The organism is Streptomyces sp. YKOK-I1 (assembly GCF_054660435.1).
On the sequence record NZ_BAAGDR010000001.1, the window covers coordinates 2333005 to 2446389 of the forward strand.

Genomic DNA, 113385 nt, shown 5'->3' on the forward strand with positions numbered 1-113385 from the left:
GCTCACGGTGACCGACGTGCCGGTGTCCTCCCCTTCCCGGGGGGACGTGGCGGGCGTGACGTCAATCGTGACGGTTCCCTCGCCGTGGCGCACCGCATTTTCCAGGAGGTTGCTGAGGACCTGGTCGACCTTGTCGGGGTCGGCCCACAGGGCGGGCAGCGGCTGCTCGATGCGGAGCAGGAAGCGGTCGGCGGGCTGCCCGGCGGCGACGTAGGCCTGGATGTGCCGTCCTACGGCCGCGCCTATGTCCACGGGCTGGCGCCGCACCTCAAGCCGCCCGGAGTCGATCCGCGAGATGTCGAGCAGCTCGGCGATGAGGCGCGTGACACGGTCGGCGTCGGCGTCCACCGTCTCCAGCATCAGCCGCTTCTGGTCGTCGGTGAAGCGGGCCCACTTGGCGAGGAGGGTGGCGGTGAAGCCCTTGACCGAGGTCAGGGGGGAGCGCAGTTCGTGGGCGACGGTGGCGATCAGCTCGGCGTGGCTGCGCTCGGTGCGGCGGCGGGCCTCGGTGTCCCGCACGGAGACGACGACCCGGCGGACGGGTCCGGTGGGTGCGGTGCGGACGTACCGCGCGGTGACGAGCACCTCGCGGCCGCCGGGCAGCAGCAGGTTGCGCTCGGGCTGGCCGGTCCGGATGGCGAGCCCGCCGTAGGGGTCGGTGAGCTGCCACCAGCGGCGGCCTTCGAGGTCCTCTAACGGCAGGGCCTTCTCCAGCCGCTGCCCGAGGGCCTCCTCGGGCGGTACGGCGGTGATCCGGGCGGCGGCGGCGTTGAAGCAGATCACCCGGCCGTGCTCGTCGGCGACGACCAGCCCGTCGGGCAGGTCGTCGGGGTCGATGCCGAGTCCGGCCAGGTCACCGGCAGGGCGGGCCGCTCCCGGTGCGCTGCTCGTGCCGACACTCATCCCCGTACCTCATCTCCCATCCCCCCGGAAGAGGCTCCCCGAGCACGTCACCCTACTAGCTCTCGGTGACGGAGCGGCACCCTCCGGAGGCGCGCTGTGCACGGGCCGATGCGTAGAGACATACGGCCGCGGCGGTCGCCAGGTTCAGGCTCTCGGCCCTTCCGTGGATCGGGACGCGCACGACGGCGTCCGCGAGCGCGCGGGTCTCCTCCGGGAGCCCCCAGGCCTCGTTCCCGAACACCCAGGCCGTCGGCCCGCCCATGGTCCCCTTGTCCAGCTCGTCGTCCAGGTCGTCCTCGCCCGCCCCGTCGGCGGCGAGGATCCGCGCCCCGGCCTCCTTCAGCCCGGCCACGGCCCGCTCCACGGGGACCCCGACGGCGACGGGCAGATGGAACAGCGACCCGACGGAGGCCCGGACGGCCTTGGGGTTGTACAGGTCGACGGACGCGTCGGTGAGTACGACGGCCTCGGCGCCGGCGGCGTCGGCGCACCGCAGGACGGTGCCGGCGTTGCCGGGATCGCGCACATGCGCCAGTACGGCGACCAGCTTCGGCCGGGCGGCGAGGATCTCCTCGAAGGGCGTGTCGACGAACCGGCAGACGCCGACCAGCCCCTGCGGGGTGACGGTCGTCGAGATGTCGGCGATGACCTGCTCGTCGGCGAGGTGGACGCGGGCGCCGGCGCTTCGGGCTTCGCCGATGATGTCCGCGTACCGCTCCGCGGCCTCGACGGTGGCGAACAGCTCGACCAGCGTCTCCTTGCCGTACCCCGCCGCCTCCCGCACGGCCTGCGGCCCCTCGGCGAGGAACAGCCGCTCCTTGCTGCGGAAGTTCCGCCGCCCGAGTCGCCGAGCGGCGGCCACACGGGGAGAACGGGGCGAGATCAGCTCGGGACTGACGGGGGGCATGTCTGGTTCACCTTAAGTATGTGTGCGGTCGGCGTGGCATCGGGGACGACTGCAACCCCCTGGGGGCGCGGGGCTCTGTCGATGTGCGGCTCCGCCGCGTGGGCGCGACAAGCCACCACGCACCCGCACCCGAACGGCGGCCTCGACGAGCGTCAGCAGCAAAGGACCCGCAGGATGAACCTGCGGGTCCTCAGTCACGTCGGCTCAAAGCCAGCGCCAGCGTCACGCGGCCTTCGGCGCGTTGACGTCCGACGGCAGCGCCTTCTGCGCGACCTCGACGAGCGCGGCGAACGCGTTGGCGTCGTTCACGGCGAGCTCGGCCAGGATCTTGCGGTCGACCTCGACGTTCGCGGCCTTCAGGCCCTGGATGAAGCGGTTGTAGGTGATGCCGTTGGCGCGGGCAGCGGCGTTGATGCGCTGGATCCACAGCTGACGGAAGTCGCCCTTGCGCTTCTTGCGGTCGTTGTAGTTGTAGACCAGCGAGTGGGTGACCTGCTCCTTGGCCTTGCGGTACAGGCGCGAACGCTGACCGCGGTAGCCGGAGGCCGCCTCGAGGATCGCCCGGCGCTTCTTGTGGGCGTTGACTGCCCGCTTGACGCGTGCCACTTGTTAACTCCTTGTAGCGGGGCCGTGGGTGTCGTCACACGGCCCGGAATCGATTGGGTCCCGGTGTGCGTGGATCAGGCGCGGTGCGCCCGACCTCACTTGCCGAGAAGCTTCTTGATCTTCGCGGCGTCGCCCGGGGCCATCTCGGCGTTGCCGGTGAGGCGACGCGTCACTCGGGACGACTTGTGCTCGAGCAGGTGGCGCTTGCCGGCGCGCTCACGGAGCACCTTGCCGGAGCCGGTGACCTTGAAGCGCTTGCTGGCACCGCTGTGCGACTTGTTCTTCGGCATAGCGCCGTTCTCTCCTCGTCGGTGGCGCTCCGGTGCCCGGTCGTGAAACCGGGCACGGGGTGGAGCGTCGCTGCTGTATGGGTTGCATCCAGGGGACGTGGGTCCCTCGGATCACGCCTCGGCGGAAGCCTCGGCAGGGGCCTCGGCCGTCTCGGCCTCGGTGAACTCGGCGTCCGCGGGGTTCTGCGAGCGGCCGGGGTTGGCCTTCGCCTCGGCCTTGCGGGCCTCCTGCGCCTGACGGGCCTCGGCCATCGCCTCGGTCTTCTTCTTGTGCGGACCGAGGACCATGATCATGTTGCGGCCGTCCTGCTTGGGGTTCGACTCGACGAACCCGAGCTCCTGGACGTCCTCCGCGAGACGCTGCAGCAGTCGGTAGCCCAGCTCGGGCCGGGACTGCTCGCGACCACGGAACATGATCGTGATCTTGACCTTGTCGCCCTGCTTGAGGAACCGGACGACGTGACCCTTCTTGGTGTCGTAGTCGTGCGGGTCGATCTTCGGCCGGAGCTTCATCTCCTTGATGACCGTGTGCGCCTGGTTCTTGCGCGCCTCACGGGCCTTCATGGCCGACTCGTACTTGAACTTCCCGTAGTCCATGAGCTTGCAGACCGGCGGGCGGGCGTTCGCCGCGACCTCGACCAGGTCCAGGTCGTACTCCTGCGCAAGCTCCAGTGCCTTCGCCAGGGGGACGATGCCCACCTGCTCGCCACTGGGACCGACAAGTCGCACCTCGGGAACGCGAATCCGGTCGTTGATGCGGGGCTCGGCGCTGATGGATCCTCCTCGGTAGCACCACGCGACGGTCTGGCGGACGGCCGCGTAACGTCTGTGTCGTTAGACCTATAACCACGCCGAAGCACAAAAAATGCCCCGAACGATCACATGCGGGGGCTCCAAGCACTACCGGAGCACCGTCGCGAGGATCGCGGGGCGCACTACCGGGCGACTCCATCGTCCGTACGGAACGATGGCGGCCGCCTGACCGGGGTGACCCGCCGTCCCTGAGGGGCGGTCGGGTGGGAGTTCGGAGCCTCCACTTGTGGGCCGGGCCCGCCTGCTGGGTGGCACGCGTGTCCGACCGGTCGTTAATCGAGACTAGCAGCCCGTGCCGGGAACGGCGAATCGAGCCTCGGTACGGGGTCCGGGCGGCCTGCGCCTATCGTGTGGGGCATGAGTGAGACCTCCCCCGCCGGCTCCCCGGACCCCGCCTCCGCCGACTTCGACGAGATGACCCGCGACATCGCCGAGGTCCCGGCCGTCGAGGTGATCGTCACGGTCGCGGTCAACCTGATGAGCGCGGCCGCCGTGAAGCTCGGTCTGACCGAGGAGGGCGACAAGTACAAGGACCTCGACGAGGCCCGCAAGCTGGTCACCGCCCTCGCCGGGCTGATGGACGCGAGCGCGACCGAGATCAGCTCCTTCCACGCCGCCCCGCTGCGCGACGGCCTGAAGTCGCTGCAGCTGGCCTTCCGTGAGGCGTCGATCGTCCCGGACGAGCCGGGTCAGGGCCCGGGCGAGAAGTACACCGGACCCGTCTACGGCTAGTCCGCGGGCTCATCCGCGCATTCGCTCATCCGCGTACGTACAGGGGCTCGCCCGGAGGGGTGGTCCCGGCCGGCAGGAGTGCCAGGTCGAGACCCCGCACCAGGCGGGCCCTCAGCGTCTCGTCGGCGGCGAGCCGGCCGGCCACCGCGCGGGCGGCCTCGGCGGGGGCGGCGGCCGGGTCGAGGACCAGGGCGAGCGTGCCGTCCGCCTGCCCCGGCCCGAGGTGCGCGCGGACGACGTCCGGCTCGGCGGCCACGGCGGCGCGCACCGCTTCCCGTACGGCCGGATCGGCGAGCGGATCGGTCGTCGTACGGCCCTCCGCCAGCGCCCGCAGCGCCGGTCCTGTCAGCTCGAACGCCACCGGCCCGGCCAGGTCGAGCACCACGGTGTCCGCCTTCTCGTGCGCGGCGGCCCGCAGCGCCTGGTGCAGGGGTACGGCGACGGGGCGCGCCGCCGGGTCCCAGCGGGCGAGGGAGTCGGTGGAGGTGAAGGCGGGCAGGGCGGTGCGGCCGCCGGCCTTCAGGGTGGGGACGGCCATGTCGCTGGTCTTCTCGCGGCGCAGCCCGTTCTCGTCCTCCTCGACCTCACCCAGCACGGCCACCACCGGGACGAGCAGCCGGGTGCCCTCGAGCGCCTCCAGGACGGGGCCGACGGCGGTGCGGTCCTCGGCCCAGGCGGCGAGCGCCGCGCTCAGCCGGGGGTCGGCGGAGCCGTCGTCGTCGGAGTAGCCGGGGTCGGGAATGTTCTTGTTCGCCACGGTCACCGACCTTATCGGGGGGATGCTGCTGGGGTTGTGCGGGGCCCGAAACGCGATCGAGACGGCTTTCACAGGATTCTCAGCCTTCGCTGACGTACCTCTTACGTACGTCTAACGGCCCGCACAGTCGCCACCACCACCATCACGGGCATGGAGTCTCGCAGAGCCCGCAGCGGCCGCCGCGCCCGCCCGTCCCGGCGCCGTCCCCTCCTCTACACCGCGCTCGCCACCGTGGCCGTCCTCGGCGCCACCGCGGGCGGCACGGTCTATGTGAAGGCACAGGCGCACTCCGGCGAGGGAACCGTATCGTCGTCCTCCGCGGAGCCGTCGGCGTCCGCGTCGGGGTCGGCGGACGGAGGCGTGACGGTGGAGTCGGTGGCGGCACCCGAGGTGGACTACGACGCGCTGCTCGCGGAGGCGATGACGTCGGTGACCGTGCCGGCGGACGCGAAGGTGTCCGTGGCGGTGCTGGACGTGGACTCCGGGGACAGCGCGACCTACGGCTCCGCCGCGTTCGACACGGCGAGCATCGTGAAGGTGGACATCCTGGCGACCCTGCTGCTCCAGGCCCAGGACGCGGGCCGGCACCTCACGGCGTCCGAGAAGACGTACGCCACCGCGATGATCGAGAACAGCGACAACACCTCGGCCTCGGAGCTGTGGCGGATCATCGGCAAGGCCGAGGGCCTGGACGCGGCGAACGAGCGGTTCGGGCTCACGGGCACCGACGGCGGCGACGACATGCTGTGGGGGCTCACCCAGACCACGGCCGCCGACCAGCTCAGGCTGCTCCAGCAGGTCTTCGGGGACGACTCGGAGCTGAGCGAGGCGTCGCAGACGTACATACAGGGCCTGATGCAGCAGATCGCGGCCGACCAGCACTGGGGTGTCTCGGCGGCGGCCGACGGCTCGTCCTGGGCGCTGAAGAACGGCTGGCTGGCCAGGAGCACCACCGGGCTGTGGGACATCAACAGCATCGGACGGGTGACGTCCGGCGGGCGCACGTATCTGGTGGCGGTGCTGTCGAAGGGCAGCGCGACGCAGGCGAAGGGCATCACGCTGGTGGAGGCGGCGGCGAAGGCGGCGGTGTCGGCGTTCGCGGACGACACGGCGTCCGCGACGACGACGGCCGCCGACTAGACGGCCCGGTACGTCTCACACGTCGTAGGTCTCGTAGGTCCCGAACCCGTCCGGCTCGCGGCGGCCGCGCCACAGGACGACCGCGCCGAGCAGGAGCACCACTCCGGCCCCGCCCGCGAGCGGGGCGGCCCAGCTGGAGGTGTCGTCGTCGGCGCGGGCGGCGTCGGGGCCCGCGCCGAAGTACTTCTTGCCGTAGGACGCGGACTTCAGGCCCTCCGGCTCGAGGGCGCCGGCGGCCCGGATCGCGGCGGCGGGGTCGATGAAGCCGAAGCCCCGGGAGTCGTCACGGCCGTCGGCGGGAGGGTTGCGGGCGGTGTCCTCCAGGAGCTTCTTGATCTGCGCCGGGGTGAGCCCGGGGTGGGCGGCCTTGATGAGCGCGACGGCGCCCGAGACGAACGCGGAGGCCGCGCTGGTCCCCCAGCCCTCGTAGTACTTGTGGTCGGGCTCGGCGATGACGACCTTCTGGCCGGGGGCGGCGACCGTGGCGTACCAGCGGCGGGTGGAGAACGAGGCGCGGGTGCCGTAGCGGTCGACGGCGGTCGCGACGATCACACCCGGATAGGCCGCCGGGTAGGAGATGTGGTCGCCCTTTTCCCCGCCGTTGCCCGCCGAGGCGACGACGACCACCCCCTTCTTCAGGGCGTACTGCACGGCCTCGTCCTCGGCCGGTTCCGGGTGGGCGGAGGCGGAGTCGTCGCCGAGGGAGAGGTTGATGACGTCGGCGCCCTGGTCGGCGGCCCAGCGGATGCCCTCGGCGAGGGCGTTGCCCCGGCTGTTGCGGGCCTTGGTGCGCTGGGGGTCCTCGTCCTCCAGGATCACGCGGACGGGCAGGATCCTGGCCTCGGGCGCGATGCCCATGACCCCGTCCTCGTCGCCGTACCCGTGCCCGTGACCGGCGATGATGCCGGCCATGGCGGTGCCGTGCACGGCCCAGGACGCGTCGCCCTCCTTCGCGCCGAAGCCGACCATGTCCTTGCCTTCGAGGACGTTGCCGTCCAGGTCGGGGTGGTCGGCCTCCACGCCGGTGTCCAGGACGGCGACGGTGATGCCCTTGCCCTTGGTGGTCTGCCAGGCCTCCTGGGTGTGCAGGGCGTCGAGGGCCCACTGCTGGGCGCGGATGCCGTCGGCGTAGGCGGGGGCGGTGGGCAGCAGGGCGACGGAACCGGCGAGCAGACAGCAGAGCAGCCCGGCCCTGCGGGTACGACGGCTGCGAGGGCTGCGGCGGTTCATGAGGGCTGCTCCGAGGGCGGGGTGACGGCGGTCTTGCGCAGGCTCCGCTCGATGCGGTCGGCGAGGCCCTGGGCCTCGTTGCCGAGGCCGGCCTGGGCGGGGGCCGTGGTGGAACCGGAGGCGGTGGCCTGTGCGGCGGGCTCGGGGCTGTCCACGGTGCGGCCGTCGGCCCAGCCGGAGACGGCGTAGACGACGACCGGGGCGTCGGTGAGGACGGAGATCGTCCAGGTGGCGCGCTGCTTGTCGCCGAAGGAGGCGGCGGCGGTGCCCTTCGCGGGGTACGGCTTCGGCATCAGGTCGGTGCGGCGGGCCAGGCCCTCCTTGTCGAAGCGGGTGTCGAGGGCGCGCATGGCGGCCGCGTCGGCGGTGGTGAAGAGCAGGCCGACGGTGGTGACGTAGCTCTGGGTGGCGTCGGTGTAGGTGGCGCGCAGGAGCCGCTGGCAGCCGACCGGGGTGAGGGCCTGGCGCAGCAGCGGGTCGAAGGCGTCGGCGCAGCCGCTGTCCGGGGCGACGGCGATCCGCGTCCAGGTGCGGTCGGCTCCGCCGGGGCCGGCGCCCTGCCCGTCGACGGTGACCGGGAACAGCTCGTCGACCGGCACGTTGTGCCACAGCCCGCCGGCGGCGGCGTACGTGTCCCGCGCGCCGCTTCCCTCCGCGTCCCCGATGAGCCAACTCCCGGTGACGGCACCGCCGATGAGCCCCAGCCCGAGCACGACACAGATGGCGGCCAGGACGGCCCGCCGGTGCCACCCGGCCCCTCGCCCGTCCCCGAACCCCTCGGGCCGCGCGAAGGTCACCACGGGCCGCGTGGCACCGGGCGCCTTCCCCGGGGCCATGGGAGCACTCCAGGAGAGAGCGGGATCCGGCGAGACAGCACCGGACAGGGGTGAGTCGGAGGCGGCACGTGGTGGGGTGGCGGGCCCGGTGGGGCGGGGGGGCGTGTTCGGCGCGGGGGGAGCGTCGAACGGGTTCATCCCGGACGCGGGGCGCGCGGGAGTGCCGGGCCGGGTGGTGGGGCCGCTCTGCCCGGCCGGGTCTTCCGGGGTGGTCGCGGAGGGAGTGGCGAACGGATTCTTCCCGGACGTGGGCGGCGGGCCGGCGGTGGAGGGGAGGGCGGAGTCCGGGGCGGCCGTGGGACGCGGGGGCGTGGGCGGTGCGGCGGCGGGGCGCGGGGGCACGCTGGGCGCGGCGGGAGGGCGAGCGCCGGTGCCCTGCCCGGACGTGGGGCGGGCGGAGGCACGCGGACCGGCATCGCCGAACACGGAGGAGGACCGCACGAAGGCACCCGACTCACCCGGGGAGCGGCCGGACCCGCCCGCGGGACGGCCTGCGGCACCCGACTCGGAAGCGGGACGGCTGGGGGCTCCGGCGGCCGGGGTGGGGCTCCCGGAGGCGCCCGGGGCGGACGCGGGACGGCTCGGGGCTCCCGGGCCCGGCCCGGGACGGGCGGAGGTGCTCGGGGCGGACGCACGGCCGGGGACGCCCGGGCCGGACGCGGGGCGGCCGGGGACACCCGTAGCGGACGCAGGGCGGCCGGAGACGCCCGCCGCGGACTCGGAGCGGCCGGAGGTGCCCGTCGCGGGCGTTGGGCGGCTCGGGGCTCCCGGGCCGGGGGCGGGACGGGCGGAGGTGCTCGGGGCGGACGCCGGACGGCCGGGGACGCCCGTCGCGGACTCGGAGCGGCCGGAGGTGCCCGTCGCGGGCGTGGGGCGGCTCGGGGCTCCCGGGCCCGGGGCGGAACGGGCGGAGGTGCCCGGGCCGGACGCGGGACCGTCGGAATCAGCCGTGGCCGTGGTGGGGCGGGTGGTGGGCTTCGGGGGTGCCTGCCGGGGTGCCGGGGGCGGGAGGGTGAAGTCGGGGGGCGGTATGGCGGAGGTGGGCGTCCAGGCCGGCTGGTCGTCCGCTTCGGTCGGCGACGGCTGCGGGGCGGCGGTGCGCCGGGCGGAACCGGAGCCCTGCCCCGTCTCCGGCTCCACGGCGGCACTCGGGGTCGGGACCCAGCTGCGGGGCAGCGGGCTCCAGGCACTGCCGGAGACAGGAGCGGTGGGACGCGAGCCGCTGCCGTCGGCGGGCTCGGCGCTACGGGGAGTCGTCCCCGTACGCGGGCCGAAGAAGTCGGAGGACCGGGGAGTCGACGGGCCCTGGGCGCGGGCACCGCTCGGTTCGGTGGGTTCCGTGACACGCGTGGCGCCGGGACCGCCGAACCGCAGCTCGGTGGTGTCGTCGGCACGGTCGCCGACCGGAGCACCGGAACGCGGGCCGGAGCCGCTCACCGCGCGGTCGGCCGGGACAGCGGCAGGGCGCGGGGCGGTGCCGACACCGGGGCGATCGGCCGGGGCGGCGGGACGCGGACCCGCGCCGGAACCCGTGGGATCGGCAGGGCGCGGTGCGGTGCCGGAAACCGGGCGGTCAGCCGGGGCGGTGGCAGGGCGCGGGGACGGGGCCGTGGGGTGCGGGGTGTGGGGTGGTGGTTCCGTGCCGGGCGGGCGGTACGGGGAGGGGCCGGTGCCCGGACGTGCGGGGGGCGGTGGGGGGGCGTCGGGGAAGCGGGCCGACGCGGGAGGCGGGGGCGGGGCGTCCACGGGATCCGTGCCGAAGGGGGCGGAGAAGCGGAGGGTCCGGTTCGAGGGCGGGGTCCTGCCCGGAGCGGAGGGTGGGGCCTCCGGTGAGGGTTCCTGGGCGGCGGAGGGGGCGTACGGGCGGACCCAGGGGGCCGGGATCCTCGGGGACCTCGGCGCGGCGGATCCGGTGGGGCGGTTCGGCCGGGGGTGCGGGGCGCCGTTCCGCGGCCCCGCAACGCCGTTCGTGCCGCTCTCCTCGGCTCCGGACGGCTTCGCTGTGTCGTTCGCGGGTTTCTCCCCGGGTGCGGCGGTCGGCTGTTCCTCGGGGCCCCCGCCCGCCGAGGGCGGCTGGGCCGGGCGGGGCGGCACGTCAGGGCGCGGGGGAACCGAGGCGCGGCGTGCTTCCGTACTCATGCACCCCCCGTTTCCTCTGGCCCGGGCCGTCGTTCTCGTACGCGGGCCGTCCTGCGCGTGCCCGGGCGGCCCGGTGCGGACGCGGTGGTCCGTCCAGGCACGCATACCCGCGCGGAGGAAGCGGCACCCCGGCGCGGATCTCCGGCCGGAGCCGTCCTCCGTGCGTGCGCGTCACTCTACGGCTTGTTGCCGAGCGAACGGGAACCAGTCCGTGACCGACGGGGCATCTGCCCGGAACATCCCCCTACCCTGCGGTAATCGAGTCTGGCAGGCTTCGTTCATGACTGCGCGCGCCGCCGACCGGGCCCGTTACGACCGGGCCACCGAGCACCTCGACGCCCCTCTCGCGATCGTCGACCTGGACGCCTTCGACGCCAACGCCGAGGACCTCCGCCGCCGGGCCGGCGGCAAGCCGATCCGCGTGGCCAGCAAGTCCGTGCGCTGCCGGACCCTGCTGGAGCGCGTCCTCGCCAAGGACGGCTTCGCGGGCATCATGTCGTTCACCCTCGCCGAATCCCTGTGGCTCGCCCGTTCCGGCTTCGACGACATCCTGCTCGCGTACCCCTCCGCCGACCGCACCGCCTTCGCCGAGCTCGCCGCCGATCCCAAGCTCGCGGCCGCCGTCGCGGTCATGATCGACGATGTCGCCCAGCTCGACCTCATCGACGCGGCGCGGGCCGGCGGCACCGAAGTCATCCGGGTCTGCCTGGAGTTGGACACCTCGCTGAAGCTGCTCGGCGGCCGGGTACGGGTCGGCGCCCTGCGTTCCCCGCTGTACTCCCCCGCCCAAGTCGCCGAGGTGGCACGGGCGGTGGCCCGGCGGCCAGGGTTCAAGCTCGTGGGGATCATGGCGTACGAGGGTCATATCGCCGGTGTCGGGGACGACGTGGCCGGGCGGCCCTTCCGGTCCCGGGCGATCCGGCTGATGCAGGCCACGGCCCGCCGTGAACTCACCGAGCGGCGCGCCGCGGTGGTGCGGGCGGTACGGGCCGTCGCCCCGGACCTGGAGTTCGTCAACGGCGGCGGCACCGGCAGTGTGCAGCACACGGCCGCCGAGGACGCGGTGACGGAGATCGGCGCCGGGTCGGGGCTGTACGTGCCGCGGCTCTTCGACAACTACACGTCGTTCACCGGGCGTCCGGCCGCCCTGTTCGCCCAGCCCGTCGTACGGCGGCCGGGGGTGGGGGTCGTGACCGTCCTGGGCGGCGGCTACCCGGCCTCCGGTGCCGCGGGACCCGACCGGCTCCCCGTGCCGTACCTCCCCGAGGGGCTGCGGTACGACCCCCAGGAGGGCCCCGGCGAGGTGCAGACCCCGCTCCTCGGCTCCCCCGCCGACGATCTGCTGATCGGCGACAAGGTGTGGTTCCGGCATGCGAAGGCCGGCGAGCTGTGCGAGCGGTTCGACGTGCTGCACCTGGTGGAGGGGGACACGGTCACGGCGACCGTGCCCACCTACCGGGGCGAGGGACACACGTTCCTGTGACGACCGCCTAGAGCGGGGTGACGTACGCCCCGGCGATCCCGCCGTCCACCAGGAAGTCGGCGGCGTTGACGAACGAGGAGTCGTCGCTGGCCAGGAAGGCCACGGCCGCGGCGATCTCCTCGGCCTCGGCGAACCGGCCCACCGGGATGTGCACCAGCCGCCGGGCGGCCCGCTCCGGGTCCTTGGCGAACAGCTCCTGCAGGAGCGGGGTGTTGACCGGGCCGGGGCACAGGGCGTTGACCCGGATGCCCTCCCGCGCGAACTGCACGCCCAGCTCACGGGACATGGCGAGGACGCCGCCCTTGGAGGCGGTGTACGAGATCTGGGACGTGGCCGCGCCCATCCTGGCCACGAACGACGCCGTGTTGATGATCGAGCCCTTGCCCTGGCGCCGCATGTAGGGGATGGCGGCCTTGCAGCACAGGTAGACGGAGGTCAGGTTGACCTCCTGGACGCGCTTCCAGGCCTCCAGACCGGTCTCCAGGATGGAGTCGTCGTCGGGTGGCGAGATGCCCGCGTTGTTGAAGGCGATGTCGACGCTGCCGTAGGTGTCGTACGCCGTCTTGAACAGGGCCTCGACCTGCTCGGCGTCGGTGACGTCGACCTTCACGAAGATCCCGCCGACCTCCTCGGCGGCCGCCTTGCCGCGGGCCTCGTCGACATCGCCGCAGACGACGTGGGCGCCCTCGGAGGCGAGCCGGCGGGCGGTGGCGAGGCCGATGCCGCTGCCGGCTCCGGTGATGACGGCCGTACGGCCGACGAGACGACGGCACACATTCTGTTCGGTCACTGTGCGGGGCCCTCCGTGCTGGATTCCGTGGAGATGAACACGTTCTTGGTCTCGGTGAAGGCGGTCAGGGCGTCCGGGCCCAGCTCACGGCCGACTCCGGACTGCTTGAAGCCGCCGAACGGGGTCCAGTAGCGGACGCTGGAATGGGAGTTCACGGACAGGTTCCCCGCGCGCACGGCCTGCGCGACGCGCAGGGCGCGGCCGACGTCCCGGGTCCAGACGGAGCCGGAGAGGCCGTAGGGCGTGTCGTTGGCGAGCCGGATCGCGTCCGCCTCGTCGGTGAAGGGCAGCAGGACGGCGACGGGGCCGAAGATCTCCTCGCGGGCGGCGTCGGAGTCGGGCGCGGCGCCGGTCAGGACGGTCGGCGGGAACCAGAAGCCGGGGCCGTCGGGGGCGGTCCCGCGCAGGCCCTGGGCGTCGTCCGGGACGAACGACCGTACCCGGTCGACCTGCTGACGGGAGATCAGCGGACCCATCTGCGTCGCCTCGTCGGCCGGGTCGCCGACCACGACGGCGGACAGCTCCCGGGCGAGGTGGTCGGCCACCTCGTCGTACACCGACTCCTGGACGAGGATCCGGGTGCGGGCGCAGCAGTCCTGGCCGGAGTTGTCGAGGAAGGAGAAGGGGTCGACGGCCCGCTTCAGGTCGGCGTCGGCGAAGACGACGTTGGGGCTCTTGCCGCCGAGTTCGAGGGTGACCGGTTTGACCTGGCGGGCGCAGCGCTCCATGACCTCGCGGCCGGTGCGGGTGGAGCCGGTGAACACGATCTTCGCCACGCCGGGGTGGTCGACGAGCGCGCGTCCGGCGACGGCGCCGTACCCGGGCAGGACCTGGAACAGCCCCTCGGGCAGGCCGGCTTCGAGCGCGAGCTCGGCGAGGCGCAGGGCGGTGAGCGGGGTGGTCTCGGCGGGCTTGAGGACGACCGCGTTGCCGGCCGCGAGGGCCGGGAAGGAACCCCAGGCGGCGATCGGCATCGGGAAGTTCCAGGGGGCGATCACCCCGACCACGCCGAGCGGCTCGTGGAAGGTGACGTCCCAGCCGCCGGGGACCGGGATCTGCCGGCCGGTGAGGCGTTCGATGCCACCGGCCGCGTAGAGCAGCAGGTCGCGGGCGTTGCCGGCCTCCCAGCGGGCGTTGCCGAGGAGGTGGCCGGCCTCGCGGACCTCCAGCCGCGCCAGCTCCTCGAGGTGGGTGTCCACGGTGTCGGCGAACCGGCGCAGCAGCCGGGCGCGGTCGGCGGGCGCGAGCGCGGCCCACCGGTGCTGGGCCGCCGTGGCGCGCCGGACGGTCGCGTCCACGTCGGCCGCGTCGGCGGCGGGGACCGTGGCGACGACTTCCTCGGTGGCCGGATTCAGGACGACGAGCTCGTGCGGGTCGGACAAGTCAGGACCTTTCACAGGCGTTCGAAGGAGCGGCGCAGTTCCCAGTCGGTGACGGCGGCGTCGAAGGCCTCCAGCTCGACGCGGGCCATGTTGCGGTAGTGGGCGACGACCTCGTCCCCGAAGGCGGCCTTGGCGACCGGGCTGGTCTCCCACAGCTCGGCGGCCTCGCGGAGGGTGCCGGGGACGTGGGCGTAGTCGGCGGTGTAGGCGTTGCCGGGGCAGGACTCGGGCAGCTCCAGCCGCTGCTCGATGCCGTACAGCCCGGCCGCGACCAGCCCGGCGACCGCGAGGTGCGGGTTGACGTCCCCGCCGGGCAGCCGGTTCTCGAAGCGGAGGGAGCGGCCGTGTCCCACGACCCGCAGGGCGCAGGTGCGGTTGTCGTGGCCCCAGGCGACGGCGGTCGGGGCGAACGAGCCCTGCTGGAACCGCTTGTAGCTGTTGATGTTGGGGGCGTACAGGAGCGAGAAGTCGCGCAGGGCGGCGAGCTGGCCGGCCAGGAAGTGCCGCATGGTGTCGGTCATCCCGCCGTCCTCGGCGGCGAAGGCGTTACGGCCGTCCGCGTCCGTCAGCGACAGGTGGATGTGGCAGGAGTTGCCCTCGCGCTCGTTGAACTTGGCCATGAAGGTGAGGGAGCAGCCCTCCTGGGCGGCGATCTCCTTGGCGCCGGTCTTGTAGATCGCGTGCTGGTCGCAGGTGACGAGGGCTTCGTCGTAGCGGAAGGCGATCTCGTGCTGGCCCGGGTTGCACTCGCCCTTGGCGGACTCGACGGTGAGACCGGCGCCGGCCATGTCGTTGCGGATGCGGCGCAGCAGCGGCTCGATGCGTCCGGTCCCGAGGACCGAGTAGTCGATGTTGTACTGGTTGGCCGGGGTCAGCCCCCGGTAGTTCGCGTCCCAGGCCTGCTCGTAGCTGTCCTTGAAGACGATGAACTCCAGCTCGGTGCCGACCTGCGCGGTGAGGCCGTGCTCGGCGAGGCGTTCCAGCTGGCGGCGCAGGATCTGGCGCGGGGCGGCCACGACCGGTGAGCCGTCGTTCCAGGCGAGGTCGGCGACGAGCATCGCGGTACCGGCGTTCCAGGGCACGCGGCGCAGGGTGGACAGGTCGGGGTGCATGGCGAAGTCGCCGTAGCCCCGCTCCCAGGAGGACATGGCGTAGCCGTCGACGGTGTTCATCTCGGTGTCGACGGCGAGGAGGTAGTTGCAGCCCTCGGTGCCGTGGTGGAGGACCTCGTCGAGGAAGAAGCGGGCGGCGAACCGCTTGCCCTGCAGCCGCCCCTGCATGTCGGGGAAGGCCAGGACGACGGTGTCGATCTCACCGCTCGCGACGAGGGCGTGCAGTTCCTCGACGCTGAGCGGGGGTGTGCGGTCTGCCACGGGAGGGCCTCCTTAAGGCTTCCTGGGCTGCTGTGTTTCTGTGACTGCTTCTTTGTTTCCGTGACTTCCTGGGCTTGGATGGCTCGGACGGCCGGGAGCCATAAGGTATTGCGGAGAACCATTGCTTGGGAAGGGGGGCACGGCCAGATGTCGGTGGACGCGGACGGCGGCCTGGACGACCGGTTGACCCCGGTGCTGCGGCCGGTGCGCGCGGGGAACGGCTTCGAGGAGGCGCTGGAGCAGATCCTCCAGGTCGTACGGCTGGGCCTGGTGCCCGGCGGTGAGCGCCTGCCGGCCGAGCGGGACCTGGCGGAGCGGCTCGGGATCAGCCGGGTGACGCTGCGCGAGGTGCTGAAGGTGCTCCAGGACCAGGGGCTGGTGGAGTCCCGTCGGGGCCGCTACGGCGGAACGTTCGTGCTGCCGCGCGCGGACGCCGGCGGCAAGGACGAGCTGCGGCGCCGGATCGCCGAGGTCGACATCGAGGACGTGCTGCGGTTCCGTGAGGTGCTGGAGGTCGGGGCGGCGGGACTGTGCGCGGCGCACGGGCTGAGCGACGAGCAGGCGGACCGGTTGCGGGACGCCCTCGCCCGGACGGCGGACGCCCCGCTGACCGACTACCGGCGGCTGGACACCCTGCTCCATCTCACGCTGGCCGAACTGTGCGGCTCCCCGTCGCTGACGGCGCAGTACGCGGCCGTGCGGGCGACGGTGAACGACCTGCTGGACTGCATCCCGCTCCTTGTGCGCAACCTGGAGCACTCGCAGCGCCAGCACGTCGCCCTGGTCGAGGCGGTGCTGGACGGGGACGCGGACGGGGCGCGGGAGATGATGCGGGAGCACTGCGCGGGGACGGCGGCGCTGCTCCGGGGGTTCCTGGCATGAGATGTTATTGGTCTGAGGAAAGCCCATTGCTGGGGCGGGAGGACACATGACGGACGGCGGCCGCCCGCTGATCGGGGTCAGCACGTATCTGGAGGCCGGGGCGCGCTGGGGCGTGTGGGAACTGGACGCCGCGCTGCTGCCCGTCGGATATCCGCGGCTGGTGCAGCGGGCGGGCGGTCTGGCCGCGCTGCTGCCGCCGGACGCGCCCGGACACGCGGCGGCGACGGTCGCCCGCCTGGACGGCCTGGTGATCGCGGGCGGCCCGGACGTCGAGCCGGTCCGCTACGGCGCCGAGCGCGGCCCCTGTACCGGCCCGCCGGCCCGGGAGCGGGACGCGTGGGAACTCGCCCTGATCGACGCGGCGCTGGCGGCGAGCGTACCGCTGCTGGGCATCTGCCGGGGGATGCAGCTGCTGAACGTGGCGCTCGGCGGCACGCTCACCCAGCACATCGAGGGGCACGCGGAGGTGGTCGGGGTGTTCGGCAGCCACCCGGTCAAGCCGGTCCCGGGCACGCGGTACGCCGCCGCCGTCCCGGAGGAGAGCTCCGTGCCCACGTACCACCACCAGGCCGTCGACCGCCTCGGCAGCGGCCTGGTCGCGAGCGCGTACGCGGCGGACGGGACCGTGGAGGCGGTGGAGCCTGCGGCCGCCGACGGCTGGGTGCTCGGGGTGCAGTGGCATCCGGAGATGGGTGAGGACCTGAGGGTGATGCGGGCACTGGTCGAGGCGGCCGGGACCGCTACGGCCGCCGCCACCGCTCCCTGAGCCAGGCGAGGGCCGCCTCGCCCTGGGCGCTGTCGTCACCTTCCCGTCGTCGCCCGAAGGGCGGCCGTGCGGCGTCCGGTGCGTGCTCTCGGCGTGCCGGGCGTCGCACGGCAGACGGGAAGGTGACGACAGGGCCCAGGCCCGCTGGAAGGCGCGCAGGGTGGGCAGGCCGGGCGGGGACGGCGCAGCGAGGCCTCGACGAAGTAGCCGGCCAGCGTGGCGAGGGCCACGGTCACCGCGTCCGGGTCGGCGTCCCGGCCGCAGGGGTGCGCGGCCGCCGTCAGCCGCGGGTCAGGGACAGCAGGTCGCGGGCCGGGCCCGTCGGGCGGTGGCCGGTCGGCCACACCGCGCGCAGGTCCCGGGCGAGTGAGACGCCCTCCACGGGCACGCCCACCAGACGCCGCAGGGACAGCTCCTCCCCGACCGCCAGCTCACTGAGCACCGCGGGCCCGGCACCGCTCACCGCCGCCGCCTTCACGGCCGTCGTCGAGGAGAGCTCGATCAGGGGACGGGCCAGCCCGCCCAGCGCCGTGTCGAGGACCTGCCGGGTGCCGGAGCCCTTCTCCCGGAGGATCAGCGGGGTGACGGCCAGCTCGGCGGCGGCCAGTCCCCGCCGCCGCCGGGCCCAGGCGTGTCCGGGTGCCACCACGACGATCAGCCGGTCGTGGGCGATCACGGCGGAGTCGAGACCGGTGGGGACGGTGAGCCCCTCCACGAAGCCGAGGTCCGCCTCCCCGGACAGCAGCCGTTCCGCCACGGTCGCCGAGTTCCCGGCGTGGAGGGACACCGCCGTGTCGGGTCGGCCCGCGCGCAGCGCGACCAGCCACCCCGGCAGCAGGTACTCCGCGATCGTCATGCTCGCCGCCACCCGCAGCCGCGAGTCCCGCCGGTCCCGCAGCGCCTGCGCCCCCGCGTCGAAGGCCTGCGCCGCCTCCACGATCCGCCGGGCCCAGTCCGTCACCAGCGCGCCCGCGTCGGTGAGCCGGGACCCGCGCGGCGAACGGTCGACGAGCGCCACCCCGAGCTGCCGTTCCATGGAGCGGATCCGGCTGCTCGCGGCCGGCTGGGTGATGCCCAGCTCGCGTGCGGCAGCCCCCAGACTGCCCAGCCGGGCCACGGCCAGCAGCAGCTCCAGCGCCCCGAGATCCGGGACGCGATGCCCGAGGGAACCGGCGGCCGCGGGCTGTTCCTCCGACGTACCCCTGCTCATAAACCCAGTTTATGCCCCCATAGCGAGGTCGTCCCTGGTCCGGTCGGAGGGGATCCACGACCGTGGAGACCATGGTCACCGTCGCTCCTCCTCCGTCCCTCGCCCCCCGGCCCGCGCACCGCGCTGTCCGGTATCTCGGACCGAACTGGTACGCCACGGTGATGGGCACGGCGATCGTCGGCACGGCCGGAGCCGCCCTGCCCGTGCGGCCCCCAGGGCTGCGCCCGGCCTGCGCGGCGCTGTGGGCGCTCTCCCTGGCCCTGCTGCCGGCTCTCCTCGCCGCCCGCGCCCTGCACTGGCGGCACCACCGCGACCGGGCCCGTGCCGATCTCCTCGACCCGGCGACGGCGCCCTTCTACGGCTGTCTCGCGATGGCGCTGCTCGCCGTCGGCGGCGGCGCCCTGTCCGTCGGGCGGGACTGGATCGGCACCGGGCCCGCGGTCGCGCTCGACGCCGTGCTGTTCGGCGCCGGTACGGTCGTGGCGCTGGCGGCGGCCGTCGCCGTGCCGTACCTCATGGCCGTACGCCACCACGGGGCCGAGCCGACGCCGGTGTGGCTGCTGCCGCTGGTCGCGCCCATGGTGTCGGCCGCCGCGGGGCCAGCGCTCGTGCCGTACCTGCCGCCCGGTCAGGCCCGCGCGACCCTGCTGCTCGCGTGTCTGGCGCTGTTCGGGCTGAGTCTGCTGGCCACGCTCGCGCTGCTGCCGGTGGTGTTCGGGCGGCTGCTGACCGGCGGTCCGCTGCCGCCCGCGCTCACCCCGACCCTGTTCCTGGTCCTCGGCCCGCTCGGCCAGTCCACCACCGCCGTCGGCCGGTTCGCGGAGGCGGCGCCGGGGGTCGTGCCGGGACCGGAGGGCCGGGCCTTCGCGGTGTTCGCGGTGCTGTACGGCGTACCGGTCATGGGGTTCGCCCTGCTGTGGCTGTGCCTGGCCGGGGCGCAGGTGGCGCGGGCCCGCCGGGAGGGGATGGGTTTCGCGATGACGTGGTGGGCGTTCACGTTCCCGGTCGGGACCTGTGTGACCGGCGCCGCGGTCCTGGCCCGGCACACGGGGCTGGTCGCCTACGACGTGCTCGCCGTCGCGCTGTACGCCGTCCTCCTGGGCGCGTGGGGTGTCGTCGCCGCGCGGACCGTCCGGGGGCTGTTCAGCGGAGCGCTGCTCGCAGAGCCTCGGACAGTGCTCGCGGAGCCTCGGCGAGTGAGGGGCCGTACCAGGTCAGATGCCGTCCGCTGACGAGCGCGCAGGGCAGTCCGGGGAAGGCCTCGGGGCCGTCCTCGGGGGTGAAGCGGTAGGGCTCGTCGGGGAGGACGACGACATCGGGGGCGGCCGCCCGGAGGTCGTCCAGGGCGATCCTCGGGTAGCGCTCCTCGTGGTGCGCGTGGAGGTGGTCGACACCGAGGCGGGCGAGCACGTCCCCGGCGAAGGTGTCCCGGCCCAGCACCATCCAGGGGCGGCGCCAGATGGGCACGACGGCCGAGAGGCGGGTCTCCGGCTGCTTCAGCCCGGCCCACTCCTCCTCGGCCTCGTCCAGCCAGCGCGGCCGGGACCGCGCGCCGCACGCCGTGAGGACGCGGGCGAGCTCCCGGAAGGCCTGCGGGACGTCCCGCACCTCCGTGACCAGCACCTCGACGCCCGCCGCGCGCAGGGCGCGGAGGTCGGGTTCGCGGTTCTCCTCCTCGTTGGCGATCACCAGGTCGGGCGCGAGGGCGGCGATCCGTTCGACGTCCGGGTTCTTGGTGCCGCCGATCCGGGTGACGCCGAGGTCGGCCGGATGGCTGCACCAGTCGGTGGCGCCGACCAGCGCCCCGGGCACGGAGACGGCCACCGCCTCCGTGAGGGAGGGCACCAGGGAGACGATCCGCACGGACGTCAGCGCTTCCGGTTCCGGACCGCCTCGATGTGCTCAGCGACGGCCACGACGACCACCCGGGTGTCGGGGACGGTCGCCCGCCAGCGGTGCCGGACCCCGCCGGTGAGGTAGAGGGTGTCGCCGCGGCCCAGACGGTAGGCGCGGCCCTCGGCCTCGATCTCCACGGCGCCGTCGGCCACGTACATCAACTGGTCGTTGCGGTACTGGAATTCACGCCCGGCCTCATGGTCGCCGGTGAACTCCGTGGCGTGCATCTGGTGGTGGCCGCGGACCAGGGAGCGGGAGCGCGGCGCGGGTTCCGGGGTCTCGGTGACCTCGGCGCGGACGACGTCCACGCTGCACGCCGGGTCTGCGGCGGCGAGGAGTTCGACGGCCGTGGTGCGCAGGGCGTCGGCGAGCTTCTCCAGGGAGCTGGTGCTGGGCCGGGCCCGGTCGTTCTCGATCTGGCTCAGGAACGGGACCGACAGGCCGCTGCGCTCGGCCACGACGGCGAGGGTGAGGTCCAGGGACCGGCGTCGCCGCCGTACGGCCGCGCCGACCCGCAGGGGCTGTTCTTTGTGGTCGCCCATCGCTCCGGCTCCCTCCTTCGCTCGTCGAATCCGCCGATGTCCTGAAGAGTTCTCTGCACCCTACGCATGTTCGGCAAACCGTTTCATGTGCCCGTCACATCGAGGACACACCACGTGACACACGACCCCACAGATCGCGCCAGCGGAACGGGCCGCCCGGCTCGCCGGGCGCTCACTCGCCCTCCGCTTTCCGGTTCAATGCGCGAACGGCCGTGAGTGTTCCCGCTCGTCCCCGGCTTCGCAACCACCTCACCCCAGGCCTGGGGGTGGCTCTGCGTGGTTGGCCGGATCCTTGCCGTGGCGAAGGAACGTCTCAGCTGCGGACACGCACGACGGGCGGTGACGGGGCTGTCAGGTCACCCGGCCGCCCGGCTCCCGGATCCGGCCCCGGCCACCGGGACCCAGCGGTCGACGAGATGGGGGTGGTCCTTCTGCCAGGCGCGGACCGCGTCCTGCTCCTTGCCCTTGCCGGCCTCCTGGATCCGTGCCTCGAGGCCGGTGAGCTGCTCCTCGGTCATCCGGAAGTCCTTCAGCCAGGCGGCAACCTCGGGCTGGTCGGCGGTGAAGTCCCGCCGGGCGAGGGTGTGCACGCCGTCGCCCTCGCCCCACGCACCCCCCGGGTCCTTGCCGTACTGCCTGAGGACCTTGTCCTTGAGCAGGCCCATCATCCCGGCGCTGGGCTCGATGCCGGTGATGCGCCCGCCGAACTCGGCGGCGTGCTCCTTCAGGTCCGCGAGCGAGTTCACGTCCTTCATGTACGAGGGGACCGAGAGCTCCAACGAGGTGGGGCCGTACCACCGGCCGAGGCCGTCGAGCCGGTCGCCGTACTTCTTCCGGTACTCGGCGTGCGTGGTGGGCAGCCAGGAGTCGGTCTGGAAGTCGATCCGGCCGGTGGCGAGGCCGGTGTAGAGGGGTCCGGCGGCGTTGTCGAGGACGCTGCGGTGCGGGAAGAGGGCGAAGTGCTGGAAGACCATGCTGACCTTCCGGGCACGGACCTCGCGCAGGTCACGGCCGCTCAGCGCGGTGAGGTCCCGGCCGTCGAAGAGGACGCGTCCGGCGGTGGGCTCCAGGAGTCCGTTGAGCATGCGCAGCAGGGTGGACTTGCCCGAGCCGGAGAGTCCCATGACGACGAAGATCTGTCCGGGGTCGACGGTGAAGGAGGCGTCGAGGACGGCGGCGGTGGTGCCGTCGGTGCGCAGTTCCTCCCGGGTGGCTCCGTCGCGGAGCCCTTCGACCGCCTCGTTCTGTCGTTCTCCGAACACCTTGAAGAGATGTTCGGCCTCAAGCCTGGCTGACAAGCCTACCCACTCGTTCGGGGACAGGGACCGAGGGCGTCGGCGGATGCTGGTGCAAACGATGACCTGCGCGAACCGACGCCGCTCCGAGGCCGCGCCTGCCCTGGCACCTGGGGGACAAACGCACAAGTGGCCCAGTCCACCAGGCCGACGAGGACCCTCGGTCGATGTTCACGCCTGCCACGGGAGTGCATACCGGCCGGTCGCCGGGACACCCGTGGGGCATGATGCGAGGCGTGACCGGACGACTGATGCTCCTCGACACCGCCTCGCTCTACTTCCGCGCCTACTTCGGCGTGCCGGACTCCGTGAAGGCCCCGGACGGCACGCCGGTGAACGCCGTGCGCGGACTGCTCGACTTCATCGACCGCCTGGTCAAGGACCACCGGCCGGACGAGCTGGTGGCCTGCATGGACGCCGACTGGCGCCCGAAGTGGCGGGTCGACCTGATCCCCTCGTACAAGGCGCACCGCGTCGCCGAGGAGCGCCCGGTGGGCCCGGACGAGGAGGAGGTGCCGGACACGCTGTCGCCGCAGGTGCCGGTGATCGAGGCGGTGCTGGACGCGCTGGGCATCGCGCGGGTGGGTGTCGCCGGCTACGAGGCGGACGACGTGATCGGCACGTTCACCGCGCGGGCGGCGGGCCCGGTCGACATCGTCACCGGCGACCGCGACCTGTACCAGCTGGTGGACGACGCGCGCGGGGTGCGGGTGCTGTACCCGCTCAAGGGCGTCGGCACGCTCCAGACGACCGACGAGGCCTGGCTGCGCGAGAAGTACGGCGTCGACGGGCCCGGGTACGCGGATCTGGCGCTGCTGCGCGGCGACCCGAGCGACGGCCTGCCGGGGGTGCCGGGCATCGGGGAGAAGACGGCGGCCAAGCTGCTGGCCGAGTTCGGCGACCTGGCCGGGATCATGGCGGCGGTCGACGACCCGAAGGCGAAGCTCACCCCCTCCCAGCGCAAGCGGCTGGACGAGGCGCGGCCGTACGTCGCGGTGGCGCCGAAGGTGGTCCGGGTCGCCGGCGACGTCCCGCTGCCGGACGTGAACGTTTCTTTGCCCCATGCGCCGCGGGACGGGGCGACACTGGAGGCGCTCGCGGAGCGCTGGGGCCTGGGCGGGTCGCTGCAACGCCTGTTGCTCACGCTGGGCGCGTAGGCGAATCCACCTCTCGAAGGAGAGGCCTCACCGGGGGGAGAGATGCTAACTTAGGTAAACCTAACCATAGAACATGGGAGGCCGTCATGGCAGAACGCCCGGCACGCAAGCCGCGCACGCCCCACGCCGCGCAGGTCGTCCGCACCGAACGGCTGACCCCGCACATGCAGCGCGTGGTGCTCGGCGGCGAGGGCCTGGCCGAGTTCTCGGCGGGCACCTGCACGGACCATTACGTGAAGCTCCTCTTCGGCCCCGAAGGTGTGACCTACCCCGAGCCCTTCGACCTGGAGCGGATCCGCGCGGAGTTCCCGCGCGAGCAGTGGCCCGTGACCCGGACGTACACCGTGCGGGCCTGGAACCCCGAACACCGTGAACTGACCCTGGACTTCGTGATCCACGGCGACGAGGGCCTGGCCGGGCCGTGGGCGGCGCGTGTCCAGCCGGGCGAGACCGTCCACTTCATGGGCCCCGGCGGCGCCTACACCCCCGACACCGCCGCCGACTGGCATCTGCTCGCCGGTGACGAGAGCGCCCTGCCGGCCATCGCGGCCGCACTGGAGTCGCTGCCCTCCGGTGCGGTGGCGCACGCCTTCATCGAGGTCGACGGTCCCGAGGAGGAGCAGAAGATCGACTCCGACGTGGAGGTCGTCTGGCTGCACCGCGACGGCCGGCCGGTCGGGGAACGGCTCGTCGAGGCCGTGACCGCGCTGGAGTTCCCCGAGGGCCGCGTGCACGCGTTCGTGCACGGCGAGGCGGCGGCCGTGAAGGAACTGCGCCGGCTGCTCCGCGTCGACCTGGCCGTCCCGCGCGAGGACCTGTCGATCTCCGGCTACTGGCGGCTCGGCCACAACGAGGACGGCTGGCAGGCCGCCAAGCGCGACTGGAACGCGCGCGTGGAGGCCGAGCAGGAGGGCGCGGCACCGGCCGCGTAGCCCTTCCCAGGGGGAGCGTGAGGACTTGGGCCCGCCCCGGACACGACGGCGTGACACCTGCGAAACAGGGCGTCCCTAATTTCTGTCGCCCGACAGGAATTCGCGCCCAAGGCAGGTGCCGCCGTGACCACCAGCTCCCCCGCCGACGTACGCCCCGACCCGCCGCACTCCCCCGCCCACGCCTCCGCCCCGGACGACCACTCCCTCTCGGAGTTCGGCTACCGCCAGGAACTCCACCGCAGTCTGGGCCGGTACGCCTCGTTCGCCGCCGGCTTCTCCTTCATCTCGGTCCTGACCACCGTCTTCCAGTTCTTCGCCTTCGGTTACGCGTTCGGCGGGCCCGTCTTCTTCTGGGCCTGGCCGGTGGTGCTGACCGGGCAGCTGCTGGTGGCCGCCTGCTTCGCGGAACTGGCGGCCCGCTATCCGATCTCCGGCGCGATCTACCAGTGGTCGTCGCGGCTGTCGACGCCGTCGTTCGGCTGGTTCGCCGGCTGGATCATGGTCATCGGGCAGATCGTCGTCGTCGCGGCCGCCGCGCTCGCCCTGCAGATGGTGCTGCCGGCGATCTGGTCCGGCTTCCAGCTGATCGGCACCGACCCCTCGCCCGTCTCCGCCGACGGCGCGGCCAACGCGGCCCTGCTCGGCGTGGTCCTGCTGGCTCTGACCACCCTCGTCAACGTCGTCGACAACCGGGTGATGTCGGTGATCAACCGGGTCGGGGTGACCGCCGAGATCATCGGCGCGGTCCTCATCGTCGTCCTGCTGCTCACCCACTCCGAGCGCACACCCGGCATCACCTTCCACACCACCGGCGCCGCCCAGTCCGGCCTGTTCGGGGCGCTCGCGGTGGGCTCGTTCACCGCCGCGTACGTGATGATCGGCTTCGACAGCGCGGGCGAGATGAGCGAGGAGACCCACCACCCGCGCCGTACGGCGCCCCGCACGATCCTCACCGCGCTCGGCGCCGCAGGACTGCTCGGCGGGCTGATCGTGCTCGGCGGACTGCTCGCCGCCCCCAGCCTCACCGACGGGCACCTCGGCGTCGACGGACTCTCCTACGTCCTGACCAGCAGCCTCGGCGACGGCGTCGGCAAGGTGCTCCTCGCGGACGTGGTGGTGGCGATCGCGGTGGCCACGCTCGCCATCCAGACGGCGGCCTGCCGGATGCTGTTCTCCATGGCCCGCGACGGTCAGCTCCCGTTCTCCGCCCGCCTCGCCCGGGTGAACCCGCGCACCGGCATGCCGAGCGCCCCCGCCCTCGTCGTCGGCGTCCTCGCGGCGGCCCTGCTGCTGCTGAACTTCGCCTCGCCGGACGCCTTCCTGGCCATCGGCACCACCTGCATCGTGATGCTGTACCTGGCCTACGCGATGGTCACCGGCCCGCTGCTGGTGCGCCGGCTGCGCGGTGGGTTCTCCCCGTCCGGCACCACCGACGAGAGGGGCGCCCCGCTGTTCTCCCTGGGCCGCTGGGGCATCCCCGTCAACGCCCTCGCCCTGCTCTACGGCCTGCTGATGACCGTCAACCTGGCCTGGCCCCGGGCCGCGGTGTACGACCCGGCGGGCGGCCACTGGTACTTCCAGTGGTTCACCGTGCTGTTCCTCGCCGCCACGCTCGCGGTGGGCGTGGCCTTCCGGGCGTACCGGGCCCGCACACCGGTGGCCTAGCGGGCGGTCCACGCGCGGGTGCGGGGCGGCCGGCTCAGTCGCCCCGCACGCGTGCGTGCAGGTGCATGTCGTGCCAGCCGTCCCGGTGCAGGACGGCGCTGCGCCGGGTGCCCTCCAGCGCGAAACCGGCCTTCGTCGCGACGCGGCAGGAGGCCTCGTTGGCGGTGGCGTGCGACAGCTCCAGGCGGTGGAAGCCCGTCTCGTCGAGGGCCCAGCGGGCGAGCGCCGCCGTGGCGCGGGCCGCCGTGCCGTTGCCGCGGGCCTCCGGAGCGGTCCAGTACGCCACCTCGGCCGTCCCCTCGTCCAGCAGGATCTGGCGCAGCGCCACCCGTCCCCGGACCCGGTCGGTGCCCTCGTCGACGACGGCCCACTGGGCGTCCTTCTCCTCGGCCCAGGCCTGCTGCCACTCCTCGATCCAGCCGACGACCTCCTCCAGGGAGTCGGCGGCCCTGAGCTGCCACTGGTGGATGAGCGGATCCTGGAAGACGGCGTGGACGGCGGGGGCGTCCTCGGCCCGCCACGGGCGCAGGACCAGTCCGTCTCCGGTGGCGAGGACGGGCTGCGGGGAGGCGGACAGGGTTCCGGCGGGCAGCACCGGTGGGGCGGTGTACGGCATGGGACGCATCCTGCCAACGGCGCCTGCCCGGGCCAACGGATTTTCCGCCTCCCTCGTACCCTGGACCCCGATGAGACGCCGTACCCCTCCCCCGCCCTCCCCCCTGCCGCAGCGCGACGGAATCGATGCGGTGCGGGTGCGGTTGCCGGGTGAGGGGCGCTGGGCCACCGTGCGGGACCATCTGGTGGAGCGGCTCGGCGGGGCGGGCGCCGGGGTCGTCGACGGGATGCTGCGGGCCGGGCTGGTGGTCGGCGCCGACGGGGCGGCGGTGCCGCCGGACGCCCCGTACGTACCGGGCATGTTCGTGTGGTTCCACCGGGAGCTGCCCGCCGAGGTGCCGGTGCCGTTCCCGCTGGAGGTCGTGCACCGCGACGAGCACATCGTCGTCGTGGACAAGCCGCACTTCCTGGCCACCACCCCGCGCGGCAGCCATGTCACCGAGACCGCGCTGGCCCGGCTCCGGCGGGAGCTCGGCATCCCCGCCCTGGGCGCGGCGCACCGTCTGGACCGGCTCACCGCCGGGCTCGTGCTGTTCACGGTCCGGCCCGAGGAGCGCGGCGCCTACCAGACGCTGTTCCGCGACCGGCGGGTGCGCAAGGTGTACGAGGCCGTCGCCCCCTACGATCCGGCGCGGGCCTGGCCGGTGACCGTGCGCAGCCGGATCGTGAAGGAGCGCGGCACGCTGACCGCGTTCGAGGTGCCGGGGGAGCCGAACGCGGTCAGCGACATCGAGCCGGTCGAGCAGCGGGCGGACGGGCTGGCCCGCTACCGGCTGGTCCCCCACACCGGTCAGACCCATCAACTGCGCGTCCATATGAACGCGTTGGGCGTGCCGATCCTCGGCGACCCCCTCTACCCGGAGGTGGCCCCGCCCGGGCCGGCCGGTGACTTCCGGCGCCCGCTGCAACTGCTGGCGCGGGAGCTGGAGTTCACCGATCCGGTCACCGGTGTCCAGCACCGGCTGCGCAGCGGCAGGGTGCTGGAGTCCTGGGTGTCGTACGCCCGTTGGGCCGGATAGCCGCCGGGTTGCGGCGGCTCAGTAGCCCCGCCACCAGAGCAGGAACCGCTGCCAGGCGCCGGGGCGGCGGACCGGCTGCTCGGGGGCGGCCGGTCGGGGCTGCGGGGCGGCCATCGGCTCGGGGGCGGGGGGCGCGGGCCTGGGGTCGATGTTCAGCGGGCGGAAGGCGCGCTGCGGCGGCACGGAGGCCGCGTGGGTCGGCTTCAGCTTGACGTCCTGCCGGGGCTTGGGCTCGAAGTGCGCCGGCAGCGCCACCAGGTGCCGCGAGGCGATCGACGTCGTCCAGCGCAGCTCGTCCTCGTCGCAGGCGAGCTGGATGTCCGGCAGCCGGGACAGCAGCGCGTCGACGCCGACGTCGGCGATGGCGCGCCCGATGTCCTGGCCGGGGCACTCGTGCGGGCCCCGGCCGAAGGCGAGGTGGGAGCGGTTGCCCCGCATGTGGGCGGAGAGGTCGGGGCGCACCCGGGGGTCGACATTGGCGGGGGCCGGCGCGAAGAAGAGTCCGTCGCCCGCGCGGATGCGCTGGCCGCCCAGCTCGGTGTCCTGCTTGGCCATGTAGCCGAAGATGGTGCTGAACGGCGGTTCGTCCCACAGGGACTGCTCGACCGCCTCCGGCACGGTCATCTCACCGCCGTTGAGCCGGGCGACGAAGCGCGGGTCGGTGAGGACCATGCGCAGCACGTTGGACAGCAGGTTGACCGTGGCCTCGTAGGCGGCGAAGAGCACCAGGCGCAGATGCTCGCGGACCTCGTCGTCGCTCAGCCCGGCCGGATGGGCGATGAGATGGCTGGTGAAGTCCTCGGCGGGGGTGGCGCGGCGGCGCACGGTGAGCCGGCTCAGCGCGTCGACGACGTACGCGTGGCTCTCGACGGCGGTCGCGCTGCCCTTGAGCGCGTCCCGGGCGCAGGCGACCATCTTGTCGTCGTACTCGTCGGGCATGCCGAGCAGCTGGCACATCACCGCCATCGGGAGGTGTTCGGCGAACTGGCCGACCAGGTCGGCCCGGCCCTCCTCGCAGAAGCGGTTGACCAGGGTCTGCGTGGCCCGGTAGATGTGCCGGCGCACACTGCGCTCGTCGAGGGTCTCCATCGCGGTGGTGACCGCGCCGCGCAGCCGTTTGTGCTCGTCGCCCTCGGCGTGGGCGCAGATCGGCTGCCAGGCGATGTGCGGCATGTACGGGTGGTCGGGCCGGACCCGGCCCTCGCGCAGCGGCGTCCAGACGCGGGTGTCCTTGGTGAACGTCGAGGGCGTCCGCAGCATCTGGAGGTTCTCGGCGTGGCCGAGCACCATCCACATCGGCAGGTCGTCGTGGAGCAGGACCGGGGCCACGGGGCCGTACTGCTCGCGCAGTTGTTCGTACAGCTCGCCGAGGTCCTCCGCGCCGGGGCCGTAGAGCCTGGTCAGTCCGCCGGTGCCGGTGGCGTGGGCGGGGCAGCCGGGCGGCGGGTCCAGCGCGAGGTCGTGGGGTGCGGTCGTCATGGGGTGTTCAGGCGTCACAGGGGTCGCTCCGCAACTGTGGGGGATCCGTTGTCGGGGGGGCAGAAAGGGGCTCGGGGCTAGGTGAGGGTGCCCCTGAGCGAGAGGGCGTGCAGGAACCGCATCAGGGTCATCAGGACGTCCCGGCTGGAGGCGCGCCGGCGGGCGTCGCACTCCACGATCGGTACGTCCGGGGCCAGGTCGAGGGCGGCCCGGAGGTCGTCCAGGGGGTAACGGGGGCCGTCGGGGAAGGTGTTGACGGCGACGACGAAGGGCACTCCGCCCTCCTCCAGCCGGCCCATGACCTCGTAACTGACCTCCAGGCGGCGGGTGTCGACCAGGACGACCGCGCCGAGGGCGCCTTCGAAGAGCCCGTTCCACAGGAACCAGAAGCGTTCCTGGCCGGGGGTGCCGAAGAGGTAGAGCACCACCTGGTCGGTGATACGGATGCGCCCGAAGTCCATGGCCACGGTGGTGGCGGTCTTGGTGTCGGAGCCGAAGTCGTCGTCGACGCCGATGCCGGCCTGGGTCATGGTCTCCTCGGTGGTCAGCGGTTTGATCTCGCTGACGGAGCCGACCATGGTCGTCTTGCCGACGCCGAAGCCGCCCACGATGACGATCTTCGCCGCGGCCGTGGTGGTCTGCGGAAGCCGGTCCTCGACCCGTGGGCCGGGGACCGTGTCAGAGCCTTTGAAGTCCATGCATCACCGCTTCGAGCAGGGATCGGTCGGGGAGCTTCTGGCGGACGATCGGGGCGCGTGCCTGGACGAGTTCGGCCGCCAGCATCTCGGTGAGCAGGACCGTCACCACCGTGAACGGCAGGCCGAGGTAGGCCGACACCTCGGCCACCGACAGGGGGGCGGCGCACATCCGCAGCACCACGGTCTGTTCGGGGGTGGCGGACGAGGGGGGGTCGGCACACGCCACGATTAACGTCACCAGGTCGAGCGGCGCCCGCTCGCCGTCGGGTCCCGTGAGCGTGTAGAGCCGGTCGGGCTGTTTCTCCCGGTCCACCGGGGATTCGGCGGGCGGGGCCGGTGCGGGGGGCGGGAGCGCCAGGGGCTGGCGCCGCCGGCGTTGCGGAGGCGTCATACGGTCTGCCCGTTGCGCCGGGGCGGGCTGGTCAGATGGGCCCCGATCCGGACGACGAGGTCACGCATGGAGGCGCTCATCCGGCCGGGTTCGCAGCACACGTCGGACAGGACGGCGAGATAGGCGTTGGCGCCGGCGGACATCATGTAGAAGTAGCCGCCGTCCATCTCGATCATGATGAGGTTCATGTCGCCCTCGACGCACTCCATCTCCTGGGCGATGGCGGTGGCGAGGCTCTGCATGCCCGCGCAGGCGGCCGAGACGCGGTCGGCGGCGTCGGGTTCACCGGCGTAGCGGGCGATGCGCAGTCCGTCGGCGGAGAGCACGACGATCATCTCGATGCCGGGGACGCCGTCGTAGAGCTCCTTGAGCACCCAGTCGAAGTTCTGGCGCTGCTGGATCACGTGAGGTCCCCTTCGTCGTCGGCCTCGGGCGGCTTCGGCTTGTCCTGGATCAGGTGCAGGTATGCGGTGGGGTTGCGGGTGAAGTCGGTGGGGTGGACACCCGGCGGGGCGATCTTCTTCAGGCCCTCCCAGAAGGCCTCGAAGGCCACTCCGGGTTCCTGCTTCTTCTTCTTGGGCTTCGGCGGTTCGGGCTGTGCCTGCGCGAACGGGTCGGGCCTGCCCTCGCGTTCGGCGCGCTCGGCGGCCTCCTGGGCGGCGTACGCCTCGGCGTAGCGCTGGCTGATCGGGATGATCGCCTTGGAGCGGCGCTGCGGCAGGCCCTTGTCGGTCCACTCGGTGATCACCGGCACGTCGTCCTCGAGGGAGACGTTGGCCGGGATCTTCGGGTTGGTGGGCCGGCGCCGCTTGGGCGGGCGCTTGGGTCCCTCGAGGTTGCTCAGGTCGATCTGCGCGGAGGCGGCGCCGATGCCGTGGGCGTAGCCGGGTGCCGGCTCGGAGGTCATCATCTCGCGGGGCACGACGAGGACGGCGCGGACTCCGCCGTACGCCGAAGTGCGCAGCGACACCTGGAGGTTGAAGGAGGTGCACAGCCGGCCGACGACGGCGAGGCCGAGGCGCGGGGCGCCGCCGAGGTCCTGCATGGTGACGCCGCGCATGGCGTCGTCGAGCATCTTCTCGGTCTTGGCGCGGGACTCCTCGCTGAGGCTGACGCCGGCGTCCTCGATCTCGATGGCGATGCCGGTCTGCACCTCGATGGCGTTGACCATCACCTTGGAACTCGGGGGTGAGAACCGGGTGGCGTTGTCGAGGAGTTCGGCGATCGCGTGGATGAGCGGTTCGACGGAGATGCCGCGGATGTTGACCTTGGCGATGGAGTTCAGCTTGATGCGGGGGTACTCCAGGATCCGCGACATGCCGCCGCGCAGCACGCTGTAGAGCGGAACCGGCTTGGGCCAGCTGCGGCCGGGGCGGCCGCCGCCGAGGACGCCGATGGAGTCGGCGAGGCGGCCGATCATGGAGGTGCCGTGGTCGATGCGGAGCAGGTCGTCGAAGACCTCGGGGTTGCGGCCGTGGTCCTCCTCCATCTCCCGCAGCTCCGCGCACTGCTGATGGACGATCGCCTGGACGCGGCGGGCGACGTTGACGAAGGCGCGCTGGACGGAGTCGCGCAGGGCGTTCTCGTAGTCGATGGCGTCGAGGAACCTCTTGACGAGGACGCGCTGTCCGTCGTCGATCTCATGGAAGAACGGCTCCCGCTCCCCCAGGTGGTGCATCACCTCCTCGGGGGAATTTCCACCGCGCAGCCATTCCACGGCGAGGGGGACCAGTTCCTTGGCAATGAACCTGTTCTCGTCCTGCTGGGCGGCGAGGCGCCGTTCCAGATGGGTGACGCGCTGCTCCGAGGCGGTGCGCAGTTCCCGGAGCCGGCGGCAGCGGCGCCGGGCGTCGGCCCCCACCGCGGTGATGAGCAGGGTGGCCACTGCTCCGCAGACGCCGACGGTGAGCCGTGCCTGCCCCGCCACCAGGGCGACGGCGGCTCCGGTCACCGCGGCCATCAGTATCGCCGGCAGCAACAGCAGCCGTGTGAAGGAAAGTTCTCGGCGACCGGGTGGGGACTGAACACTCACCATGTGGGCACCCTCTGTAGGGATCTGTCGGCATCTTCGGAGCATTTGGGAACAGACGCACGAATACACCGCAACTCGGTGCGCCGCGGGCGAGCTTAGTCCGACCGGATCATCGCCGTGTCATATTCGGCGACCCTCTGAAACCGACCGTGCGAGTGGAGTAACCTCAGCCCCATTTGCACACTCGGGCATCAATCGAACACGCACCGTAGTCACGTACGGATGTGCGAGAAGCGGCCCGCCCGGACGGGTGAGCCGGTCACTCCCAGGCGGCGTTCAGGCCCCGGTGATGCGCAGGGCCGCGTCGGCGGTGGCGCGGGCGAAGTCGGAGACGGGCCGCTCGGGATCCGAGCGGTGGACCAGGATGACGCCCTCGATGAGGCCGAACACGAGATCGGTCCGCAGATCCAGCTCACCCTTGGCGAGAGCGCCGCCCACCGCCGTCGCGGCGATCAACTGCCGGTAGGCGTCCTTCAGTTCGGCGCGCACCGCATGGAAGCCGGCGAACCGCTCGGCGCGCACCTCGGGCAGCAGATACAGCCCGCCGAGGTTGTGCGGCCCCCCGCACAGCAGCTCCACGTCGGTGCGGCACAGCTCCCACAGCCGCTCCTCGGCCGCCCGCCCGTCCTCGGCAAGCAGCGCGCGGGCGTACGTCAGCGACGGCGCGACCGTGGACTCCAGCAGGTCGGCGAGGAGTTCCTCCTTGCCGGAGACGTAGTGGTACATGGAGGCCTGGCGCATCCCGGCCCGCTCGGCGACGGCCCGCGTGGTGGTGGCCGCGTAGCCGTTCAGGGTGAACAACTCCGCGGCGGCGGCGAGCAGTTCGGCGCGCGGCTCCATTCCACTGTCCGGCCGCTGCGCGGCCCGCGGCCTGCCGACCCGGCGCCCACCGGTCTCCCTGCTCGTCCCCATGCGTTCGATCCTCGCACACCGCGCCGGACGGCGATCTTCGCGAGGGCCGCCGGTGAGGGCTCGGTAACCGAGCGGCAACACGCGGGCAACGCCGGCGACCCGGCCCGCCCCTAATTTCTGTCGGGCGACAGAAATTACCTCTTCCCGGCAGCCGGAGGTCCACGATGGCGGCGACAGCGACCACGTACGGAGCACGCGACCACGCCCGCGCCCAGGAGGGCACCCGGGCCGAGGCCATGCCCGTCGTCCCGGCGACCGACTGGCCGGCCCCGCCCTGCGAGGCGGGCCACCTGGTGTGGGCCGAGACCGTGGCCGGCGGCAACTACACCCACCGGGTCCTCGCCCGCGGCACCGAACTGCGCCTGACCGATCTGCACGGCGACGCCTGCGCCCATCTGCTCCTCCACGTGGACGGCCGCCCCTGGGAGCGGCTCAACGTCGCCGACACGGTCAAGGTCCAGTGGAACGCCTACCTGGGCGAGGGCGTGCTCCTCCTCTCCGACCAGGGCCGTGTCCTCGCCTCGGTCGTCGCCGACGGCTCCGGCCGGCACGACGCGCTCTGCGGCACCTCCACCCTCGTCCGCAACACCGAGCGCTACGGCGACGGCACCCCGCAGAGCCCCTCCCCCGCCGGACGCGAGCTGTTCAAGCTGGCCGCCGCCAAGAACGGCCTGGAACCCCGCGATCTGCCGCCCTCCCTCTCCTTCTTCCAGGGCGTCGAGATACGCGAGGACGGCAGCCTCGACTTCACCGGCTCGGCCGGCCCCGGCGCGAGCCTCACCCTGCGCATCGAGCAGGACGTCACGGTCCTGATCGCCAACGTGCCGCACCCGGCCGACCCCCGCCCGGACTACGTCAGCACCCCGCTGGAGGTCCTCGCCTGGCGCGCGGCGCCCACCCGGCCGGGCGACCCGCTGTGGGACGCCACCCCCGAGGGCCGCCGCGCCTTCCTCAACACCGCCGCATTCCTCACCGCGAGGGGGCTCGCATGAGCACGAAGACCGTGGTCCCGGCACGCGCCGCCTGGTCGGCGATCGTCCGCGAGGGCGACACGCTCACCATCACCGACCTGCACGGCAACCAGGCCGTCGACTTCCTCGTCTACGACGCCCACGACCCGTCCGTGCGCTACAGCGCCCCCGACACGATCCACGCCCAGGGCGGCATCTTCCTCACCACCGGCAGCGTGCTGATGTCCAACGAGCACACCCCGCTGATGACGGTCACCGCCGACGCGGTGGGCCGCCACGACACCGTCGGCGGCGCCTGCTCCAAGGAGTCCAACACCCTGCGCTACGGCCACCACACCTGGTCGCAGCACGCGTGCGTGGACAACTTCCTCGCCGAGGGCGCGAAGTACGGCCTCGGCAAACGCGATCTCGTCTCCAACATCAACTGGTACATGAACGTGCCCGTCGAGAAGGACGGCACCCTCGGCATCGTCGACGGCCTCTCCGCCCCCGGCCTCTCCCTCGCCCTGCGCGCCGAACGGGACGTCCTCGTCCTCGTCTCCAACTGCCCCCAGATCAACAACCCGTGCAACGGCTTCGAGCCGACGGCGGTGGAGATGACCCTCACGGGGAGCGCCGGATGACCTTCACCAAGCTCCTCGTCGCCAACCGGGGCGAGATAGCCGTCCGGATCATCCGCACCGCCCGCGAACTGGGCCTGCGCACCGTCGCCGTGTACTCCGACCCCGACCGCTCGGCACCCCACGTCCGGCTCGCCAACGAGGCGGTACGGCTCGGCCCGGCGCCCGCGAAGGAGTCGTACCTCGACGCCGACCTCGTCCTGAAGGCCGCCAAGGACACCGGCGCGGGCGCGATCCACCCCGGCTACGGCTTCCTCTCCGAGGACGCGGCCTTCGCCCGCCGCTGCGCCGACGCCGGGATCGTCTTCGTCGGCCCGACACCCGAGCAGCTGGAGCTGTTCGGCGCCAAGCACACCGCCCGCGCGGCGGCCGAGGCGGCCGGGGTGCCCCTGGCCCCGGGCACCGGCCTCCTGGCGGACCTCCCCGAAGCCCTCGCACGGGCCGAGGCCGTCGGCTATCCGGTCATGCTCAAGGCCACCGGCGGCGGCGGAGGCATCGGCATGTCCGCCTGCCGCTCCCCCGAGGAACTCACCGACGCCTGGGAACGCGTCCAGCGCGTCGCCGCCGCCTCCTTCTCCTCCGCGGGTGTCTTCCTGGAACGGCTCGTGGAACACGCCCGCCATGTCGAGGTGCAGGTCTTCGGCGACGGCGAGGGCCGGGTCGTCACCTTCGGCGACCGCGACTGCTCCCTCCAGCGCCGCAACCAGAAGGTCCTGGAGGAGGCCCCCGCCCCCGGCCTGCCCGACCACGTCCGGCGGCGACTGGCCGCCTCCGCCCGCGATCTGTGCGCCTCGGTCGGCTACCGCTCCGCCGGCACCGTCGAGTTCGTCTACGACGCGGCCCGCGAGGAGGCCTGGTTCCTCGAGGTCAACACCCGCCTCCAGGTGGAGCATCCGGTCACCGAGGAGATCCACGGCGTCGACCTCGTCGCCTGGATGCTGCGCCTGGCCCGCGGCGAACGGGACGTCGTCCGCGACCCCGGCCCCGCGCGCGGGCACGCCGTCGAGGCCCGTCTCTACGCCGAGGACCCGAGCCGCGACCACCGGCCCGGCGCGGGCCTGCTGACCCGGGTCGAGTTCCCGGACGGCGTCCGTGTGGACGGCTGGGTGGAGACCGGCACCGAGGTGACGACGTCGTACGACCCGATGCTCGCGAAGGTGATCGCGCACGGCGCGGACCGCGCCGAGGCGCTGCGCCGCCTGGACGAGGCGCTGGAGCGCACCCGCGTCGACGGCATCGAGACCAATCTGGGGCTGGTGCGGGCGGCGCTCGCGCACCCCCGGTTCACCGCGGCGACCCACTCCACGGCCACCCTCGCCGAGGTGCACGACCCCACCCCGCGGATCGAGGTCGTCGCCGGCGGCACCCTCACCACCGTGCAGGACTGGCCCGGCCGCACCGGGCACTGGCAGGTCGGGGTCCCGCCGTCCGGCCCGATGGACGACCGCTCCTTCCGGCTCGGCAACCGGGCGCTCGGCAACCCCGAGGGCGCCCCCGGCCTCGAATGCACCCTCCAGGGACCCTCGCTGCGCTTCACCCGCCCCACGACCGTGTGCGTGACCGGCGCCCCGGCCCCGGTGACGGTCGACGGCGCCCCGGTGCCCCAGTGGGAGCCGGTGACGGTCCCGGCCGGGGCCGTGCTGGCGGTCGGCGCGCCGGACGGGCACGGACTGCGCACCTACGTCCTGTTCGCGGACGGCCTGGACGTGCCCTCCTTCCTCGGCAGCGCGAGCACCTTCACCCTGGGCCGGTTCGGCGGGCACGGCGGACGGGCCCTGCGCACCGGGGACGTCCTGCACGGCGGCGGGGTCACCGAGGGCACCCCGGTCACCGACCGCCCGTCCTTCGGCTCCGTCTGGCACCTCGGCGCCGTCGAAGGCCCGCACGCCGCACCGGAGTTCTTCACCGAGGACGACATCCACGACTTCTACGCCGCCGACTGGAAGGTCCACTTCAACTCGGCCCGCACCGGGGTGCGGCTGGTCGGTCCCAAGCCGCGCTGGGCCCGCACCGACGGCGGCGAGGCCGGTCTGCACCCCTCCAACATCCACGACACCCCGTACTCCGTCGGCGCCGTCGACTACACCGGCGACATGCCGGTACTCCTCGGCCCGGACGGTCCCTCCCTCGGCGGGTTCGTGTGCCCGGCGACCGTCCTCAGCTCCGAACGCTGGAAACTGGGCCAGCTCCGGCCGGGCGACATCGTCCGCTTCCGTCCGGTGGAGGTGGACGGCACCCCGCGCCCCGAGATCGTCGACGGGGGCGTGCTGGCGCGGGACGGGGACGTCACATACCGCCGCAGCGGGGACGACAACCTGCTGGTCGAGTTCGGCCCGATGCAGCTCGACCTGGAACTGCGCATGCGCGTCCACGCCCTGATGGAGGCGGTGGCCGAGGCCGGCCTGGACGGCGTCACCGACCTGACCCCCGGCATCCGCTCCCTCCAGATCCGGACCGACCCGGCAAGGCTCCCCCAGCGCGAACTCCTCCCGGCCGTACAGGAGATGGTGTCGGCCCTGCCCCCCACGGACGAGCTGGTCGTGCCCTCCCGCACCGTCCATCTCCCCCTCTCCTGGGACGATCCGGCGACCCGCGAGGCCATCGCCCGCTACATGGCGGGCGTCCGCGACGACGCGCCCTGGTGCCCCTGGAACATCGAGTTCATCCGCCGCGTCAACGGCCTCGCCTCGGTGGCCGACGTCTACGACACGGTCTTCGAGGCGGAGTACCTGGTCCTGGGCCTCGGGGACGTCTACCTGGGCGCCCCGGTCGCCACTCCGCTCGACCCGCGCCACCGCCTGGTGACGACCAAGTACAACCCCGCCCGCACCTGGACGGCCGAGAACTCGGTCGGCATCGGCGGCGCCTACCTGTGCGTCTACGGCATGGAGGGACCCGGCGGCTACCAGTTCGTGGGCCGTACGACCCAGGTGTGGTCGCCGTGGCAGCAGCGCGGCGCGTTCGAGCCGGGCTCGCCCTGGCTGCTGCGGTTCTTCGACCGGATCCGCTGGTACCCGGTCGAGGCGGACGAACTCCTCGAGCTGCGCGCCGACATCACGTCCGGCCGGTTCGTGCCGCGGATCGAGGAGGGCACCTTCTCGCTGGCCGGGTACCGGTCGTTCCTCGCCGAACACGCCGACTCCGTCGCGGAGTTCAGGTCACGTCAGCAGGCGGCGTTCGCGGCGGAGCGGGACGCGTGGGAGGCGGCGGGCGAGTTCGCGCGTGCCGAGGCCGTGTCCGCGCCGCCCGCCGCTCCGGCCGAGGTGACCGTCCCGGCGGGGGGCCGGCTGATCGAGGCCGAGTTCGCCGCGTCGGTCTGGCAGCTGAACGTGTCGCCGGGCGACGCGGTGGCGGCGGGCCAGCCGCTGCTCGCTCTGGAGGCGATGAAGATGGAGTCCAGGGTGCACGCGCCGGTGGAGGGCGTGGTCACGGAGATCCTGGCAAGGCCGGGCGACCAGGTGGAGGCGGGGACGGCGCTGGTCGTCCTCGCTCCGGCGGCGCACTGAGACACACCGAGGAGCAGGACATGTCCGCAGTCACCCGGGTCCGTGCGGCCTACGACCGCATCGAGGCCACGGACCGCCCCGAGATCTGGATCGGCCTGCGTCCGCGGGCGGACGTCGAGGCGGAGGCCCGGTCGGTCGACGCGCGCGTGGCCGGGGGCGAACGGCTTCCGCTCGCCGGGCGCCTGTTCGCGGCCAAGGGCAACATCGACGTCGCCGGCCTGCCGACCACCGCGGGCTGCCCGGCGTACGCCTACCGGCCCGAGGCCGACGCGCCGGTCGTCGCCCGGCTGCGGGCGGCCGGCGCGATCGTCCTGGGCACCACGAACCTGGACCAGTTCGCGACGGGCCTGGTCGGCACCCGCTCCCCGTACGGCGCGGTCAGGAACGCGCACGACCCGGAACGGATCAGCGGCGGCTCCAGCTCCGGCTCGGCCGTCGCCGTGGCCCTCGGTGTCGTCGACTTCGCCCTCGGCACGGACACCGCGGGCTCGGGCCGGGTACCGGCCGCGTTCAACGGCATCGTCGGCCTGAAGCCCACCCGCGGTCTGGTCCCGACGGCGGGCGTGGTCCCGGCCTGCGCGTCCGTCGACTGCGTCACCGTCTTCGCCCGCACCCTCTCGGAGGCCGAGCAGGCGCTGTCCCACATGGCGGCCGGCTCCACCCCGCCCCTCCCCGGGCGTCCCCCCGGCCCCTGGCGCATCGCGGTCCCGCCGCTGGAGCAGCTCGGCGAACTCGACGAGGGCTGGGCACAGGCCTACGAGGCGGCGGTACGGCAGCTCGAAGCGGCGGGCGCCGATCTGCGCACCCTCGACCTCACCCCGTTCACCGAGGCCGCCGCCATGCTCTACGAGGGCGCGTTCGTCGCCGAGCGCTATACGGCCGTGGGCAGCTTTGTCGACAAGGCGTGCGCGGACGGGATCGAGGGCCTGGACCCCACGGTCGCCGGCATCATCACCCGCGCCCGGGACATCCCGGCCCACCGGCTCTTCGCCGACCAGGACCGGCTGGCCGCCCTGCGCACCCGCGCGCTGGCCGAACTGGCCGACGCGGACGCCCTCCTGCTGCCCACCGCCCCCGGCCACCCCACCCTTGCCGAGGTCGCCGCCGACCCCCTGGGCGCCAACGCCCGCCTGGGCCGCTTCACCAACTCCACCAACCTCTTCGACCTGGCGGCGGTGGCCGTCCCGGCCGGCGAGGTGAACGGCCTCCCGTTCGGCGTGATGCTGATCGGGCCCGCCCACACGGACGAGCGCCTGGCACGGATCGCCGGACGGCTCCAGCCGGAGACCCGCCTCGCGGTGGCCGGCGCCCATCTCACGGGCCAGCCCCTGAACCCCCAACTCCTGTCCCTGGGCGCCCGACTGGACCGCACGACGACCACGGCCCCCGTCTACCGCCTGCACGCCCTCGACACGACCCCGCCGAAGCCGGGCCTGGTGCACGGGGAACGGGGAGGCGCGGAGATCGAGGTCGAGATCTGGCGCCTCCCCGCCGAGGGGCTGGGCCGCCTGCTGGCATCCCTCCCCCGCCCCATGACCCTGGGCAGGGTGGAACTGGCGGACGGCACCGCCGTCCCCGGCTTCCTGTGCGAACCGGGCGCCCTGACGGACGCCGAGGACATCACGCGGTACGGGGGCTGGCGGAACTATGTGAACAAGGGCTGAGTGGTTCGGGGGCGCGGGGCTCTATCGAGATGCGGCTGCGCCGCGGGTGCGCGACAAGCCACGCACTCCCCGCACCCACCGTCCCACGCTCACCCCACGGACGAGTAGGCGACAACGCCCCGCAGCACCTGCTCAACGGCCTTGCGCGCAGCCTTGGCAACGGTCGATCCCTCCGCGGGAGCGGCCGCCGAGATCTGCCCGAGCACATCGATGACCTGCTTGCACCAGCGCACGAAGTCGCCGGCCGGCATCTCCGCCTCGCGCAGCACCTCGTCGAGGCCCTTCCCGGACGCCCACATGTACACGGCCCAGGCGAACCCGAGATCGGGCTCACGCTGCCCGACCCCCTCGGTCTGGTTGATCCGGAAGTCCTCCTCCAGGGCGTCGAGCCGCCCCCAGATCCGAACCATCTCGCCCAGCGCGGCCTTGGCCTTGCCGGACGGCAGCTTCGGGGCCATCGCGTCGTCCCCGACGCGCGCCTCGTACACCAGCGCGGAGACACACGCGGCGAGTTCGGCGGGGCCGAGCCCCTCCCACACCCCGGCCCGCAGACATTCGCTGGCCAGCAGATCCAGCTCGCCGTAGAGCCGGGCCAGCCGCTTGCCGTCGTCGGTGACCTCGTCGCCCCGCAGATAGTCGAGTTCGGTCAGCAGCGCGACGATCCGGTCGAAGGTCCGGGCGATGGTGTTGGTCCGCCCCTCGATCCGCCGCTCCAGCTGCGAGGTGTCCCGCAGCAGCCGGTGGTAGCGCTCGGCCCACCGGGCGTGGTCCTCGCGCTCGGCGCACCCGTGGCAGGCGTGTGCCCGGATCGCCGTGCGCAGCCGCGCGATCTCGCGGTCGTCGGCGGCCTGCGACCGCTTCTTGCGGGCCCGCTCCGGCGGGATGTGCCCGGCCTTGGTGCGCAGCGCGGACGCCAGGTCCCGACGGGACTGCGGGGAGCGCGGGTTGAACGACTTGGGGATCCGCATCCGCTCCAACGCCTCGACGGGCACCGGGAAGTCCATCGACGCCAGCCGCTTGACCTGCCGTTCGGCCGTCAGCACCAGGGGGCGCGGACCGTCGTGCTGCTCGAAGCCGCGATGCCCGTTGGCCCGCCCGGCCGGCAGCCCGGGGTCCAGGACCAGCGCCAGACCGGCGTACTTGCCCGTCGGCACATGGATGACGTCGCCCGGCTTCAGCTTCTCCAGGGCGACGGCCGCCTCGGCCCGCCGCTCGACCGCGCCCTGCCGGGCCAACTCGGTCTCCCGGTCCTTGAGTTCACGCCGCAGCCGCGCATACTCCTCGAAGTCGCCGAGGTGGCAGGTCATGGAGGCCTGGTAGCCCTCCAGTCCCTCCTCGTTGCGCTGCACCTGCCGGGAGATCCCGACGACCGAGCGGTCCGCCTGGAACTGGGCGAAGGAGGTCTCCAGCAGCTCCCGCGACCGGTGCCGCCCGAACTGCTCGACCAGGTTGACCGCCATGTTGTACGACGGCTTGAAGCTGGAGCGCAGCGGGTACGTGCGCGTGCCGGCCAGTCCCGCGAGGTGGTCGGGGTTCATGGCGCGCTGCCACAGCACCACGGCATGGCCCTCGACGTCGATCCCGCGGCGCCCCGCACGACCCGTCAACTGGGTGTACTCGCCGGGGGTGATGTCGGCGTGCTGCTCGCCGTTCCACTTGACGAGCTTCTCCAGGACCACCGAACGGGCGGGCATGTTGATGCCGAGCGCGAGGGTCTCCGTCGCGAACACGGCCTTGACCAGGCCGCGGACGAAGAGTTCCTCGACGACCTCCTTGAACGTCGGCAGCATGCCCGCGTGGTGGGCGGCGATACCGCGCTCGAGGCCCTCCAGCCATTCGTAGTAGCCGAGGACGTGCAGGTCCTCGCGGGGGATCGCGGCCGTGCGCTCCTCGACCAGGGCGCGCACCTCGGCGCGCGCGTCCTCGTCGTTGAGCCGCAGTCCGGCGTACAGGCACTGCTGGACGGCGGCCTCGCAGGCGGCGCGGCTGAAGATGAAGGTGATGGCGGGCAGCAGGCCCTCGGCGTCGAGGCGCTCGATGACCTCGGGACGGCCGGGGGTCCACACCCGGGACCGCTGGCGCCGCTCCCGCTCCCGGTCGGCCTCGCGCATGGCTCTGCCGCGTCTGCGGTCCTGGTAGGAGGGCCGGCTGGCCTCCATCCTGGCCAGCCGGGTGAGGTCGGGGTTGACCGCCCTGCGGTGGCCCTCGCCCTCCTCGAACAGGTCGTACATCCGCCGCCCGGCCAGCACGTGCTGGAACAGCGGCACGGGCCGGTGCTCGGAGACGATCACCTCGGTGTCGCCGCGGACGGTGTCCAGCCAGTCGCCGAACTCCTCGGCGTTGGACACGGTCGCGGAGAGGGAGACCAGGGTGACCGACTCGGGGAGGTGGATGATCACCTCCTCCCATACGGCGCCCCGGAAGCGGTCGGAGAGGTAGTGCACCTCGTCCATCACCACGTACCCGAGGCCGAGGAGGGTCTGCGAGCCGGCGTACAGCATGTTCCGCAGGACCTCGGTGGTCATCACGACCACCGGGGCGTCGGAGTTGACGCTGTTGTCACCGGTGAGCAGGCCGACCTTCTCGGCGCCGTAACGGCGGCACAGATCGGAGTACTTCTGGTTCGACAGCGCCTTGATGGGTGTCGTGTAGAAGCACTTCTTGCCCTGTTGCAGGGCGAGGTGGACGGCGAACTCGCCCACGATCGTCTTGCCGGAGCCGGTAGGGGCGGCCACCAGGACGCCCTTGCCCGCCTCGAGTGCCTGACAGGCCTCGATCTGGAAGGGGTCGAGACCGAAGTCGTACATCTCGCGGAAGGAAGCGAGCGCGGTGGCCTGCTCGGCGGCACGACTGCGCGCCGCCGCGTACCGCTCGGCCGGGGAGAGGTCGTCTGTCATCGTGCTTTCGAGCGTACCCGTCAGCACTGACAATGCACTCGATCTTTATCAGGGCCTGTCCGGCATGGGGCCCATGGCACCGCTCACACAGCCAGGACCAGGCGCGAGGTGCCGCCCCGCGCTCACGGTGACTCCCGTGAGCGCGAGGCGGTTCGGGGTCACTCGTAGAAGGAGTACTCCCAGACATTGGACATGGTGGTGTCCGACGCCCCGTCCACCGTGCCGACCTTGATCCAGTACGTGACGCCTTCCTTGACGTCGTAGTGGAAGCCCGCGATCGTGCTGTCCGCGCCGCTACCGTCGTACGCAGTCGCCAGCGTCGTGCCGCTGGAGTTGGTCAGCTTGCCCCGCACGCCGTGCCCGTCCGCGTACGTGTCCCAGACCCAGAACTGGTCCTCGCTGTCGACGAACGTGACCTGGCCCACCGTGGTACCGGCGGAGTTGTAGGAGCAGTAGCAGGTGGCCGCCTGGGCGGAGCCGGAGGACACGAAGATCATCCCTACCGAGGACGCCACGGCCAGGATGCCGCTGACGATCGTTCGCTTGAACACATTGCCCCCTGAAGTCCAAAAATTGAACGTGAACCGTCAAGATCGAACTTTAGTACTACGCGGAGTAATAGACGATCATACGATCGGTGATCGTTACCAGCTCGTGATCAAGGACTCTGTCCGCCCGCCCGGCGAACGCAGAGCCGTCCGCCGAAACGCAAGAAGGTGCCCCCCCGTCCGGGGAGACACCTTGCGTTGCCGTGAAGTCCTCTTCTACGTCACGTCGTCATAGCCGTTCACCCGGTCCGTACCGGACTGCTCGGGCAGCGCCGAGGCAACCGAGAGCGCCTCGACCTCACCGATGTCCTCGGGGGTGAGATCCAGGTCCGAGGCCTCGTCGTCAGCGGGACCCAAGGCCTCGCGGCGGCGTCGGCGCCTGTCGTTGACCAGGGAGAAGGCCACGGCACCGAAGTACAGCACCCAGATCGGTCCGGCGAGCGCCAGCATGCTCAGCGGGTCCGTGCTCGGCGTCGCCAGGGCGGCGAACACGGTGATGCCGATGATCATGCCTCGCCACCAGCCGAGCATCCGCGTGCCGGTGATCATCCCCGTGAGGTTCAGGAAGATCAGCAGCAGCGGCAGTTCGAAGGAGAGGCCGAAGACGAGCACCATGCGCGTGACAAGGTCGAGCAGGTCGTCCAGCGGCAGGAGATTGGCGACGCCGGACGGGGTGAAGTCGAGCAGCACGGACGCCGTGGTCGGCAGAACCCTGTAGGCGAAGAACGCGCCACCGAGGAACAGCGGCGCACCCATGCCCACGAAGGCGTAGGCGTACTTCTTCTCATGCTTGTGCAGACCCGGCGCGATGAACGCCCACAACTGGTACAGCCAGACCGGCGAGGCCGCGACGACGCCGGCCATCAGGGACACCTTCAACGCGAGCGTGAAAGGCATCAGCAGACCGTTGACGGTGATCTGTGCGCACTGCTTCTTCGAAGTCTTCGCCAGTTGCTCGAAGGTCATGTCACAGCCGACCTTCTTGAGGATCGGCTCCGTGACGAAGTTGATGATGTCGTAATAGAAGAAGGCGGCCACGACCGTCACGAGCACGATCGCCAGCATCGCCTTCGCAAGCCGGTTGCGCAGCTCACGGAGGTGATCCGCGAGGGGCATCCGCCCCTCGGGGTCCTTCTCCTCCTTGCGGGCAGACTTCAGCAACCCACGTTCCCATCTCGTGCGGCGGGCCGGAGGTCACCGGCCCTGCGTCAGCGCTTGGTCGTGTCCGTCGGCTCGGTGACCGGGCGGGAGCTGGTCACATCGCCGGGAGCGGCCTGGATGGTGCGCTGCGCGGGGGCCTCCTCGCCGGGGTTCGGCGGGCCGGCCGGGGTGGCGGTGCTGTTGCCCTCTTCCTTCATCGCCTTCGCCTCGCTCTTGAGGATGCGGGCGGACTTGCCGAGCGAGCGCGCCATGTCGGGAAGCTTCTTGGCGCCGAACAGCAGGATGACGACGACGAGGATGAGAATGATCTCGGGGGCGCCGAGCCTTCCGAACATAAGTCTTTACCTTCTCACCGAGGCGGCTGGGTGGGGGTGCTGTCCGACCGGTCGGACAGATGTCCGAACGATCGTGCTGGCAGCGATCGTAACGCTCAGGGGTGAACGTGAGGCAATCCCCGTGCGTACTCCCGGTCCGCGGTCCGGGCCTCGTTCTCCGGGCCGCGATCTGCACACTACCCGCCCCCGCCACCACGACGGGAGGGCGAAGTGGCCCAAAACGCATTCGGCGCCGGACTCACAGAACCACCACAGCCCTACACCAGGGTCAGCACAGCGCCTCTCACAGCGCGTCCACAGCCCCGGCCACGCTCACCGACGCCCGCTCGAGCTCCTCGGCGGCCCGGTTGATCCGGCGGGCGGACTCCGTGACCTGCCGGCCGAGCCGCCGCGCCTCCACGAAGACCCGGACGGCGAACACCGCGAGCACGGCGAGACCCACGAAACCCACGGCTACCGCGAACATCGGCCAGAACATGAGGCGAGCCTAGACCCTGCTACGGCGCCTGGAGCCGCAGGGTCCGCACCCCGCCGCCCAGGAGCAGCTCCACGATCCGCTCACCGGCCGGCTTGCGCACGGCCACCCCGCAGTCCGGACAGGTGAAGGAGTAGAACGTGGTGCGGCTGGTGGCGCCGATGGCCAGCCGCAGAGCGCCCGCCGCCAGCTCGAAACACCCGCGGCAGTCCGGGCAGCCCGCCCGGAACGTCACCGGGCCCACACTCCGCATGCCCGCGAACGCCGAAGCCACCGAGATGCCCCGCGCACCGGACGCCACCGACTCGCTCACCGCTGTTCCCGCCCCTCGCACCGCGCGTCGGACCGGCCCTCGGTCCGCCCGTCGTACCGCACGCCCGCCGACACCCCGGCCTGGCCGCCGGCCGGGCCGCCGCGCTGCTCGTCACCGCGGGCCGACGGCACATCGGCCACGTCCGGCGCCTCGACGCCGTCGTACGCGGCCAGCGCGTCGCGGGCGGCGCTGCGGGCGCTGTCGGCGAGGTCCGGCGGCGAGACGATCCGGCCGTCGCGACCGAGCCGCAGGGCCAGGCGCCTGAGCGAGGCCGGGTCGGGCGTGCGCAGAGTGATACGCAGCCCACCCTCGGGAAGCTCATCGGCGCTGTCGTGCGGGTAGTACTCGGCGACCCAGCGGCCGCCCGGGCCGACCTCGACCACGACCTCCGGATCCTCGGCGGCCGGCTGCACCAGCGCCTCCGACAGATCACGCAGCTCGATCTCCGGCGGCGCCGACGGCTCGTCCAGGATCTTGATCTCGGCGACCCGGTCCAGCCGGAACGTGCGCCGCGCCTCGGAGCGGCGGCACCAGGCCTCCACATACGTGTGCCCGACGCTGACCAGGCGGATGGGGTCGATCTCGCGCTCGCTGAGCTCGTCGCGCGCCGGCGAGTAGTAGCGGATCCACAGCCGGCGGCGCTCGGAGATCGCCCGGTCGACGTCCGCGAAGACCCCGCCCTCGGACTCGAACGTCACCGACAGCCGGGCACTCGCGCCCGCCGCCTCACCGGCCGCCGCCTCCACCTTCGCCGTCGCCCGCAGCAGCGCCTGCCGGTCGCCCTCCCGCAGTCCGGGCAGCGTCGCCACCGCGCGGGCGGCCACCAGCAGCGCGGTCGCCTCGTCGGCCGCCAGCCGCAGCGGCTCCGCGGCCTCCGCGCCCAGCGCCGCCGGGTTGTGCCACCAGATGCGCTCGCCGTCGGTGTCGATGTCGAGCAGATCGCCGCCGCGGAAACTGGTGCCGCACATGGGCAGCACATCGAGGTCCGAGACCAGCTCGTCCTCGGTGATGCCGAAGGCGCGCGCCACGTCCTCGATCCGCGCCCCGGGACGCTCCCTGAGATACGTCACCAGGGAGAGCATCCGACGGGTCTGGTCGATCGCGTTCGCCGGCCTGACCGGTTTGCCTGCCACGTCTTGCTCCGCTCCCCCTCAGCCCTTGGCCACGGCCCGCAGCCGGTCCACGACGTCCGCCCGCAGCTCCGCGGGCTCCAGCACGACCACGTCCGGCCCGAACTCCACCAGCCAGGCGTCCAGACCGTGCCCGTACGGAATCTCCAACTCGTCCCAGCCGTCCCCGAGTTCCCGGACGGCCGTGGCCCTCGCCCGCAAGGGGTACCCGGCGCCCGTACGCAACCGGATCAGCGCGCTGCGGTCCGCGGTCTCCCCCGCCCAGCTCGCCACGGTCTCCCGGACCGTCACGACGTCCGGCACCGCTACGGTGAAGGTCGCCCCGCGCGAGCGGACCCGGCCGGTGATCCGCGACAGCCGGAACACCCGCTCGGCACCCCGGTCCCGGTCGAAGCCCGCCAGATACCAGTGACCGCGCCAGCACTCCAGCGCCCACGGCTCCACATGACGGGGCTCGGGACGGGCGGCCGTGGCCTTGCGGTAGTCGAACACCACCGGCCGGCGGTCCCGGCAGGCCAGCATCAGCGGCTCGAACGCCGCCTCGTGCACGGGGATCCGGGGCTCCAGCGCGCCGTGTGCCTCGTACGGATCGACGTCCTCGGGCAGACCGGCCGCGCGCAGCTTCTGCAGCGCGCCGCTGGCCGCGCCCGCGAGCCGGGCCTGCTGCCACACCTTCGCGGCCAGGCCGAGGGCGGCGGCCTCCTCGGCGTCCAGGGTGATCGGCGGCAGCCGGTTGCTGTCCCGGCGCGCCAGATAGCCGATCTCGCCGTCCAGGCTCTCCACGGTCTCGATGACCAGGCCCAGCTCGCGCAGATCGTCCTTGTCCCGCTCGAACATCCGGTTGAAGGAGTCGTCGCTGGTCTCCACCCTGGAGCTGGAGGCTTCGACGTAAGCCTCGATGGAGTCACGCAGCTCACGCTTGCTCAACGGCCTGCGCGTGCCCAGCAGACACAGCGCGAGGTTCATCAGCCGCTCGGCCTTGGCAATGGCCATCGACGCCCTTCGCCTCCCCTTCGATGCTTACGATCGTCGACCGTACCGCCCCGCGGTCCCCCGGCAAAAGCCGAGGCCCATGCCCGCGCAGGCATGGGCCCCGGCCGGTCACGACCGATCGGACGACCGCCGGACGACTGCCGGTCGACTCCGACGACTGCCGGACGACGTCAGACGGCGATCAGGTCCACGACGAAGATCAGCGTCTCACCGGGCTTGATCGCCGGGGTGGGGCTCTGGTCGCCGTAGGCCAGGTGCGGCGGGATGGTCAGCCGGCGGCGGCCGCCGACCTTCATGCCCTGCACGCCCTGGTCCCAGCCCTTGATGACACGGCCGCCACCCAGCGGGAAACGGAACGGCGCGCCACGGTTCCAGCTGGCGTCGAACTCCTCACCCGTGCTGAAGGAGACACCCACGTAGTGGACGGTGACGGTCTGACCGGCCTGCGCAACCTCGCCGTCGCCCTCCCAGATGTCCTTGATCTCCAGGTCCGCCGGGGGCTCGCCTTCGGGGAAGTCGATCTCGGGCTTCTCGTTGCTCACGTCACTGCTCCCGCTTGTCTACTGCTGGTCTACGAAAAGGCAACACACACAGTCTTTCATCCCGGACGGCGTCACGACGCCGCGAGGATGTCGACCACGAACACCATCGTGGAGTCCTTCTCGATACCGCTGCCACTCGGCGGGTTGTCCCCGTAGCCCAGCGACGGCGGAATCACGATCAGGACCCGGCTGCCCACCTTCTTGCCGGTCAGGCCCTGCGCCCACCCCTTGACGACCTGCTGGAGCGAGAACGAGGTGGGCGCGCTGCGGTCGTACGACGAGTCGAACTTCTTGCCGGTGTCCCAGACGAAGCCCTGGTACTGCACGACCACCGTGCTGTCGGCCGCGACCTTCTCGCCGTCGCCCTCGATCACATAGGTCGCCACCAGCTTCGTCGGCGCGTCCGTCTTGGGGATGTCGACGGAGGGCGCCTTGCCGTCGGTGTTCGTACCGACCTTCGGCAGCTTCGCGTCGTCCTGCGGGACGTCCGTGCCCTTGGCGGAGCTCTTGGCGTTGAAGGTGTCCTCCAGGTCCACCACGAACACCAGCGTGTCGGTGCCCTTGATGCCGGCCTGCGACTGGCCCTCCTTGCCGTAACCCCAGGTCGGAGGCACCGAGAACTCCACCCGGCTGCCCACCTTCTTGCCGGTCAGGGCATAGCGCCAGCCGTCGATGATGGACCCCTCGGAGAGCTGGATGAACAGCGGGGTCTTGCGGTCGTAGGAGTTGTCGAACACCTTCCCGGTGTCCCAGATCTGGCCCAGGTAGTTGGCCCAGATGAAGTCCTTCTCCACGACCGTCTGCCCACCGCCCGCGATCACCGTCTTCACCGCGAGCTGGTCCGACGGCTCACCCGTGCCCTTGGCCACCGTCGGCTTCTCACCGAACTTCGTCCCCGCCGTGATGGCCGGCAGCGGACCGTCCACGATCTTCGGCGCGGGCGCCGCGGACGTCGCGGACGCCGAGGGCGACGCGTCCTCGCTCGCCTTGCTCGAGTCGGACTTGTCGTCCCCACAGGCGGAGAGCGTGACCAGCCCTGCGGGAACGGCGGCAAGGAGCAGTGAGCGTCGGCGCACGATGAAGCCTCGTAATCGGTCGATCTTGAAAAGGGCGTGCGCGCAACTCTACGGCGTGAGAAGGGCGCCGTACGGGAAACGTACGGCGCCCGTGTTGCGTTCCGGCGATTCTTCCGGAACGCACCGCTCCGGAGTCCGCCGGTCACATCCCGGCGATCAGCTTCTCCACCCGGTCGTCCACCGAACGGAACGGGTCCTTGCACAACACGGTCCGCTGTGCCTGGTCGTTCAGCTTGAGGTGCACCCAGTCCACCGTGAAGTCCCGGCGCTGCTCCTGCGCCCGCCGGATGAAGTCACCGCGCAGCCGCGCCCGAGTGGTCTGCGGCGGCACCGACTTGCCCTCGAAGATCTTCAAGTCGTTGCAGATCCTCGCCGCTTGCCCCTTCCGCTCCAGCAGGTAGTACAGACCACGACGACGGTGGATGTCGTGGTAGGCGAGGTCTATCTGCGCCACCCGCGGATGCGACATCGTCATGTTGTGCTTGGCCCGGTACCGCTCGATGAGCTGGTACTTCATCACCCAGTCGATCTCGGTGCCGATCCGGTCCAGGTCCTCGGCCTCGATCGCGTCCAGCGTACGGCCCCACAGCTCCAGGACCTGCTCGACCGTGCCCGTACGGATCCCGCGGCGCTCGCAGAAGTCGACGGCCTTCTCGTAGTACTCGCGCTGCACCTCCAGCGCCGAGGCCTCACGCCCGCTCGCCAGCCGCACCTTGCGCCGGCCCGTGATGTCATGGCTGACCTCACGGATCGCCCGGATCGGGTTCTCCAGGGTCAGATCCCGCATCACCGTGCCCGCCTCGATCATGCGCAGCACCAGATCCGTCGCGCCGACCTTCAGCAGCATCGTCGTCTCGGACATGTTCGAGTCGCCCACGATGACGTGCAGCCGACGGTAACGCTCCGCGTCCGCGTGCGGCTCGTCGCGCGTGTTGATGATCGGCCGGGAACGGGTCGTCGCCGAGGAGACGCCCTCCCAGATGTGCTCCGCCCGCTGGCTGACGCAGTACACGGCCCCACGGGGCGTCTGCAGCACCTTGCCCGCGCCGCACAGCAGCTGGCGGGTCACCAGGAACGGAATGAGGATGTCCGCGAGCCGGGAGAACTCCCCGTGCCGGGCCACCAGATAGTTCTCGTGACAACCATAGGAGTTGCCCGCCGAGTCCGTGTTGTTCTTGAAGAGGTAGACGTCGCCCGCGATTCCTTCCTCGTGCAGGCGTCGTTCCGCGTCCACCAGGAGTCCTTCGAGAATGCGCTCGCCGGCCTTGTCGTGGGTGACCAACTCGGTCACGTTGTCACATTCCGGTGTGGCGTATTCCGGATGCGAACCCACGTCGAGATACAGACGGGCGCCGTTCCGCAGAAAGACATTGCTGCTACGGCCCCATGACACGACACGGCGGAAGAGGTACCGCGCCACCTCGTCAGGCGACAGGCGGCGCTGTCCCCTGAACGTGCACGTGACGCCGTACTCGTTCTCCAGCCCGAAAATGCGGCGGTCCATGACTGAACATTACGCCCGATCCCCTGAACTGAAACGGGGTTCGGCAGCACGGTTCGGATCATTTTCCGATGAAGACGCAACCACCGCACTTACGGCCGGAGCTGCCAATACCCGCCCCGTGACCAGCAAAACCAGCAACGACACGCCGCCCGCGACACCCGGCACCGCAAACCCCCAAACGGCGCCACCGGCCTCCACGACAGGGCCCGCGACACCCGTCCCGACGGACGCACCCACCGTGAACGTGGTCACCAGCCAGGAGAACGCCTCGGTGACCGTGCCCCGCGGCGCGTGCCGGTCCACGATCACGAACGCGCAGGCCAGCACCGGCGCCAGGAACACCCCCGCCAGCGTCGCCAGCGCCACCATGGCCACCGCGCCCGGCATCAGCATCAGCGGCGCGTAACACACCGCCAGAAACGCCACCAGCACCCGCAGTCGCCGCTCCGGCACCCCCGCCCACTGCCGCGCCCCGTACACCAGACCCCCGACGAGCGCTCCCAGCCCCAGCGCCGCCATCAGCCAGCCGTACACCGCGTCACCGCCGTGCGCGTCCGCGTACGGCACCGAGGCCACCGTGATCGACCCCATCGCGATCCCCACGAACAGCAGCGCGCCCAGCAGCACCAACAGCGCGGGCGAACGCAGCGCCCCCAGCCAGTGCGCCTCGCGCGGGGCGGAGCGCCACGCGCGCGAGGGCGGCGACACGACCACCGAGAGCGCCCCGAGCACCCCGATGCCGTTCATCACGAGCAGCGCCGCCCGCTCGGACCACAGCGCGGCACACAACGTCACCAGCAGCGGCCCGACGGTGAACATCACCTCCTGCGCCACCGCGTCCATCGCGTACGCCGCCGGCACCTGCTCCTCGCGGCGCAGCACCGACGGCCACAGAGCCCGCAGCCCGCCCTCCAGCGGCGGGGTGAAGAGCCCGCCGACCACCATGGCCGCGTAGGCGACCGCCAGCGGATCCGTGCCGGAGAACGCGAACAGGGCCATCGCGAGCGCCGAGACCAGCGCGGCGGGCAGCTGGACGCGCGGCTGCCCGAAAAGATCCACCAGCCGGCCCAGCACGGGCTGCCCCACGGCGCTCGCGACGCCGTACACCGAGACCAGCGCCCCCGCCAGGCTGTACGTGCCGCCCTCGGCCCGCACGAACAGCACGATCGCGATCGCGGACGTGGCGTTCGGCAGCCGCCCGACCAGCGTGCCCACCAGCAGCCGGGCCGCGTGCCGCGCCCTGAGGATCTCCCCGTACCCCGTGGCCATCGCCCACCCGCCCGTCTGAGGTTGTACGTATAACGTCCTTGGTCATACGTACCATGTGCGCTGTTCACGAGTCCAGACGAAGGAGCAGGCGGACGGTGGCACAGCACAGCACCCGCCCCACGAGCCGTGACGTCGCCCAGGCCGCCGGGGTCTCCCAGGCCGCCGTCTCCCTGGTCCTCGGCGACAAATGGCGCGGCCGGGTCGCCGAGACCACCGCCGAACGCGTACGGCAGGCGGCACGCGACCTCGGCTACCGGCCCAACCTCGCCGCCCGCAACCTCCGCCTCGGCCGCACCCGCACCGTCCTCCTCGTGGTCCCCGCCCTCACCACCGAGTTCTTCGCCGGCGTCTACACCGGCGCCGCCCGCGTCGCCGCCGACCACGGCTTCGGCGTCGTCCTCTACCCCTCCCCCGAAGGCGTCGGCCCCGCCCGCGACCCCTTCGCCTCCGCCCAGGCCGCCCTCGACGGCGTCATCGCCTCCTCCATGGCCGCCGACGCCCTCACCGCCATCCGCGGCGACCAGCTCCCCCTCGTCATGCTCGACAGCGACCCCGCCGGCAGCCACGGCGCCGCCACCGTCAACCTCGACATCGCCGACGGCGTCCGCCAGGTCACCGACCACCTGCTCGGCCTCGGCCACCGCCACTTCCTGCACCTCGCGGCCGACGTACCCTCCTGGACCTTCGACGTACGCGCGCGTGAACTCGCCACACGCCTCACGCACGCCCCCGGAACCTCCCTGCGGACCGCCCAGGCACCCATCTCCATCGAAGGCGCCCTGACCGCCACCGAGGCCGCCCTGAGCACCCCCGGCCCCCACCGCCCCACCGCCGTCGTCTGCGACGACGACAAACTCGCCGCCGGCGCCTACAAGGCCGCCCGCCGCCTCGGCCTGCGCATCCCCGACGACCTCTCCGTCACCGGCCTCGACGACCTCGCCCTCGCCACCGCCCTCGACCCCGAGCTCACCACCGTCCGCCTCGACGCCGAGCTCTTCGGCGAACGCGGCATGCACGCCCTCCTCGCCGTCCTGGACGGCCGCACACCCGACGCCGGGGACATCCCCGTCCACCTGGTCGTACGAGGCTCCACAGCGCCACCTGGCGCCTCCTGAAACGCCCTGTGCCCCGGCGGTCGACCCGGCCGGGGCACAGAAGGGTGAGGATGAGCCTCGCGGGCGGACTACTCCTCGTCCTCGGAGCTCTCCGCCTCTGTCGCCGCGCCGTCCGCCTCCAGCAGCCGCGCCAGCTGCCGGCCCACGACGCGCTTGAACTTCCGCTGCTGCGGACGCGTACGGTCCAGCACCGCCACCTCCAGCCGCTCGGCGGGAATGTCCCGCTGCGTACCGTTGGTGTCCCGCGACAGCGCCTGCACCGCCAGCTTCAGCGCCTCGGCCAGACTCATCCCGTCCTGGTGACGCTGATCCAGATAGCTGCTGATCTGCTCGGCGTTGCCGCCCACCGCGACCGAACCGTGCTCGTCCACGATCGACCCGTCGTGCGGCAGCCGGTAGATCTGGTCACCGTCCGGGGTCTCACCGACCTCCGCGACCACCAGCTCCACCTCGTACGGCTTCTCACCCGCCGAGGAGAAGATCGTGCCCAGCGTCTGGGCGTACACGTTCGCCAGACCACGCGCGGTCACGTCGTCACGGTCGTAGGTGTACCCACGGAGATCGGCGTACCGCACACCGCCGATCCGCAGGTTCTCGTACTCGTTGTACTTCCCGGCCGCCGCGAAGCCGATCCGGTCATAGATCTCGCTGAACTTGTGCAGCGCACGGGACGGGTTCTCGCCGACGAACACGATGCCGTCGGCAAACTGCAGCACGACCAGGCTGCGGCCACGGGCGATGCCCTTGCGCGCGTACTCCGCGCGGTCCGCCATCGCCTGCTGGGGTGAGACATAGAACGGCGTCGACACCGGTTATCCGTCCCTTTCTGTCGAAGTCACTGGATCACCTGCCACAAGATGCGGACCGAGCGCTACAGCAGGGCGGCACGCGGACCGTCCGGCTCCTGCAGCCGGCGCTCGAGGATCGAACGGGCGATCTCGGAGGACTCGTCGTCGGTGAGCCTGCGGAAACCGTCCTCGGTGATCACGGTGACGATCGGATAGATCCGGCGCGCGACATCGGGACCACCGGTCGCCGAGTCGTCGTCGGCCGCGTCGTACAGGGCCTGCACCACGAGGGTCGTGGCCTGCTCCTCGCTCAGGTCGTCACGGAACAGCTTCTTCATCGCACCGCGCGCGAAGATCGAGCCGGAGCCCGTGGACGCGTAGTTGTGCTCCTCGGAACGGCCGCCGGTGACGTCGTACGAGAAGATGCGCCCCTTGCCGCGGTCCACGTCGAACCCGGCGAAGAGCGGCACGACGGCGAGGCCCTGCATCGCCATGCCCAGGTTGGAACGGATCATGGTCGACAGCCGGTTCGCCTTGCCCTCCAGCGAGAGCTGAGCCCCCTCGACCTTCTCGAAGTGCTCCAGCTCCAGCTGGAACAGCTTCACCATCTCCACGGCCAGACCGGCGGTGCCGGCGATGCCGACGGCGGAGTACTCGTCGGCCGGGAACACCTTCTCGATGTCCCGCTGGGCGATGACGTTACCCATGGTGGCGCGACGGTCACCGGCGAGGACGACCCCGCCCGGGAAGGTCACGGCCACGATGGTCGTCCCGTGCGGCGCCTCGATCACACCCTGCGTGGGCGGCAGCCGGCGGTTGCCCGGGAGCATCTCCGGCTGGTGCTCGGACAGGAAGTCCATGAAGGACGAGGACCCAGGCGTCAGGAAGGCAGCTGGTAGACGCCCGGTGCTACGAGTGTTGGCTTCCACGCGTTTCCTTCCACGTAAGCAGCAGCCCGCCTTATGGCATCGGGCCGATCCTTGAACTGCCCCAGTGCAGCGTTGCAGCTGAAGCACAGTACGCCTCGGACCCTACCCGTCTCGTGGCAGTGATCCACATGCTCAGGCGGAGCCGCCAAACAGATGCAGCAGACGCCCCCTTGAGAAGCAACCAACTCGTCGCGCTCGGCTTCGGTGATGCCGTACTGCCGCTTCAGGTGGTCCTGCCGACTCTGAACCGCACGGCACGCCCTACAGCGTGTCGACAGGCCATCGGACGCAGTCGCGTTACGATGCCACTCGCCGTGGGGCTTGATCTCGCCGCACGTTCGGCAGAGCTTGTGCCCATCGGGCACGTCCACCTTCGCTCGAACGGTTCTCCCCCGCGCTTCCTGGCGTTTCCGGTAGTACTCGGCGGCGCATTCACGGCAGTTGACCTGAAGGCCATCAGGCCGCGATCTGTTTGCCGCGAATGCGCTCACCGGGAGCATTTCCTGGCACGCCGAGCACTTCTTCACTCCCCCGTCGTTCACGTATGTGACCTACTGTCCACCCTTTTGAACGAACGAGCGTACGAAATCCTCGGCATTCTCTTCCAAGACATCGTCGATCTCGTCCAGCACCGAGTCCACGTCGTCGCTCAGCTTCTCGTGCCGCTCCTTGAGGTCGCCCTGGGCTTCCGCCTCCTGGGTCTGCTCCTCGACCTCCTCCGTGGAGCGCGTCGCCTTCTGCTGGCCGCCGCCGGTGTCCTTGGTCGCCATAACCCTCACCCCGCTCAGTTCGCCCGACATGTTCGGCAGGTCGGCTTCCTGCCGATCGGTGATGATCAGACCCTACAAGGAGGGTCCGACATCGGCCCCGTAGTTGTTCCAACGTACGAGGCCCATCTCGATGATTCCCTTGCGGCGGGGTTTCCACCCCGCCGCGGGAGAGCTTCCTCGGGCCCGCTCAGCCGCCCGACAGGACCTTGACCAGGTCTTCTGCCGTGCGGCAACGGTCCAGGAGCTCCTTGACGTGATTTCGCGTTCCGCGAAGCGGTTCCAGGGTTGGGACGCGCTGGAGCGAGTCCCGGCCCGGGAGGTCGAAGATGACCGAGTCCCAGGAGGCCGCGGCGACGTCGTCGGCGTACTGCTCGAGGCAGCGGCCGCGGAAGTACGCGCGGGTGTCCTCCGGGGGCTTGGCCTTGGCCCGCTCGACCTGCGGCTCGTCGAGGAGCCGCTTCATGCGCCCGCGGGCCGCGAGACGGTTGTAGAGGCCCTTCTCGGCCCGTACGTCGGCGTACTGGAGGTCCAGGAGGTGCAGCTTCGCCGCGTCCCAGTCGAGGCCGTCACGGCGGCGGTAGCCCTCCATGAGTTCCCGCTTGGCGACCCAGTCCAGCTCGCCGGCCAGGCTCATCGGGTCGTTCTCCAGGCGGGTGAGGGTGTCCTCCCAGCGTGCCAGGACGTCCTTGGTCTGGTCGTCGGCGTCCGACCCGTACCGCTCCTCCACGTATTTGCGCGACAGCTCGTAGTACTCCATCTGGAGCTGCACCGCGGTGAGTGTGCGGCCGCTGCGGAGGGTGACCAGCCTCTTCAGCGTCGGGTCGTGGGAGACCTGGTGGAGGGTGCGTACGGGCTGGTCGACGGCCAGGTCGACGGCGATGAAGCCGTCCTCGATCATGGAGAGGACCAGGGCCGTCGTGCCCAGTTTCAGGTAGGTCGAGATCTCCGAGAGGTTCGCGTCGCCGATGATCACGTGGAGGCGGCGGTACTTCTCGGCGTCGGCGTGCGGTTCGTCCCGGGTGTTGATGATGGGGCGCTTCAGCGTCGTCTCCAGGCCGACCTCGACCTCGAAGTAGTCGGCTCGCTGGCTGAGCTGGAAGCCGTGTTCGTGGCCGTCCTGGCCGATGCCGACGCGGCCGGCGCCGGTGACGACCTGGCGGGAGACGAAGAAGGGCGTGAGGTGGCGCACGATGTCGGAGAAGGCGGTTTCCCGCTTCATCAGGTAGTTCTCGTGCGTGCCGTAGGAGGCGCCCTTGTTGTCGGTGTTGTTCTTGTAGAGGTGGATGGGCTGGGCGCCGGGGAGCTGGGCCGCGCGTTCGGCGGCTTCGGCCATGATCCGTTCGCCGGCCTTGTCCCAGAGGACGGCGTCGCGGGGGTTGGTGACCTCGGGGGCGCTGTATTCGGGGTGTGCGTGGTCGACGTAGAGGCGGGCGCCGTTGGTGAGGATCACGTTGGCGAGGCCGATGTCCTCGTCGGTGAGCTGGCTGGAGTCGGCGGCCTCGCGGGCGAGGTCGAAGCCCCGCGCGTCCCGGAGCGGGTTCTCCTCCTCGAAGTCCCAGCGGGCCCGGCGGGCCCGGTGCATCGCCGCGGCGTAGGCGTTGACGATCTGGGACGAGGTGAGCATGGCATTGGCGTTGGGGTGGCCGGGGACGGAGATGCCGTACTCCGTCTCGATGCCCATTACTCGCCGTACGGTCATGCGGCCCTCCTTGCCCGGCGGCACCCTCGGTCGTGGGCGCCGCTCAGATACCGGTGGTGCTCCGGTGCGGGTGCGGTGCCCGTCCTCTCCGCACTGCGCAACCCGGCGGTAGGAAAGAGCCTAGAACGCCTCTGTGCCGGTGGGGAGATCATTTGCGTCATTGCCTTGCTCCAGCCGTGGCCTGAAAAACAGTCGGCTGCGGGTACCCGTGGTGGGCACCCGCAGCCGCCCTGTTCTTTACAGGTACTGTCCGGTGTTCGCCACCGTGTCGATGGAGCGTCCGGTGTCCGCGCCCTGCTTTCCGGTGATGAGGGTACGGATGTAGACGATCCGTTCGCCCTTCTTTCCGGAGATCCGGGCCCAGTCGTCGGGGTTGGTGGTGTTGGGCAGGTCCTCGTTCTCCTTGAACTCGTCCACACAGGCCTGGAGCAGGTGGGAGACGCGGAGGCCCTTCTGGTTCTTTTCCAGGAAGTCCTTGATCGCCATCTTCTTGGCGCGGCCCACGATGTTTTCGATCATGGCGCCGGAGTTGAAGTCCTTGAAGTAGAGGACTTCCTTGTCGCCGTTGGCGTAGGTGACTTCCAGGAAGCGGTTTTCCTCGGATTCTGCGTACATGTGTTCCACTGCCGTCTGGATCATGCTCTGGACGGTGGTGGTCTTGTCGTTTCCGTGTTCGCCGACGTCGTCGGAGTGCAGCGGGAGACGTTCGGTGAGGTACTTGCCGAAGATGTCCTTGGCCGCTTCGGCGTCCGGGCGCTCGATCTTGATCTTCACGTCGAGGCGGCCGGGGCGCAGGATGGCGGGGTCGATCATGTCCTCGCGGTTGGAGGCGCCGATGACGACCACGTTCTGCAGGCCCTCGACGCCGTCGATCTCGGCGAGGAGCTGGGGGACGATGGTGTTCTCCACGTCCGAGCTGACGCCGGAGCCGCGGGTGCGGAAGAGGGATTCCATCTCGTCGAAGAAGACGATGACGGGGGTGCCCTCGCTGGCCTTCTCGCGGGCTCGCTGGAAGACGAGGCGGATCTGGCGCTCGGTCTCGCCGACGTACTTGTTCAGGAGCTCGGGGCCCTTGATGTTGAGGAAGAAGCTCTTGCCGGCGGCCACTCCGGTCACCTCGGCGACCTTCTTGGCCAGCGAGTTCGCGACGGCCTTGGCGATGAGCGTCTTGCCGCATCCGGGGGGCCCGTAGAGGAGCACACCCTTGGGCGGGCGCAGTTCGTGCTCCTTGAACAGGTCGGGGTAGAGGTACGGGAGCTCGACGGCGTCCCGGATGGCCTCGATCTGGCCGCCGAGGCCGCCGATCTGCTCGTACCCGATGTCGGGGACCTCTTCGAGGACGAGTTCCTCGACCTCGCTCTTGGGGACGATCTCGTAGACGTAGCCGGAGCGGGGTTCGAGCAGGAGGGCGTCGCCGGGGCGGATGGTGACGTCCAGCAGCGGCTCGGCGAGCCTGACCACCCGTTCCTCGTCGGTGTGCCCGATGACCAGGGCGCGCTCGCCGTCCTCGAGGATCTCCTTGAGGGTGACGATGTCCCCGACCCGCTCGTATTCCATGGCCTCGACCACGTTGAGCGCTTCGTTGAGCATCAGTTCCTGGCCGCGCCGGAGCTCGTCGAGCTCGACGCTGGGGCTGACGTTCACGCGGAGTTTGCGGCCTCCGGTGAAGATGTCGGCCGTGCCGTCCTCGTTCGCCGCGAGGAAGACACCGAAGCCGGCCGGGGGCTGTGCGAGCCGGTCGACTTCTTCCTTGAGGGCCACGATCTGGTCGCGGGCCTCACGGAGCGTGTTGGCGAGTCGCTCGTTCTGGGCGGACACGCCGGCCAGGTTGGTCTGCAGCTCGACGATCCGCTCTTCGAGAATCCTCGTGTGTCGCGGAGAGTCGGCGAGCTTGCGGCGCAGGACGGCGATCTCCTGCTCAAGGTAGGCAATCTGCCCGGACGGGTCGTCGGACCCTCGTCCCGGGCGGATGCCGCGGTTCATGTCGTCGTCGTGGGCTGCCACGGTCCTCACCTCCTCCAAGGGGAGCTGGACGCTTCCAGACCCTACCTGGGCGGGTGTCGATTGAAACCCCTAGATCACAAAGACTGTCGGGGTGTGTCCGATCTTCACCCTTGCGCTCTCCCTCACGCCAGGGGAATACCCACCGAACATGATTGGAAAGCGGCCGGGGGTAGGGTCGAAGTGTTCAACACCCGTCAGAGCCTGCATCGTTCCCGTGCGGCTCGGTGTCAAACGGCAGGAGAGATGAGCGTGCAGCAGGAGGCCGGTGCTGGCGTGGAGACGCTGGAGGTCTGGATCGACCAGGATCTCTGTACCGGTGACGGTATCTGTGCGCAGTACGCGCCGGAGGTGTTCGAGCTGGACATCGACGGGCTGGCGTATGTGAAGAGTGCGCAGGACGAGCTTCTGCAGGCCAAGGGGGCGACGGTGCCGGTGCCGTTGCCGCTGTTGACGGACGTGGTGGACTCGGTGCGGGAGTGTCCCGGTGAGTGCATTCATGTACGTCGCGTTTCGGACAGGGTCGAGGTGTACGGCCCGGACGCGGAGTGACGGTTCAGGTACGGACCGTGAGGGCTGTCTGATTTCTCACAGGGCGTGATGGCCTGATTCAGACGCTGTGGGCGCCGGCAGGTGTCGAGCGGATGAACCTGTCGTCCTTCCACTGCCACTTGACGCTGTCCTTGAGGTCGGGGCAGCAACTGGGCACGTCCGCCGACGAATAGCCGAGGAGCGTGGCGAGGACGGCACCGTCGGTGACGGTGAGGGTGGTGACGTTGGTGCGGTCCTTGGGGTCGACGAGGGTGGCGACCACGCGCGCGTGGGTGCTGCCGGCGGCCTGGGTGAGGACGTAGACGCCGTCGGGCGGGGTGCCCATGGGGGCGTCGCAGTGGACGGCGGCGACGGTTTCGGGCCGGCCGTCGCCGTCGAGGTCTCCGTCGGCCTTCCGCATGACGATCGGCTTGACCGTGGGGCCGCAGTCGAGGGGGAAGTCGACGCCGGTGGTGGCGGGGGCGGTGGCCGAGGGGGCGGGGGTGGTGCCGCTGTGCGGCGGGGAGGCCTGGGCGGCCGTCGCGGGTCCGGGCTGGAGGATCGAGGAGAGGGCGACGACGCCGGCCACCGCGGTGGCGGTGGCGACCCAGTGGATGGGCCGGGTGTGGGTGTGTGCCAGTTCCGGGACGGCGGATTGCTGCACTAGGAGCGTCTCCTGGGGTGGCTGTGCCGGTGGAGGTGGGGGGTGGCCAGCATCGTGCCACACGTCACAGGGCGGGGGAACGGCGGGGTCCGGGACGGTGCGGGATCTCGGACGGTGGTGGTGCGGGGTCAAGGGGAGGGCGCCGTGGCCGAGTTCCCCGAACCCTCGGGGAACTCGGCCACGGCGCCCTGTCGTTGTCCGTGCCGCGTGGGCCGGGTCAGCGACCGCTGCCTCCGTCGGCGTTGGGGCCGGCGTAGTCCTCGCCGTAGGCGCCCTTGGCGGGGCGGCGGCGGCGCATGGGCGGCTCGACGCCGTCGGCGAGGCGGCGGGCGGTGAGCAGGAAGCCGGTGTGGCCGATCATGCGGTGGTCGGGGCGGACGGCGAGGCCCTCGATGTGCCAGTTGCGGATCATCGTCTCCCAGGCGGTCGGCTCGTTGAAGCAGCCGATCTCGCGGATGGACTCGACGGTCCGGGCGAGCTGGGTGGTGGTGGCGACGTAGCAGCAGAGGATGCCGCCGGGGACGAGGGCCTTGGAGACGGCCTCCAGGCACTCCCAGGGGGCGAGCATGTCGAGGATGACGCGGTCGACGTCGGTGTCGCTCAGGTTGTCCTGGAGGTCGCCGACGGTGAGCTGCCAGGCGGGGTGGGGGCCGCCGAAGTAGCGCTCGACGTTCTGCCGGGCGATGTCGGCGAAGTCCTCGCGGCGCTCGTAGGAGTGCAGCATGCCCTGGTCGCCGATGGCGCGGAGCAGGAAGCTGCTGAGCGAGCCGGAGCCCACGCCGGCTTCGACGACGCGGGCGCCGGGGAAGATGTCGGCGAAGGCGAGGATCTGCCCCGCGTCCTTCGGGTAGACGACGGCTGCCCCGCGGGGCATGGACAGGACGTAGTCGGGGAGCAGGGGGCGCAGCGCGAGGTAGGCGACGTTACCGGTGGTGCGGACAACGCTGCCCTCGGGTGCGCCGATCAGTTCGTCGTGCGGGAAGGAACCCTTGTGGGTGTGGAAGTTCTTCCCGTCCTCGAGCGTGAACGTGTAGTGGCGGCCCTTGGGGTCGGTCAGCTGAACCTGGTCCCCGACCTTGAAGGGCCCGCGCCTGCGGGCGGCACCGGTCGGTTCGGACATGTGAACAGCCTACCGGCGATTGGCGGGGCCGCCGACCACGGGGAGGCGCCTTCAGGAAGGGCGGGCCATCGCCTTGACGAAGGCGCGCTCGACGTCGGCGGCGGACAGGACGCCGTAGATCTCGCCGGTCTCCTCGACGACGAGGTATTCGGTGGCCGGGGTCGCGCGCAGGACGTCGAGGAGGTCCTCCCCCGCGAGTTCCGCGGAGACGCGCATGCCGTCGGTGAGGTCCTGGGCGAGGCCGCTGACGGCGACCCAGGGGCGACGGTGTTCGGGGACGCCGACGATGGCGGCCTCGCGGACGAGGGAGAGGGGTTCGCCGTGGGCGTCGACGACGACGAGGGCGCGGGCGCCGGCGGCGTTGGCGCGGCGCAGGGCCTCGGAGAGGGGGGTGTCGGTCTCGACGGGGACGGCGCGGCGGGTGAGGGTGCGGGCCCTGAGTTCGGGGAGGTGTTCGCGCAGGCGGGCCATGCGCAGGCTGTTGCCGGCGCCGGTCCAGATGATCGCGGCGAGGATGGCGGCGAGCAGGGCGTCGGTGACGGTGTCCATGCCGACGCTGTCCTCGGCGCTGGAGCCCAGGGCGCCGGACTGGGTGAGGAGGGGGAGGCCGATGAGGACGGAGACGGCGAGGGCGCGGCCGACCCAGGCGGCGGCGATGGTGCCGCTCATGGGTTTGCCGGTGATCTTCCAGACGACGGCGCGGAGCATGCGGCCGCCGTCGAGGGGGAGGCCGGGGAGGAGGTTGAAGATCGCCACGATGAGGTTGGAGATCATCAGGCCGGCCAGCAGGACGCCGGGGACCGTGCCGGGCTCGACGGGCTGCATGGCGGCGTAGAAGACGCCGGCGAGGACGAGGGAGAGCAGGGGGCCGACGAAGGCGAGCCAGAACTCGCGGCCGGGGGTCTCGGCTTCCTTCTCGATCTCGGAGACGCCGCCGAAGAACTGGAGCTGGATGCGGCGGACGGGGAGTTTGAAGCGGAGGGCGGCGAGGGTGTGGGCGAGTTCGTGGATGAGGACGGAGGCGTAGAAGGCGACCGCGAAGAAGAGGGAGACCAGGTAGCGGGCGGCGCCGAGTTCGGGCAGGACGCGGTCGAGCTGTCCGCCGAAGACCCAGGTGATCAGGGCGGCGACGAGGAACCAGCTGGGCGCGACGTAGACGGGCACGCCGAAGGGCCGCCCCATGAGGAGTCCGCCGCGGGGCTGCTCCGGGGGGCGCTGGGGCGGGGGGCCCTTGATAGCGGTGGGGGCGGATCCCTGCGGGGCCCCGCCGTCCTGGGCGTGCGCGTGGGCCCGGCCGCGGTCACCGTGCGGGGCGGACTCGGGCGCGGGGTGCGACTGCGCGGGCGGGGCTGGGGCGGGTCCGGCGGGCTCCGCCGACCTTGGCTCGGCGGGCGGGGCTGCGGCAGGTCCGGCGGGCTCCTCCGACCGTGACTCGGCGGGCAGGGCTGCGGCCGGTTCGGCAGACTGCGCCGACCGCGGCTCGGCGGGCAAAGCTGCGGCAGGCTCGGCAGGCTCCGCCGACCGTGACTCGGCGGGCAGAGCTGCGGCAGGTCCGGCAGGCTCCGCCGACCGCGGCTCGGCGGGCAAAGCTGCGGCGGGCTCGGTGGGCTCCGCCGACCGCGGCTCGGCGGGTGCAGCCGTGGCGGGCTCGGCGGACTGCCCGGTGGGCGCAGCCTCGGCGGCTTCGGCAGACTGCGCGGGCGGGGCTGCGGGCGGTTCGGCGGGCTCTCCGGGCTGCTTGGAGGGGAGGTCTGCGGTCCGGGCATCGCCGGGTGAGGTGTCGGGAGATTCCTCCGCGGCTGCGGCCCGCTCGTCGGAGGGCTCGCGTTCGCTCTGGCGGGCCTCGGTCGGGGTCGGTGCGGGTTCCTTGGGGGGTGTGGCAGGGGGCGGGCCCTCGGGTTCCGCCGGGGCGGTGGCCTGGGGGGCCGGTGTGACGGGGTGCTCGGCCGACTCTTCGCTGTCCGGCCGCGGCCGCCCGCTCCCGCCGCTTTCCACCACGATGTCCCCTCGTTCGAAGCGTCTCCCGCTCCTGCCGGGCGGAAGGGTCTGTGACCGATGGTATGCGGCCGTCGTAACGCGTTCCGCCCCGGCACCCCCGTGTTTCCCGGCTCGTCGCCGCCTGGGCGGGCCGGGGCTGGGTGACTGTCAGTGGCGGGCCGTATGGTCTGAGGCATGGAGAGCAGCAGCGAGGGCGGGGACGTGGAGGAGTCGGCCCGGGCGGAGGCGAGGGCCGGGGCGGGGGCGGGGCTTGCGTCCGGCGGGGGCGAGGCAGCCACCGGTCCCGGCGGAAGCACCGCGGACGACGGGCCCGAGGCGGTCGCGGGGGGCAGTGCATCCGTTGCGGGCACGGCTGCCGCGGTGTCCGGCGATGACGCGTCCGACCGGCCCGAGCCGGTGCCGGGGGCCGGTGCGTCCGATGCGGGCACGGCAGCCGAGGTGTCCCCCGGTGACGCGACGGCGGCCGTCGTGCCCGAAGCCGTTGGCGGCGCGGCCCTCTCGGGCCAGGCAGCATCGGGCCTCGTGCCCTCGCCCGCGCCCGAAGCCGCACCTGCACCCGCACCCGCCAGGCCCGCCGTGGCGCCTGCCTCCCTGTCGCCCTCTCGGGCCGGGGACTTCATGCAGTGTCCGCTGTTGTACCGCTTCCGGGTGATCGACCGGCTGCCGGAGAAGCCGAGTCCCGCGGCCACCAAGGGGACGCTGGTGCACGCGGTGCTGGAGCGGCTGTTCGACGCGCCGGCGGCGGAGCGGACGGCGCCGCGGGCGAAGGCGTTGATCCCGGGGCAGTGGGACCGCTTGCGGGAGACGCGGCCGGAGGTGGTGGAGCTGTTCGCCGACGATCCGGACGGGGTGCGGCTGGCGGGCTGGCTGGCGGAGGCGGAGGCGCTGGTGGAGCGCTGGTTCACGCTGGAGGATCCGACGCGTCTGGAGCCCGCGGAGCGCGAGCTGTTCGTGGAGGCGGAGCTGGAGTCGGGGCTCAGGCTGCGCGGGATCATCGACCGGGTCGACGTGGCGCCCACCGGTGAGGTGCGGATCGTGGACTACAAGACGGGCAAGGCACCGCGCGCGGAGTACGCGGACGGGGCGTTGTTCCAGATGAAGTTCTACGCGCTGGTGGTGTGGCGGCTGAAGAACGTGCTGCCGCGGCGGCTGCAACTGGTGTACCTCGGCAGTGGGGACGTGCTGACGTACGACCCTGATCTCGCCGATCTGGAGCGGGTGGAGCGCAGGCTGCTGGCGCTGTGGGAGGCGATCCGGCTGGCGACGGAGACCGGTGAGTGGCGGCCGCGGCCGACGAAGCTGTGCGGCTGGTGCGATCACCAGGCGCACTGTCCGGAGTTCGGCGGTACTCCCCCGCCGTACCCGTTGCCGGTGAGGGCGGCGGCGTCCGGGGACGTCCAGCAGGGCAGAATGGGGCCGGACTAGCGAAGGAGACTCACGTGGCCATCCGCGTCCTACTGGTCGACGACCAGCCGCTGCTGCGTACCGGCTTCCGGATGATCCTGGAGGCGGAGCAGGACCTGGCGGTCGTCGGGGAGGCCGGAGACGGTCTTCAGGCCCTGGACCAGGTGCGGGCGCTGCAGCCCGATGTGGTGCTCATGGACATCCGGATGCCGCGGATGGACGGGGTGGAGGCGACCCGGCAGATCACCGGTCCGGGGCGGGACGGGCCGGCGAAGGTGCTGGTGCTGACGACGTTCGACCTCGACGAGTACGTGGTGGAGGCGTTGCGGGCGGGGGCCAGTGGGTTCCTGCTGAAGGACGCGCCCGCGCATGAGCTGGTGCAGGCGATCCGGGTGGTGGCGGCGGGCGAGGCGATGCTGGCGCCGAGCATCACGCGTCGGCTGCTGGACAAGTACGCCACGCATCTGCCGTCGGGCGACGAGCCGGTGCCGGACGCGCTGCACACGCTGACGGACCGTGAGGTGGAGGTGCTGAAGCTGGTGGCGCGGGGGTTGTCGAACGCGGAGATCGCGGCCGATCTGTTCGTCAGCGAGACGACGGTGAAGACGCATGTGGGGCATGTGCTGACGAAGCTGGGGCTGCGTGACCGGGTGCAGGCCGCGGTGTACGCGTACGAGAGCGGTCTGGTGCGGCCCGGCGCGCAGCAGTAGGCCGTACGGGTGAGACGCGAAGGGCGCCCCTGCCGAGCGGGGGCGCCCTTCGTCGTGGTCGGCCGGGGGTCAGCTCTTGCTGAGTTCCCAGAAGCGGAACACGGTGGAGGCGTCGAGGCAGTTCTCGAGGCCGTAGACGTTCTCGCCGACGACGGCGTACTGCTTGGCCTGCCAGATCGGGAGGACGGGGAGTTCCTCGGCGACGATGTCCTGGAGGGTGCCGTAGTCGGCGTCGGTGGCGGTGCGGTCGCTCTGGGCGGCGGTGCGCGGGATGAGCGTGCCGGTGATGGTCTTGTTGGTGTAGTTGTTGGCGAGGACGTTGCCGTCGCCGAAGAAGGGCGCGGTGAAGTTGTCGGCGTCGGGGAAGTCGGGGACCCAGCCCTTGACGTAGACGCCGTACTTGCCGGCGGCGATGTCCTTCTCGTACTGGTCGAAGGGGACGGACTTGACGTCGGCGTCGAACAGGCCGCTGGCGTTGAGCTGGGCGGCGACGGTCTTGAGTTCCTGGTCGGTGGCGGGGCCGTAGCGCGACGGGGTGGACCAGAGGGTGAGTTTCACCTTGCCGGTGATGCCCTCGTCCTGGAGCGCGGCGGCGGCCTTGGCCGGGGAGGGGCGGGCGCCGTAGCGGTCGAAGAAGGCGGTGTTGTGGCCCGCTATGCCGGCCGGGATGATCGAGTACAGCGGGTCGGCGGTGCCTTCGTAGACGTCCCGGATGAGGGCTTCGCGGTCGATGAGGTAGGCGATGGCCCGTCGGACGCCGAGCTTTCCGGTGACGGGGTCGGCGGTGTTGAAGACGAGGTGCTGGACCTCGGCGCTGCTGCCTTCGACGACCTCGGCGCCCTCGTCGCCGGTGCCGGCGTCGATGTCGGCGATGTCGGCGGCGGTGAGACCGCGGTAGGCGATGTCGATGTCGCCGTCGAGGAGGGCCTTCTTGAGGGCCTTCTGGTCGCCGCTGAAGAACTTGAGGGTGATGCCCTTGTTCTGGGGGTCGCCGGCGGTGCCGTGGTAGTTCTCGTTGACGGAGAAGACGGCCTGGTCCTCGTCGAAGGAGTCGAGGGTGTAGGGGCCGGAGCCGACGGCGCCGCCGTCCTTGCGTAGGCCGTCGGCGTCGTACTGCTTGTGGTCGACGATGGAGCCGGCGCCGGAGGCGAGCTTGCTGGGGAAGGTGGCGTCGGGGACCTTCAGGGTGAAGACGACGGTCTTGGCGTCGGGTGTCGCGACCTTGGAGAGCATCGGGAACATGACGGCGGGGCCGTTGTCGTCGTTGATCTTCAGCATGCGGTCGAAGGAGAACTTGACGTCCTCGGAGGTGAGATCGTCACCGTTGGAGAACTTCAGGCCGTCCTTGAGGGTGCAGCGGTAGACCTTGGCCTGCTGGTCGGTGAAGGAGCATTCCTGCGCCGCGTCGGGCTCCGGTTCGGTGGCGCCCTTGGGGAAGCTCAGCAACGACTGGAAGACGTTGTTGAACAGCATCCACGATCCGGGGTCGTAGCCGGAGGCCGGGTCCGTGGCGAGGACGTCGTCCGACATCCCGAGCACCACGGTGGAGCCGTCGCCGTCCGAGCCCCCGGTCTGGGCGCCGCAGCCGGTCAACATGCCGGAGGCCAGTCCCGCCACGATGGGCAGGACCGGCCACTGGTTACGGATATTCACGAAATACCTTTGTCGTCGGGTCCCGTCACACCGGGGCGCCGTCCCGGGCCCCGGCCGCGAAGAACGTATCACCCGACCGGAAGGGCTCCGTCAGTTGCTCACTCCGCGGCCGAGTTCCCACAGCTGGAGGGTGGCGGAGGAGTTGAGGGCGTACGCGGTGCCGGTGATGTCGGTGTTCGCGGCGACGTACTGCTTGCCCTGCCACAGCGGGAGGATCGGGACGTCGTCGGCGACGATGTCCTGGATCTCGGTGAGGCTCTTGCCGGCGCTGATGCGGTCGGCCTCGCGGCGGGACTGCGGGATCAGCTTGTTGATGATGTCGCTGTTGGTGTACGGCGAGTTGAGGGTGTTGTCCTTGTCGAGGAACGGCGCGAGGAAGTTGTCGGCGTCGGGGAAGTCGGGGAACCAGCCCATGCCGTAGACGGCGTACTCGCCCTTGCGCTCGGCGGGGGCGAAGGTGTCCCAGGCGGTGCCCTTGATGGTGACGTCGAACAGGCCGCTGTCGTTGAGCTGCTTCTTCAGCAGCTCGAACTCCTGCTTGGTGGCGGGACCGTAATGGTCGGTCGTGTAGTTCAGCGTGAGCTTCACCGGGGTGGTGATGTTCGCCCCGGTCAGCAGGGCCTTGGCCTTGGTGACGCTCGGGTCGCTGTACTTGTTGAAGAAGGCGTTGGAGTGTCCGGTGACGGAGGCCGGGACGAGCGAGTAGAGGGCTTCGGCCTGGGAGCCGTAGACCTGGGAGACCAGCTCGTTGCGGTTGACGACCTGGGCCATCGCCTGGCGCACGGCCTTGGTCTTCACGACGGGGGCGTCCGTGTTGAAGGCCAGGTAGCGGATCTCGAGGCCGGCCAGCTCGACGAGGTCGATGTCGCTGTCGGCGGCGGCGTCGGAGAGCTTCTTGATCTGCTCCGGGGACATGGTGCGCGTCATCACGTCGATGTCGCCCTTTTCGAGGGCGGTGTCCATGGCGTCGGCGTCGTCGTAGGACACCATGTCGACCTCGTCGTTGTTCACCTTCAGAGTCCCCTTGTAGTTGGGGTTCTTGGTGAACACGGCCTTGGTGATGGCGTCGCCGTCGGTCTCGGCCTTGAGGGTGTACGGGCCGGAGCCGTCGACCTCGAAGCCGTCGCGCAGCTTGTTCTTCTCGTAGTCGTCGGGGTTGACGATGCCGGCGACGGGGGTCGACAGCTTGGACGGGAAGGTGGCGTCGGCGGTCTTGAGATGGAAGATGACTTCGTTGTCACCCTGCGTCTCGACGGTGTCGATGGTGGACAGCAGGGCGAAGACGCCGGTGTCGGCCTTGATGGCGCGGGCGCGGTCGATGGAGAACTTGACGTCCGCGGCGGTGATGGCGTCGCCGTTGGCGAACTTCAGCCCGTCCCGGAGCTTGCAGGCGTAGCGCTCGTTGCCGCTGTCGGTGAATCCGCAGGACTGGGCCGCCTCGGGGACGGGGTCGCCGTCGCCCTTGGGCACGATCATCAGGGTCTGCACGGTCTGGCGCAGGATGTTCCAGGTGCCGACGTCGTAGGCGTAGGCGGGGTCGAGCGGTGCCGGGGCGGCCTTCGTGGCGGTGAACCGGTCGGTGGTGCCGACGACGATGGCATCGCCGCCGCCGCTCCCGCTGTCGGCCCCGCCGCAGGCGGCGAGTACGGGCGCGAGCAGACCGACCACGGCCGGCAGCACCAAAGTCTTGCGGTTCATGCTCGAGTTTCTCCAGAGCTGTCGGTCCGTGTACCTGGCATGCAAGGTTGTCGCAGCGGAGCACGGGGATAGGGGTGATGTTCCGCGAAGAGATTAGTCCGGACCGGCAGGAGGGTTCGCCGCGACCGGAGTTGAAAGCCCATCACGGAGCGAAACCGTATGCGAACGCATTGAAAAATCATGAGTGGAACGATCCGCGCAGCTGTCCATCAATCGGGACACAAGGGCGCGGCCAAATGCCCGGAACGCGGCGTCCGAACACAGGTTGGACTCCCCGTCGACCCCGCCTGACGTGGGGAAGGTCACACCGTCAACGGTCTGCGTCCGTCCGAAACGCAACCGTTACCGAAGATCGGAATTCTCCCGTGCGTACACCCGCCGAATTACCTTCCTATCGGCGGTGCACGCTCGGTGAACGAGTGCTGCGAATTCCGTCATCGAGAGGATCACCAATGATCGCGGGGGTGATCATCGGAGCGCAGCACAAGCGGAGTCACAGAGGCATCAGGCCGCGCAGAAAAGACAGGTCGACCTGTTCCAGGGAGGGCACCACGGTGCGCCGTACGGCGGCGGTGATCGGGGCGACGGAGGGCACCGCCACCACATGGCAGCCCGCGGCCTCGGCCGAGGCGACCCCGGTCGCGGTGTCCTCGACGACGGCGCAGCGGGCCGGGTCCACGCCGAGGCCGGTGGCCGCGAAGAGGTAGGGGTCGGGGTGCGGCTTGGTGCGGGCGACCTCGTCGCCGGCGACGGTCAGCGTGAAGTGCTGAGGGCCGAGCGAGGTCAGGACGCGGTCGATGATGCGGCGGTGGGAGGCGGAGACGAGGGCCGTGGGGATCTCGTGCTCGGCCAGCTCGGCGAGCAGCCGGGCGGCTCCCGGCATCAGGGGCAGGGCGCGGGTGATGCGGTCCTCGAAGCCGTCGTTGAGCAGGACGGAGAGTTCGGCGAGGGAGATGTCGGCTCCGGTCGCCTCGATCAGGAACCCGGCGCTGCGGCTCATCGGGCCGCCGACCACGACATGGCGCCAGGAGTCGTCGAGGGCGTGGCCGAGACCGGCGAAGATCTCCACCTCGACGTCCCACCAGAAGCCCTCGGTGTCCACCAGGGTGCCGTCCATGTCGAGGAGCACCGCCTGGAGGGCCGAGCCTTCGGCCGTTCGGGTCAGGGGCGCGGGTACCGTGCTGGTCATCCACGTACCTCCTTTGAGGGACGAGCAGGCCGGTTCCCGCTGGGGAACCGGCCTGCAGTGGACCGACCAGTGTACGACTTATCGGATCAGTGTGCTCAGTGACACGGATGTCACCGTGCGTTGAAGTACTTCGCCTCGGGGTGGTGGATGACGATGGCGTCCGTGGACTGCTCGGGGTGGAGCTGGAACTCCTCGGAGAGGTGGACGCCGATCCGCTCGGGCCGGAGCAGGTCGGCGATCTTGGCGCGGTCCTCCAGGTCGGGGCAGGCGCCGTAGCCGAGGGAGAAGCGGGCGCCCCGGTACTTCAGGGAGAACATGTCCTCGATGTCGGCGGGGTCCTCGCCGGCGAAGCCGAGTTCGGAGCGCACGCGTGCGTGCCAGTACTCGGCGAGGGCCTCGGCGAGCTGGACGGACAGGCCGTGCAGTTCGAGGTAGTCGCGGTAGGAGTTGGACGCGAAGAGCTTGGCGGTCTCCTCGCCGATGCGGGAGCCGACGGTGACGACCTGGAGGCCGACGACGTCGGTCTCGCCCGATTCCTGGGGGCGGAAGAAGTCCGCGAGGCACAGCCGGCGGCCGCGGCGCTGGCGGGGGAAGGTGAAGCGGGTGGCCTCGTTGCCGTGCTCGTCGAGGATGATCAGGTCGTCGTCCTTGGACACGCAGGGGAAGTAGCCGTGGACGACGGCGGCCTCGAGGAGGTTCTCCGTCTGGAGGCGGTCCAGCAGGCCGCGCAGACGCGGGCGTCCCTCGGTCTCGACGAGTTCCTCGTAGGTCGGTCCGTCGCCGGTGCGGGCCTGCTTGAGCCCCCACTGGCCCTTGAAGAGGGCGCCCTCGTCGAGCCAGCTGGCGTACTCCTTGAGCTGGATGCCCTTGATGACGCGGGTGCCCCAGAAGGGCGGGGTGGGCACGGGGTTGTCGGTGGCGACGTCGGAGCGGACGTGGCCCTCCTCGGGGCGTTCCTCGACGGCCACGGCGGCGCCTGCGGCGCGGACGCGGCGCTGCTTGAGCTCGGGCAGCTTGGCGCCGGGGACGCCGCGCTTGACGCCGATGAGGGCGTCCATGAGGTGCAGTCCCTCGAAGGCGTCGCGGGCGTAGCGGACCTCGCCCTGGTAGACCTCGTGGAGGTCCTGTTCGACGTAGGCGCGGGTGAGGGCGGCGCCGCCGAGGATGACCGGGTAGTCGGCGGCCAGGCCGCGCTGGTTCAGCTCCTCCAGGTTCTCCTTCATGATCACCGTGGACTTGACCAGGAGGCCGGACATGCCGATGACGTCGGCGCGGTGCTCCTGGGCGGCGTCGAGGATCGCGGAGACCGGCTGCTTGATGCCGAGGTTGACGACGTTGTAGCCGTTGTTGGACAGGATGATGTCGACGAGGTTCTTGCCGATGTCGTGGACGTCGCCGCGCACGGTGGCGAGCACGATGGTGCCCTTGCCGTCGGCCTCGGACTTCTCCATGTGCGGTTCGAGGTGGGCTACGGCCGCCTTCATGACCTCGGCGGACTGCAGGACGAACGGCAGCTGCATCTGGCCGGAGCCGAAGAGCTCGCCGACGACCTTCATGCCGTCCAGGAGGGTCTCGTTGACGATGTCGAGGGCCGGGCGGGTCTGCAGCGCCTGGTCGAGGTCGGCCTCCAGGCCGTTCTTCTCGCCGTCGATGATGCGCCGCTTGAGACGCTCCTCCAGTGGCAGGGCGGCGAGTTCCTCGGCCTTGCCGGCCTTGAGGGACTTGGCGGTGGCGCCCTCGAAGAGCTGCATGAGCTTCTGGAGGGGGTCGTAGCCCTCGGCGCGGCGGTCGTGGATGAGGTCGAGGGCCGTCTGCACCTCCTCCTCGCTGAAGCGGGCGATCGGGAGGATCTTGGAGGCGTGGACGATGGCGGAGTCGAGGCCCGCCTTGACGCACTCGTCGAGGAAGACGGAGTTCAGCAGGATGCGGGCGGCCGGGTTGAGGCCGAAGGAGATGTTGGACAGGCCCAGGGTGGTCTGGACGTCGGGGTGGCGGCGCTTGAGCTCGCGGATCGCCTCGATGGTGGCGGTCCCGTCCTTGCGGGACTCCTCCTGGCCGGTGCAGATGGTGAAGGTCAGGGTGTCGATGAGGATGTCCGACTCCTGGATGCCCCAGTTCCCGGTGAGGTCGTCGATGAGCCGCTCGGCGATCTCGACCTTCTTCTCCGGGGTGCGGGCCTGGCCCTCCTCGTCGATGGTGAGGGCGATCAGCGCGGCGCCGTGCTCCTGGGCCAGCCGGGTGACCTTGGCGAAGCGGGACTCGGGTCCGTCGCCGTCCTCGTAGTTGACGGAGTTGATGACCGCGCGGCCGCCGAGCTTCTCCAGGCCGGCCTGGATGACGGGCACCTCGGTGGAGTCCAGGACGATCGGCAGGGTGGAGGCGGTGGCGAACCGCCCGGCGAGTTCCTCCATGTCGGCGACGCCGTCGCGGCCGACGTAGTCCACGCACAGGTCGAGCATGTGCGCGCCCTCGCGGATCTGCTCCCGGGCCATCTCGACGCAGTCGTCCCAGCGGGCCTCCAGCATCGCCTCGCGGAACTTCTTGGAGCCGTTGGCGTTGGTGCGCTCGCCGATCGCCAGGTACGAGGTGTCCTGACGGAAGGGGACCGTCTGGTAGAGCGAGGCGGCGCCGGGTTCGGGGCGGGGGGCGCGCTCGACGGGCGTGGCGCCCCTCAGGCGCTCCACGAGCTGCCGGAGGTGTTCGGGGGTGGTGCCGCAGCAGCCGCCGATGAGGTTGAGGCCGTAGTCCCGGACGAAGTTCTCCTGGGCGTCGGCCAGGCCCGCCGCGTCGAGCGGGAAGTGGGCGCCGTCCTTGGTGAGGATCGGCAGACCGGCGTTCGGCATGCACAGCAGGGGCGTGCGGGAGTGCCGGGCGAGGTAGCGCAGGTGCTCGCTCATCTCGGCGGGGCCGGTGGAACAGTTCAGGCCGATCATGTCGATGCCGAGGGGTTCCAGCGCGGTGAGCGCGGCGCCGATCTCGGAGCCCAGCAGCATGGTGCCGGTGGTCTCGAAGGCCATGGAGACCAGCAGCGGGACGTCGGCTCCGGTGGCCGCCATGGCGCGCTTGGCGCCGAGGACGGAGGACTTCGTCTGGAGGAGGTCCTGGGTGGTCTCGACGATCAGGGCGTCGGCGCCGCCGGCGAGCAGGCCCTCGGCGTTGGCCTGGAAGCCGTCGCGCAGGACGCCGTAGCCGATGTGGCCGAGGGTGGGCAGCTTGGTGCCGGGGCCGATCGATCCGAGGACCCAGCGCTGCCGGCCGTCGCGGGCGCCGAAGGCGTCGGCGGTCTCGCGGGCGATACGGGCGCCCGCCTCGGACAGTTCGAACACACGGTCGGCGATGTCGTACTCGGCCATGGCGGAGTGGTTTGCGCCGAACGTGTTGGTCTCGACGCAGTCGACGCCCGCGTCGAAGTAGGCCTCGTGGACCGAACGGACGATGTCGGGCCGGGTGAGGTTGAGGATCTCGTTGCAGCCCTCGAGGTTCTCGAAGTCCTCGAGGGTGGGCTCCTGGGCCTGGAGCATGGTGCCCATGGCCCCGTCGGCCACCACCACACGGGTGGCCAGGGCCTTGCGGAGCTCGGACACACGGGTCCGGCTGTCGGCGGAAGGGGTCGGCGGCACAGAGGCCATGGAAGGGCTCCCTCGGATGCGACGGCTGTCGGCTTTGCGTGACCCCAGGATGCGTGCGGTACGGCTTCCCGGGGAGTGCGCACGCCGTCAGGGTAGCCGGGTCGGGGGCCGTATGGTCAGGGCGTCCACGGGGCGGACGGGGTCGAAGGGGGCCGGCAGTCGTGCCGGTGCTCGCGTGAAGGGCCCGTCACCGCCACACTGCCGCCACGTCACTCCAAGGGGTCGCGTGGCGTAACAGGTGTTGACCGACCATTAGCGGGAGGTCGACATGGACCGGTAGTGTTCGACATTGCCGAACGACGGTACTTGCGTGCCGCTCGTGATCGGCGAAGGGGACGGAGGCAGGAGGGCGGATGGCACGGAACATCCAGTCGGTCGAACGGGCGGCCGCGATGCTGCGGCTGCTCGCGGGCGGGGAGCGGCGGCTGGGCCTGTCCGACATCGCCTCCGCGCTGGGCCTCGCCAAGGGCACCGCCCACGGCATCCTGCGCACGCTCCAGCAGGAGGGGTTCGTCGAACAGGACGACACCTCCGGGCGCTACCAGCTGGGCGCGGAGCTGCTGCGGCTGGGCACCACCTATCTGGACGTGCACGAGCTGCGCGCACGGGCCCTGGTGTGGACGGACGATCTGGCGCGGTCCAGCGGTGAGAGCGTCCATCTGGGGGTGCTGCACCAGCAGGGCGTACTGATCGTGCACCACGTCTTCCGGCCGGACGACAGTCGGCAGGTGCTGGAGATCGGGGCCATGCAGCCGCTGCACTCCACGGCCCTGGGCAAGGTGCTGTCGGCGTACGACCCGGTGGCGCACAGCGAGGCCCTGGAGGCCGACCGCAAGCCGTTCACGGACCGCACGGTGTGCGACCTGGACGACTTCGAGCACATCCTCGACGTCACCCGTGCGCGGGGCTACGCGGCGGACGTGGAGGAGACCTGGGAGGGTGTGGCCTCGCTCGCGGCGCCCATCCACGACCGGCGGCGCATGCCGGTCGGGGCGGTCGGCATCACGGGGGCCGTGGAGCGGCTGCGCCGGGACGGCGAGCTGCGGCCCGAGCTGATCGCGGCGGTGCGGGACTGCGCCCGCGCGGTGTCGCGGGACCTGGGCGCCGGGCGCTTCTGAGCAACGACTTCGGGCCGGGACGCCATGGGGCGTCCCGGCCTTCGTCATGCCCGCGCGCGCCCCGCCGAGACCCACAGGGAGACCCACGTGGAGACCCACGCGGAGACCAGGGATCAGTAACGATCGCGTTTTCGCGAACCGAACTCTTGACGCACACGTAACGCCGGAGCAAGACTCCCGTCCATCGGTCGGCATTGTCGAACACCTACCGGCAATACGCGCTAGAGTGTGACAACGCCAAGGACCGGAATCGCTCTCACCCCCGAGGGCGCCAGACCCCCGGAGGGACCCGGGGAGAACGGCTTCCCTGGACGAAGGACAAAGGAGTCGCGGGTGTCCAGCTCCGACATCTTCATCGGCGAGACCATCGGTACCGCCATACTCATCCTGCTCGGCGGAGGCGTCTGCGCCGCCGTCACGCTGAAGGCCTCCAAGGCCCGCAACGCCGGCTGGCTCGCCATCACCTTCGGGTGGGGCTTCGCCGTGCTCACGGCCGTCTACACCTCGGCGCCGCTGTCCGGCGCCCATCTGAACCCGGCCGTGACGCTCGCGCTCGCGATCAAGGACGGCGACTGGAGCAACGTTCCGGTCTACTGGGCGGGCCAGCTCCTCGGCGCCGCGATCGGCGCGACGCTGGTGTGGGTCGCCTACTACGGCCAGTTCCACGCGCACCTCACCGACAAGGAGATCGTCGGCGGTCCGGGTGCGCAGGCCACCGCGACCAAGGCGGTCGAGGCCCAGGAGAAGGGCGCGGGTCCGGTTCTCGGCATCTTCTCCACCGGCCCGGAGATCCGGGTTCCCTGGCAGAACCTCGCGACGGAGATCGTCGGCACGATCGTGCTGGTCCTCGCCGTCCTCACCCAGGGCCTGAACGACAAGGGCAACGGCCTCGGCACCCTCGGCGCCCTCGTCACCTCGCTGGTGGTCGTCTCCATCGGTCTGTCCCTCGGCGGCCCGACCGGCTACGCGATCAACCCGGCCCGCGACCTCGGCCCGCGCATCGTGCACGCCCTCCTGCCCCTGCCCAACAAGGGCGGCTCCGACTGGGGCTACGCCTGGATCCCGGTGGTCGGTCCGCTGATCGGCGGCGCCATCGCTGCAGGCATCTACAACGTCGCCTTTGCTTAAGAGCACGAAGAGCACGCTGGGCTCCACCTCGGCCTTCACCGCACTTAAACAGCACCGCGCCGTACAGACAGCCCCTTACCCACGGAACCCCGGGAGCACTCAGTGACCGACGCCCACACCGCCGGCCCCTTCGTCGCCGCGATCGACCAGGGCACCACCTCCAGCCGCTGCATCGTCTTCGACAAGGACGGCCGTATCGTCTCGGTCGACCAGAAGGAGCACGAGCAGATCTTCCCCAAGCCGGGCTGGGTCGAGCACAACGCCAACGAGATCTGGACCAACGTCCAGGAGGTCGTCGCCGGAGCCATCCAGAAGGCCGGCATCACCCGTGACGACATCAAGGCCATCGGCATCACCAACCAGCGCGAGACCACCGTGCTGTGGGACAAGAACACCGGTGAGCCCGTCCACAACGCCATCGTCTGGCAGGACACCCGCACCGACGCCCTGTGCAAGGAGCTCGGCCGCAACGTCGGCCAGGACCGCTTCCGCCGCGAGACCGGCCTGCCGCTGGCCTCGTACTTCGCCGGCCCCAAGGCCCGCTGGCTGCTCGACAACGTCGAGGGTCTGCGTGAGCGCGCCGAGGCGGGCGACATCCTCTTCGGCACCATGGACACCTGGGTCATCTGGAACCTGACGGGCGGTGTCGACGGCGGCAAGCACTACACCGACGTCACCAACGCCTCCCGCACCATGCTGATGAACCTCCACACCCTGGAGTGGGACGACAAGATCGCCGAGTCCATCGGCGTCCCGCTGGCGATGCTCCCCGAGATCCGCTCCTCCGCCGAGGTCTACGGCGAGGTCACCGGCGGCAAGCTCGGCGACCTGCTCGGCGGCATCCCGGTCGCCTCCGCGCTCGGCGACCAGCAGGCGGCCCTGTTCGGCCAGACCTGCTTCTCCGAGGGCGAGGCCAAGTCGACGTACGGCACCGGCACGTTCATGCTGATGAACACCGGTGAGAAGATCATCAACTCGTACTCGGGTCTGCTGACCACCGTCGGCTACCGCATCGGCGACCAGGCGCCGGTCTACGCCCTCGAGGGCTCGATCGCCGTCACCGGTTCGCTGGTGCAGTGGATGCGCGACCAGATGGGCCTGATCTCCACCGCCGCCGAGATCGAGACGCTCGCGCTCTCCGTCGAGGACAACGGCGGCGCCTACTTCGTGCCGGCCTTCTCCGGTCTGTTCGCCCCGCACTGGCGCTCCGACGCCCGCGGTGTGATCGCCGGCCTCACCCGGTACGTCACCAAGGCGCACCTCGCGCGCGCCGTCCTGGAGGCCACCGCCTGGCAGACCCGTGAGATCACGGACGCCATGACCAAGGACTCGGGCGTCGAGCTCGCGGCCCTCAAGGTCGACGGCGGCATGACCTCCAACAACCTGCTGATGCAGACGCTCTCGGACTTCCTGGACGCCCCCGTGGTGCGCCCGATGGTCGCCGAGACCACCTGCCTCGGCGCCGCCTACGCCGCCGGTCTCGCCGTCGGCTTCTGGACCAGCACCGACGACCTGCGCGCCAACTGGCGGCGGGCCGCCGAGTGGACCCCCCGCATGGACGCGGAGACCCGCGACCGTGAGTACAAGACCTGGCTCAAGGCCGTCGAGCGGACCATGGGCTGGATCGAGGACGAGAGCTGACCCCCGCCCCCGCGCACAGCTCTCTCTGATGAGGAGTAAGAACCCGACATGACCAGTCAGTCCACCCTGAGTTCCGTGCCTGCCCTGGGGACGCACCCGGCCTCCGGCTCGAACCCGAGCCGCGCCGAGACCCGGGAGCAGCTCTCCAAGGCGTCGTACGACCTTCTCGTGATCGGCGGCGGCATCCTGGGCATCTCCACCGCCTGGCACGCCGCGCAGTCCGGCCTCAGGGTGGCCCTGGTCGACGCCGGCGACTTCGCCGGCGCCACCTCCTCCGCCTCCTCCAAGCTGCTCCACGGCGGTCTGCGCTATCTGCAGACCGGCGCGGTGAAGCTGGTGGCGGAGAACCACTTCGAGCGCCGTGCGGTCTCCCGCCAGGTGGCCCCCCACCTGGCGAACCCGCTCACGTTCTACCTCCCCGTGTACAAGGGCGGGCCGCACGGCGCGGCGAAGCTCGGGGCGGGCGTCTTCGCCTACTCCGCCCTGTCGGCCTTCGGTGACGGGGTCGGGCATCTGCTCTCCCCCGCCAAGGCCGCGCAGGACGTGCCCGAGCTGCGCACCGAGAACCTCAAGGCCGTGGCCGTGTACGGCGACGACCAGATGAACGACGCGCGCATGGCGCTGATGACGGTCCGCGCGGCCGTCGAGGCGGGCGCGGTCGTCCTCAACCACGCCGAGGTCACCGGTCTGCGCTTCACCCGCGGCCGGGTCACCGGCGCGGACCTGAAGGACCGCACCTCCGGTGACGAGTTCGGGGTGAACGCCCGGCTGGTGCTGAACGCGACCGGTCCCTGGGTCGACCACCTGCGCAGGATGGAGGACCCGAACGCGGCCCCCTCCATCCGGCTGTCCAAGGGCGCGCACCTGGTCCTGAAGCGGACCTCCCCGTGGAAGGCCGCGCTGGCGACCCCGATCGACAAGTACCGCATCACCTTCGCCCTCCCCTGGGAGGACATGCTGCTGCTGGGCACCACCGACGAGGAGTTCGAGGGCGACCCGGCGGACGTCGCGGTCAACGACAAGGACATCACGCAGATCCTCGACGAGGCCGCGTTCTCCGTCCGCGACCAGCAGCTCTCCCGTGACAACATCACGTACGCCTTCGCGGGTCTGCGGGTGCTGCCGGGCGGGCCCGGCGACACCGCCAAGGCCAAGCGCGAGACGGTCGTCACCGAGGGCCGGGGCGGGATGCTGTCCGTCGCGGGCGGCAAGTGGACCACCTTCCGGCACATCGGCCGTACGGTGATGCAGAAGCTGGAGGCGCTGCCGGGCCACCCCCTCGGTGACGACTTCGAGCCGATCTCCTCGCTGCCGAAGAAGCTGCCGCTGCCCGGCGTGGCCAACCCGCGCGCGGTCGCCCACCGGCTGCTGGTGGACAACCCGGCGCCCGGCCCGCGCATGGCGGCCGACACCGCCAAGCACCTGGCCACCCACTACGGCTCGCTGGCCTTCGACATCGCCCGGCTGGCGAACGACAACCCCGAGCTGGGGCAGCGCGTCCACCCCGACGCCCCCGAGATCTGGGCGCAGGTCGTCTACGCCCGTGACCACGAGTGGGCCGAGACGGCGGACGACGTGCTGCGCCGCCGCACCACGCTGACGATCCGCGGTCTGGCCACGGACGAGGTACGCGGCAAGGTCCAGGACCTGCTCGACAAGAAGTAGGCCTATAGGAAAGACCCGAGAGGGGCGGCTCCGCCGACGCGGAGCCGCCCCTCTCGGGTGCTTGCCCCGCCTGGGCGCACTCGCTTCGACACGCCCCCTGAACGCTTCCGCGCGCTCCCCCACACGTATGTCGAACAGCGCGTTCGTTGCCGAGTACGGCCGCTAGAACGGGTCTCTCTGCACCACGGAGACGGCACAACGGGGGGTCGGATGAGCGGAGGATGGCACAGGGCGCGGGTGCGCCGGCGGATGGGATTCGCCGTGTGCGCGGGGGCGCTCGCGGCGCTCGCGGCGGTCCTGCGGTTCTGGTCGGACAACGCCGCGACCGCGGGCGTACTGATCTCGGCCATCGGCGCGTTCGTGTCGGTGGCGGCGCTGCTGGCCGACGTCCTGCGCGGGGACGCCGACCCGGTGTACGGCTCGCCGCACGAGGAGCGGCGCCGGGCCGCCGACGCGCTGGCCGAGGCGGTCGGGGAGCAGTGGGCGGCGGAGGCGCGGTTACGGCGGTTGCAGGACCCGGTGCCGCTCGAGGTGAGCTGGCGTCCGGCCGACCGCCGCCTGGCGGACCATCCGGAGAACATCCGTCGGGTGGAGTCGCTGCCCGCGCCCCGGGAGGGCGAGGCCGGGGAGACGGCCGGCTCGTTCGCGCGGCTGCCCGGCCGGCGGGTGGTGGTGCTGGGCGGGCCGGGGTTGGGCAAGAGCGTGCTGGCGGTGCGGTTCGTGCTGGACCGGCTGGCCGCGCGCCGGGCCGGCGGACCGGTGCCGGTGATCTTCCCGCTGGCCGGCTGGGACCCGGTGCGCACGGGGCTGCGGGACTGGCTCGCGGACCGGCTGGCCGCCGACTACCGGCCGCTGGCGGGCCCGGCCGACGGCCGGCGCACCCTGGCGCGCGCCCTGCTGGACGCGGGGCTGGTGCTGCCGGTCCTGGACGGCTTCGACGAGCTGGCGCGGTCCGCGTACGGGGATGCCGTACGGCGGGTCAACGCCGAACTCGACGTCGCTCTGCCGTTGGTGGTCACCAGCCGCAGCGACGCCTGGGCGGCGGCGGTCGCCGAGGGCGATGTGCTCACGGCGGCCGAGGTGGTCGAGCTCCTGCCGCTCGGCCTCGACCGGGCGGCGGCCCATCTGGAGCGCACGGCCCGCCCGTTGTACCCGGTGGGCGAGGAGCCGTGCACGGTGTGGACGCCGGTGCTGCGGGAACTGGCCCGGCGGCCCCGGCTTCCCCTCGCGACGGCGCTCACCACCCCGCTGATGGTGGCGCTGGCCCGCGCGGTCTACGGCGACACCTCCCGGGACCCGTCCGAGCTGCTGGACCCGCGGCGCTTTCCCACGGCCGACGCGGTCGAGGAGCATCTGCTCGGCGCGTTCGTGCCGGCCGCGTTCACCGACGCGGGACCGGGCGTGACGGCGGACGCGGTGCGCCGGCTCACCCTGCTGGCGCGGGAGCTGCACCGCCGTGGCACGGGCCGGCTCGCCTGGTGGGAGCTGGAGTCGCTGCTGCCGCGCGCGCTGCCGGTGTACGCGCCGGGGGTGCTGGCGATGGCCCTGCTGTCCGTGCTGCTGCTGCCGGTCGCGCTGGCGCGGGCCGCCCGTGATCTGGCGGGCGTGGAGGACGCCGTGTCCCTGGCCGCAACGCTGGCGGGGCAGACGCTGGGGTTCGCGATCGGGGTGCTGTGTCTGCTGCCGACGGGCCGGGGCCGGCCCGGCCCGCGGCTCCTGGCGCGTCAGACGCTGGTGACGGCGGCGGCCTCCGCGATGCTCTGGGCGGGTTTCGCGGCGGCCGACGATCTGCGGTTCGGGTTCCGCTTCGGCGGGGTGACCGACGGCTGGGTGCCCGATCTGCTGGGCGGCTGTCTGTTCTCGCTGCTGTTCACCCTGTTCTTCGGCATCGCGGGGCTGCCGCGCCGGCCGGTGCCGCTCGGTCTGCCCTGGAGCGGCGCGGCGGGGCGGGCGGCGGCCCGGATCTGCGGCGCGGCCCTGCTGGTGGGCGGGACGGTGGCGGCCGGCGCCGCGCTGCTGGGCCGGTCCGGCAGTCCCTGGACCGTGCTGATCGGGGTCACCTGTGCCGGCACGGGGGCTGCGCTGCTGCTGAGCGGGGGCCGCCCGGCCGGGCAGGACGGGGGCCGCCCGCCCCGGGCCGGCCGGGTCGCCGGGCGGTTCGCCGCGGGTCTGCTGCGCGGTACGGCGGTGGCCATGCTGATCGGGGTCGTCTCCTGCACGGCGGCCGGGCTGGCCGCGGTGGGCGTGACCGTGCTCAAGTCCGGTACCGCGAGCGGGCTGCCGGGCGCCGAGCGCGGCGGGTGGAGCTATGCGGAACGGCACGGGGTGCGCAGCGCGGCCACCGGGCGGGAGCAGCGCGGCACGCTGCTGTTCCCCGGCCATGGCGCCCGGCCGGTCGCCTACCCCGCCGGGGTGCGGCCGCCCGACTGTGCGATGCCGCTGCTGCGCGACCGCCGTTGTGTGCCGTTCGTGTCGCGGCACACGGTGTTCGAGTCTCGGGGCGGCGCGGTGGCGGTCCGGCTCGCGCTGCCCGGGCGGACCCCGCCGACGGTGGCGTACGCGGCGAACCTGGGGTCCGTGCTGCCGGAACCGGGCCGGGCCTGGCTCACGGAGGGGCCTGCGGCGGGGCTGCTGGCGCGCTGTCTGCCGCCGTTCGTGGCCGCCGGGGTGCTGATCGGGGTGGTCGGCGGGTGTGTGTGCGGGGTGTGTACCGGGCGCTGAGCGTGCCCTCGGACATCATGCGGGCCACCGGTCCCGCCTCGTCGCTCGCCACCGACCGGGCGGCGTCCTTCACCCGGGGCGCGGTCGTCGCGCTGCTGGTGGCGCTGGTGTGCGTGCCGGTGGTGGCGCTGCCGGGCGACTGGGGCGGGCTGGTGCACATCGGGACGCAGTTGTGGCTGCCGCTGGGCACGGCGGCGCTCGCGCTGAGCGCGTGGGGCCGGTTCACCGTCGCCCGGGTCTGGCTGGCGGTGAGCGGGCGGATGCCGTGGCGGCTGATGGCCTTCCTGGACGACGCCCATCGGCGCGGGGTGCTGCGGCAGTCGGGGGCGTACTTCGAGTTCCGGCACGTCCGGCTGCAGTCGTATCTCGCGGGGGACGCCCGGGACCGGGCGGCGTATGCGCGGGACCCGTTGTCAGTGCCGGGTGCTTCCATGGACGTATGAACACCGAACAGGCGGATCCCGTCGAACTGGCGGCCCTGCGGGCGGCCTTCGCCGTGGACGACGGCGGCGCGTCGGCGCTGGGCTGGGAGGCGGTGCACGCCTTCGAGGGGGAGCACGGGGTGGTGCTGCCGGAGCCGTACCGGACGTTCGTGGCGGAGATATCGGACGGCTCGTACCAGGGGCCGCCGGAGTACGGGCTGGTGGGGCTCGCCGAGGTGCCGTCGGACTGGGGCGGCGGGGAGCGGCGGAAGCCGGGCCTGCCGTTCCCGCTCACCGAGATGTGGGTGTGGGAGGACGACGACGGGCCGTACGACGACCCGGAGGCCGTCATCGAGCAGGTGCACGACCACGGCTCGATCGTGCTCGGGACGGACGGGTGCGCCATGAACTGGCACCTCGTCGTCACCGGCCCCCACCGCGGTCAGATCTGGCAGGTGACCGACGTGGGCGCGCTTCCCTTCGGCGCGGAGTTCGGTCACACCACCTCCGCGCCGGGTTTCTCCGGCTGGGTCGCGCACTGGGCGGCCGGTAAGGAGTGGTTCGACGGGGAGTGACCTCGTTCGGCCTCGCTCAGCCCAGCGACTCGACCACCGCCCGCACGGCCGCCGCATCCGTCAGTTCCCCGCGCCGCACGATCAGTTCACGGCCGAGGAGCAGGGTGCGCCGGGATGCCGAGGCCGGGTCCGGCAGGGTCGTGAGGTCGGTGAGGTGGGCGAAGCCGATGATCCGGCGGACGATCTCCGTGCCGGCGAAGCCGACCGCGTCCGTCCACACGCGGCGCAGGAAGCGGTCGAGGTAGGCGTCGTCGAAGAAGGTGTCGACACGGGCCGGCCACCGCCGGCGGAACTCCGTCTCGAACGCCTCCCAGGACAGCCGGAGCTGTCCGGCGTGGTCGGACAGCGTGCCGAGGGCCCGTGCCCGCTGCTCCGAGACCAGGGCGTTGGCCCAGTACAGGCCGAGGTCGTAGCCGATCGGCCCGACGAAGGAGAACTCGGGGTCGAACACCCGCACCACGGGGGCGCCTTCGCGCTCGCCCACCATGACGCTGCCGGTGTGCAGGTCGCCGTGGAGGAGGGCCTGGGCGCCGGTCATGAAGGTGTGCCGGAGGTCGGCGACCTCGGTGCGCAGCCGGGCGTCGGCGCGGAAGGCGGCGGCCAGGTCGTCGAGGTCCGGGTGCCAGTGGTTGTGCTCGTGTTCGATGTAGGGCTCGGAGAGGACGACATCCTCGGTGATCTTGCACAGCTCGGGGTTCACCGAGACGGCGAGCAGGGCCTTGCGGTCGGCGGAGGACATGCCGAAGTCGCTGGTGGCGAAGGTGAGCTGGGCGACGAACTCACCGATGCGGGCGGAGGTGTGCGGGCCGTACGGGGCGCCCTCGTTGAGGGCGGTGCGCAGGACCTCCAGGTCGGAGAGGTCCTCCATGACGAGGGCGTGGTGCTCGGGGTCGTAGCCGTGGATCGCGGGGATCTTGTCGGGGGCGACCCTGGCGACCTGCTCGTAGGCGCGGGCCTCGGCGTCGGCGCGGTCGGGGCTGAGCGGCCAGGAGGGGCCGGCGACCCGGACCCAGGGCAGGGCCTGCTTGAGGGCGAGGCTGCGGGTGCCGTCGGCGTTGGAGGCGAGGAAGACGCGGTTGATGTTGCCGTCGGACACCTCCCGGACGGTGATCTCCTCGCCGTCCGGCCAGTGTCCCCGCTCGCGCAGGTACGCCGGGATGTCGTCGGTCTCCAGGACGCGGTAGCCCATGGTCGGTGAACTCCCTTATGCGGTGCGGCGCTTGGACAGGGTGAAGCTGAAGACCAGGGCGAGGATGAGGACCGCGCCCTCGACGACGTCCTGGGTGTAGTACGGCAGGCCCTTGATGGTGAGGCCGGTGGTGATGATGCCGATCAGGACGGCGCCGAGCGCGGTGCCCCACACATTGGGGCGGCCCCGGCCGAGCACGGAGGTGCCGACCAGTGCCACGGCCACCGCTTCCAGCAGCTGGGAGGTGCCCGCCGACACATCGCCCTGGCCGATGCGGGAGGCGAGGATCAGTCCGCCGACGGAGGCGAGGACGCCGGAGACGACGTAGGCCAGGGCGCGGTAGGCGCCGACGCGGATGCCGGCGAGGCGGGAGGCCTCGGGGTTGGCGCCGATGGCGTACAGGATCCGGCCCCAGCGGGTGCGGGCGAGGAAGACCCAGGCGGCGACGGTGAGCGCGCCGAAGATCAGCACGGAGATCGGGACGCCGAGGACCGTGCCGCGGTCGATCTTCAGGAAGCCGTCGGTGAACTTTCCGGGGGCGGTGGAGCCGTCGTCCAGGGTCATGCCGGGGGTGATCGACTGGCCGTCGACGAGGATCAGCTTGCTGCCCTGGATGACGAACATGGTGCCGAGGGTGGCGAGCATGTCGGGGATCTTCAGGACGACGATCAGCAGCGCGTTGAGCAGTCCGGCGAGGGCGCCCGCGACGAGGACGGCGAGGATCGCGACCGTGCCGACCTGGTTGTGGACGACCATGGTCTGGGCGGCGACGGAGACGCCGAGGCCGGCGACGGCGCCGACGGACATGTCCATTCCGCCGACGGCCATGGTGAGGGTGACGCCGAGGCCGAGGATCGCGGCGACGGAGACGTACCGCAGGGTGTCGAGGAGGGTGGCCGACTCGCGGAAGGAGCCCTCGGTCAGCGCGAAGTACAGGAAGAGCGCGACCGTGACGAAGAGGAACCCGTACTTGATGACGGCGTTCTGGACGCGCAGGGCGGTGCCGGGGGCGGGCGGGGTCGCCGCCTTCGCCGGGGCCTCGGTGCTCTGGGTGGTGGTCATGGGGTGCTTTCCCGGGACTTCGTGGGGCGGGCCGGCGTCAGACGGACGCCGAGATGGTCTGGATGACTAGGTCGCGCTCGGCGTCCTCGCCGTGGGCGTCGAGGTGGATCTCGCCGGCGGCTAGGACGACGACCCGGTCGGCGATCTCGAGGACCTCGTCGACGTCGGCGGACAGGACGAGGACGGCGGCGCCCTCGGCGGCGAGCGCCCGGGCCCGGCGGCCGATGTCGCGGCGGGCGCCGATGTCCACTCCCCGGAACGGCTCGTCCAGGATGAGGACACGCGGGGTCTCGGCGAGCCAGCGGCCGACGACGACCTTCTGCTGGTTGCCGCCGGACAGCTCCTCGACGGTGCTGTGCTCGTCGCGGGTGACGACTCCGAGGGCGTCGACGGTGGCCCGGCCGAGGGCGTCCTCCCTGGACCGCTGGACCAGGCCGGCGCGGGAGAGGGACTTCAGGAACGGCAGGGAGACGTTCTGCGCGATCGACCAGCCGGGCACGAGGGCGTCGGCGTGCCGGTCCTCGGGGACCAGATGGACGCCGGCCCGGATGGCGTCGGCGGGGCGGCGCGGGGTGTAGGCCGTGCCGGCCAGTTCGACCGTGCCGGTGGTGAAGGGTTCGGCGCCGAAGAGGCCGCGGGCCAGTTCGGTCTTGCCGGCGCCCAGCAGGCCGACGACTCCGGTGACTTCCCCGGTGCGCAGATCGAGGTCCAGGGGCGCCCGGCCGTCGAGGAGGCGCACCCCGCGCAGGGAGAGCACGGTCTCGCCCCGCTCGCCCTCGCGGACCGGGCGGGCGGTGGCCGCCTCCTGGGCCTGGGCGAGCATCGCGCGCAGGGCGGCGTCCCAGTCGAACGGCCGGGCCTGGTCCTCGGTGAGGAGCCCGTCGCGCAGGACGACCAGCCGGTCGGCGAGCGCGTCGATCTCACCGAGGCGGTGGGAGACGTAGAGCACGGCGATGCCGTCCTCGCGCATCCTGCGGATGAGCGCGAAGAGGCGCTCCGCCTCGGCGGCGGAGAGCGCGGAGGTCGGCTCGTCGAGGATGAGCAGCCGGGGCCGGGTGGCCAGGGCACGTGCGAGGATCAGCAACTGCCGGTCGGAGATGCCGAGTTCGGTGACGTCCTGCTTCAGTACGGCGTCGCTCCAGTCCAGGCCGAGGCCGGCCTGGATCTCCCGGGCGCGGGCGAGGGTGGCGCGGCCGCCGAGGAAGGGGTTGCCGCGCCGCTGGGCGAGTTCCTCGAAGACCAGGTTCTCGGCGACGCCGAGGCCGGGCACGATGCCCTCGCCGATCCGCTGGTGGACGGTCTGGATGCCCAACTGGCGGGCGGCGAGCGGCGACTGGAGAGCTGCGGGCTCCCCGGCGACCCGCACCTGACCTCCGTGGTCGGTGTGCACACCCGAAAGGATCTTGATCAGGGTGGACTTGCCGGCGCCGTTCGCGCCGAGCAGCGCGACCACGCTGCCCGGGGCGATGTCCAGCGAGACCGAGGCGAGGACGGTCTTTCCGCCGAACGCCATGCTGACGTCGGTGAGCGCGACCGCCGGTGTCTCAGTGGGCGACATTCGAGATCCAGTCCGCGGTCGAGACCTCCGACAGGTTGAGCGCGGGCAGCGCCTCGCGGAGTTCGTCCATGTTGGCGATCTTCTTCTCGCGCAGGAAGTCCTGGGTGATGGCGACGGCCGGGAACTCGACGGAGGTCTTGTTCAGCTGTCCGGCCAGCTCCAGCGCGGTGGTGCGGACGACGGCCGCGCCGACGGCGGAGGGGTCGGTGCCGGCGGTCGCGACCCAGGGGCTGTCGGTGGCGGTCATCTGCTGGATGTCGGCGTTGGAGACGTCCGCGCCGAAGACCTTCACCTTGTCCTGGAGCTTCTTGTTCTGCACGGCGAGGACGGTGCCCTTGGCGAGCTCGTCGTAGGGGGCGAAGACGCCGGCCACGTCGGAGTGCTGGGTGAGCGCGGCGGAGACCAGGGGAACGTTGTCGGTGGCCGTGGAGTCGGTGACCTTGCCGACCTTGAACTGCTGCTTCCAGCCCTCGGAGGTCACGGTGGACTTCCAGACGGTGTCGCGCTTGTCGAGGGCGGCGTAGCCGGCGACGTTGACGTAGCCGACCTTGGCGTCCTTGCCGACCTCCTTCGCCATCACGTCGAGGACGGCCTTGGCCATGCTCGCGTCGTCCTGCTTGGTGGAGACGACCCCCTTCGTGGAGGTCTCGACGTCGTAGACGACGACCTTGACGCCCTTCTTCACGGCCTTGTCGATCTCGGGCTGGATGGTCGCCGGGAAGCCGTGGTCGATGATGATCGCCTGGGCGCCGGAGTTGATCGCCGAGGACAGGTCGGTGGCCTGCTTGGCGTTGTCGGCCTGGGCGTCGTACACGGTGAGGTCGATGCCGAGGGCCTTGGCCTGGGCCTTGGCGCCGTTGCCCCACTGCTCGAAGTAGTCGCCGGCACCGCTCTGCCGGACCAGGGCGACCTTGACCGTGCCCTTGCTGAAGGGGGCGGGCTTCTTGCCGGTGGCGGCGGAGGCGGAGGCCGCGGTGTTGCCGGAGTCCTGGGAGTCCGAGGCGTCGGAGGACTGCGAGCAGCCCGACAGGACGAGGGCGGAGACGGAGGCCAGCGAGAGCGCGGCGAGGGGCAGACGGGTGCGGGACATGGGTGTGCTCCAGGTGCGGGGGTGGTGCGCGGGGGTGTGACGGGAATGCGTGAGCCCGGAGCAGGGGACGGCAATGGGCCACCGTGCGGACGGCGGGGAACGCCCGGCGGAACGCGGGCGCGTCAGGGCTCCGGGAGGGGTCAGCGACAGCTGGCCGTGGTCGACCGGAGCAGGTCCACGTACAGCCGCCGCACGAGCAGCAGCGTCTTCATATGCAGATCATGAGAACGTTTTCAGCCAGCAGTCAAAGAGACGGACACTGAATCTCATTGTGTGAGACATCGAAATCATCACAGGCGGTGTCCTCACCTCGGCGCGTTACCATCACGAAATGACGACCCGACGCGTGAACGCGCAGCGCATGCCCCGCATGCGGCGCTGTCCCGGCGCGCCGTGTCGCGGCTGAGCGACGCTCCACCGCCGCCGCCCTCCTCTCCGCTTCCCCGAAAAACGCGTCCGATTCCGTCTCGGTATCCGGACATCCCTTCCAGACTCCTGGAGTTGCCCCCATGACGCTGCTGACGAGCTGGGCCGAGTCCGGCCCGGAGACCCTGGTCCGCCGCACCTCCGACCCCGCAGAGATCGCCGAGGCGCTCGCGCCGCTGGGTGTGCGCTACGAGCAGTGGCCGGTCCGCGAGGACGTCCCGGTCGACGCCGACAGCGAGACGGTGTTCGCCGCGTACGGCCCGGAGATCGAGAAGCTGAACGCCGAGGAGGGCTTCACCACCGTCGACGTCCTCGGTCTGCACCCCGGTGACGACCCCGAGTACCCGGTGAAGGCGAAGGCCGCCCGCGAGAAGTTCCTCCAGGAGCACACGCACGACGACGATGACGAGGTCCGCTTCTTCGTCTCCGGCTCCGGCATCTTCTATCTGCACGTGAACGGCGAGGTGCACGCGGTCTACTGCGAGAAGGGCGACCTGCTGGGCGTGCCGCGCGGCACCACCCACTGGTTCGACATGGGCACGAAGCCGTCCTTCACCGCGATCCGCTTCTTCCACGAGGAGGACGGCTGGATCGGCAACTTCACCGGTTCCCCGATCTCCGCGCGCTTCCCGGACTACGACACGATCGCCGCCGGGTACGAGGCCGACAAGGGCGCGGCGTGACCCTGCACGACCCGCGCTTCGAGGTGGCCGCCGTGGTGCTCGACATCGAGGGCACCACGAGCGCCACGGGCTTCGTCGTCGACGTGCTGTACCCGTACTCCCGTGCCCGGTTCGCCGAGCTGCTCACCGAGCGGTCCGCCGAGCCCGCGGTGGCGCGGGCGATCGCCCAGGTGCGGGAGCTGACCGGGGAACCGGAGGCCGACGCCGCGGCCGTCGAGAAGACCCTGAACGCCTGGCTGGACGACGACCGCAAGGCGACCCCGCTGAAGACCCTTCAGGGCATCGTCTGGTCCGAGGGGTTCGCCCGCGGCGACCTCGTCTCGCACTTCTACGACGACGTCGTCCCGGCGCTGCGCGCCTGGCACACGGCGGGGCTCGGGCTGTACGTCTACTCCTCCGGCTCGGTGTCGGCGCAGCGGGCGTGGTTCACCCACAGCCCGGAGGGCGACCTCACGCGGCTCGTGTCGGGGCTGTACGACACCGAGAACGCGGGACCCAAGCAGGAGCCGGCGTCGTACCGCCGGATCGCGGAGGCGACCGGGACCGCCCCGGACCGTCTGCTGTTCCTCTCCGACCGGCCGGGCGAGCTGGACGCGGCCCGCGAGGCCGGCTGGCACACCGCCGGGATCCGGCGGCCCGGGGAGCCGTACTACGAGCAGGGCGTCGGCGACCACGCCGAGGCGGGGACGTTCGACGAGATCACCGTTTCGAGGAGCACCACGTGAGCACCGACATCTCCGCACTCGACCTGGAGGAGGCCGGCGCGGTCCTCGCCGCCGAGTCCGCCCGGTTCGCCTCCTTCGGCTGGATGCGGGGCACCTCGGGGAACCTCTCCGTGGTGCTCTCCCGCGACCCGCTGCGGCTCGCGGTGACCGCGAGCGGCCACGACAAGGGCGAACTGACGCCCGCGGACGTGGTGCTGGTGGACGGTCGGGGGGCGGCGGTGCGGGGCGGCAGGCCGTCGGCCGAGGCCGAGCTGCACGCGCGGGTCGCCGCGCTGACGGGCGCCGGAGCCGTGGTGCATGTGCACACGGTCGCGTCCGTGGCCATGGGGCGGCGTGAGCCGGGCGGGATCGTCTTCAAGGACGTCGAGATGCTCAAGGGAGTCGGTCAGCCGGCGCACGACGTGGAGGTGACGCTGCCCGTCATCGCCAACAGCCAGGACATGAAGGTGCTCGGAAACCGCCTCGAGGAGGCGCGCAACCCCCGGATGCCGGCCGTGGTGGTCGCGGGGCACGGCCTGTACGTGTGGGGTGCCGATCCCCGTCAGGCCCGGCACCACACCGAAGTCGTGGAGTGGCTGCTGGAGTTGGAGCTGTCGCAGCGCTGACGCGAACGGAGGGACCCCCGATCGCGGGGGTCCCTCCGTCGTCTACTTCAGGTGGTCGCCGGGCAGTTCGCCCGACGCCACCTCCAGCACGCCCCGCTCGGTGACCAGACCCGTCACCAGCCGCCCCGGTGTCACGTCGAAGGCGGGGTTGTGGCCCCGCGACGCGGCCGGAGCCGTGCGGACCCCGGCCCACTCCAGCACCTCGTCCTCGCCGCGCAGTTCGATGTGGATGGCGTCGCCGTCCGGGGTGGCGAGGTCCACCGTGGTCGTCGGTGCCGCCACCAGGAACGGTATGCCGGCGTCGGCGCAGGCGAGGGCGACGCCGACGGTGCCGACCTTGTTGGCGGTGTCGCCGTTGGCGGCGATCCGGTCGGCGCCGACGATCGCCGCGTCGACCTCGCCGCGCAGGATGGTGCCGGCGGCGGCCCCGTCGGCCTGGACGTAGTGCGGGATGCCCTCCTGGACCAGTTCCCAGGCGGTGAGGCGGGAGCCCTGGAGGAGGGGGCGGGTCTCGTCGGCGTAGACGGCCTCGACACGGCCGCGGGCGTGGAGTTCGCGGATGACGCCGAGGGCGGTGCCCCACCCGGCGGTGGCGAGGGCGCCGGTGTTGCAGTGGGTGAGGATCCGCAGCGGCCGGTCCTCGCCGACCCGCTTCAGCAGCCAGTCCGCGCCGAACGCGCCCATCGCGCGGTTGGCCTCGACGTCCTCGCGCTGGACGGCGGCGGCCTCCGCGAGGACCGCGTCGAGGCCCTCGTCGAAGCGGGTCATGACGCGGTCGACGCACACCATGAGGTTCACGGCGGTGGGCCGTGCCTCGCGCACCCGCGCGACGGCGGCGCGCACCTCGGCCCCGGTCCAGCCCTCGCGCTCCCCCTGGAGGATCGCGAGCGCGACGCCGTAGGCGCCGGCCGCGCCGATGGCGGGGGCGCCGCGCACGACGAGCCGCTGGATCGCGTCCACCAGTGTGTCCACATCGCGGACATCCACGGTCTCGGTGCGGTGCGGCAGCAGCGTCTGGTCGATGAGCGTGAGGCTGTTTCCGGTCCAGGCGACAGCACGCAGTTCCTGGGACATATCGGCCACTCCTGATGATCCGGTGGTGTCCGCCACCGTACATGACCTGGGAGAACCACAGTTCGAGACAGTCGCACACCTGTCTGGAAACGGGTGTTACAGTCCAGCACCCAGTCCGCAGACCGAGACGAAGGAGGAGACCCGTGATGCTGATGCTCACCCAGCGCCGTTTCCTCGACTTCGGCCGGTGTGCCGGCGACGGCTGTCGACGCTGAGGCTCTCCCCCGGCGCCCCGTCACCCCTCTGAGGCTCTCCCCCCTTCACCCGCTCACCGCCGAGCGTGGCTTTCGCCGTACCTCCGGAAGGTCCCCCGATGTCCCGCAGAACCCGTCGCACCCTCCAGGCCGTTGCCGCCACCGCCCTTCTCGTCGGCGCCGCCACCGCGTGCAACGCCGCCGCCGAGAACGACGCCTCCGACAGCGCGAGCGGCGGCGGCGGAACGTCGTTCACCCTCGTCACCCCGGACGCCGTCGGACAGAACGAGTTCCTGAAGCTGGCCGTGACCGGCGTCAAGGACGCGGCGAAGGCCCACGACGGCACGCAGAAGGTGTACGAGTCCACCGACACCGCCTCCCAGCAGCAGAACGTGCAGGCCGCAGTGGACGCCGAGCCGGACGTCATCGTCCTCGTCGGCTTCGAGTTCGCCGACATCGTCGCCCAGCAGGCCGAGAAGAACCCGGACCAGCAGTTCCTCATCGTCGACGCCTGCACCACGAAGACCTACGAGAACGTCAGTTGCGCGGTGTTCCGCGAGCACGAGGGCGTCTACCTCGCGGGCGCCGAGGCGGGTCTGCTCAGCAAGTCCGGCAAGGTGGGCGCGGTGGACGTGCTCGACACGCCCCAGTTCCGCCGCTACAGCGACCCGTTCGCGGCCGGTGCCAAGAAGGTCGCCGCGAAGACCGAGACGTCCACCCGGTTCGTCGGCGGCCAGTCGCCGTTCGACGACTCGGCGCGCGCCAAGGAGCAGGCGAACACCCTGCTCTCCAAGGGCTACGACCAGCTCATGGCGGCCGCGGCGGCCGGCAACTACGGCGTCTTCGAGGCCGCCAAGGCCAAGGGGGCGTACGCGTACGGCGTGGACGTCAACCAGTGCCCCTCGGCGCCCGGCACGGTCGTCGACAACGTGATCAAGCGCACGGACGTCGCCGTCGAGAAGGGCATCGAGGCGGTGCTGGGCGGCAAGACGGGCACGACCGTCTCCTACGGCCTGAAGGAGGGCGGCATCAGCCTGACCGGTCTGGAGGACGGCGTCGACTCCTCGCAGTGCGTGATCGCCGACCACAAGGACGTCCTGACGAAGGTCGAGGCGCTGCGCGACCAGATCGTGTCCGGAGAGCTGAAGGTCGATGACCCCGCCGCCTCCTGAGTCCGCGCTCGCCGTCGAGCTCCGGGGAATCACCAAGCGGTTCCCCGGCACGCTCGCCAACGACGCCGTCGACCTGAGCGTCCGCCGGGGCGAGATCCACGCCCTGATGGGCGAGAACGGCGCGGGCAAGTCCACGCTGATGTCGGTCCTGTACGGCATGGAGCGCCCGGATGCCGGGACGATCCGTGTCGAGGGGCGGGACGTGACCTTCGCCAGCCCGTCGGCCGCGATGGCCGCCGGGCTCGGCATGGTCCACCAGAGCTTCAAGCTGTTCGACTCGCTGACGGTCGCCGAGAACGTCGTGTACGCCGCCGAGCCGCGCCGCTTCGGCCTGCTGGACCGGGCCGCCGCGCGGCGCCGGGTGCGCGAGCTGGCCGAGGAGCACGGGCTGGCCGTCGACCCGGACGCCCGGGTCGGCGAGCTTCCGGTCGGGCTGCGCCAGCGGGTGGAGATCCTGAAGCTGCTGCACCGGGGCGCGCGCACGCTGATCCTCGACGAGCCGACGGCCGTGCTCACCCCGGCCGAGGCGGACGCCCTGTTCGCCGTCCTCAAGTCGCTGACCGCGCAGGGCCGTACGGTCGTCCTCGTCACCCACAAGCTGCGTGAGGTGCTGGAGGGCTCCGACCGGGTGACGGTCCTGCGGGACGGCCGGGTCGTCGCCCGGCTGGTCACCGCGGACACGACGGCCGACGAGATCGCCGCCGCGATGACCGGCCGCTCGGTCGAACTGGACCGCGTGCACGCCCCCGGCGCACCGGGCGAGGCCGTCCTCTCCGTCGAGGGCCTCGGCACAGACGCCGTCCACGGAGTGGACCTGCGTGTCCACGCCGGGGAGATCGTGGGCATCGCGGGGGTGGCCGGCAACGGACAGAGCGAGCTGATCGGGGCGCTGGCCGGGCTGCGGCCGGTCACCGCCGGCCGGGTCACGCTCCAGGGTGAGGACATCACCCACGCCTCGGCCGCCGAACGCCGGGCGAAGGGCCTCGCCTACGTCCCCGAGGACCGCCACGCGGTCGGTACGGCGTCGGCGGCGACGGTCGCGGAGAACCTGGCGATGGGGCATCACCGTACGTCCCTCTCCTCCCGCGGGCTGCTGCCGCCCGCCGCCGTCCGCGCGCACGCCCGCGGGCTCGTCGAGCGGTTCGGGATCAAGGCGGCGACCACCGAGGTGCCCGCCTCGGCGCTGTCCGGCGGCAACCTCCAGAAACTGCTGATCGGGCGGGAGCTCGCCCACGACGCCCCGCTGCTGCTCGTCGAGCAGCCCACGCGCGGGGTGGACATCGGCGCCATCCAGAACATCCACGACCAGCTGATCGCCCACCGCGACGCCGGTCACGCCGTCCTGCTCGTCTCGGCCGAGCTGAGCGAGATCCGGGGGCTCGCGGACCGGGTCCTGGTGATGTACGAGGGCCGTGTCGCGGCGTCGTACACCAAGGAGGAGGCGGACGAGCGGACGCTGGGCCTGGCGATGGCGGGCGCCGCCGCCCCGGCCCCGGAAGCCGCGGAGGCCACGGACTGACATGACACGTACATCCCTCGCGGGGGCGCTGCGCTCCCCGCTCACCTTCTCCGTGCTCGCGGGCCTGGTCATCGGCGCGCTGTTCCTCGTCGGAACCGGCGCGGACCCGCTGACCGCGTACGAGGCCGTGGTGACCGGCGCGCTCGGCGGCGACGGCATCGGCGCGACCCTGACGACCACCACCAGTGTGCTCGGCCTGGCGCTCGCGCTGGCGGTCCCGCTGCGGGCCGGGCTGATCAACCTCGGCGGCGACGGGCAGCTGGTCCTCGGCGGGATCACCGCCGCCGTGACCGGGCTCAACTCCCCGCTGCCCGCGCCTCTCACCGTCGTGCTGGCCCTGCTGGCGGGCACGGCCGCGGGCGCCGGATACGCGGTCCTGGCAGCCTTGTGCGAGAACCGGCTCGGGGTCCCGCTACTGGTCAGCAGTCTGCTGCTGAGCTACCCCGCGGTGTCGCTGGCCTCCTACCTGGCCCGCTACCCGCTCAAGGAGCCCGGCTCCAGCCTGCCGCAGACGCGCGCCCTGCCGGACGGGGTGGCGCTGCCCGCGTTCGGCGACTCGACGGTCACCCTCGGGCTGGTCCTCGTCGCGCTGGCCGCCGCCGCGTACTGGTTCACCGACCGGCGCACCGCCCTCGGCTACGAGATCCGGATGACGGGCCTCAACGCGCGTTTCTCCGCGTACGCCGGTGTCGAGCGCCGGAGCCTGACCCTGAAGCTGATGTCCGTCTCCGGGGGCCTGGCGGGGCTGGTCGGCGCCATCGGGGTGCTGAGCTTCCCGTACCGCTTCGTGGACGGGTCGCTGACCGGGCCCGGCTACACCTGGACCGGGCTGACGGCGGCACTGCTGGCCGGCGCGGCCCCGCTCGGCACGGTGATCGCCGCGTTCTTCTTCGCCGTCCTCCAGGTCGGCGGGCTCGCGATGGAGCGGACCACCGAGGTGCCGCGCGAGCTGACGCAGGTGCTCCAGGCCATCGTGATCGTGTTCCTGGCGGCCCGGCTGCGGTTCCCCCGCCGACTGTTCCGCAAGCGGGAGGCCGTCTGATGTTCCTCGACCCCGACCTTCTGATGTCGGCGCTGCGCGCGCTGACCCCGATCCTGCTGGCCGCGCTGGGCGGCGCCCTGTGCGAGCGGGCCGGGGTGTTCAACATCGGCCTCGAAGGCATGATGCTGCTCGGCTGCTTCACCGCGGTGGCCACCAGCTGGTTCACCGGCAGCCCCTGGCTCGGCGTGCTCGCTGCGGCCCTCGCGGCGGCGGCGTACTCGCTGGTCCTGGCGGTGGGCGCGGTGACGCTGAAGGGCGACGCGGTGGTCCTCGGCATCGCCATGAACCTCCTCGCCGTCGGTCTGACCAGCTTCCTGCTGCGCACGGTCTTCGGGGTGCAGGGCACCTTCGACGACCCGTCCCTGAAGGGGCTCCCGCTCCTCGGCGGCTTCAGCCCGCTCGCCTACCTCTCCTGGGCGGCCGTCGCGGTGGCCGCGCTACTGCTGTCCCGGCATGTGTGGGGGCTGAGGCTGCGCGGGGTCGGCGAGGCGCCCGACGCGGCGGCCACGCTCGGGGTGCGTCCGGCGACGTACCAGTACGGCGTGATCCTGCTGTCCGGGCTGCTGTGCGGGCTGGCCGGCGCCCAACTCGCGCTCGGCAACGTCACGTTGTTCACCGAGAACATGACGGCCGGCCGTGGTTGGATCGCTGTCGTGGCCGTCATGCTCGGCCGGGCCGCGCCGCTCGGAGTGCTGCTCGCGGCGCTGCTGTTCGGGCTCGCGGAGGCGGCCGGGTTCCGTCTCCAGGGCCTCGGCCTGCCGCAGCAGGCGACCGACGCCGCGCCGTACGTCGTCACGCTCGGCGCCCTCTTCCTGACGACGGCCCGCCGCCGTCGCACCCCCCGTCCCTCTGGAGCACGTTCATGACGCAGGACCTCCTGCCCATCACCCGTATCCCCCGCACCGGTCTGCCCGCGCACGCGGTGGTCGTCGGCGACCCGGCACGCGCCGCCGCCGTCGCCGCGCTGCTCGACGGCGCCGAGGAGGTGTCGTACCACCGCGAGTACCGGGTGTTCCGCGGCAGCTGGAAGGGCGTGCCGGTGGTCGTCGCCTCGCACGGGGTGGGCGCGCCGGGAGCGATCCTGCTGTTCCAGGAGCTGGCCGACGCGGGGGTGAGGGTCTTCCTGCGGTTCGGTACGGCGGGTGCGATGAGGCCGGGTATCGGCGACGGCGACCTGGTCATCGCGGAGGCCGCCGTCCGCGACGACGGTGTCACGCACCAGTTGCTGCCGCCGGAGTACCCGGCGGTCTCCAGCCCGGAGGCCGTGTTCGCGCTCCAGCGGGCGGCCCGCGAGCAGGGCGCCCCGCACCACCGGGGGCTCGTCTGGACCCGGGCGGCCTTCCAGCCGGGGCTCCTCCCGCTCTTCTCCTACGACGGCGCGGGGCTCGCGGCGATCGAGATGGAGCTGTCGGCGCTGCTGGTCACGGCCTCGCTGCGCGGGCTGGTGGCGGGCGGTGTGCTGGTCGTGGACGGGGCCAACGCCGACGAGCTGGTCGACGAGGAGTCTCCCTTTTCGACAGGTGGGTACAACCCGCACCGGGACGTCGTCGCGGCCGGGGTCGAGCGGGGCGCGCTGGTGTCGCTGGAGGCGCTGCGGCTGCTGGCGGAGGACGAGTCGGCGTGAGCATCGATCTGCTGGTGCACGGCGGTGACGTGCTCACCGTGGACGAGGCCGGGACGGTCGTGCGGGACGGGGCCGTCGCGATCCACGACGGGGAGATCGTCGCCGTGGGGGCGGCCGACGACGTGAGGGCCCGCTTCCAGGCCGCCGAGGAGATCGACGCCGAGGGCTGTCTGGTCCTGCCCGGGCTGATCAACGCCCACACCCATCTCGCGATGACCCTGCTGCGCGGCCGCGCCGACGACGTCACGCTCCAGGGGTTCCTGGAGCGGGTGCTGCGGTGGGAGGCCGAGCTGCTGGAGCCGAAGAACGTGGCGGCGGCGGTCGGGCTGGCGATCGCGGAGAGCGTACGGGCCGGGGTGACCTCGGCGCTGGACATGTACTGGTTCCACGAGGCGGCCGAGGAGGTGGCCCGCGCGGCGGGCTGGCGGCTGCTGACCGGGCCGACCTTCATGGACGTGCCAAAGCCGCCGGACGGCAGGGACTTCGGGGCGCGGCTGGACTGGGCGCGGCGGGATCTGGAGGCGCGAGGTGCGGCGCGGGGCGGGTACCGGCCGGTGGTCTTCGCGCACTCGGCGTACACCCTGTCCCCCGGGCAGCTCACCGAGGTGTTCGCGCTGGCGCGGGAGTTCGGGGCGCTCGTGCACATCCACGCGGCGGAGAACGCGACCGAGGTGGCGACCGTCGAGGTCCGGCACGGCAGGCGGCCGGTGGAGCTGCTGGACTCGCTCGGGCTGCTCGGCCCCGATGTGCTCCTCGCGCACGCCGTGGACCTGACCGGGCCGGAGATCGCGGCGATGGCCCGCACGGGTACGGCCGTCGCCCACTGCCCGGTGTCGAACCTGAAGCTGGGGTGCGGGATCGCGCCGGTGCCGAGGCTGCTCGGCGCCGGGGTGACCGTGGGGCTGGGCACGGACGGGGCGGTCAGCTCCAACTCGCTGGACGTGCTGGGGGCGGTGCGGCAGGCGGCGCTCGTGCACAAGGCGGGCGGCGACCCCACGGCGGTCGGCGCCGAGCAGGCCGTACGGATGGCGACGGCCGAGGGGGCACGGGCTCTGGGGCTCGGGGACCGGCTGGGGTCCCTGGAGGCGGGCAAGCGGGCCGATCTGATCGTGCTGGATCTGAACGCGCCCCATCTGCGTCCCGCGCACGACCCGTGGTCGACGCTGGCGTACGCGGCGCACTCGGCGGATGTGCGGGACACGGTCGTGGACGGGCGGGTGCTGATGCGGGACCGTGCGCTGACGACGCTCGACGAGCGGGCCGTCCTCGCAGGTCTGGAGGCGATGGTGTGATCTGGCCCATAATGACGCCGAGACATCCGATGTCTGGAAGCGGATGAGAGGGAGGCCGGTCGTGGCAGTCACCGACGAGGCGATCGAGAAGATCAAGGGCATGATCGTCTCGGGTGCGCTGCGCCCCGGCGACCGGCTCCCGAAGGAGAGCGAGCTGGCCGCCGAACTGGGCCTGTCCCGCAACTCCTTGCGGGAGGCGGTGCGCGCCCTGTCGCTGATCCGGATCCTGGACGTGCGGCAGGGCGACGGCACCTATGTGACCAGCCTCGATCCCCAACTGCTCCTGGAGGCACTGTCGTTCGTCGTCGACTTCCACCGCGACGACACGGTCCTGGAGTTCCTCGCGGTGCGCCGCATCCTGGAGCCGGCCGCGACCGCGATGGCCGCGCTCCGGGTCAGCGAGCAGCAACTGGACGCGCTGGAGGCCCAGTTGGACAAGCTGGGGGACGCGCCGTCGGTGGAGGAGCTCGTCGCCTGCGACCTGGAGTTCCACCGGGGCATCGTGCGGAGCGCGGGGAACTCGGTGCTGTGCTCGCTGCTCGACGGGCTGTCGGGGCCGACCACCCGGGCGCGGATCTGGCGGGGGCTGACCCAGGAGGACGCGGTCGCCGGGACCCTGCGTGAGCACCGCGCGATCCTGGCGGCGCTGCGCGACCGGGACGCGGAGGCGGCCCGGTCCTGGGCGACGGTGCACATCGCGAGCGTGGAGCAATGGCTGAGGTCCACGCTCTGAAGGCCGTGCTCGCGGGGTGTTCGAGCGTGGCGAACGGGGCAGTGATCCGTTCACTCCCCCGTGCAAGGGGGCTGCGGGCGCCCCCGCGGAACGCCGTAAGGTTGGGTGGTCAGGCGAGGGCACGTCGGAAGGAGGCGCTGGGTGATCGAGCTCGAGGGGGTTCCCGAGCTGATCGACCCGGTCATGGTGGCCGCGTTCGAGGGCTGGAACGATGCCGGCGACGCCGCCTCCACCGCGGTCGCGCATCTGGAGCGGGAGTGGAAGGGCGAGGTGTTCGCGGCGCTGGACGCCGAGGACTACTACGACTTCCAGGTGAACCGCCCCACGGTGTTCATGGACGGCGGGGTGCGCAAGATCACGTGGCCCACGACGAGACTGTCCGTGGTGCGGGTCGGCGGCGAGAAGCCGCGGGACCTGGTGCTCGTGCGCGGTATCGAACCGTCCATGCGCTGGCGCTCGTTCTGCAACGAGCTGCTCGGCTTCGCGCACGAGCTGGGCGTGGAACTGGTGGTCATCCTGGGCGCCCTGCTCGGGGACACCCCGCACACCCGTCCGGTCCCGATCAGCGGGACGACGTCCGACGCCGATCTGGCGCGGCGGATGGACCTGGAGGAGACCAAGTACGAGGGCCCGACGGGCATCGTCGGCGTGCTCCAGGAGGCGTGCACGCACGCGGGCGTGCCGGCGGTGTCGCTCTGGGCGGCCGTACCGCACTACGTCTCCCAGCCGCCGAACCCGAAGGCGACGCTGGCCCTGCTCAACCGGCTCGAGGACCTGATCGACGTACGGATCCCGCTGGGCGAGCTGCCCGAGGACGCGCGGGCGTGGCAGGTGGGCGTGGACCAGCTGGCGGCGGAGGACAGCGAGGTCGCGGAGTACGTCCAGACGCTGGAGGAGGCCCGCGACACGGCGGAGCTGCCGGAGGCCTCGGGCGAGGCGATCGCCCGTGAGTTCGAGCGCTATCTGCGGCGCCGGGACGGCGGCGGTCCGCCGGACCCCGGGGAGCGGACCCGTCCCCCGAGGCCGCCGCGGCCGAGCGGGGAGAGCGGTGAGGCCGGTGAGGCTGGTGAGGCTGGAGATGCGCCGGGCGACGACGATTCGTCGGAGGACTGATCGAGTCTGTGGTGATCGGGGCGGTGCGTTTCCTGGAACGCACCGCCCCTTCCGTCAGGCCGGCACGGTGACGATCGCGTACGTCGTCTCGGGCGTCGGCGTGGTCGTGAAGCGGGCGTTGGGCAGGTAGAGCCGGTTCCCGAAGGCGGCGACCGTGGTCGGCACGTCGAAGTCGGCGTCCGTGATCCGGCGCTGGAAGGCACCGCTGCGGCCGTCGGCGGCCAGGGTGAACACGTCGACGGCGTTCTGCCGGTTCTGGACGACGTACAGCGTGCGCCCGGTGCGCAGCAGTCCGTCGCCGTTGGTGAGGGGCGCCGCGTCGCCGAGGTCGACCAGGGTGGTGACGCCGGTGCGCGGGTCGACGCGGTGCAGTCCGCCGACGCCGCTCTGGACGACGAGGAGCGCCGAGCCGTCGGGGGTGCGGGTGATGCCGTTGGCGTTCACCGATCCGTCGGCGACCTGGGTCCAGTCGCCGCTCAGCGGGAGGCGTACGACATCGGCGGCGTCCGGGAGTTCACCGCGCCGGCCGAGCGGCAGGGCGTGGAGAACCGGCTGGTAGGAGTCGGTGAACCAGGCCGCGCGCGGAGTCAGGTACACGTCGTTGGTGAAGGTGGGGGTGGTGGTGGCGAGCGGGTAGGAGGCGAGGATCTCGCCGCTGCGCGCGTCCACGACCCGGGCGCCGGTGTCGCGTCCGGCGACGAACAGCCGCCCCCGGTCGTCGAGTTTGAGGCCGACGGAGGGGGTGCCCGGGCCCGTGGAGATGACGGCGCCCTCGCCGGTGCGCAGGTCGGCGCGGTAGAGGGAGCCGTCACCGAGGGAGCCGAGGTAGGCGTAAGGGGAGCGGCCGATGGCGATGCCCTCGGGGCGGAAGCCGTCGGGCAGGGGGATGACGTCCGGCCAGGAGGCGGTGGCGTGGGCGGACGTGCCGAGGGAGGCGGCGCCCAGGGTCGCGGTGCCGAGAGCGAGCAGTCCGCGACGGGTGAGGGGATGTGCGAAGGAACCGTGCGTGGGTGCCACGGAGCGTCCTTCCGCGAAGGGGACCGGCAGTTGCCCGGTCCGGCGGTCAACTACCGCCTCACCTCACCACAGGGACCCCCGCGGCCACAGCTTGTCGTGGTCGGTCCACAGCATTTCGACAGGGACCCTTCACCGGCGAACCGGTGAAGGGTCCCTGCCACGCGGTCTACAGCGCGACGCCGAGCAGTGCGTCGACGGCCCGGGAGACGACGCCGGGGGCGCTGATGTCCGTACCGCCCCGCTCCTCCTGCAGGGCGGCCCAGCGGTCGACGGCGGCCAGCGCGGCCGGGGCGTCGAGATCGCGGGCGAGGGCCTCGCGGATCTCCTCCACCAGGGCCTCGGCGGGCGGTCCGTCGGGGCGGGACACGGCGGCGCGCCAGCGGCCGAGGCGGGCGACGGCGTCCGCGAGGACCTGGTCGGTCCACTCCCAGTCGGCCCGGTAGTGGTGGGCGAGCAGGGAGAGCCGGATCGCGGCGGGGTCGACGCCGTCCCGGCGGAGCTGGGAGACGAAGACGAGGTTGCCCTTGGACTTGGACATCTTCTCGCCATGCAGGGCGACCATGCCGGCGTGGACATAGGCCTTGGCCATGGGGAACTCGCCGGTGAGCACCTGGGCGTGCGAGGCGCCCATCTCGTGGTGCGGGAAGGCGAGGTCGGAGCCGCCGCCCTGGACGTCGAAGGTCATGCCGAGGTGGTCCAGGGCGATGGCGACGCACTCGATGTGCCAGCCGGGGCGGCCTCGGCCGAGGGAGCCGCCGTCCCAGCTGGGCTCGCCCTCGCGGGCGGCCATCCAGAGCATCGGGTCGAGGGGGTTCTTCTTGCCCGGGCGGTCCGGGTCGCCGCCGCGCTCCGCGGACAGCAGCCGCATGGCGGCGGCGTCGAGGTTCGAGACCTTGCCGAAGTGCGGGTCGGACTCGACGGAGAAGTAGATGTCGCCGTCCAGCTCGTAGGCGGCGCCCGCGTCACGGAGCCGTTCGACGAGCGGGACGATGCCGGGTATCGCCTCGACGGCGCCTATGTAGTGCTGCGGGGGGAGCATCCGCAGGGCGGTCATGTCCTCGCGGAAGAGGGCGGTCTCCTTCTCGGCGAGGGCGACCCAGTCGACGCCGTCGCGCTCGGCGCGCTCCAGGAGCGGGTCGTCGACGTCGGTGACGTTCTGGACGTACTGAACCTGCCGCTTGGTGTCGAGCCACACGCGCTGGACGAGGTCGAACGCGTTGTAGGTCGCCGCGTGTCCCATGTGGGTCGCGTCGTACGGCGTGATGCCGCAGACGTAGAGACGGGCGACGGGACCGGGGTCAAGGGTGACCAGACCACCGGTCGCGGTGTCGTGGATCCTCAGGTCGCGGCCCTGACCAGGCAGGGCGGGGACCTCGGAAGCGGGCCAGGCATGCATGTCATGAGCGTAACCCGGACGGATGTTGTGCATACGCGCCGGAGCGGGCCGGATGACCGGGAAGGCGCTCTTGCGTGTTTCCGCCCCGTGTGCATACGGCACGCATCCGGTCCGTCAGACCGGCGGCCAGGGGATGGCGGGCCACTCGCCCCCGGGTTCGGGGTGTCTGCCGCTCTCCAGGAGCTCGTCGACCCGCGCGCGCGTGGCGTCCAGCTCCGCCGGGGTGATGAGCGGGGTCAGGGTGCCGGTGAGCGTCCCGGAGGGCTCCAGCACGGCCTTGAGACCCTTGAGGACGTCCACCGCCTCTCCGGTCAGGGGCTCCCCCGCCCAGCCCCACAGGAGGGTGCGCAGCTTGTTCTCGGTGTTGAAGGTCACTCCGTGGTCGATGCCGTAGAGGCGTCCGCCGGCGGTGGGCAGGAGATGGCCGCCCTTGCGGTCGGCGTTGTTGATCACCGCGTCGAGGACGGCGAGCCGCCGCAGCCGCTCGTCGTCGGCGTGCACCAGCAGGGCGGTGCGGCCCTCGCCGACCTCGGCGAACCCGATCGCCTTCCAGCCCGGCTCCGGTTCCTCGCCGTCGGCCAGGGCGAGCAGCTCGGCCTCGGGGGCCACCTCGATCCACAGCTGGCACATGCCCTCGCCGTACGGCCCCTCGCGCAGCACGGTGGGCGGCACGAGGCCCCAGCCGGTCGCCTCGGAGACCTCGTAGGCGGCGACCTCCCGCCGGGCGAGGTTGCCGTCGGGGAAGTCCCACAGGGGCCGCTCGCCGGCCACGGGCTTGTAGACGCAGGCGGCCTCCCGGCCCTCGTGGGCGACGGCGCAGTACAGGGCGGCGTTGGAGGCGTCGCGGATGCGGCCCCGTACGGTCAGCTCGCCCCGGGCGAGGAGGTCGGCGAAGGCCGGGTCGGTGGTCGTCACGCCCCGCGGCGGTATCCGTTCTGGCGCGGACATACGTGTCCTTCCGGGTCGAGCGGCAGGCTGCACAGCGGGCACGGCGGCCGGCCGGCGTTGACGACGTCGAGGGCGCGCTTGGCGAAGGCTCGCGCCTGCGAGCCGGTGAGCCGGACCCGCAGCATCGGGGGCCCGTTCTCCTCGTCCTGGAGAAGCCGTTCCTCGGCCTCGGCGAGATCCTCCTCGGAGTCCGCCTCCAGCTCCACGAGGGCCTGCGCCTCGACGATCATGCGCTGTTCCTCGCCGTCCCAGGCGAGGGCCATGGTGCCGACCCGGAACTCCTCCTCGACGGGGGCCTCGAGGGGGGCGGTGTCGGCGTTCTCGGCGGGCGCCACGGCGGGCACCGAGGCGCTTCCCCCGCTACGGCGTACGACCTCGTCCAGCAGCTCGTCCATGCGCTCGGCGAGCGCGGCCACCTGGGTCTTCTCCAGGGCCACGCTGGTCACCCGGGCGCCGGAGGTGGCCTGGAGGAAGAAGGTACGGCGCCCGGGCAGTCCGACCGTACCGGCCACGAAGCGGTCCGGTGGGTCGTAGAGGAACACCTGACGGGACACGTCCTGTCTCCATGGGAGTCGTGGGTTCGGGAACGTCCATGCGTGTACGCGTGTGTGTGGACCGCTTCACCCTACTGCGGCCGACGATCACGGTGCGCCCGCGCCGCCCCCGACCGTCGCGTCGCCGCTCGGGGGTTCCTCGCGCGGCGCCAGGGAGGCGAAGTCGCCGGTGTCGCCGAGGCGTACGAGAAAGGGGCGCAGCCGGGTGTAACGGATCGCGGTGACGGAACACGGTTCGACGGAGATCCGCTGGAAGAGGTCGAGATGGAGTCCGAGGGCGTCCGCCACGAGCGACTTGATGATGTCGCCGTGCGAGCACATCAGATAGACGGCGTCGGCGCCGTGGTCGCGCTCCACGCGCGCGTTCCACTCGCGGACGGCCTCGGCGGCGCGGGTCTGCATGGCGCGCATGGACTCACCGCCGGGGAAGGCGGCCGCGGACGGGTGCGCCTGGACGACCTCCATCAGGGGTTCGTCCTTCAGCTCGGCGAGCTTGCGCCCCGACCAGTCGCCGTAGTGGGCCTCCCCGATCCGCTCGTCGGTGTGGACGGGCAGGCCGGGGCGGGCGTCGAGGAGCGGCCGGATCGTCTCCTGGCAGCGTTGCAGGGGGCTCGCGACGACCTCGGCGAGCGGCAGCCCCTCCAGCCTGCCGGGCAGCGCGGCGGCCTGCGCGGCCCCGCGCTCGTCGAGCGCGACACCGGGCGTCCAGCCGGCGAGCACTCCGGAGGTGTTGGCGGTCGAACGTCCGTGCCGGACGAGGATCAACGTGGGCATGCGGCCCAGCCTAGGTCGTGTCCGCGAAGTCCTGTCGTCCGCCCGCGGGGCAGGACCCGCGGGCGGGTGGGGCCCCTCCCGCGCGAGCGCGGCCGAGCGTGGGGGAGCGTTGCGCTCGCGTGCCCGGCGTCGCGGGGCTGGGTACGCCCCCGCTGGGGGAGGGACTTCGCGGCCACGGCCCCGGCGCACGCGCGCGTGCGTCGGGGGCCCGATGAGGGGAGAATGCGCTCCGTGATCGTCGACTGCGGGATCTACCGCGACGGGCGTCGGGCGGAGGGGCCGGAGGATCTCTCCGATGCCCTGGCCGAGGCGCGGGCGTCGGGCGGTTTCGTGTGGATCGGGCTGTACGAGCCCACCGAGGACGAGTTCGAGCACGTCACCGCGGAGTTCGGGCTGCATCCGCTCGCCGTGGAGGACGCCCTCAACGCCCACCAGCGGCCCAAGCTGGAGGTGTACCACGACTCGCTGTTCCAGGTGTTCAAGCCGGTCGTGTACGAGCCCGAGAGCGACACCGTCTCCTCGGGCGAGATCATGGTCTTCCTCGGCGACGCGTTCGTGGTGACCGTCCGGCACGGCGAGGGCTCACCGCTGAGCGCCGTCCGGCGACGGCTGGAGAGCGAGCCGGAGATCCTCGCCAAGGGCCCCACTGCGGTGCTGTACGCGATCGCGGACGCGATCGTCGACCACTACCTGGAGGTGGTGACCGAGCTCGGCACCGACCTGGAGGAGCTGGAGGCGGAGGTGTTCTCGCCGACCGGCGACGGCTCGCGGCACACCGCGTCGCGGATCTACGGCTTCAAGCGGCAGCTGCTGGAGTTCCGCCGCGCCTCGGTCCCCCTGGTGCCGCCGATGACCCGCCTGGCGGACACCGGCGGGCTCGGTTCCGGACTGCCCTTCGTCAACGACAGGGCGCGGCCCTTCTTCCGGGACGTCAATGACCACCTCACGCGTGTGAACGAGTCCGTGGAGGGCCTGGACCGGCTGGTCTCCGACATCCTCAGCGCGCATCTGGCGCAGATGAGCGTCCGCCAGAACGACGACATGCGGAAGATCTCCGCGTGGGCGGCGATGGCGGCCGTGCCCACGATGATCGCCGGGATCTACGGGATGAACTTCGACCACATGCCGGAGCTGCACTGGCTGTGGTCGTACCCGGCCGTGATCGTGCTGATGGCCGCCCTGGAGGCACTGCTGTACCGGTTGTTCAAGCGGCGGGGCTGGCTGTAGCCGCCCGCGCGCCGGGCTCAGGCGTACTCCGGGGCGGGGGTGGCGGGTCCGCCGAGGGCGTCGCGGTGCTCGGGCATCTCCAGGGACACCATCCGCCGCCAGCCCGCGAACCGCTCCCAGGCGTACACACCGTGGATCCCGGCCGCGAGGAGCGCGGACTTGGGCTTCGGCCAGCCGAGGATGCGGCCCATGTGGGCCATGACGGCGAGGCTGACGTCCCGGTAGACCCGGATCTCGGCGAGCGCGCACGCGCGCAGGGTGCGCTGGATGGCGCGGCCGTGTCCGGCGTACGCGAGGCGCAGGAGTTCCTCGTGGCAGTAGGCGAGGTGGTTGTCCTCGTCGTGGGAGATCATCCTCACCGCGCGGCCGATGTCGGGGTGGTCGGCGAAGTACGTGCGCAGCAGGTCCATCTGCTCGGAGGCGCGCTGCTCGGTGACCCGGCTGTGGGCGAGGTAGGTGACGATGTCCTCGACGGCCAGCGGCCGGTCGGCGCGGAGCCGGTCGTGGGCGAGGCCGATGCCGTCGCGCTCCAGGAGCATCGTGTAGTCCGTTTCCGGCGGCACCGGGACGGGGTGGACGCCGCGCTTCTTCATCAGGGCGTTGAAGATGCGGCCGTGCTTGTCCTCGTCGGCGCCGTGGCGGGCGATCTTGGGGGCGAGGCCGCGCTGGGCCGGCGGGACGAGCGCGGCGATCCGGGCGTTCTCCCAGCCGCCCTGCGACTCCCCGCCGGCGGCGATGGAGCAGAACAGGGCGAACGACTCGTCGTTGTCGAGGATCTCCTGGAACAGACTCTTGGCCGAAAGCATGCAAATCAGTCAAATGCGGGACGACTCGAGCCGCAACAGATAGGGGCCGGGGACTCGGCCGAAAGGACGAGGGCGACGGTGCCCTCGTGAGGCGTAACCGCGCGCGCTCCGGTGCGTTGTTCTCCGTGACGGCCGTGGCGGGGAAGACCCCCGAGCCCCCACCACGGCCGCGGTAACTTCCCCTTACGCCCTTCCCCTTACGCCCTTCCCCTTACGCCCTTCCCCTTACGCCAGGCCGGCCAGTTCCAGTGCCCGCGAGCCCGCGCGCAGCGAGGCGAGGCGCTCGTCCAGGGTGAAGCCCGCGGGGGCGAGGGTGAGGGTGGTGACGCCGGCCGCCGCGTAGGCCTTCATCCGGTCGGCGATCCGCTCCACCGAACCGAGCAGCGTGGTGCCGTCGATCAGGTCGTGCGGGATCGCGGCGGCGGCGCCCTGCTTGTCGCCGGCCAGGTACTTGTCCTGGACCTCGGCGGCCGCCGCCTCGTAGCCCATGCGCTGGGCGAGCTGGTTGTAGAAGTTCTGCTTGCGGCTGCCCATGCCGCCGACGTACAGGGCCGTGTACGGGCGGAAGGTGTCGGCGAGCTTCTCGACGTCCTTGTCGTCGCCGACGGCGAGCGGCAGGGTCGGGCAGACGTCGAAGCCCTCCAGCGTCTTGCCGGCCTTCTCGCGCCCGGCCCGGATATGCCGGAGCGCGGTGTCCTCGATGTGCTCGGCGGAGGGGAAGATCAGCAGCGCGCCGTCGGCGATCTCGCCGGTCTGCTCCAGGTTCTTCGGGCCGATGGCGGCGATGTACAGCGGGATGTGCTCCCGCTCGGGGTGCACGGTCAGCTTGATCGGCTTGCCGGGACCGCCGGGCAGCGGCAGCGTCCAGTGCTCGCCCTCGTACGACAGCCGCTCACGCGTCATCGCCTTCCGTACGATCTCGACGTACTCGCGGGTGCGGGAGAGCGGCTTGTCGAACTTGACGCCGTACCAGCCCTCGGAGACCTGCGGTCCGGAGACGCCGAGGCCGAGCCGGAACCGGCCGCCGGAGAGGGAGTCGAGGGTGGCGGCGGTCATCGCGGTCATCGCGGGCTGACGCGCCGGGATCTGGAAGATGGCCGAGCCGACGTCGATCCGCTCGGTCTTGGCGGCGACCCAGCTCAGCACGGTGGCGGCGTCCGAGCCGTAGGCCTCGGCGGCCCAGCAGACGGCGTACCCGAGGCGGTCGGCCTCCTGGGCGACGGCCAGGTTGTCCCCGTCCATTCCGGCACCCCAGTAGCCGAGGTTGATCCCGAGCTGCATGGCCGATTCCCCTTACTGATCAGTAACGACGCTGTCGTGCCGACCTTAGCGCGGGGGACCGGGGGCGGACAGGCCGGTGTGGCGAGCGTCGCGTGGACGCGTGGCACGAGGGGGCGGAGCGGGCGTGCGGTGCAGGGGAGTTGGCGGGACGGCGGGCGCCGGGACGGTCGCCGGGCGTGTGGCCTGCGGGGCAGCGGGACGGTGGGGTGGCCGCGGTCCGTGGGTGACGCGCGGAGATTCCGTTGTCCACAGGCAACCCACGGCCCAGTTCTGGCCAGTAATCTCGGCGTTCATGGAGCAGAGGCATCTCGGCCGCACCGGCCTGCGTGTGTCCCGCATCGGGCTCGGCACCCTGACCTGGGGGCGTGACACCGACGAGCACGACGCCGCGGACCTCTTGAAGACGTTCTGGGAGGCGGGCGGCACCCTCGTCGACACGGCGGACGTGTACGGCGACGGAGAGGCCGAGTACCTGCTGGGACGGCTCATAGACGGCCTGGTGCCGCGCCGGGACCTGATCATCTCCACCAAGGCGGGCAGCGTGCCCGACCCCGACCGCCGCTTCGACGGCTCGCGGGGCCATCTCCTCGCCGCCCTGGACGCCTCCCTCGCCCGGCTCGGCACGGACCACGTCGACATCTGGCACGTCCACGCCTTCGACCCGGACACCCCGCTGGAGGAGACGCTCCAGGCCCTCGACCTCGCCGTCGCCAGCGGCCGCGCCCGCTATGCCGGGGTGTCCAACTTCTGCGGCTGGCAGCTCGCCAAGGCCGCCACCTGGCAGCTGGCCGCACCCGGCGTCCGCACCCGGCTCGCCAGTACGCAGATGGAGTACTCGCTGCTGCAGCGCGGCGTGGAGCGCGAGGTGCTGCCGGCCGCGCTGGACCTGGGCATCGGGCTGCTGCCGTCCTCGCCGCTCGGCCGGGGCGTCCTGACCGGCAAGTACCGGGGCGACGCCCTGCCGCCCGACTCGCGTGCCGCCTCCGACCACTTCGCGCCCTTCGTCGAGCCGTACCTCGACGACACCGCGAGCCGTATCGTCGACGCCGTGACCACCGCGGCGGACGGGCTCGCGGTGACGCCGCTCCAGGTCGCCCTGGCCTGGGTGCGCGACCGGCCCGGCGTGGCCGCCCCCGTGGTCGGCGCGCGCAACGCGCAGCAGCTCACGGCGGCGTTGTCAGTGGAGGCCCTTACGCTTCCTGACGAGATCTGTCGGGCCCTCGACGATGTGTCGGCGCCCGTGCACCGCTATCCCGATCACGACTGGAGCACGCTGTGAGCACGGAACCGGATTCCTCGGACGACACCGAGAACACCGGGCCGCAGACACCGGACGGCGACGACAGCGCCCCGGCCGCGACCGGGGACGGGACCGAGGAGACCCCCGAGGCACCGGCCGCCGAGAGCACGAGCCCCGAGGCCGAGACCACCGAGAGCGAGAACGCCGAGGCCCAGAGCACCGGGGGCACGAGCGCCGGGGTCGAGACCACCGGGGGCACGAGCGCCGAGGGCACGAGCGCTGAGGCCCAGAGCACCGAGGGTGAGAGCGCCGAGGGCGAGAGCGCCGAAGCCGAGACCACCGGGGACGCGAGCACCGAGGGCACGAGCGCTGAGGCCCAGAGCACCGAGAGCGAGAGCGCCGAAGCCGAGACCACCGAGGGCACGAGCACCGAGGGCACGAGCGCCGAGGTCCAGAGCACCGAAGCCGGGAGCGCCGAGGGCGGGGACGGCGACCAGGTCAGCGAGGCTCAGGCCGAGCTCGCCGCGCAGAAGCGGGAGCGGGAGCGGATCGAGCGGCGCAAGGCCGACAAGGCGGGGCCCATCGACAGCGGGGCCAAGCTCAGCGGCAGGGCCGCCGACCTGCTGGCGGCGGTCCGGGCCGTGGAGGGCGGGGCCAAGCCCGCCGCCACCGTCTTCAGCGCACCGGAGCCCCCGCGCCGCCCCGCCGCCCCGGAACCCGTACGGCGCCCGGAGCCGGCGCCCGCCGAAGCCCCGGCCGCTCCCCCGGCTCCCGCCCAGGAGACCGTGGCGGCCGTACGGCGCGTGCTGACCGACGGCGGTGCCCCCGTGACGCTCGCCCCGCAGGTCGCCGGGGCACTCGGCGAGGGCGCCGAGGACCTGCTGCGCGAGGACCCCTGGCACCTGCTGCGGGTCGCCGGTGTACGGCCCGAGCAGGCCGACGGGTTCGCCCGCGCCCTGCTCGGCGCGGAGTGCGCCCCCGGCGACGAGCGGCGGGGCCGCGCGCTGACGGTCTGGCTCCTGGAGCAGGCGGCCCTGGCCGGTCACACCGCGCTGGAACTCCCGGCGCTCACCGCGGCCCTCGCCCAGCGGTCCGTACCGGACGCCGACGAGGCCGTGCAGAGCGCGCTGGCCGAGGGCGAGGCGCTCGCCTTCCAGGACGCGCTGGAGGAGCCCGGAGCGCCAGCCCCCTCCGAGGACGACACCGAAGAGACCGAGGACGACCGTCCGGTCCGGGTCCTGGTCGGTCTGGAGCGGTTCGCGCTCGCGGAGGAGAGCCTCGCCGACGGCCTCGCCCGGGTCGTGAACTCCCTGGCCAAGGAGGCCGCCTCGGCGGCGGGCTGGGAGTCCGCCGCGGCCTCGGCGTCCGGCAGCGCCGCCGAGCTGATCGGTGCCGTCGCCGGGCACGGCCTGGTGCTGCACACCGGCGGCGAGGCCGCCCGCGCCGAACCGGCCGCCCTGCTCACCGCCGCCCGCTCCCTGGGTCTGCGCGCGGTCGCGGCCTGTCACACCCCGGACGGCCGGGACCGCATCGCGGCCCGAGCGGGCGAGGCGGACGGCGTCGTCACCGTCCACGGGCTGCTCGCGGGCACCGAGGGCCCCGGCCGGGACGCCGACGGAGCGCTCGCCCTGGACCTGCTGATCGTGACGGACGCGCCGCGGCTCGACGTGGAGAGCGCCGCGATGGTGGTCGAGTCGCTGCCGGACGGCGCCCGGCTGGTGCTGAGCGGTGATCCGGCGGAGCTGTGGTCGGCCGGTCCGGGCCGGGTCTTCGCCGATCTGCTCGCCGCCCGGGTGTGCCCGCAGATCGCCTCGCGCACCCCCGACCCCGGTCCGCTCGGCGAGCTGCTCTCCGGGATCGGCATCGGCGAGCTCAACCAGGTCGAGGCGCCCGGCAAGGAACTGGTGATCGTGCCGGTGCGGGACGCGGCCGAGGCCGTGCACCGCACCCTGCAGCTCGTGCTGGAGTCGGTGCCGCGGGCCTTCGGCGTCGAGCCGGGCCGGACCGTGGTGATCACGCCGGGCCACGGCGGCGCGGCCGGCACCCGCGCGCTCAACGCCGCGCTCAAGGAACGCCTCAACCCCGGGCCCGGCCGCTTCGGCGGCTTCGACCCCGGGGACGTGGTCGCCCACTCCCCCGCGCCGGGGCGGACCGTGCTGGGGCGGGTGGAGAGGGCCGACGCGGACGGGCTGCACCTGTCCTGTGCCGGCGCCCCCGTCGTCGTACCGAAGGAGCGGGTGGAGCAGTCCGTACGGCACGGGTGGGCGTTGACCGCGCACCAGGCGGTGGGCGGCCGGTGGCCGGCGGCGGTCGTGGTGCTGCCCGGCGACGCCGCGCAGGCCCTCACCCGGCCGTGGGTGTACACGGCGTTCGGGCGGGCGGAGCGGCATCTGTCCGTGGTGCACGGTGCCGAACAGGCGCTGGCGCACGCCGTGGCCGAGGTCCCCGCCAAGCCGCGGACGACCCGGCTGCCGGTCCTGCTGCGCACCCAGGTGCCACCGGCCGGCTGAACCACCCGGGGCGAGCACGCGAGCGGCGGCCGGGTCGAGGGCTCCCCCCGTCCCGGCCGCCGCCGTGTTCCGTCGCGCCGCCCGCTGGACGCCGACCGCCTAGCGCCGGTCGGCGTCCAGCGGCTCCAGGTCGTCGCTCTCGATGTCGTCGGCGTCGTCCACATCGTCGAGGTCGTCGAGTTCGTCCAGTCCGGTCGCGAGGTCCTCGCCGTCCTCACCCTCGTCGGCTTCGTCGTCGTCCTCGTCCTCGTCCTCGTCGAGGTCGTCGAAGACCGCGCTCACGTCGAACCGGCAGACCACCCGCTGCGGATCGGCCTGGTCGAACGGCGTCTCCAGCCACTCGCCCGGTTCGGCCGGTTCGTCGGCGGCGAGCACCCACAGCGTGGAGTCGCCCTCCTCCAGCCCGAACTCCTTGTGCCGGGAGGCGATCTCGTCCGGTTCGAACTCACCGAACAGGATGCCCAGGGCCCCGTGCACGGTGCCCGAGCTCTCCGTGCCCTCGTCGTCCGCCGCCTCGACCCGCTGGGCCTGGGCGAGCAACCGCTGCGGCTCCGCGACGGCGTAGTCCCTGCGGATCAGCACGCTGAGCGCGTTCGGCTCCTCGGGTCCGGTGTACGGAGGCAGGGAGTCGTCCGCGCCGGGGATCTCGAAGGGCGTGACCTCGTCGTAGCGGTCGTAGAGCAGTTCGTCGTAGACCTCGGCGGCCGCGGCCAGCTCGTTGAACGCCTCGTAGACGGCCGGGTCGTCCTCCCCCGACCTGCGTTCGACCGCGGCCAGATGGCGGTCGAGCGCGGTCTTGACCGCCTCGGCGGCGGCGCGTACCTCGGCAGCTGTGGGCTGCGCAGCATCAGACATAGTGCAGACGCTATCCGTACGAGGCCCCAGCCCGCACAATAGATGCGATGCCGGAATACGAATTTGTCGACGTCTACGTACCGCGCGGGGTCTCCCGCAAGGAGGCGACACGTCTGCTGACCGACCATGCCGAGTACGGACACTGGGAGTTGGACCGCCTGAGCCTGATGCGTGACGGCAGTCGCCGGGTGCGGCTGCGCCGACGGATCATCCGCCAGGTGCGGGCCACATGGTGAAGTGAGCGACCCACACGGAGCGGGCCCCGCCTAGGCGGGGCCCGCTCCGTTGTCCGGCCTCCCGTGGGATCACATGGAGGTGCGCGCCTTGCGGTAGATCAGCGCTCCGGCGAGAAGCGCGCCCGCGCCGGCCGGCAGGGCGAGGCCGAGCGGGAGCTCGCTTCCGGTCTCGGCGAGCTGGGCGCCACTGGCGACGGTGCCGCCGGTACCGGTGGTGCCGGTGGTGCCGGTGGTGCCGGTGGGCCGGTGGTCGGTCACCGAGTGGGCCGGGGTGCCGCGGCCCGGGGTGGACGGCACGGCTTCGGGCCCGGAGGGGGTGGACCCGTGACCGACCGGCTTACCGGGGGTGTGGTGGCCCGGCGTCCCGTGGCCACGGTCCGGCGGGGTGCCGTACCC

Annotated in this window: 101 protein-coding genes (2 of these 101 cut by a window edge); 40 read left to right on the forward strand and 61 right to left on the reverse strand. The window is 72.0% G+C overall.

Going from position 1 to position 113385, the window contains the following annotated elements; genetic code table 11:
- From ACYQ8Q_RS09855 to infC, 5 genes are all read right to left on the reverse strand, one after another.
- Window positions 1-903: the 5' portion of a sensor histidine kinase gene (locus ACYQ8Q_RS09855; RefSeq protein WP_460063679.1), read on the reverse strand. 213 nt of this gene lie to the left of the window's left edge; the window shows 903 of its 1116 coding nt (coding positions 1-903); the start codon lies at window positions 901-903; the stop codon falls past the left edge of the window.
- Window positions 904-958: 55 nt separating this feature from the next.
- Entirely contained in the window at window positions 959-1810 is an 852-nt protein-coding gene (locus ACYQ8Q_RS09860) for a TrmH family RNA methyltransferase (RefSeq protein ID WP_460063680.1), read from the reverse strand.
- 222 nt (window positions 1811-2032) lie between these two features.
- Window positions 2033-2416 (reverse strand): 50S ribosomal protein L20, encoded by a 384-nt coding sequence (rplT, locus tag ACYQ8Q_RS09865; RefSeq protein WP_020938960.1) that lies wholly within the window; start codon window positions 2414-2416, stop codon window positions 2033-2035.
- 95 nt (window positions 2417-2511) lie between these two features.
- A complete protein-coding gene (rpmI, locus tag ACYQ8Q_RS09870; protein WP_004933563.1) occupies window positions 2512-2706 on the reverse strand; it encodes a 50S ribosomal protein L35 in 195 nt (64 codons plus the stop codon).
- Window positions 2707-2817: 111 nt separating this feature from the next.
- On the reverse strand, window positions 2818-3480 hold the full coding sequence (gene infC, locus ACYQ8Q_RS09875; protein WP_460073232.1) for a translation initiation factor IF-3: 663 nt from the start codon (window positions 3478-3480) through the stop codon (window positions 2818-2820).
- A 396-nt stretch (window positions 3481-3876) separates the two neighbouring features.
- Between infC and ACYQ8Q_RS09880 the strand changes: the two genes are divergently transcribed.
- Window positions 3877-4251, forward strand: a complete 375-nt coding sequence (locus ACYQ8Q_RS09880; protein ID WP_460063682.1) for a DUF1844 domain-containing protein — start codon at window positions 3877-3879, stop codon at window positions 4249-4251.
- Window positions 4252-4276: 25 nt separating this feature from the next.
- On the opposite strand, the gene ACYQ8Q_RS09885 is transcribed toward ACYQ8Q_RS09880, so the two are convergent.
- The gene (locus tag ACYQ8Q_RS09885; protein WP_055636979.1) at window positions 4277-5008 is read right to left on the reverse strand and encodes an SseB family protein; all 732 of its coding nucleotides are present in this window, start codon (window positions 5006-5008) and stop codon (window positions 4277-4279) included.
- A gap of 150 nt (window positions 5009-5158) precedes the next feature.
- On the opposite strand from ACYQ8Q_RS09885, the gene ACYQ8Q_RS09890 reads away from it, so the two are divergent.
- Complete coding sequence (locus ACYQ8Q_RS09890; RefSeq protein ID WP_460063685.1) at window positions 5159-6148, forward strand: serine hydrolase; 990 nt, start codon at window positions 5159-5161, stop codon at window positions 6146-6148.
- Window positions 6149-6163: 15 nt separating this feature from the next.
- Here ACYQ8Q_RS09890 and mycP read toward each other — a convergent pair whose 3' ends face one another.
- Together mycP and ACYQ8Q_RS09900 are read right to left on the reverse strand one after the other, a co-directional pair.
- On the reverse strand, window positions 6164-7378 hold the full coding sequence (gene mycP, locus ACYQ8Q_RS09895) for a type VII secretion-associated serine protease mycosin (protein WP_460063686.1): 1215 nt from the start codon (window positions 7376-7378) through the stop codon (window positions 6164-6166).
- On the reverse strand, window positions 7375-8214 hold the full coding sequence (locus ACYQ8Q_RS09900) for a hypothetical protein (RefSeq protein ID WP_460063687.1): 840 nt from the start codon (window positions 8212-8214) through the stop codon (window positions 7375-7377). The genes mycP and ACYQ8Q_RS09900 overlap by 4 nt, the downstream gene beginning before the upstream one ends.
- 2419 nt (window positions 8215-10633) lie before the next feature.
- On the opposite strand from ACYQ8Q_RS09900, the gene ACYQ8Q_RS09905 reads away from it, so the two are divergent.
- Window positions 10634-11836: an amino acid deaminase/aldolase gene (locus ACYQ8Q_RS09905; protein ID WP_460063690.1), complete on the forward strand. Its 1203-nt coding sequence runs from the start codon at window positions 10634-10636 to the stop codon at window positions 11834-11836.
- A 7-nt stretch (window positions 11837-11843) separates the two neighbouring features.
- Here ACYQ8Q_RS09905 and ACYQ8Q_RS09910 read toward each other — a convergent pair whose 3' ends face one another.
- From ACYQ8Q_RS09910 to ACYQ8Q_RS09920, 3 genes are read right to left on the reverse strand one after another with little or no spacing between them, the layout of a single operon-like run.
- Window positions 11844-12626: a 3-oxoacyl-ACP reductase gene (locus tag ACYQ8Q_RS09910; protein ID WP_460063692.1), complete on the reverse strand. Its 783-nt coding sequence runs from the start codon at window positions 12624-12626 to the stop codon at window positions 11844-11846.
- Entirely contained in the window at window positions 12623-14008 is a 1386-nt protein-coding gene (locus ACYQ8Q_RS09915) for an aldehyde dehydrogenase family protein (RefSeq protein WP_460063693.1), read from the reverse strand. Before ACYQ8Q_RS09915 ends, ACYQ8Q_RS09910 begins: the two co-directional genes overlap by 4 nt.
- 11 nt (window positions 14009-14019) lie before the next feature.
- Entirely contained in the window at window positions 14020-15381 is a 1362-nt protein-coding gene (locus tag ACYQ8Q_RS09920; protein ID WP_460063694.1) for a glutamine synthetase family protein, read from the reverse strand.
- Between the two features lie 147 nt (window positions 15382-15528).
- Here ACYQ8Q_RS09920 and ACYQ8Q_RS09925 point away from each other — a divergent pair, with 147 nt between their 5' ends.
- Together ACYQ8Q_RS09925 and ACYQ8Q_RS09930 are read left to right on the forward strand one after the other, a co-directional pair.
- Window positions 15529-16263 carry a FadR/GntR family transcriptional regulator gene (locus ACYQ8Q_RS09925; protein ID WP_460063697.1) on the forward strand — a complete coding sequence of 245 codons (735 nt, stop codon included), beginning with the start codon at window positions 15529-15531 and terminating at the stop codon, window positions 16261-16263.
- Between the two features lie 46 nt (window positions 16264-16309).
- Window positions 16310-17029: a gamma-glutamyl-gamma-aminobutyrate hydrolase family protein gene (locus tag ACYQ8Q_RS09930; protein WP_460063699.1), complete on the forward strand. Its 720-nt coding sequence runs from the start codon at window positions 16310-16312 to the stop codon at window positions 17027-17029.
- A 280-nt stretch (window positions 17030-17309) separates the two neighbouring features.
- On the opposite strand, the gene ACYQ8Q_RS09935 is transcribed toward ACYQ8Q_RS09930, so the two are convergent.
- Window positions 17310-18239, reverse strand: coding sequence for a LysR family transcriptional regulator (locus ACYQ8Q_RS09935; RefSeq protein ID WP_460063701.1), 930 nt, complete (start codon window positions 18237-18239; stop codon window positions 17310-17312).
- A 71-nt stretch (window positions 18240-18310) separates the two neighbouring features.
- On the opposite strand from ACYQ8Q_RS09935, the gene ACYQ8Q_RS09940 reads away from it, so the two are divergent.
- The gene (locus ACYQ8Q_RS09940) at window positions 18311-19471 is read left to right on the forward strand and encodes a TDT family transporter (protein ID WP_460073234.1); all 1161 of its coding nucleotides are present in this window, start codon (window positions 18311-18313) and stop codon (window positions 19469-19471) included.
- On the opposite strand, the gene ACYQ8Q_RS09945 is transcribed toward ACYQ8Q_RS09940, so the two are convergent.
- The 3 genes from ACYQ8Q_RS09945 to ACYQ8Q_RS09955 form a co-directional block, all read right to left on the reverse strand.
- A complete protein-coding gene (locus tag ACYQ8Q_RS09945) occupies window positions 19383-20102 on the reverse strand; it encodes a helical backbone metal receptor (RefSeq protein ID WP_460063703.1) in 720 nt (239 codons plus the stop codon). The genes ACYQ8Q_RS09940 and ACYQ8Q_RS09945 overlap by 89 nt on opposite strands.
- 5 nt (window positions 20103-20107) lie before the next feature.
- Complete coding sequence (locus tag ACYQ8Q_RS09950; protein WP_460063705.1) at window positions 20108-20677, reverse strand: helix-turn-helix domain-containing protein; 570 nt, start codon at window positions 20675-20677, stop codon at window positions 20108-20110.
- 356 nt (window positions 20678-21033) lie between these two features.
- On the reverse strand, window positions 21034-21975 hold the full coding sequence (locus ACYQ8Q_RS09955) for a glycine betaine ABC transporter substrate-binding protein (RefSeq protein WP_460063706.1): 942 nt from the start codon (window positions 21973-21975) through the stop codon (window positions 21034-21036).
- Window positions 21976-22199: 224 nt separating this feature from the next.
- On the opposite strand from ACYQ8Q_RS09955, the gene ACYQ8Q_RS09960 reads away from it, so the two are divergent.
- From ACYQ8Q_RS09960 to ACYQ8Q_RS09970, 3 genes are all read left to right on the forward strand, one after another.
- The gene (locus tag ACYQ8Q_RS09960) at window positions 22200-23129 is read left to right on the forward strand and encodes a 5'-3' exonuclease (RefSeq protein WP_460073236.1); all 930 of its coding nucleotides are present in this window, start codon (window positions 22200-22202) and stop codon (window positions 23127-23129) included.
- A gap of 86 nt (window positions 23130-23215) precedes the next feature.
- Window positions 23216-24061: a siderophore-interacting protein gene (locus ACYQ8Q_RS09965; RefSeq protein ID WP_460063708.1), complete on the forward strand. Its 846-nt coding sequence runs from the start codon at window positions 23216-23218 to the stop codon at window positions 24059-24061.
- A gap of 123 nt (window positions 24062-24184) precedes the next feature.
- Window positions 24185-25726: an amino acid permease gene (locus tag ACYQ8Q_RS09970; RefSeq protein ID WP_460063710.1), complete on the forward strand. Its 1542-nt coding sequence runs from the start codon at window positions 24185-24187 to the stop codon at window positions 25724-25726.
- Window positions 25727-25760: 34 nt separating this feature from the next.
- On the opposite strand, the gene ACYQ8Q_RS09975 is transcribed toward ACYQ8Q_RS09970, so the two are convergent.
- Entirely contained in the window at window positions 25761-26342 is a 582-nt protein-coding gene (locus tag ACYQ8Q_RS09975) for a GNAT family N-acetyltransferase (RefSeq protein WP_460063713.1), read from the reverse strand.
- Window positions 26343-26412: 70 nt separating this feature from the next.
- Between ACYQ8Q_RS09975 and ACYQ8Q_RS09980 the strand changes: the two genes are divergently transcribed.
- Window positions 26413-27360 carry an RluA family pseudouridine synthase gene (locus ACYQ8Q_RS09980; RefSeq protein WP_460063715.1) on the forward strand — a complete coding sequence of 316 codons (948 nt, stop codon included), beginning with the start codon at window positions 26413-26415 and terminating at the stop codon, window positions 27358-27360.
- Window positions 27361-27378: 18 nt separating this feature from the next.
- Here the strand turns inward: ACYQ8Q_RS09980 and ACYQ8Q_RS09985 are convergent, their stop codons facing one another.
- The 6 genes from ACYQ8Q_RS09985 to ACYQ8Q_RS10010 all read right to left on the reverse strand — a co-directional run bounded on the left by ACYQ8Q_RS09985 (window position 27379) and on the right by ACYQ8Q_RS10010 (window position 32872).
- Window positions 27379-28857, reverse strand: coding sequence for a cytochrome P450 (locus tag ACYQ8Q_RS09985; protein ID WP_460063717.1), 1479 nt, complete (start codon window positions 28855-28857; stop codon window positions 27379-27381).
- Between the two features lie 59 nt (window positions 28858-28916).
- Window positions 28917-29537, reverse strand: a complete 621-nt coding sequence (locus ACYQ8Q_RS09990; RefSeq protein ID WP_460063719.1) for a GTP-binding protein — start codon at window positions 29535-29537, stop codon at window positions 28917-28919.
- On the reverse strand, window positions 29518-29928 hold the full coding sequence (locus tag ACYQ8Q_RS09995; protein ID WP_358995082.1) for a DUF742 domain-containing protein: 411 nt from the start codon (window positions 29926-29928) through the stop codon (window positions 29518-29520). The genes ACYQ8Q_RS09990 and ACYQ8Q_RS09995 overlap by 20 nt, the downstream gene beginning before the upstream one ends.
- The gene (locus tag ACYQ8Q_RS10000; protein WP_460063721.1) at window positions 29925-30332 is read right to left on the reverse strand and encodes a roadblock/LC7 domain-containing protein; all 408 of its coding nucleotides are present in this window, start codon (window positions 30330-30332) and stop codon (window positions 29925-29927) included. Before ACYQ8Q_RS10000 ends, ACYQ8Q_RS09995 begins: the two co-directional genes overlap by 4 nt.
- Window positions 30329-31963: a sensor histidine kinase gene (locus ACYQ8Q_RS10005; RefSeq protein WP_460063723.1), complete on the reverse strand. Its 1635-nt coding sequence runs from the start codon at window positions 31961-31963 to the stop codon at window positions 30329-30331. The genes ACYQ8Q_RS10000 and ACYQ8Q_RS10005 overlap by 4 nt, the downstream gene beginning before the upstream one ends.
- Before the next feature lie 273 nt (window positions 31964-32236).
- Complete coding sequence (locus ACYQ8Q_RS10010; RefSeq protein ID WP_460063725.1) at window positions 32237-32872, reverse strand: TetR/AcrR family transcriptional regulator; 636 nt, start codon at window positions 32870-32872, stop codon at window positions 32237-32239.
- Between the two features lie 164 nt (window positions 32873-33036).
- On the opposite strand from ACYQ8Q_RS10010, the gene ACYQ8Q_RS10015 reads away from it, so the two are divergent.
- From ACYQ8Q_RS10015 to atzF, 4 genes are read left to right on the forward strand one after another with little or no spacing between them, the layout of a single operon-like run.
- Entirely contained in the window at window positions 33037-33864 is an 828-nt protein-coding gene (locus tag ACYQ8Q_RS10015; protein ID WP_460063726.1) for an urea amidolyase associated protein UAAP1, read from the forward strand.
- The gene (locus ACYQ8Q_RS10020; protein WP_460063728.1) at window positions 33861-34466 is read left to right on the forward strand and encodes an urea amidolyase associated protein UAAP2; all 606 of its coding nucleotides are present in this window, start codon (window positions 33861-33863) and stop codon (window positions 34464-34466) included. The genes ACYQ8Q_RS10015 and ACYQ8Q_RS10020 overlap by 4 nt, the downstream gene beginning before the upstream one ends.
- Complete coding sequence (locus ACYQ8Q_RS10025; RefSeq protein WP_460063730.1) at window positions 34463-37969, forward strand: 5-oxoprolinase/urea amidolyase family protein; 3507 nt, start codon at window positions 34463-34465, stop codon at window positions 37967-37969. The genes ACYQ8Q_RS10020 and ACYQ8Q_RS10025 overlap by 4 nt, the downstream gene beginning before the upstream one ends.
- Window positions 37966-39633, forward strand: coding sequence for an allophanate hydrolase (atzF, locus tag ACYQ8Q_RS10030; protein ID WP_460073238.1), 1668 nt, complete (start codon window positions 37966-37968; stop codon window positions 39631-39633). The genes ACYQ8Q_RS10025 and atzF overlap by 4 nt, the downstream gene beginning before the upstream one ends.
- An 89-nt stretch (window positions 39634-39722) precedes the next feature.
- Here the strand turns inward: atzF and ACYQ8Q_RS10035 are convergent, their stop codons facing one another.
- From ACYQ8Q_RS10035 to ACYQ8Q_RS10090, 12 genes are all read right to left on the reverse strand, one after another.
- Entirely contained in the window at window positions 39723-42530 is a 2808-nt protein-coding gene (locus tag ACYQ8Q_RS10035; protein WP_460063731.1) for a DEAD/DEAH box helicase, read from the reverse strand.
- 158 nt (window positions 42531-42688) lie between these two features.
- Window positions 42689-43081, reverse strand: a complete 393-nt coding sequence (locus ACYQ8Q_RS10040; RefSeq protein ID WP_460063734.1) for a hypothetical protein — start codon at window positions 43079-43081, stop codon at window positions 42689-42691.
- Between the two features lie 213 nt (window positions 43082-43294).
- Complete coding sequence (gene tatC / locus ACYQ8Q_RS10045; protein WP_460063735.1) at window positions 43295-44239, reverse strand: twin-arginine translocase subunit TatC; 945 nt, start codon at window positions 44237-44239, stop codon at window positions 43295-43297.
- Window positions 44240-44286: 47 nt separating this feature from the next.
- Window positions 44287-44574, reverse strand: coding sequence for a Sec-independent protein translocase subunit TatA (gene tatA / locus ACYQ8Q_RS10050; protein WP_358995110.1), 288 nt, complete (start codon window positions 44572-44574; stop codon window positions 44287-44289).
- Between the two features lie 283 nt (window positions 44575-44857).
- Window positions 44858-45052, reverse strand: a complete 195-nt coding sequence (locus ACYQ8Q_RS10055) for a hypothetical protein (protein ID WP_460063737.1) — start codon at window positions 45050-45052, stop codon at window positions 44858-44860.
- 19 nt (window positions 45053-45071) lie between these two features.
- Window positions 45072-45362 carry a hypothetical protein gene (locus tag ACYQ8Q_RS10060; protein ID WP_055636553.1) on the reverse strand — a complete coding sequence of 97 codons (291 nt, stop codon included), beginning with the start codon at window positions 45360-45362 and terminating at the stop codon, window positions 45072-45074.
- Complete coding sequence (locus ACYQ8Q_RS10065; RefSeq protein WP_460063740.1) at window positions 45359-46495, reverse strand: helix-turn-helix transcriptional regulator; 1137 nt, start codon at window positions 46493-46495, stop codon at window positions 45359-45361. Before ACYQ8Q_RS10065 ends, ACYQ8Q_RS10060 begins: the two co-directional genes overlap by 4 nt.
- A gap of 18 nt (window positions 46496-46513) precedes the next feature.
- Window positions 46514-47485 carry a helix-turn-helix transcriptional regulator gene (locus tag ACYQ8Q_RS10070; protein ID WP_460063743.1) on the reverse strand — a complete coding sequence of 324 codons (972 nt, stop codon included), beginning with the start codon at window positions 47483-47485 and terminating at the stop codon, window positions 46514-46516.
- Between the two features lie 170 nt (window positions 47486-47655).
- On the reverse strand, window positions 47656-48027 hold the full coding sequence (locus tag ACYQ8Q_RS10075) for an FKBP-type peptidyl-prolyl cis-trans isomerase (RefSeq protein WP_133913467.1): 372 nt from the start codon (window positions 48025-48027) through the stop codon (window positions 47656-47658).
- A 71-nt stretch (window positions 48028-48098) separates the two neighbouring features.
- Window positions 48099-49103 carry an FKBP-type peptidyl-prolyl cis-trans isomerase gene (locus tag ACYQ8Q_RS10080; RefSeq protein ID WP_460063745.1) on the reverse strand — a complete coding sequence of 335 codons (1005 nt, stop codon included), beginning with the start codon at window positions 49101-49103 and terminating at the stop codon, window positions 48099-48101.
- Window positions 49104-49245: 142 nt separating this feature from the next.
- A complete protein-coding gene (gene pafA, locus ACYQ8Q_RS10085; protein ID WP_007499792.1) occupies window positions 49246-50607 on the reverse strand; it encodes a Pup--protein ligase in 1362 nt (453 codons plus the stop codon).
- Between the two features lie 9 nt (window positions 50608-50616).
- The gene (locus ACYQ8Q_RS10090) at window positions 50617-51876 is read right to left on the reverse strand and encodes an MFS transporter (protein ID WP_460063748.1); all 1260 of its coding nucleotides are present in this window, start codon (window positions 51874-51876) and stop codon (window positions 50617-50619) included.
- 95 nt (window positions 51877-51971) lie between these two features.
- Here ACYQ8Q_RS10090 and ACYQ8Q_RS10095 point away from each other — a divergent pair, with 95 nt between their 5' ends.
- Window positions 51972-52991 carry a LacI family DNA-binding transcriptional regulator gene (locus tag ACYQ8Q_RS10095; protein ID WP_460063750.1) on the forward strand — a complete coding sequence of 340 codons (1020 nt, stop codon included), beginning with the start codon at window positions 51972-51974 and terminating at the stop codon, window positions 52989-52991.
- Window positions 52992-53059: 68 nt separating this feature from the next.
- Here ACYQ8Q_RS10095 and prcA read toward each other — a convergent pair whose 3' ends face one another.
- From prcA to arc, 6 genes are all read right to left on the reverse strand, one after another.
- Window positions 53060-53800 carry a proteasome subunit alpha gene (prcA, locus tag ACYQ8Q_RS10100; RefSeq protein ID WP_460063751.1) on the reverse strand — a complete coding sequence of 247 codons (741 nt, stop codon included), beginning with the start codon at window positions 53798-53800 and terminating at the stop codon, window positions 53060-53062.
- Window positions 53801-53862: 62 nt separating this feature from the next.
- Window positions 53863-54708, reverse strand: coding sequence for a proteasome subunit beta (prcB, locus tag ACYQ8Q_RS10105; protein WP_460063752.1), 846 nt, complete (start codon window positions 54706-54708; stop codon window positions 53863-53865).
- Window positions 54660-55208, reverse strand: a complete 549-nt coding sequence (locus tag ACYQ8Q_RS10110) for an endonuclease VII domain-containing protein (protein ID WP_460073240.1) — start codon at window positions 55206-55208, stop codon at window positions 54660-54662. Before ACYQ8Q_RS10110 ends, prcB begins: the two co-directional genes overlap by 49 nt.
- A gap of 51 nt (window positions 55209-55259) precedes the next feature.
- Window positions 55260-55478, reverse strand: coding sequence for a ubiquitin-like protein Pup (locus tag ACYQ8Q_RS10115; protein WP_460063753.1), 219 nt, complete (start codon window positions 55476-55478; stop codon window positions 55260-55262).
- Window positions 55479-55665: 187 nt separating this feature from the next.
- Window positions 55666-57177, reverse strand: coding sequence for a depupylase/deamidase Dop (gene dop, locus ACYQ8Q_RS10120; RefSeq protein WP_460063756.1), 1512 nt, complete (start codon window positions 57175-57177; stop codon window positions 55666-55668).
- 237 nt (window positions 57178-57414) lie between these two features.
- Window positions 57415-59181 (reverse strand): proteasome ATPase, encoded by a 1767-nt coding sequence (gene arc / locus ACYQ8Q_RS10125; RefSeq protein WP_460063757.1) that lies wholly within the window; start codon window positions 59179-59181, stop codon window positions 57415-57417.
- A gap of 243 nt (window positions 59182-59424) precedes the next feature.
- Between arc and ACYQ8Q_RS10130 the strand changes: the two genes are divergently transcribed.
- Window positions 59425-59730, forward strand: coding sequence for a ferredoxin (locus ACYQ8Q_RS10130; RefSeq protein ID WP_460063758.1), 306 nt, complete (start codon window positions 59425-59427; stop codon window positions 59728-59730).
- A gap of 58 nt (window positions 59731-59788) precedes the next feature.
- Here the strand turns inward: ACYQ8Q_RS10130 and ACYQ8Q_RS10135 are convergent, their stop codons facing one another.
- From ACYQ8Q_RS10135 to ACYQ8Q_RS10145, 3 genes are all read right to left on the reverse strand, one after another.
- Window positions 59789-60373 (reverse strand): hypothetical protein, encoded by a 585-nt coding sequence (locus ACYQ8Q_RS10135; RefSeq protein ID WP_460063760.1) that lies wholly within the window; start codon window positions 60371-60373, stop codon window positions 59789-59791.
- A gap of 217 nt (window positions 60374-60590) precedes the next feature.
- Complete coding sequence (locus ACYQ8Q_RS10140; RefSeq protein WP_059203278.1) at window positions 60591-61493, reverse strand: tRNA (adenine-N1)-methyltransferase; 903 nt, start codon at window positions 61491-61493, stop codon at window positions 60591-60593.
- Window positions 61494-61544: 51 nt separating this feature from the next.
- Window positions 61545-63491 (reverse strand): site-2 protease family protein, encoded by a 1947-nt coding sequence (locus tag ACYQ8Q_RS10145; RefSeq protein ID WP_460063763.1) that lies wholly within the window; start codon window positions 63489-63491, stop codon window positions 61545-61547.
- A gap of 522 nt (window positions 63492-64013) precedes the next feature.
- Between ACYQ8Q_RS10145 and ACYQ8Q_RS10150 the strand changes: the two genes are divergently transcribed.
- Together ACYQ8Q_RS10150 and ACYQ8Q_RS10155 are read left to right on the forward strand one after the other, a co-directional pair.
- A complete protein-coding gene (locus ACYQ8Q_RS10150; protein ID WP_460073242.1) occupies window positions 64014-64916 on the forward strand; it encodes a RecB family exonuclease in 903 nt (300 codons plus the stop codon).
- 14 nt (window positions 64917-64930) lie between these two features.
- The gene (locus ACYQ8Q_RS10155) at window positions 64931-65605 is read left to right on the forward strand and encodes a response regulator (RefSeq protein WP_067250522.1); all 675 of its coding nucleotides are present in this window, start codon (window positions 64931-64933) and stop codon (window positions 65603-65605) included.
- A 69-nt stretch (window positions 65606-65674) separates the two neighbouring features.
- On the opposite strand, the gene ACYQ8Q_RS10160 is transcribed toward ACYQ8Q_RS10155, so the two are convergent.
- The 4 genes from ACYQ8Q_RS10160 to metH all read right to left on the reverse strand — a co-directional run bounded on the left by ACYQ8Q_RS10160 (window position 65675) and on the right by metH (window position 73774).
- Window positions 65675-67258, reverse strand: a complete 1584-nt coding sequence (locus ACYQ8Q_RS10160; protein WP_460063765.1) for an ABC transporter substrate-binding protein — start codon at window positions 67256-67258, stop codon at window positions 65675-65677.
- Between the two features lie 90 nt (window positions 67259-67348).
- Window positions 67349-68956, reverse strand: coding sequence for an ABC transporter substrate-binding protein (locus ACYQ8Q_RS10165; protein WP_460063767.1), 1608 nt, complete (start codon window positions 68954-68956; stop codon window positions 67349-67351).
- A gap of 493 nt (window positions 68957-69449) precedes the next feature.
- Window positions 69450-70145 (reverse strand): HAD family hydrolase, encoded by a 696-nt coding sequence (locus ACYQ8Q_RS10170; RefSeq protein WP_460063768.1) that lies wholly within the window; start codon window positions 70143-70145, stop codon window positions 69450-69452.
- Between the two features lie 110 nt (window positions 70146-70255).
- On the reverse strand, window positions 70256-73774 hold the full coding sequence (metH, locus tag ACYQ8Q_RS10175; protein WP_460063771.1) for a methionine synthase: 3519 nt from the start codon (window positions 73772-73774) through the stop codon (window positions 70256-70258).
- A 353-nt stretch (window positions 73775-74127) separates the two neighbouring features.
- Between metH and ACYQ8Q_RS10180 the strand changes: the two genes are divergently transcribed.
- From ACYQ8Q_RS10180 to ACYQ8Q_RS10210, 7 genes are all read left to right on the forward strand, one after another.
- On the forward strand, window positions 74128-74892 hold the full coding sequence (locus ACYQ8Q_RS10180; protein ID WP_460063772.1) for an IclR family transcriptional regulator: 765 nt from the start codon (window positions 74128-74130) through the stop codon (window positions 74890-74892).
- Between the two features lie 333 nt (window positions 74893-75225).
- Window positions 75226-76020, forward strand: a complete 795-nt coding sequence (locus ACYQ8Q_RS10185) for an MIP/aquaporin family protein (protein ID WP_460063775.1) — start codon at window positions 75226-75228, stop codon at window positions 76018-76020.
- A gap of 102 nt (window positions 76021-76122) precedes the next feature.
- Window positions 76123-77661 (forward strand): glycerol kinase GlpK, encoded by a 1539-nt coding sequence (glpK, locus tag ACYQ8Q_RS10190; protein WP_460063777.1) that lies wholly within the window; start codon window positions 76123-76125, stop codon window positions 77659-77661.
- A gap of 48 nt (window positions 77662-77709) precedes the next feature.
- On the forward strand, window positions 77710-79326 hold the full coding sequence (locus tag ACYQ8Q_RS10195) for a glycerol-3-phosphate dehydrogenase/oxidase (protein WP_460063779.1): 1617 nt from the start codon (window positions 77710-77712) through the stop codon (window positions 79324-79326).
- 249 nt (window positions 79327-79575) lie between these two features.
- Window positions 79576-82047 (forward strand): NACHT domain-containing protein, encoded by a 2472-nt coding sequence (locus tag ACYQ8Q_RS10200; protein ID WP_460063781.1) that lies wholly within the window; start codon window positions 79576-79578, stop codon window positions 82045-82047.
- 2 nt (window positions 82048-82049) lie between these two features.
- Window positions 82050-82490 (forward strand): hypothetical protein, encoded by a 441-nt coding sequence (locus ACYQ8Q_RS10205; protein ID WP_460063783.1) that lies wholly within the window; start codon window positions 82050-82052, stop codon window positions 82488-82490.
- Window positions 82487-83044, forward strand: a complete 558-nt coding sequence (locus ACYQ8Q_RS10210; RefSeq protein WP_460063785.1) for an SMI1/KNR4 family protein — start codon at window positions 82487-82489, stop codon at window positions 83042-83044. Before ACYQ8Q_RS10205 ends, ACYQ8Q_RS10210 begins: the two co-directional genes overlap by 4 nt.
- 16 nt (window positions 83045-83060) lie before the next feature.
- Here the strand turns inward: ACYQ8Q_RS10210 and mtnK are convergent, their stop codons facing one another.
- Genes mtnK through ACYQ8Q_RS10230 form a run of 4 tightly spaced genes read right to left on the reverse strand, consistent with a single transcriptional unit; the run spans window position 83061 to window position 87943 of the window.
- On the reverse strand, window positions 83061-84233 hold the full coding sequence (gene mtnK / locus ACYQ8Q_RS10215) for an S-methyl-5-thioribose kinase (protein WP_460063787.1): 1173 nt from the start codon (window positions 84231-84233) through the stop codon (window positions 83061-83063).
- A 15-nt stretch (window positions 84234-84248) separates the two neighbouring features.
- Complete coding sequence (locus tag ACYQ8Q_RS10220) at window positions 84249-85295, reverse strand: ABC transporter permease (RefSeq protein WP_460063789.1); 1047 nt, start codon at window positions 85293-85295, stop codon at window positions 84249-84251.
- Between the two features lie 37 nt (window positions 85296-85332).
- Window positions 85333-86853, reverse strand: coding sequence for a sugar ABC transporter ATP-binding protein (locus ACYQ8Q_RS10225; RefSeq protein ID WP_460063792.1), 1521 nt, complete (start codon window positions 86851-86853; stop codon window positions 85333-85335).
- On the reverse strand, window positions 86840-87943 hold the full coding sequence (locus tag ACYQ8Q_RS10230) for a substrate-binding domain-containing protein (protein ID WP_460063794.1): 1104 nt from the start codon (window positions 87941-87943) through the stop codon (window positions 86840-86842). Before ACYQ8Q_RS10230 ends, ACYQ8Q_RS10225 begins: the two co-directional genes overlap by 14 nt.
- A gap of 509 nt (window positions 87944-88452) precedes the next feature.
- Between ACYQ8Q_RS10230 and ACYQ8Q_RS10235 the strand changes: the two genes are divergently transcribed.
- Genes ACYQ8Q_RS10235 through mtnB form a run of 3 tightly spaced genes read left to right on the forward strand, consistent with a single transcriptional unit; the run spans window position 88453 to window position 90382 of the window.
- Window positions 88453-89052, forward strand: coding sequence for a 1,2-dihydroxy-3-keto-5-methylthiopentene dioxygenase (locus tag ACYQ8Q_RS10235; protein WP_460063796.1), 600 nt, complete (start codon window positions 88453-88455; stop codon window positions 89050-89052).
- Window positions 89049-89777 carry an acireductone synthase gene (gene mtnC / locus ACYQ8Q_RS10240; protein WP_460063799.1) on the forward strand — a complete coding sequence of 243 codons (729 nt, stop codon included), beginning with the start codon at window positions 89049-89051 and terminating at the stop codon, window positions 89775-89777. The genes ACYQ8Q_RS10235 and mtnC overlap by 4 nt, the downstream gene beginning before the upstream one ends.
- Entirely contained in the window at window positions 89774-90382 is a 609-nt protein-coding gene (mtnB, locus tag ACYQ8Q_RS10245) for a methylthioribulose 1-phosphate dehydratase (protein ID WP_460063800.1), read from the forward strand. The genes mtnC and mtnB overlap by 4 nt, the downstream gene beginning before the upstream one ends.
- 42 nt (window positions 90383-90424) lie before the next feature.
- Here mtnB and mtnA read toward each other — a convergent pair whose 3' ends face one another.
- A complete protein-coding gene (gene mtnA / locus ACYQ8Q_RS10250) occupies window positions 90425-91456 on the reverse strand; it encodes an S-methyl-5-thioribose-1-phosphate isomerase (protein ID WP_460063801.1) in 1032 nt (343 codons plus the stop codon).
- A 313-nt stretch (window positions 91457-91769) separates the two neighbouring features.
- On the opposite strand from mtnA, the gene ACYQ8Q_RS10255 reads away from it, so the two are divergent.
- The 8 genes from ACYQ8Q_RS10255 (at window position 91770) to ACYQ8Q_RS10290 (ending at window position 100145) form a co-directional block, all read left to right on the forward strand.
- On the forward strand, window positions 91770-92822 hold the full coding sequence (locus tag ACYQ8Q_RS10255) for a BMP family ABC transporter substrate-binding protein (protein WP_460063802.1): 1053 nt from the start codon (window positions 91770-91772) through the stop codon (window positions 92820-92822).
- A complete protein-coding gene (locus ACYQ8Q_RS10260) occupies window positions 92803-94341 on the forward strand; it encodes an ABC transporter ATP-binding protein (protein ID WP_460063805.1) in 1539 nt (512 codons plus the stop codon). The genes ACYQ8Q_RS10255 and ACYQ8Q_RS10260 overlap by 20 nt, the downstream gene beginning before the upstream one ends.
- Window position 94342: 1 nt before the next feature.
- On the forward strand, window positions 94343-95383 hold the full coding sequence (locus tag ACYQ8Q_RS10265) for an ABC transporter permease (protein WP_460063806.1): 1041 nt from the start codon (window positions 94343-94345) through the stop codon (window positions 95381-95383).
- Window positions 95383-96249 (forward strand): ABC transporter permease, encoded by an 867-nt coding sequence (locus ACYQ8Q_RS10270; protein ID WP_460063808.1) that lies wholly within the window; start codon window positions 95383-95385, stop codon window positions 96247-96249. Before ACYQ8Q_RS10265 ends, ACYQ8Q_RS10270 begins: the two co-directional genes overlap by 1 nt.
- On the forward strand, window positions 96246-97007 hold the full coding sequence (locus ACYQ8Q_RS10275; protein ID WP_460063809.1) for a nucleoside phosphorylase: 762 nt from the start codon (window positions 96246-96248) through the stop codon (window positions 97005-97007). Before ACYQ8Q_RS10270 ends, ACYQ8Q_RS10275 begins: the two co-directional genes overlap by 4 nt.
- Entirely contained in the window at window positions 97004-98299 is a 1296-nt protein-coding gene (locus ACYQ8Q_RS10280; RefSeq protein WP_460063811.1) for an amidohydrolase, read from the forward strand. Before ACYQ8Q_RS10275 ends, ACYQ8Q_RS10280 begins: the two co-directional genes overlap by 4 nt.
- Window positions 98300-98360: 61 nt before the next feature.
- Window positions 98361-99032: a FadR/GntR family transcriptional regulator gene (locus tag ACYQ8Q_RS10285; RefSeq protein ID WP_460063813.1), complete on the forward strand. Its 672-nt coding sequence runs from the start codon at window positions 98361-98363 to the stop codon at window positions 99030-99032.
- A gap of 141 nt (window positions 99033-99173) precedes the next feature.
- On the forward strand, window positions 99174-100145 hold the full coding sequence (locus ACYQ8Q_RS10290) for a PAC2 family protein (RefSeq protein ID WP_460063814.1): 972 nt from the start codon (window positions 99174-99176) through the stop codon (window positions 100143-100145).
- Window positions 100146-100199: 54 nt separating this feature from the next.
- On the opposite strand, the gene ACYQ8Q_RS10295 is transcribed toward ACYQ8Q_RS10290, so the two are convergent.
- The 5 genes from ACYQ8Q_RS10295 to ACYQ8Q_RS10315 all read right to left on the reverse strand — a co-directional run bounded on the left by ACYQ8Q_RS10295 (window position 100200) and on the right by ACYQ8Q_RS10315 (window position 104834).
- Window positions 100200-101162, reverse strand: a complete 963-nt coding sequence (locus ACYQ8Q_RS10295; RefSeq protein WP_460063816.1) for an SMP-30/gluconolactonase/LRE family protein — start codon at window positions 101160-101162, stop codon at window positions 100200-100202.
- Between the two features lie 166 nt (window positions 101163-101328).
- Window positions 101329-102558, reverse strand: a complete 1230-nt coding sequence (gene mshC / locus ACYQ8Q_RS10300) for a cysteine--1-D-myo-inosityl 2-amino-2-deoxy-alpha-D-glucopyranoside ligase (RefSeq protein WP_460063819.1) — start codon at window positions 102556-102558, stop codon at window positions 101329-101331.
- A gap of 114 nt (window positions 102559-102672) precedes the next feature.
- The gene (locus tag ACYQ8Q_RS10305) at window positions 102673-103506 is read right to left on the reverse strand and encodes an SCO1664 family protein (protein WP_460063820.1); all 834 of its coding nucleotides are present in this window, start codon (window positions 103504-103506) and stop codon (window positions 102673-102675) included.
- Complete coding sequence (locus ACYQ8Q_RS10310; RefSeq protein ID WP_460063823.1) at window positions 103470-104060, reverse strand: DUF3090 domain-containing protein; 591 nt, start codon at window positions 104058-104060, stop codon at window positions 103470-103472. The genes ACYQ8Q_RS10305 and ACYQ8Q_RS10310 overlap by 37 nt, the downstream gene beginning before the upstream one ends.
- A gap of 87 nt (window positions 104061-104147) precedes the next feature.
- Window positions 104148-104834, reverse strand: coding sequence for a histidine phosphatase family protein (locus ACYQ8Q_RS10315; RefSeq protein WP_460063825.1), 687 nt, complete (start codon window positions 104832-104834; stop codon window positions 104148-104150).
- 231 nt (window positions 104835-105065) lie between these two features.
- On the opposite strand from ACYQ8Q_RS10315, the gene corA reads away from it, so the two are divergent.
- Complete coding sequence (gene corA / locus ACYQ8Q_RS10320) at window positions 105066-106061, forward strand: magnesium/cobalt transporter CorA (protein WP_460073244.1); 996 nt, start codon at window positions 105066-105068, stop codon at window positions 106059-106061.
- Window positions 106062-106078: 17 nt separating this feature from the next.
- Here corA and ACYQ8Q_RS10325 read toward each other — a convergent pair whose 3' ends face one another.
- Window positions 106079-106867: a ferritin-like domain-containing protein gene (locus tag ACYQ8Q_RS10325; RefSeq protein ID WP_460063827.1), complete on the reverse strand. Its 789-nt coding sequence runs from the start codon at window positions 106865-106867 to the stop codon at window positions 106079-106081.
- Window positions 106868-107092: 225 nt separating this feature from the next.
- Entirely contained in the window at window positions 107093-108148 is a 1056-nt protein-coding gene (locus ACYQ8Q_RS10330) for an LLM class F420-dependent oxidoreductase (RefSeq protein WP_460063829.1), read from the reverse strand.
- A 292-nt stretch (window positions 108149-108440) separates the two neighbouring features.
- Here ACYQ8Q_RS10330 and ACYQ8Q_RS10335 point away from each other — a divergent pair, with 292 nt between their 5' ends.
- Window positions 108441-109427 (forward strand): aldo/keto reductase, encoded by a 987-nt coding sequence (locus ACYQ8Q_RS10335; RefSeq protein ID WP_460063831.1) that lies wholly within the window; start codon window positions 108441-108443, stop codon window positions 109425-109427.
- Window positions 109424-111898 carry a helix-hairpin-helix domain-containing protein gene (locus tag ACYQ8Q_RS10340; RefSeq protein ID WP_460063832.1) on the forward strand — a complete coding sequence of 825 codons (2475 nt, stop codon included), beginning with the start codon at window positions 109424-109426 and terminating at the stop codon, window positions 111896-111898. The genes ACYQ8Q_RS10335 and ACYQ8Q_RS10340 overlap by 4 nt, the downstream gene beginning before the upstream one ends.
- A 99-nt stretch (window positions 111899-111997) precedes the next feature.
- On the opposite strand, the gene ACYQ8Q_RS10345 is transcribed toward ACYQ8Q_RS10340, so the two are convergent.
- Entirely contained in the window at window positions 111998-112753 is a 756-nt protein-coding gene (locus tag ACYQ8Q_RS10345; protein ID WP_460063834.1) for a hypothetical protein, read from the reverse strand.
- Window positions 112754-112800: 47 nt separating this feature from the next.
- Here ACYQ8Q_RS10345 and ACYQ8Q_RS10350 point away from each other — a divergent pair, with 47 nt between their 5' ends.
- The gene (locus ACYQ8Q_RS10350) at window positions 112801-112989 is read left to right on the forward strand and encodes a DUF5703 family protein (protein ID WP_046732800.1); all 189 of its coding nucleotides are present in this window, start codon (window positions 112801-112803) and stop codon (window positions 112987-112989) included.
- 69 nt (window positions 112990-113058) lie between these two features.
- On the opposite strand, the gene ACYQ8Q_RS10355 is transcribed toward ACYQ8Q_RS10350, so the two are convergent.
- Window positions 113059-113385, reverse strand: partial view of a chaplin gene (locus ACYQ8Q_RS10355; protein WP_460063836.1) — the 3' portion only. The gene runs 594 nt beyond the window's last position; only the last 327 of its 921 coding nucleotides appear in the window; its start codon lies beyond the right edge, outside the window; its stop codon occupies window positions 113059-113061.

Excerpts from the sequence above, each read along its gene's own strand:
- ACYQ8Q_RS09860 (WP_460063680.1), bottom strand. The coding sequence starts at position 1,810 with ATGCCCCCCGTCAGTCCCGAGCTGATCTCGCCCCGTTCTCCCCGTGTG.
- rpmI (WP_004933563.1), bottom strand. The coding sequence starts at position 2,706 with ATGCCGAAGAACAAGTCGCACAGCGGTGCCAGCAAGCGCTTCAAGGTC.
- ACYQ8Q_RS09880 (WP_460063682.1), top strand. The coding sequence starts at position 3,877 with ATGAGTGAGACCTCCCCCGCCGGCTCCCCGGACCCCGCCTCCGCCGAC.
- ACYQ8Q_RS09890 (WP_460063685.1), top strand. The coding sequence starts at position 5,159 with ATGGAGTCTCGCAGAGCCCGCAGCGGCCGCCGCGCCCGCCCGTCCCGG.
- mycP (WP_460063686.1), bottom strand. The coding sequence starts at position 7,378 with ATGAACCGCCGCAGCCCTCGCAGCCGTCGTACCCGCAGGGCCGGGCTG.
- ACYQ8Q_RS09900 (WP_460063687.1), bottom strand. The coding sequence starts at position 8,214 with ATGGCCCCGGGGAAGGCGCCCGGTGCCACGCGGCCCGTGGTGACCTTC.
- ACYQ8Q_RS09905 (WP_460063690.1), top strand. The coding sequence starts at position 10,634 with ATGACTGCGCGCGCCGCCGACCGGGCCCGTTACGACCGGGCCACCGAG.
- ACYQ8Q_RS09925 (WP_460063697.1), top strand. The coding sequence starts at position 15,529 with ATGTCGGTGGACGCGGACGGCGGCCTGGACGACCGGTTGACCCCGGTG.
- ACYQ8Q_RS09930 (WP_460063699.1), top strand. The coding sequence starts at position 16,310 with ATGACGGACGGCGGCCGCCCGCTGATCGGGGTCAGCACGTATCTGGAG.
- ACYQ8Q_RS09935 (WP_460063701.1), bottom strand. The coding sequence starts at position 18,239 with ATGAGCAGGGGTACGTCGGAGGAACAGCCCGCGGCCGCCGGTTCCCTC.
- ACYQ8Q_RS09940 (WP_460073234.1), top strand. The coding sequence starts at position 18,311 with ATGGTCACCGTCGCTCCTCCTCCGTCCCTCGCCCCCCGGCCCGCGCAC.
- ACYQ8Q_RS09950 (WP_460063705.1), bottom strand. The coding sequence starts at position 20,677 with ATGGGCGACCACAAAGAACAGCCCCTGCGGGTCGGCGCGGCCGTACGG.
- ACYQ8Q_RS09960 (WP_460073236.1), top strand. The coding sequence starts at position 22,200 with ATGCGAGGCGTGACCGGACGACTGATGCTCCTCGACACCGCCTCGCTC.
- ACYQ8Q_RS09965 (WP_460063708.1), top strand. The coding sequence starts at position 23,216 with ATGGCAGAACGCCCGGCACGCAAGCCGCGCACGCCCCACGCCGCGCAG.
- ACYQ8Q_RS09975 (WP_460063713.1), bottom strand. The coding sequence starts at position 26,342 with ATGCCGTACACCGCCCCACCGGTGCTGCCCGCCGGAACCCTGTCCGCC.
- ACYQ8Q_RS09980 (WP_460063715.1), top strand. The coding sequence starts at position 26,413 with ATGAGACGCCGTACCCCTCCCCCGCCCTCCCCCCTGCCGCAGCGCGAC.
- ACYQ8Q_RS09990 (WP_460063719.1), bottom strand. The coding sequence starts at position 29,537 with ATGGACTTCAAAGGCTCTGACACGGTCCCCGGCCCACGGGTCGAGGAC.
- ACYQ8Q_RS09995 (WP_358995082.1), bottom strand. The coding sequence starts at position 29,928 with ATGACGCCTCCGCAACGCCGGCGGCGCCAGCCCCTGGCGCTCCCGCCC.
- ACYQ8Q_RS10005 (WP_460063723.1), bottom strand. The coding sequence starts at position 31,963 with ATGGTGAGTGTTCAGTCCCCACCCGGTCGCCGAGAACTTTCCTTCACA.
- ACYQ8Q_RS10010 (WP_460063725.1), bottom strand. The coding sequence starts at position 32,872 with ATGGGGACGAGCAGGGAGACCGGTGGGCGCCGGGTCGGCAGGCCGCGG.
- ACYQ8Q_RS10015 (WP_460063726.1), top strand. The coding sequence starts at position 33,037 with ATGGCGGCGACAGCGACCACGTACGGAGCACGCGACCACGCCCGCGCC.
- ACYQ8Q_RS10020 (WP_460063728.1), top strand. The coding sequence starts at position 33,861 with ATGAGCACGAAGACCGTGGTCCCGGCACGCGCCGCCTGGTCGGCGATC.
- ACYQ8Q_RS10025 (WP_460063730.1), top strand. The coding sequence starts at position 34,463 with ATGACCTTCACCAAGCTCCTCGTCGCCAACCGGGGCGAGATAGCCGTC.
- ACYQ8Q_RS10035 (WP_460063731.1), bottom strand. The coding sequence starts at position 42,530 with ATGACAGACGACCTCTCCCCGGCCGAGCGGTACGCGGCGGCGCGCAGT.
- tatA (WP_358995110.1), bottom strand. The coding sequence starts at position 44,574 with ATGTTCGGAAGGCTCGGCGCCCCCGAGATCATTCTCATCCTCGTCGTC.
- ACYQ8Q_RS10055 (WP_460063737.1), bottom strand. The coding sequence starts at position 45,052 with ATGTTCTGGCCGATGTTCGCGGTAGCCGTGGGTTTCGTGGGTCTCGCC.
- ACYQ8Q_RS10070 (WP_460063743.1), bottom strand. The coding sequence starts at position 47,485 with ATGGCCATTGCCAAGGCCGAGCGGCTGATGAACCTCGCGCTGTGTCTG.
- pafA (WP_007499792.1), bottom strand. The coding sequence starts at position 50,607 with ATGGACCGCCGCATTTTCGGGCTGGAGAACGAGTACGGCGTCACGTGC.
- ACYQ8Q_RS10090 (WP_460063748.1), bottom strand. The coding sequence starts at position 51,876 with ATGGCCACGGGGTACGGGGAGATCCTCAGGGCGCGGCACGCGGCCCGG.
- ACYQ8Q_RS10110 (WP_460073240.1), bottom strand. The coding sequence starts at position 55,208 with ATGCTCCCGGTGAGCGCATTCGCGGCAAACAGATCGCGGCCTGATGGC.
- ACYQ8Q_RS10115 (WP_460063753.1), bottom strand. The coding sequence starts at position 55,478 with ATGGCGACCAAGGACACCGGCGGCGGCCAGCAGAAGGCGACGCGCTCC.
- dop (WP_460063756.1), bottom strand. The coding sequence starts at position 57,177 with ATGACCGTACGGCGAGTAATGGGCATCGAGACGGAGTACGGCATCTCC.
- ACYQ8Q_RS10130 (WP_460063758.1), top strand. The coding sequence starts at position 59,425 with ATGAGCGTGCAGCAGGAGGCCGGTGCTGGCGTGGAGACGCTGGAGGTC.
- ACYQ8Q_RS10140 (WP_059203278.1), bottom strand. The coding sequence starts at position 61,493 with ATGTCCGAACCGACCGGTGCCGCCCGCAGGCGCGGGCCCTTCAAGGTC.
- ACYQ8Q_RS10165 (WP_460063767.1), bottom strand. The coding sequence starts at position 68,956 with ATGAACCGCAAGACTTTGGTGCTGCCGGCCGTGGTCGGTCTGCTCGCG.
- ACYQ8Q_RS10170 (WP_460063768.1), bottom strand. The coding sequence starts at position 70,145 with ATGACCAGCACGGTACCCGCGCCCCTGACCCGAACGGCCGAAGGCTCG.
- metH (WP_460063771.1), bottom strand. The coding sequence starts at position 73,774 with ATGGCCTCTGTGCCGCCGACCCCTTCCGCCGACAGCCGGACCCGTGTG.
- ACYQ8Q_RS10180 (WP_460063772.1), top strand. The coding sequence starts at position 74,128 with ATGGCACGGAACATCCAGTCGGTCGAACGGGCGGCCGCGATGCTGCGG.
- ACYQ8Q_RS10195 (WP_460063779.1), top strand. The coding sequence starts at position 77,710 with ATGACCAGTCAGTCCACCCTGAGTTCCGTGCCTGCCCTGGGGACGCAC.
- ACYQ8Q_RS10200 (WP_460063781.1), top strand. The coding sequence starts at position 79,576 with ATGGGATTCGCCGTGTGCGCGGGGGCGCTCGCGGCGCTCGCGGCGGTC.
- ACYQ8Q_RS10210 (WP_460063785.1), top strand. The coding sequence starts at position 82,487 with ATGAACACCGAACAGGCGGATCCCGTCGAACTGGCGGCCCTGCGGGCG.
- mtnK (WP_460063787.1), bottom strand. The coding sequence starts at position 84,233 with ATGGGCTACCGCGTCCTGGAGACCGACGACATCCCGGCGTACCTGCGC.
- ACYQ8Q_RS10220 (WP_460063789.1), bottom strand. The coding sequence starts at position 85,295 with ATGACCACCACCCAGAGCACCGAGGCCCCGGCGAAGGCGGCGACCCCG.
- ACYQ8Q_RS10225 (WP_460063792.1), bottom strand. The coding sequence starts at position 86,853 with ATGTCGCCCACTGAGACACCGGCGGTCGCGCTCACCGACGTCAGCATG.
- ACYQ8Q_RS10230 (WP_460063794.1), bottom strand. The coding sequence starts at position 87,943 with ATGTCCCGCACCCGTCTGCCCCTCGCCGCGCTCTCGCTGGCCTCCGTC.
- ACYQ8Q_RS10235 (WP_460063796.1), top strand. The coding sequence starts at position 88,453 with ATGACGCTGCTGACGAGCTGGGCCGAGTCCGGCCCGGAGACCCTGGTC.
- mtnA (WP_460063801.1), bottom strand. The coding sequence starts at position 91,456 with ATGTCCCAGGAACTGCGTGCTGTCGCCTGGACCGGAAACAGCCTCACG.
- ACYQ8Q_RS10255 (WP_460063802.1), top strand. The coding sequence starts at position 91,770 with ATGTCCCGCAGAACCCGTCGCACCCTCCAGGCCGTTGCCGCCACCGCC.
- ACYQ8Q_RS10260 (WP_460063805.1), top strand. The coding sequence starts at position 92,803 with ATGACCCCGCCGCCTCCTGAGTCCGCGCTCGCCGTCGAGCTCCGGGGA.
- ACYQ8Q_RS10265 (WP_460063806.1), top strand. The coding sequence starts at position 94,343 with ATGACACGTACATCCCTCGCGGGGGCGCTGCGCTCCCCGCTCACCTTC.
- ACYQ8Q_RS10270 (WP_460063808.1), top strand. The coding sequence starts at position 95,383 with ATGTTCCTCGACCCCGACCTTCTGATGTCGGCGCTGCGCGCGCTGACC.
- ACYQ8Q_RS10275 (WP_460063809.1), top strand. The coding sequence starts at position 96,246 with ATGACGCAGGACCTCCTGCCCATCACCCGTATCCCCCGCACCGGTCTG.
- mshC (WP_460063819.1), bottom strand. The coding sequence starts at position 102,558 with ATGCATGCCTGGCCCGCTTCCGAGGTCCCCGCCCTGCCTGGTCAGGGC.
- ACYQ8Q_RS10305 (WP_460063820.1), bottom strand. The coding sequence starts at position 103,506 with ATGTCCGCGCCAGAACGGATACCGCCGCGGGGCGTGACGACCACCGAC.
- ACYQ8Q_RS10315 (WP_460063825.1), bottom strand. The coding sequence starts at position 104,834 with ATGCCCACGTTGATCCTCGTCCGGCACGGACGTTCGACCGCCAACACC.
- ACYQ8Q_RS10325 (WP_460063827.1), bottom strand. The coding sequence starts at position 106,867 with ATGCTTTCGGCCAAGAGTCTGTTCCAGGAGATCCTCGACAACGACGAG.
- ACYQ8Q_RS10330 (WP_460063829.1), bottom strand. The coding sequence starts at position 108,148 with ATGCAGCTCGGGATCAACCTCGGCTACTGGGGTGCCGGAATGGACGGG.
- ACYQ8Q_RS10335 (WP_460063831.1), top strand. The coding sequence starts at position 108,441 with ATGGAGCAGAGGCATCTCGGCCGCACCGGCCTGCGTGTGTCCCGCATC.
- ACYQ8Q_RS10345 (WP_460063834.1), bottom strand. The coding sequence starts at position 112,753 with ATGTCTGATGCTGCGCAGCCCACAGCTGCCGAGGTACGCGCCGCCGCC.
- ACYQ8Q_RS10350 (WP_046732800.1), top strand. The coding sequence starts at position 112,801 with ATGCCGGAATACGAATTTGTCGACGTCTACGTACCGCGCGGGGTCTCC.